Here is an 83282-nt window from a genome sequence, read left to right on the forward strand (position 1 = left end):
TCGACCGTCAGCACAACATTCATGCCGGGTTCCAGCACATCGCGCGCGGCCTCCAGCGTGTCGGAAAACACCGTCACCTCATAAAGCCCTGTCGGATCAGACAGTTGCACAAAGGCAAAGCGATTGCCCCGCGCCGATTTGCGTTCCTGCTTGGAACTGACCGACCCCGCAATCTTGGCCACCATCGCGCCGCCTTCGGCCCGCGCGGTAATTTCGGCCAAGGTGGAAACGCCCTTGCGCTTCAGCGGCACCATGTAATCATCCAGCGGATGGCCCGAGAGGTAAAAGCCGATGGCCTTGTGTTCCTCGGTCAGCCGTTCCACCGGCAACCAGTCATCGCGCGACCCAAGGCGCGGTTCCGGCACATCTTCGCCCGCCTCACCGAACAGGCTGACTTGGTTGGAATTTTTCGCCTCATGGATCGCGGCGGAATAGGCGGCCAGCCCGTCCAGCGCCTCAAACACGCGGGCGCGGTTGGGATCAAGCTTGTCAAAAGCCCCGGCGCGGGCCAGCATTTCCAAGGGCCGCTTGCCCACCCGCTTCAAATCCACCCGCCGCGCGAAATCGAACAGCGTGGCAAAGGGCTTTTCGCCCTGATCGGTCTGGCGGGCCGCGACGATCATCTTCATCGCCTCTACGCCCACGTTTTTCAGCGCGCCCAGCGCATAGACCAGCGCGCCATCCCGCACCGTAAAGGTGGCAAGCGAGGCGTTGACACAAGGCGCAATCGTCTTGATGCCCAGCTTGTCCACCTCGCGCTTGTAGACGGCAAGTTTGTCGGTCAGATGAATATCGCAGTTCATCACACCGGCCATGAATTCAACCGGGTAATTCGCCTTCAGATAAGCCGTTTGATACGACACCACCGCATAGGCCGCCGCGTGGGATTTGTTGAAACCGTAGTTTGCAAATTTCTCCAGCAAGTCAAAGACTTCACCCGCCTTTTTCGCATCGACATTATGGGTTTTCTTGGCACCTTCGATGAATTTCGGGCGTTCCTTCGCCATTTCCTCGGCGATCTTTTTCCCCATCGCGCGGCGCAACAGGTCCGCGCCGCCAAGCGAATATCCCGCCATGACCTGCGCGATCTGCATCACCTGTTCCTGATAGACGATGATGCCTTGGGTTTCGGCCAGCAGATGGTCAATTGTGGGATGAACGGATTCAATCTCGCGCAGGCCGTTCTTCACCTCGCAATAGGTCGGAATATTCTCCATCGGGCCGGGACGATAGAGCGCGACCAAGGCCACGATATCCTCGATGCAGGTCGGTTTCATGCGCCGCAGCGCATCCATCATGCCGCTGGATTCCACCTGAAACACCGCCACGGTTTTGGCGGCAGCATAAAGCTGATAGGTCTTTTCATCATCGAGGGGGATCATGGCAATATCCAGATCCACCCCGCGCAGACGCAACAGGTTCAGCGCCGATTGAATCACCGTCAGCGTTTTCAGGCCCAGAAAGTCAAACTTCACCAATCCCGCCGCTTCGACCCATTTCATGTTGAACTGGGTGGCGGGCATATCGGATTTCGGGTCCTGATACAGCGGCACCAGTTCATCCAAGGGCCTGTCGCCAATCACCACGCCCGCCGCGTGGGTCGATGCGTTGCGCAGCAGGCCTTCGATCTGCTGGCCGTAATTCAGCAGCCGTTCGACCACTTCTTCCTTGGCGGCTTCACGCAGGCGCGGCTCATCCGCCAGCGCCTTGGTGATGGAAACGGGTTTGACCCCTTCGACCGGGATCATCTTGGACAGCCGGTCCACCTGCATGTAAGACATCTGCAAAACCCGGCCCACATCGCGCACCGCAGCCTTGGACAGCAGCGCACCAAAGGTAATGATCTGCCCTACCCGGTCGCGCCCGTATTTTTCCTGCACATATTGAATCACCTCCTCGCGGCGATCCATGCAGAAGTCGATATCGAAGTCGGGCATCGACACCCGTTCCGGGTTCAAAAAGCGTTCGAACAGCAAGCTGTAGCGCAAAGGATCAAGATCGGTGATCGTCAGCGCATAAGCCACCAACGAGCCCGCACCCGACCCCCGCCCCGGCCCTACGGGGATGCCGTTATCCTTGGCCCATTTGATGAAATCAGCCACGATCAGGAAATAGCCGGGGAACTTCATCCCGATGATGATATCCAGCTCAAAATCCAGCCTTGCCTGATAATCCTCGACACTGACCGCATGAGGGATGACCGCCAGCCGCGCCTGCAACCCCTCATTGGCCTGACGGCGCAATTCATTCACCTCATCATCGGCGAATTTGGGCAGGATCGGCGGATGCTTGGCCACTTTGAACGCACAGCGCCGCGCGATCTCAACGGTGTTTTCCAGCGCTTCGGGCAAATCGGCGAACAGGGTCGCCATCTCGGCCTCGGTCTTGAAATAATGCTGCGGGGTCAGGCGGCGGCGGGGTTGTTGCTGATCGACATAGGCGCCTTCGGCAATGCAGATCAGCGCGTCATGCGCCTCATACATCTCGGCCTTGGGGAAATAGACATCATTGGTCGCGACAAGGGGCAGCCCCATGTCATAGGCCATCTCGATAAACCCGCGCTCCGACCCGCGCTCACCTTCGGTCAATTGGCCACCCGCGCCGGGATGGCGCTGCAATTCCACATATAAACGGTCGCCGTAAGCCGCCGCAAGCCGCTGCATCAGCGCGCGCGCCTTGGGAAGTTGCGCGGTTTGCAACAGCTTGCCCACCGGCCCTTCGGCCCCGCCTGTCAGGCAGATCAAACCTTCGGCATGCGCCGCCAACTGCTCCAGCGTGACCTGCGGCAATTGCCCGCCGGTGCCGACATACAGGCAGGTGTTCAGCTTCATCAGATTCATGTAGCCCGCCTGATTTTGCGCCAGCAACACCAGCGGCGCGGGCGCGCGCGGCTTTTCGCCGGGCTGCGGCGGGTCATAGGCCAGACTGATCTGGCAGCCCACAATCGCCTGCACCCCTGCGCCTGCGGCAAGGGTCGAAAATTCCAGCGCCGCGAACATGTTATTGGTATCCGTCACCGCCACGGCAGGCATGTTCTGCCCGGCACACAGGCCGATCAGCTTTTTCAGCGGCACCGCCCCTTCCAGCAAGGAATATTCGGTATGGGTGCGCAGATGGATGAATCGAGGTGCTGTCATGCGGCCCAAGTTAGACAGAACACCGGGCCAGCGAAAGCCATAGCGCCCCGAAGCGGGCAGATTTCTTTCGGCCCAAGCACTGCGCCCGCGCGCGGCCCCGCTGCCGCATTTTCAAGCGAAACCAAAAGCAGTTCCAGTATTTTCAAGCAAGATTGTGTTTGCAATTGACCCCAACCAACGGCTTGATGACAAGTAAGACCTGAGAAAAGAAAAGGCGCATGATCCGCTTTACGCCGCATCGGGCGGGCATGCAGGGGCCTTGGGTGCAACAGAGGGTGGCGGATTTTAAGACATGACGGATATCGCGTTTCACCTGAACGGAACGCCGGTTTGGCTTTCGGATGTCGCGCCGACCCAAACCCTGCTGGACTGGCTGCGCGAAACGCGCGGCCTGAAAGGCACCAAGGAAGGCTGCAACGAAGGCGATTGCGGCGCCTGCACGGTGATCGTCACCGACCAGAACGGCCCCAAGGCGCTGAACGCCTGCATCCTGTTCCTGCCGCAATTGCACGGCAAAGCCATTCGCACCGTTGACGGGCTGACCGCCCCCGATGGCACCCCCCACCCGGTGCAAGAGGCCATGGTCAGCCATCACGGCTCGCAATGCGGCTTTTGCACACCGGGTTTCGTGATGTCGATGGTTGCCGCCCATACCACCGGGCGCAAAGACCATGACACAGCACTTGCCGGAAACCTTTGCCGCTGCACCGGCTACGCCCCGATCATCCGCGCGGCAAAGGCCGCCGAAACCGCCCCTGTCCCCGACTGGCTCAAGGCCGAAACCGACCCTGCTTTCTTTTCGGCACAAATATCCTCGGGGGGGAAGGGCGCGATCGCGCCCGCTGGGGGGGCAGACAGCCCACCCTCCCCCGTTTGCCGCCCGACAACGACGGATGACCTGGCGACCTGGTATGCGGCCAACCCAAACGCAACCCTGATCGCAGGGGCCACCGATGTCGGGCTTTGGGTTACGAAACAGCTCCGCGACCTTGCGCCCGTGGCCTTTCTGGGTGGCATCGCCGAGTTGAAAACTATCCATGACAGCGGGGCGCGTCTGCATGTGGGTGCAGGTGTCACCATCAACCAGCTGATGGAGGCAGTCGCGCCCAGCCTGCCCTCTTTCGCGGAACTGCTGCGCCGCTATGCCAGCGACCAGATCCGCAACGCCGCCACGATCGGTGGCAATATCGCCAATGGCTCACCCATCGGCGATGGCCCGCCCGCGCTGATCGCACTGGGGGCGCGGCTGCATCTGCGGCGCGGGGCGGATCGGCGTGATATGGCACTGGAGGATTTCTTCCTCGATTACCGCAAACAAGATCGCCTGCCGGGCGAATTTGTCGAAGCCGTCAGCTTTTCCCATACCGCCCCTGCTCTGCGCTGCTACAAACTCTCCAAACGCTTTGATCAGGATATTTCCGCCGTCTGCGGTTGCTTCAATGTCACCCTTGAAAACGGCAGCGTGCAATCGGCCCGCATCGCCTTTGGCGGCATGGCGGGCACCCCAAAACGCGCGGCCAAGGCCGAGGCCGCGATGCTGGGCAAACCCTGGAGCATGGAAACCATCATCGCCGCCCGCAGCGCGATGCAAGGCGATTTTACCCCGCTCAGCGATATGCGCGCCTCTGCCGCCTACCGGACAGAGACGGCGGGCAATATGCTGATCCGCTATTTCCATGATCTGTCTGGCTTGCCCGTCAATGTGTTGGAGGTGACGCCATGAGCGTGGGCAAATCTCTGCCGCATGATGCGGCCCCGCTGCATGTCACCGGCGCCGCCCGCTATGTCGATGATATCGACCTGCCCGCAGGCGCGCTGCATCTGGCCTTCGGCCTGTCCACCTACGCGCATGCCGAGATTACGGGCATGGACCTGACTGCGGTGCGCGCCGCCCCCGGTGTGGTGGCGGTTTATGCCGCAGCAGATTTCGACGAGATGCCCGATTGTTCGCCTTCCGCACATGATGAGCCTTTGCTGGCCACCGGAAAGGTGCATTACCTTGGCCAACCGGTGTTTCTGGTGGTGGCCACCAGCCATCTGGCCGCGCGCAAAGCCGCGCGATTGGGGCGGGTGGATTATGCCCCCCTGCCCGCCATCCTGACAGTGGATGACGCGCTGGCGGCGGGGTCGCGCTTCGAATCCGGTCCGGTGGTCTGGACCAAAGGCGATGCGGGGGCGGCCATTGCCGCAGCCCCCCACCGGATCGAAGGCGAAATGGAGATTGGCGGGCAGGAGCATTTTTATCTGGAGGGGCAGATCGCCGCCGCCGTGCCGCAAGAAGGCGGCGATATGTTGATCTATTCCTCGACCCAGCACCCGACCGAGATTCAGCATAAAGTGGCGCATGCGCTGCATATCCCGATGCATGGGGTGCGGGTGGAAACCCGGCGGATGGGTGGCGGTTTTGGTGGCAAGGAAAGCCAAGGCAATGCTTTGGCAATTGCCTGTGCCTGGGCCGCGCGCGATACCGGGCGGCCTTGCAAGATGCGCTATGACCGTGATGATGACATGATGATCACCGGCAAGCGCCACGATCTGCGCATCAGATACCGCGCCGGGTTTGACGGTGAAGGGCGGGTTCTGGGCGTCGATTTCACCCATCTTTTTCGCTGCGGCTGGGCTTTGGATCTGTCGATCCCGGTGGCGGACCGCGCGATGTTGCATGCCGATAATTGCTATCATCTGACCGATGTGCGGATCGAAAGCCACCGCTTGCGCACCAATACCCAAAGCGCCACCGCCTTTCGCGGGTTTGGTGGCCCGCAGGGCATGGTCGGGGTTGAGCGGGTGATGGACCATATCGCCTTTGATCTGGGGCGCGACCCTTTGGCCGTGCGGCGCGCGAATTTTTACGCCGGGATGGCGGTCAGCGGCGGGGGGGCCAGCCCCCCCGCACCCCCCCGGGATATTTATGCCGAAAAGAAAGCGGAAGATCAGGATCTGGCCTCGCGGGCCGCTGTTGAGGCGGTATCGGGTGGGGCGGATGTGCCGGTGCCTTTGGGTGTGCAGACAACGCCTTATCATATGCCGGTTGTGGATTTCATCGGGCATGAGCTGGTGGCGGCGCTGGAAGCCTCGGCCGAGTATACTGCGCGGCGGGGCGCGATTGCAGAGTGGAACGCGCGCAGCCCGATTTTGAAGCGCGGGATGGCTTTGACGCCGGTGAAGTTCGGGATTTCCTTTACGCTGACGCATCTTAATCAGGCCGGGGCTTTGGTGCATGTTTATCAGGATGGGTCTATTCATCTGAACCATGGCGGCACTGAAATGGGGCAAGGCTTGTTTCAGAAAGTGGCCCAAGTGGCGGCGGGGGTGTTTGGTGTCGGTTTGGAGGCGGTGAAGATTACCGCAACCGATACCGGCAAAGTGCCCAATACCAGTGCCACGGCGGCCTCCTCCGGGTCGGATTTGAACGGGATGGCGGCGCAGGTGGCTTGTGTGACCATCCGCGACCGGATGGCGGCGTTTCTGGCCGGGCAGCATCAGGTGCCACCAGATGCGGTGCGCTTTGAAGGCGGTCGGGTTTTCGTGGCCGGGGCCAGTTACAGTTTTGCCGAAGCCGCAGCGAAGTCCTATGCCGGGCGGGTGGCGCTGTCTTCGACCGGGTTTTACGCCACGCCCAAGATCACCTGGGACCGTGCGGCGGGCCGGGGGCGGCCGTTTTACTATTTCGCCTATGGTGCGGCCGTGACCGAAGTGGTGATTGACACGCTGACCGGGGAAAACCGCATCCTGCGGGCCGACTTGCTGCATGATACCGGGACCAGCCTGAACCCGGCCTTGGACATCGGCCAGATTGAGGGCGCCTATGTGCAAGGGGCAGGCTGGTTGACGATGGAAGAACTGGTTTGGGATGACAAGGGCGCCTTGCGGACCCATGCGCCCAGCACCTACAAGATCCCGGCCTGTTCGGACCGCCCGCCTGTGTTCAACGTGGCCCTTTGGGGGGCGGAGAATCCGGAAGCCACGGTAGGAAAATCCAAGGCCGTGGGCGAACCGCCCTTTATGCTGGGGATTTCGGCGCTGATGGCTTTGTCGGATGCGGTGGCGGCTTGTGGCGATGGGTCGCGCTATGTGGCCCTGGATGCGCCTGCCACGCCGGAGCGGATTTTGGCCGCGATCAACAGGCAGCGCGATGTTTGATCTGGCGGCACTGACAGCCGCGGTGGCGGCGCATGGCACGGTGGCCCGGGTTGTGGTGGCGGGGTATCAAGGCTCCTCTCCGCGTGAGGTGGGGGCGGCGATGCTGGTCTGGGACGCGAAGGGTTTGGGGCCGGGGCAAAGCGGCACCATTGGCGGCGGGGCGCTGGAATTTGCGGCAGCGGCGGAGGCGCGGGCCATGTTGGCGCAGGCCGTCTTGGCGCGGGCCGTGCCCCCAGCGCGGCTGAGCCGCGAGGCCTTGGGGCCGAAGCTGGGCCAATGCTGCGGCGGTGTGGTGATGCTGCTGACCGAGGTTTATGATGCCGCAGGGGTGGCGGCGCTTTCGGGCGATGTGGTGGCGCGCGGGGTTGACGGCACAGCGATGCCTTTGGCGGTAAAGCGGATTTTGGCGGCGGCGCGCGGGGCGGGTGTGTTGCCTGCGCCGGGGCTGGTGCAGGGGTGGATGGTGGAACCTGTGGCGCGCCCAACCCGGCAGCTATGGGTTTGGGGTGCGGGCCATGTGGGGCGCGCAGTTGTGGCGGTGCTGGCCCCTTTGCCAGAGTTTGCGGTGACATGGGTGGATGTGGCGGCAGATCGCTTTCCCGCCGATCTGCATGATGGCGTGACCATGTTGCCCGCCGCTGACCCGGCGGTTTTGGCGCAGCACGCCCCGCCGGGGGCCGAGCATCTGATCCTGACCTATTCGCATGTGCTGGACCTTGCGCTGTGTGATGCGCTGTTGCGGCGCGGATTTGCGCGCTGTGGTCTGATCGGGTCCAAGACCAAATGGGCAAGGTTTCGGGCGCGCCTCGCTGCGCTTGGGCATGGCGCTGGGGCGATTGCCCGCATAGACTGCCCGATAGGGGAAACCGCCCTTGGCAAGCATCCGCAGGCCATTGCAATCGGGGTGGCCGCCGCCTTGCTGCGGGCGGCCCCGGCTGAACAAAGACAGGAGACGCGCGCATGACCGACCCCGCCCCAGACCTGCTGCGCATCGAAGGTTTGACCAAGACCTATCCCGGCGTGGTCGCCAATGACGACGTGTCCTTTGCCATTTCCAAAGGCGAGATTCATGCGCTGCTGGGGGAAAACGGGGCCGGGAAATCTACGCTGGTCAAGATGATTTACGGCTTGGTGAAGCCCGATCGTGGCGGCATGGTGTTGCACGGCCAAGCCTTTGCCCCGACCCGCCCCAGTGCGGCGCGGGCGGCAGGTGTGGCGATGGTGTTTCAGCATTTCAGCCTGTTTGAGGCGCTGAACGTGGCCGAAAACGTCGCGCTTGGCATGGAAAGCCCGCCCCCCATGCGCGAATTGGCGGCGCGTATCCGGGCCGTGTCAGAGGATTATGGCCTGCCCTTGGACCCGGCGCGGATGGTGGGCGATCTGTCGGCGGGCGAACGCCAGAGGGTAGAAATTGTGCGCTGTTTGCTGCAAGACCCCAAGCTGTTGATCATGGATGAGCCAACCAGCGTGCTGACCCCGCAAGAGGTGGACATCCTGTTCCAGACCCTGCGCAAGCTGTCGGCCGAAGGCACGGCGATCCTGTATATCAGCCACAAACTGGAGGAGATCCGCGCGCTCTGTGATGAGGCGACGATCTTGCGCCGGGGCAAGGTGGTGGGCAGTTGCACGCCGCGCGATGTCTCGGCCCGTGAGATGGCGGAGATGATGGTGGGCGCGGTGCTGACCCCGCCTGCGCGGGCGGCCCGCCGCGATTGGGGCGATGCGCAGCCCGCGCTGGCGGTTGCGGGCTTGTCGGTCGCCTCGCCCATTCCTTTTGGCACCTCGCTGAAAGAGGTGGGCTTTACCGTGCAGCGCGGCGAGGTCTTGGGTATCGCCGGGGTTGCGGGCAACGGGCAGGACGAGTTGCTGCTGGCGCTGTCGGGTGAATTGCGCTGCGCGCCGGGCATGGTGCAATGCTTTGGCAAGCCGATTGGCCATCTGGGCCCGAATGAGCGCCGCGCGATGGGCTTTGTGGCCGCGCCCGAGGACAGGCTTGGCCATGCCGCCGCCCCGGATATGAGCCTTGTGGAAAACGCTTTTTTGTCGGGATCGGTGCGCAAAGGCTTGACGCGTAACGGGTTTATCGACTGGGCGCGCGCCAAGACCTGGGCCGAGGAGGTGGTGGCGCAATATGACGTGCGCACCCCCGGCACCTGGGTCGCGGCCCGCGCGCTGTCGGGCGGGAATTTGCAGAAATTCCTGATGGGCCGGGAATTGAGCCAGAGCCCGGAAGTGGTGATCATCAACCAACCGACATGGGGCGTGGATGCCGCCGCCGCCGCCTTTATCCGGCAAGAGATTTTGAACCGGGCGCAGGACGGGGCGGCTGTGGTGGTGATCAGTCAGGATCTGGATGATCTGCTGGAAGTGTCGGACCGCTTCGCTGCCTTGAACGAAGGCCGCCTGACGCCTGCGCGCCCCACCGAAGGGCTGACGGTGGAGGAGATCGGGTTGATGATGGGCGGGGCGCATGGGATGGAGGTGGCGCATCATGGCTGAGCCTTCGCGCGTGACCTGCCGTTGCATGGGGGCTGGTTGCCCCCAAACCCCCACAGGTATTTGGGCCAAGATGAAATCAGGACGCAGGGATGGGGTTGTTCATGTTTAGATTGGAAAAACGCCCCAGCCCTTCGGCCTTTTGGCAATATGCCACGCCGGTGCTGGCGGTTTTGCTGACGATGGTTGCAGGTGGCGCGCTGTTTGCGCTGTTGGGCAAGAACCCGGTGGCGGCCATTCGCACCATTTTCTGGGACCCGCTGTTTGGCGAGTTTGCCTTTTATCTGCGGGGGCAACTGCTGGTGAAGGCGGGGCCTTTGATCCTGATTGCGGTGGGGTTGAGCCTTGGATTTCGCGCCGGCATCTGGAATATCGGGGCCGAGGGGCAGTATATCATGGGGGCGATTTTTGGTGCGGGCGTGGCCTTGGCTGTGTTTCCGACCGAAAACCGGTTGATCTTTCCGGTGATGATTGTCGCCGGGGCCTTTGGCGGCTGGCTTTGGGCGATGATCCCGGCTGTATTGAAGACGCGGTTCAACACCAACGAGATTCTGGTGTCGCTGATGTTGGTCTATGTGGCGCAGACCGTGCTGTCCAAGGCTGCGACCGGGTTTCTGCGCAATCCGCAAGGCATGGGCTTTCCCGGCAGCCGCAATTTCTCCAGCTATCCGGCGGCGCGGAATGTGGAATTGTTTGCGGGCTCTGGCATGCATTGGGGGGTGGTTGCGGCCTTTATTGCGGTGATCGCGGCCTATGTGCTGTTGCAACGGCATCTCTTGGGCTTTCAGATCAAGTTGGCGGGTCAGGCACCGCGCGCGGCACGGTTTGCAGGCGTGCAGCCGACGCGGTTGGTGGTGATGTGTATGGGGATTTCGGGTGCCTTGGCAGGCATGGCGGGGATGTTTGAAGTGGCCGGGCCTGCCGGGCAGATCAGCATCGACTTTGCCTCTGGCTATGGGTTTACCGCGATTATCGTGGCCTTTCTGGGCCGGTTGAACCCGATTGGCATTTTGCTGGCCGGGTTGGTGATGGCACTGACCTATGTGGGGGGCGAGATGGCCTCGACCAATCTGGGGTTGCCATCAGCGGCGATACAGGTGTTTCAGGGGATGTTGCTGTTTTTCCTGCTGGGGGTGGATGTGTTGACCAATTACCGGCTGCGGCTGACCAAGGGGAGGGCCGCGTAATGGATCTTTCAAGCATCAACCCGGCGGTTCTGATTGCCTCGCTTATGGTGGCATCGGTGCCGATCATGCTGGCGGCGATTGGCGAATTGGTGGTGGAAAAAGCCGGGGTGCTGAACCTTGGTGTCGAAGGCATGATGATCATGGGCGCGATTTGCGGGTTTATCGTGGCGGTGAACACGGGCAGCCCGGTGGCGGGCTTTCTGGGGGGCGCGGCAGGCGGCGCGGTGCTGAGCCTTGTTTTCGCGCTGTTGACGCAGGTGTTGCTGGCCAATCAGGTTGCTTCGGGGCTGGCGCTGACGCTGTTTGGCGTGGGGTTGTCCAGCCTGATGGGGCAAGGCTTTGTGGGTATCCGCCCGCCGCTGACCTCGGCGGTTGATCTGGGGCCTTTGGCCGATATTCCGGTGCTGGGACATATTCTGTTCCGCCATGATCCGATGGTTTATATCGCGATTGCGGTGGTGGCCGGGGTTTGGGCCGTGTTGCGCTTTACCCGTGCGGGATTGATCCTGCGCGCGGTGGGCGAGAGCCATGAGGCCGCACATGCGCTTGGCTATAAGGTCACGCGCATCCGCATCATGGCGATCCTGTTCGGGGGCGCGATGGCGGGGCTTGGTGGCGCCTATCTGAGCCTGATCCGGGTGCCGCAATGGACCGATGGCATCACCGCCGGGGCAGGCTGGATTGCGCTGGCGATCGTGGTCTTTGCCAGTTGGCAGCCGTGGCGCGTGCTGATCGGTGCCTATCTTTTCGGCGGGATTTCGGTGTTGCAGTTGAATTTGCAAGTTGCCAAAGTGCCAATTCCGCCAGAATACTTGTCGATGTCGCCCTATCTGATAACCATTCTGGTGCTGGTGATCATGTCATCGGGCAAAGGGAGAAAGGCGTTGAATGCGCCGGCCGCCCTTGGCCAGAATTTCCATGCCTCTCGCTGATCGCGGCGGGGCCAAAACCAAACCGGGCCGCTGCGGCCCGACCAACCGGGAGTGTAGAATGAACCGTAGAACTATGATGGCAACGGCGGCCCTTGGCCTTGGCCTGGCATTCGGGGGCAGCGTGCAGGCTGCTGGCATGGACAAGGTAAAGGCCTGTTTCGTCTATGTCGGCCCCGTGGGCGATGGTGGCTGGACCTATCAGCATGACCAAGGCCGCCTTGCCCTGATCGAGGCTTTTGGCGACAAGGTCGACGCGACCACCTTTCAGGAAAACGTGCCCGAGGGTGCCGACAGCGAGCGTGTGCTGACGCAGATGGCGCTGGGTGGCTGCAATATCATCTTCACCACCTCGTTCGGCTATATGGATGCGACCAATGCCGTGGCCGCAAAATTCCCGAATGTGATGTTTGAACATGCGACCGGCTTCAAGCGCGAGCATCCGAACGTCTCTACCTATAACGCGCGGTTCTATGAAGGCCGTGCGGTGCAGGGGCATATTGCGGGTAAGATGACCAAATCCAACAAGATCGGCTATATCGGGTCGTTCCCGATTCCCGAAGTGATCATGGGCATCAATTCCTATTACCTGCATGCCAAGAAGGTGAACCCGGATGTGGAGCTTTCGGTGGTTTGGGCCTTTACCTGGTTTGATCCGGCGAAAGAGGCTGATGCCGCCAAGGCGATGATCGAGCAAGGCGTGGACGTGATTGCGGCCCATACCGATTCGACCGCGCCTTTGGCCGAAGCGGCGAAAACGCCGGGTGTGATCGGTTTTGGTCAGGCCTCGGATATGTCGGCCTATAAGCCGAGCCCGCGGGTATCGTCGATCATCGACAACTGGGCGCCTTACTATGTGAAGCGCGTTGGCCAATTGCTGGATGGCACCTATGCGCAGGCGGATGCCTGGGAAGGCATTGCAGGCGGCGAAGTGGAAATCGGCGAGATCACCGATGCGGTTCCGGCAGAGGTGAAGGCCGAAGCCGAAGCCATGCGCGATGCGATCGGGGCGGGGACATATCATCCCTTCACCGGGCCGATCAACAAGCAAGACGGTTCTGCCTGGCTGGCCGAAGGGCAGACAGCGCCGGATGGCGATTTGCTGGGCATGAACTTCTTTGTCGAAGGCATCAAAGGCGACATTCCGCAGTGATCTGACGGATGGACTAACATCAAAGTCTGGGGGGCTGTCTGCCCCCCACGCCCGTTTGCTTTGGCAAACGGGCCCCCCTGAGGATATTTTTGAACAGATGAAGGCGAGTTGCGCTTTGGATCTGGGATGAGCGTCCGCCCCCCCGTTAGAAAGTGGCGATTTGCACGATGGATTATGATTTTGTGATCATTGGCGGCGGGATTGCCGGGATTTCCTGTGCCGCGCGCTTGGCAGGGGCTGGGCGCGTTTTGGTCTTGGAGGCAGAGGCGGCGCTGGCGCATCATGCCTCTGGCCGGTCCGCCGCACTATATGAGCCGCGCTATGGCTTGGCCCCTGTTGTGGCTTTGTCGCTGGCTTCGGCGGCATATTTTCATGGCGCGCAAGGCGTGTTGAGCCCGCGCGGCATGATGATTGTGGCCAAGAAAGACGACCGCGCGCTGTTTGAGGCGGATGCCACAGGGATGGAGCTTGCGCCGATTTCGCTGGAGGCGGCGCGGGAGATCGTGCCGATATTGAACCCGGAAACGGTGGCGCATGTGGCTTTGGCCGACCACGCTTGGGATATTGATACTGATCTGTTGTTGCAGGGCTTTGCGCGGCAGGCCCGCGCCCAAGGGGCCGAGATTTTGACGAAAGCGCCGGTCACCGCCATCACACGCGAGGCCAAGGGCTGGCGTGTTGAAACGCCGCAGGGGGCGTTTGGCGCGCGGGTGTTGATCAATGCCGCCGGGGCTTGGGTCGATGTGGTGGCCGCGATGGCCGGGGTTCGCGCTTTGGGTTTCACGCCTTTGCGGCGGTCCATGGCGCGCATTCCCGCGCCCGGTGGTCAGGATGTCAGCCGTTGGCCGATGATCTTCGGGGCGGGCGAGACATGGTATGCCAAACCCGATGCCGGGGCCTTGATCGTCTCCCCCGCCGAGGAGGAGCCCAGTGTGCCGCATGACGCCTTTGCCGATGACATGGTGCTGGCCGAAGGCTTGGCCCGCTATGAGGAGATGGTGACAGAGCCGGTGACACGGATGCTGGCCAATTGGGCCGGATTGCGCACCTTCTCGCCGGATCGGGTGCCGGTGATCGGGTTTGACACAGGCGACCCGGCCTTTTTCTGGCTGGCGGGGCAAGGCGGCTATGGGTTCCAGTCGGCGCCTGCCGCCTCGCAGCTTGCGGCGGATTTGCTGACGGGGCAGGGCAGCGCGCTGGAGGCGGGCGTGGTGGCCAGCCTGTCGCCGCAGCGTTTCGCATGACCCAAGCCCCCGCCCCGCGCTGCGCCCCCGCGGCAGAGCGCAACCTTGCGCCGATCATGGCAAGCCTTGGCCGCCATGCGCCCGCATCCGGGCGCGCCTTGGAAATTGCCAGCGGCACGGGCCAACAGATCCCGCGCTTTGCGGCGGCGCATCCGGGCCTGATCTGGCAAGCCACAGACCGCGACCCCGCCAATCTGGAAACCATGCGGGCTTGGGCCGCCCTTGCCCCTGCCCCCAATCTTTTGCCGCCCCTCTTGCTGGATGCAGCGCAGCCCGGTTGGGCCACCGCGTTTGCGCCCTGCGCCTTGGTGCTGATGGTGAACCTGCTGCATCTGATTTCAGACCTTGAGGCGGCGGTGGTGTTGCAAGAGGCAGCTTTGGCCTTGGCCCCCCAAGGGCGCTTGATGGTCTATGGCCCTTTTCTGCGCGCAGGCCGCACCACCAGCCCCGGCGATGCCGAATTTCACGCCGCCTTGCGCGCGGCCGACCCAACAACGGGTTACAAGGATATCGCATGGGTTCAGGCCCAGCTTGCCGCGCAGGGCCTTGATACCCGGACCGAGGATATGCCTGCCAATAACCTCATGCTTGTCGCATTCAGAACTTGATATGTGTCAAGGCAGCCCCGTGCTGGGCGTGTCACTGCTGCGCCAACCGCTAGCAGGAGACAAAGATGAGCTGGACCGACAAGAATGCCGAAATGCGCGACCAGTTGCGCGTGATGAACCGGGCGATCCCCGAGGTTGCCAAGGGCTTTGGCGCCCTGTCCAAGGCGGCCAAGGACGCGCAGGTGCTGGATGTGAAAACGCTGGAATTCGTGGCCCTTGGCATTGCGATTGCCGACCGCTGCGAGGCCTGCATCGGCTTTCACGTCGAGGCGCTGGCCAAGGCGGGCGGCACGCGTGCGGAATTGGGCGATGTGCTGGGCATGGCGGTGCAGATGGGGGGCGGCCCGTCCTTGATGTATGCCGCCAAGGCGCTGACCGCTTGGGATGATCTGACGGCGGAAAAATAAATCAACGCGGCGCGACGGAACCACGCCCGCGCGCCGTTCAACGATTGCACACATTCAAATATGTAGGGAAATCTGATGAGAACCTTCTTCCTTCTGACCACCGCGCTGACCCTGATCGCCGGTATGGCCTTGGCGCAACAGGGCCAACCCGGCGCGCAATTTATCGAACAATGGGATATGGACGGTGACGGGCAGGTCACGCTGGCGGAAGCCATTGAAAAGCGAGGAGAAATTTTCGTGATGTTCGACAAAGAGGCCGATGGCACCATGGACGCTGCGGATTTTGACGGCGTGGCAGAGCATCTTGCCGCTGAAAACGCGAACAAGGGCTCGGGGCACGGCATGGGCAATGGCCCCGGCAAGCTGATCCACGAGGCGATGTCAGCCGCCTATAACGATGCCGATGGTGACGGGCTGGTCACGCCCGAGGAATTCCGCGCCGCCACCGAAACCCTGTTTGCCGCGATTGACCGCAATAGCGATGGGCTGATGACCTCGGCTGATTTCGGCAGACAGTAAGCCCGCCACCCCGAATGACGGGTGACAATCTGGCAACCGGCTGTCACATTGGCAGCCGGTTTTGCTTTGGGGGTCATATGGTGAGGCTTGGTCTGGGTGTGTTGGTTCTGGCGATGACTCTGGCCGCTTGCGGCGGGCGCGAACACCGGCAACGCGGCCCGCATGCCGGGCAGCAGGCGGCGGTGCAACTGCCTGCCAACGCCCCGCGTTTCGGGGATGCAAAGCCGCATGAGTGGGACGGCCGCGCGCCATCGGCCTATGCGGTGCATGGCATCGACGCCTCGCGCTGGCAGGGAGAGATTGACTGGGCCACCGCCATTGAAAACGGTGTTTCCTTTGCCTTTTTCAAAGCGACCGAAGGCGGCGATGTGATCGACCCGGCATTCGATGACTATTGGAAAGGCGCAGGCCGGGCCGGGTTGCCGCGCGGGGCCTATCATTTCTATTATTTCTGCCGCCCGGCGATTGAACAGGCGCGCTGGTTCATCCGCAACGTGCCGCGCGAGCGTGGTGCCCTGCCCCCGGTGCTGGATATGGAATGGAACGCCCATTCCCCCACCTGCACCAAACGCCCGGATGCCGCCCATGTGCGCAGTGAGGCCAAGATTTTCATGGATGCGCTGGAACGCCATTACGGCCAGCGTCCCATCATCTATACCACCGTGGATTTCTTTGCCGAGAACCAGTTGGGGCGGCTGGCGGGCTATGACTTCTGGTTGCGCTCGGTCGCGGGGCATCCGTCCAAGGTTTATCCGGGGCAGGCCTGGACCTTCTGGCAATATTCCGGCACCGGGCTGGTGCCCGGTATTTCCGGCAAGGTTGACCTGAACACCTTTGCCGGGTCGCGGGCCGATTGGCGCGCTTGGGCACAGCGGCGGATGCGCTGACGGGAAGGCCAAAAAAAAGCGCCCCGAAGGGCGCTTTTAATCACTGATCGAGGAAAGAGCGCAGCTTTCGGCTACGGCTGGGGTGTTTCAGCTTCCGCAGCGCCTTGGCTTCGATCTGGCGGATGCGTTCGCGGGTCACGCTGAACTGCTGGCCCACCTCTTCCAAGGTGTGGTCGGTGTTCATCCCGATGCCAAATCGCATGCGCAGCACACGTTCTTCGCGCGGGGTCAGGCTGGCCAGAACCCGCGTCGTGGTTTCCTTCAGGTTTTCCTGAATGGCGCTGTCCAGCGGCAACACGGCGTTCTTGTCTTCGATGAAATCGCCAAGCTGGCTGTCTTCTTCGTCGCCAATCGGGGTTTCCAGCGAGATCGGCTCCTTGGCGATTTTCATCACCTTGCGAACCTTTTCCAGCGGCATTTGCAGCTTTTCGGCCAATTCTTCCGGCGTCGGTTCACGGCCGATTTCGTGCAGCATCTGACGCCCGGTGCGAACCAGCTTGTTGATCGTCTCGATCATATGAACCGGAATACGGATGGTGCGGGCCTGATCGGCAATGCTGCGGGTGATCGCCTGACGGATCCACCATGTTGCATAAGTGCTGAACTTATAGCCGCGACGATATTCGAACTTGTCCACGGCCTTCATCAGGCCAATGTTGCCTTCCTGAATAAGATCAAGGAATTGCAAGCCGCGGTTCGTGTATTTTTTGGCGATGGAGATCACGAGCCGAAGGTTCGCTTCCACCATTTCCTTCTTGGCCTGACGGGCTTCTTTCTCGCCCTTCTGGACCTGATTCACGATGCGGCGGAATTCGGAAATATCCACCCCGACGTAAGAGCCGACCTGCGCCATCTCATCGCGCAATTCTTCGACCTTGTCGCGGCTGCGTTCCATCAGCGCCTGCCAGCCGCGCCCGTCCTTGGCGGCCATCCGGTCGCACCAAGTCGGGTCCAACTCATAGCCTTGGTATTCATCAATGAATTCACGGCGGTTGATACGCGCCTGATCCGCCAGCTTCACCATGCCCGAGTTGATGGACATGATACGGCGGTTGATGCCGTAAAGCTGGTCGATCAGCGCTTCGATCCGGTTGTTATGCAGGTGCAATTCATTCACCAGCAGCACAATTTCAGACCGCAGCTTCTGATAGGCCGCTTCTTCCTTGGACGAGAACATATCCTTTTTGTTCATCGTCGCCGACATGCGCAATGTCTGCATTTCGGCCAGCATTTCATAGTCATGCGCGATGACTTCCAGCGTCTCCAGCACGCGCGGCTTCAGCGCGGCTTCCATCGCGGCCAAAGACATGTTGGAGGCTTCGTCATCCTCCTCATCATCGTCCGAGCGTGACAGCGGGTTGCCATCGGCATCCAGTTCCGGCCCGGTATTCGCTTCGCGCTTGGGGGCCGCTTCGCCCGTGGCCGCAAGGCCACCCACCAGATCTTCGTCGCCTTCGCCCTCGCCGTCCATGCCACGGCCAAAGGTGGTTTCAAGGTCGATCACATCGCGCAGCAAAATATCTTCGTTCAGAAGTTCGTCGCGCCAGATGGTGATGGCCTGAAAGGTCAGCGGGCTTTCGCACAGGCCCAGAATCATCGTGTTGCGACCGGCCTCGATGCGCTTGGCAATCGCAATCTCGCCTTCGCGCGACAGCAATTCAACCGAGCCCATCTCGCGCAGATACATCCGCACCGGGTCATCCGTCCGGTCCAGCGTTTCGCTGGCCGCACCCGACAGCGCCACCTCACGCGAGCCAGAGCCGGTTTCCACCAACTCCCCCCCGGTGGAGCTGTCTTCCATTTCTTCTTCTTCGGTAACCTGAATTCCCATTTCCGACAGCATCGACATCACGTCTTCGATCTGGTCAGAAGAAACCTGCTCGGGCGGCAGCACCGCGTTCAGCTGGTCATAGGTGATATAGCCGCGCTCGCGCGCATCCGCGATCATCTTCTTGATCGCCGCCTGACTCATATCAAGCGAGCCATCTGCCTCTTGATCGTCTTGCTTGCTGTCTTCGGCGTCTTTGGCTGCCATGGATGCTCCTTTAGGCCGGGCGGTCTGGTTTGGTTAAACCGAATCACTCGGTCGAATGTACGAATCATTAGCGCGAATCACGGGAGGTGAAAGGCGTTCGCCTTGTTTTTCCGATGATTTGCGTGTTTATCAGCTTTTTGCGGCAAGTTAAAAGGGCCGACCGTTCGATTTCCTTTCTGTTGCGGCGCGCGCGCCCAAGTCAGGATTTGGCCCGCCCATTGCGCCCGAAATCAATCCGATCCCACAGGCTGCGGGCCTCTTCCAGCTCCTCGCGGTCCATCTCCACCCCGTTTTCGGCGACAAACCCCTCTCCCTTCACGGCCTCGGGGCCTTTGGCGGCGGAAAAGCGGGCTTCATTTGCCTGCGCCAGCCGCCATGTCAGCCCTTCATCGGCCAGCCCGATCAAATCCTCTGCCGCCTCATTCACCTCGCGCCGCCCCCCGCGGACGGAGCGCAGTTTGCGCAGCATGTCGTTCAGGCAAATCTCGGCATAGTCGGCGTCATCGGCCTTCAATACGGGTGGTGCTGTCATGACATGGTTTTGGTGAAAGAGAGTTTCAACCACCGAACGGTGGGTCTGGCGCAGATTTTCCATGCCGCTCGCATCATCGTCGTGCCCGTGGTGCAAAAGTGCCAGCCGCAGGCGGTTTTCGTCCGGGTCGCTCAGGTCCAGCCGTTCCAACGCGGGTTCAAAACGGGCGATCAGGGTGGGATGGGTCAGCAAGGCGGCAAGGATTACCTGTTCCAGCACCCGCTCTTCGCTCAGACCCAAGGCCAGCGCCGAGGATTTGGTGGTGGCCACCGGGCGTGGTTCAGGCGCCCAGGGTTTGCCCTTGCCGCGCGGTCCTGGCGACCATTCGCGGCGCGGGCCGGGGCTGCGCCCGGTCTGGCCAAACAACTCCCAGCGCAGGCGTTTGATTTCTTCGCCGTAATGGTTGCGGATCGAGGCATCCTTGATCCGCATCAGCGCCGTGCGCAGGGTTTTATCCAGTGCCGCCTTGCGTTCGGGGCTGTCAAACACCCGACCTTCGGTTTCGCGCTTCCACAGCAAGGACACCATCGGCTGTGCGGCATCCAGCACCGCCTGCATCGCCCCTGCGCCTTGGGCTTTCAGCAGATCATCTGGGTCCTGACCCACGGGCAGCACGGCAAAGCGCAGGCCTTGCCCGGCCTCCAGCAGCGGCAAGGCCAGATCAATCACCCGTAGGGCGGCGCGCAAACCGGCGGCATCGCCATCCAGCGCGATCACCGGTTCCGGGCTGACGCGCCACATCAGGCGCAACTGATCTTCGGTGACGGCGGTGCCCAAGGGGGCGACCGTGGCCTTGAACCCGGCCTCGGACAGGGCGATCACATCCATATAGCCTTCGGCCACGATCAAAGGCGCGCCTTTGCCCGCCGCTTCGCGGGCGGGGCCAAGGTTGAACAGGTTGCGGCCCTTGTCGAAAAGTTCGGTTTCCGGCCCGTTGAGGTATTTGGCCCGCGCATTCGGGTCGAGGCTGCGCCCGCCAAGGCTGATGGCACGGCCACGCGCATCGCGGATCGGAAAGATGATACGGGCGCGAAAGCGGTCATAGGGGGCGTCATTATGGTCAGACACCGCGCAGACACCGCTGGCAAGGATGAGTTCGGGGGCAAACCCCTTGGCCTGCATCGCCGCAAAGACCGCTTGGCGCCCTTCCGGGGACCAGCCGATTTGCCAACGCTCCTGCGCTTCGGCTTTCAATCCGCGCCGGTCCAGATAATCGCGGGCGGTCTGGCCTGCGGCGGTCATCAGTTGCAGGCGGCAGAATTTCACCGCCTCTTCCATCACTTCGGCCAATTGGCTACGGCGGTCGGCTTTTTTGGCGGCCGCCGGGTCGCGGGCGGGCATCGGCATCCCGGCTTCGCGGGCCAAAAGTTCTACCGCTTCCATGAAGCCGAGGTTTTCTGTCTCTTTGATGAAAGTCAGTGCATCGCCTTTGGCATGGCAGCCGAAACAGTAATAAAACCCTTTGCGATCATCGACATGGAAGCTGGCGGATTTTTCCTGATGGAAGGGGCAAGGGGCCCACATGTCGCCCTTACCCTGGTTGGATTTGCGCATGTCCCAAACCACCTTGCGCCCAACAACTTGGGACAGCGAGATGCGGGTGCGCAATTCGTCAAGGAAACCGGGTGGCAGACTCATTCCCTATATATCGGCGTGATGCGCGCGATAGGCAAGCGGCGCGATTGCGGAACCGGTGCGGGGGGCCGTCTGCCCCCCCTTGCCTTGCGGCAATTCCCCCCCTGAGGATATTTGGGCCGAAAAGAAAGCTGCGGGGGATCAGCCCAATATACGGCGGGTCAGGCGGTGAAAGATTTCGGTGCCGATCGGGATCAAGCTATCGGGGAAATCATAGTCGGGGTTGTGCAGGGCCGGATGGTCAAGGCCGGAACCGAGATAGACCATGGCACCTTTGGTGCCGGGCAAGGTGCTGAAACGGCCAAAATCCTCGGATGCGCGTTCGGGCAGGTCGCCCTGGTCATAAGCGATGCCCATGGCGTCGAGCACGGCGGCGAAATGCTGGGTGGCCTGAGGTTCATTGGCGCAAGCCGAAAAATCGTCGTGATAGCTGATGGTCAGGCGCAGGCTTGCGGCATCGGCCTCTGCCCTCGCCAAGCTTTCGGCCTTGGCGCGCAGGGCGGCCATTGGGGCATCCAGCATGCTGCGCAGCGTCACCCAAATTTCGCCATGGGCGGGAGAGACGCCGAAGCTCGGCTCGCCCAAACTGGCATGGGTGATGGTGGCAAGCCGATAGTCATCGCCCAGCGCGCCGCCTGTGCCCAAAGCGGCCAGTGCCGGGATCAGCCGAGCGATGGCCTGTGCGGGCGAGACGCCAAATTCGGGTTGGGCGGCGTGGCTGGTCTTGCCTTCCAGCGTGATCTTCATCCCCACCGAGGCACAATTCACCGGGCCTTCGGCAAGCCAGCAGGCCCCCAGTTTGCAGCCCGGCATATTGTGCAGCGAAAAGGCCCAATCGGGGTGCAGCCTGTCAAATTTCGGGTCTGCGATCACGGCAGCCGCGCCAGAGCCATCTTCCTCGGCGGGTTGGAACATCAGGATCACCCGACCTGCCGCAGGTGCATTGCGCGCCAGCAACCGGGCCAGCCCCAGCAGGATGGTCGTATGCCCGTCATGGCCGCAAAGATGGCCTTTGCCGTCAATCTCGGACCGATGGGGGGCGTCTGAAATCTCATGGATCGGCAGGGCGTCCAATTCGCAGCGGAACAACAGCGTGGGGCCGGGCTTTGCGCCCTTGAACACCGCCGCAACGCCATGGCCGCCCAGGCCTGTGACCACCTCATCAGGCCCAGCGCCCAAGGCCGCCACCACCCGCGCGGCGGTTTCAACCTCTTGCCCTGACAGTTCCGGCCTGCGGTGCAGATCGCGGCGAAAACCGGTCAGCTCTACGATATCGGCATTGGTCAGCATACCTGTCGCGCCGCCCGCATTTTCATCGCGGCTTCCAGCTCATGCCATGCGGTGCGCGCCATGGAGCGGAACACCATGATTTCAAACCCATCCGCCCCCCGGATCAGGATCATCGCCATATGACCAAGCGAGGAGCGGGCACCGCTGCCAACCGCCATGGCGCGCAGATCAAGCGGCACGAGGCGCGACAACACCTCGGCCGCACCCGAACCGCTGAGCGTGAGGCAAGCCCAGCCATCGCTTTGATCGGTGAGCGCGGCGAACTGGCCCCAATCCCCCGGCGCGGCCCCGATTAGAAAGGCCTGCCCGCGCGCGGTCCAGACCAGACGCGCAGCACCATCGCTGGAAATGCTGTTCGGCGCGGGAAAGGCCAAAGGGGCCAAAGCGGCGGCCAAAGCACCGTCTTGCCCAGCAAAGGGCGCGACAGAGGTGACAGGCCCCATATCCGCCTCGGCCAAGGTCACACCTGCCAAACTGGTGGGGGCCCGCCCCGCAAGCGGGCTTTTTGCGATCAGATCAGCCACGAAGCTTCACCCCTTCTTTGTCATGGAACACCGGGTCGCAGACCTCGCACAGCAGGTCGATCTTGCGCAGATGGTCCACAAGCCGCACCATTTCACCATGCCGCGCCCGCCCGTTGCGCAAGAAGGCAAGGCCAAGAGAACCGCCCAGCGTCGGCGAATAGCAAACCGAGGTGACATAGCCCTGATCATTGGCGCGGCAGACCTCCTCTCCCGGATTGAACAGATGCGCACCGGCCGAAAGGGCGGCATCGGTGACCGGGCGCAAACCGACCAACTGGTCGCGCTGTGGGCCCACCAACCCCGGTCGGGCCGCAGCCCCCTTGCCGATGCAGTCTTTCTTGGCCGAAACCATCTTTTCCATCCCGATATCAAAGGCGGTGGTGCGCCCGTGAATTTCGGCATGGGTGATAAAGCCCTTCTCGATCCGCAGCACGTTCAACGCCTCCATCCCGTAAGCGCCGCCGCCAAGGGTTTCAGCCCGCGCCAGCAGATCGCGGAACAGCGCCTCGCCATAGCGCGCGGGCACGGCGATTTCATAGCCCTGCTCGCCCGAGAAAGAGATGCGGAACAGCCGCGCCGCCACTTGACCCACCTGCACAGGCGCACAGCCCATGAAGGGCAGATCAACCGTGGTGATAGTGTCCAGCAGCGGCTTGGCCTTTGGCCCGGCCACCGCAAACTGCGCCCAGTTTTCCGTGACCGAGATGATGCGCACATCCCAATCCGCGCAATAGGCCTGCGCCACAAATTCCAGATGCCGCATCACCAGCCCCGCCGCGGCGGTGGTCGTGGTCATCAGAAAGTGCGTGTCGCCCAGCCGCGCGGTGGTGCCATCATCCAGCACATGCCCATCGGCCCGCAGCATCAAACCATAGCGCACGCGGCCCACGGGCAGCGTGGAAAAGGTGTTGGTGTAAACCAGATCGAGGAAGCGCGCCGCATCCTTGCCCTGAATATCGATCTTGCCGAGGGTCGAGACATCGGCCACCCCAACCGCGCTGCGCACCATTGCTACCTCACGGTCGCAGGCCTCGCGCCATGTGCTTTCACCGGGGCGGGGGAAATAGCTGGGGCGATACCACATCCCGGCTTCGATCATCGGCGCGCCACGCTCGACGCTGGCGGTGTGCGAGGTCAGGAAGCGTTGCGGCGCAAACCCTTCGGCCCGGCCCCCTGCCCCCATCGCCGCGATCGAAACCGGGCTGAAAGGCGGGCGGAAGGTGGTGGTGCCGGTTTCCGGTATGCCGCGCCCGGTGGCATCGGCCAGCACCGCAAGCGCCCCCATGTTGGAATTCTTGCCCTGATCGGGGGCCATGCCTTGCGTGGTGTAGCGCTTCATATGCTCCACACTGGCAAAGTTCTCCTGCGCCGACAGCCGCACATCCTTGATCGTCACGTCATTGGCAAAGTCCAGCCAGGCCCGGCGCTTGCCCTTCACCTCCCACAAGGGCAGCAGCTCATAGCTGCCATCCTCGGCGGTGGGCAGGGTGATCGGCGCGGCCTTGCGGCCCAGCGCCTTCATCGCCTCGCGCGCCATCGCAGACCCAGAGGCGAGGCAGCCAGCTGTTGAGAACTCCCCCGCCGCCGCCCCGGCCACACGCATGCCCGGCACCATTCCCGGCTTTGGCAAAAAGGCCGCGATTCCCGCATCCCAAACCGGGCGGCCATTCATGTGGCAGGTCAGATGCACCAGCGGGTTCCAACCGCCTGACACGCCAAGGCAATCCGTCTCCACCTCAATCTCGGCCCCGCGATGCAGCACGGTGATCGACCGCAGCGCCTTGCGGCCCTTGGTTCCCACCACCACGGCACCGGCATAGACCGGGCAATCCTCGGCCACCGGGGCATCTGCACGCACGTCGATGATCGCGGCGACCTCTACCCCCGCGGCCATCAAATCCCGCGCGGTCTGGCGCGCGCTATCGTTATTGGCGAAAATGGTGATGCGCTTGCCGGGGGCCACACCATAGCGGTTCAGATAGGTCCGGATCGCGCTGGCGGTCATGATGCCGGGACGGTCGTTATCGGCAAAGGCAATCATACGCTCTTGCGCGCCCGCCGCCAGCACCGCTTGCCCGGCCACGATACGCCAGAAACATTCGCGCGGCAGATCAGGGCGCGCGGGCAGATGCAGGCCCACCCGCTCCAACGCGCCATAGGTGCCGCCATCATAAACCCCCGTCACGGTGGTGCGCGGCATCAGCCGCACATTCGGCATCGCGCCCAGTTCGGCCAAGGCAGCCGCTGCCCAATCGGCAGCAGGCTTGCCATCCATCGCGCCGGTATCGGCCAGCAAACGCCCGCCCATCACCGGGTGTTCATCAGCCAAAATCACATCCGCCCCCGCGCGCGCCGCTTGCAAGGCCGCAGCAAGCCCCGCAGGCCCCGCGCCGATCACCAGCAGATCGCAAAAGGCATAGGCCTTTTCATAATCGGCCTCATCATGGCGCCCCGACAGGCTGCCCAAGCCCGCCGCCCGGCGGATCACGGGTTCATACAGCCGCTCCCACAAGGCGCGGGGCCACATGAAGGTCTTGTAATAAAAACCGGCACTTAGAAAGGGCGCGGCCAGATCGTTCACCGCCAGAACATCGAACCCAAGGCTGGGCCAGCGGTTCTGGCTCTTCGCTTCCAACCCGTCAAAAATCTCTTGCACCGTGGCGCGCACATTCGGCGTCTGCTGGCGGTCTTCGATAATCTCGACCAGCGCGTTCGGCTCCTCTGACCCGGCGGTCAACACCCCACGCGGGCGGTGATACTTGAAACTGCGCCCGACCAGCTTCACCCCATTGGCCAAAAGCGCCGAGGCCAGCGTGTCCCCCTTGAAACCCTGATAATCCACCCCGTCAAAGCGGAACCGAACCGGCACCGCGCGATCAATCAGGCCTTTGCCCTCGATCCTCATTGCGCACCCCCTTTCGCGGGTGCCTTGGCTTTGGATTTCATCTTGGCCGAAATACCTGCCGCAGCATCCCCCACCAGCACCACATCGGAAATCTGGTGGCTGACGGTGTCGCGCGTGATCAACACCCAACTGGCGCAGCCCATCTCATGATACCAAAGATCGCGCGTCCGCCCCGCCGGATTGTCGCGCAAATGCAAATGCGCGTCGATGGCATCCCAATCCTCGCCTTCCGGGCGGGTCAGATAATCCTCTGATCCGTAATAGTAAAACTCTCGCCGGTCGCGGGGGCCACACAGGGGGCAGGTGATACGCATGATGTTCCCTCAGTGCAAATTATGCTGTGATCCGGTGCCTTCTTCATCCAGAAGATGCCCGGTCTTGAAACGGTCCAGCCGGAAGCGGCGCGCGACCTCGTGCGTCTCTCCCGTGGCCATCAGATGCGCCATGCACCAGCCGCTTGCCGGCACCGCCTTGAACCCGCCATAGTTCCAGCCTGCATCGACAAACAGCCCCTCCACCGGCGTCTTGTCGATAATGGGCGATCCGTCCGGCGTCATATCCATGATCCCGCCCCAGGACCGCAACACCTTGGCGCGGCCGATCATCGGCATCAGGGTCATGCCTGCTTCCATTACATGCTCCACCATCGGCAAGTTGCCGCGGCTGGCGTAAGAGGCATAGAAATCAATATCGCCGCCAAAGACCAAGCCGCCCTTGTCCGACTGGCTGATATAAAAATGCCCCATGCCAAAGCTGACAACATGGTCAATCACCGGCTTTAACCCTTCGGTGACAAAGGCTTGCAGGATATGGCTTTCAATCGGCAGGCGCATGCCCGCCATCGCGGCCACCTGCCCGGACCGGCCCGCCACAACCATGCCAACCTTGCGCGCCTTGATCGCCCCGCGCGTGGTTTGCACGCCAACAACGCGACCGCCTTCAATATCAATCCCGGTGACTTCGCAATTCTGGATCAAGTCCACGCCGCGCCGATCGGCCCCGCGCGCATAGCCCCAAGCCACCGCATCATGCCGCGCCGTGCCGCCGCGCGGATGCAGCAAACCGCCATAGATGGGAAAGCGCGTCTGCTCAAAATCCAGATAGGGCAAATGCTCTCGCACGCCGTCACGGTCCAGCAAGATCGCATCATCGCCTTGGTTGATCATGGAATTGCCGCGCCGCACAAAGGCATCGCGCTGCCCGTCGCTGTGGAACAGGTTGATCAAGCCGCGCTGGCTGTGCATGACGTTGTAGTTCAGCTCTGCCTCCAGCCCTTCCCACAGCTTCAGGGAATGGCTGTAAAACTCTGAATTGCCCGGCAAAAAGTAGTTTGCCCGCACAATCGTCGTATTCCGCCCGATATTGCCCGAGCCGATATACCCCTTTTCCAACACAGCGATATTGGTCAGCCCGTGGTTCTTGGCCAGATAATAGGCCGTCGACAAGCCATGCCCGCCGCCGCCGATGATGATCGCATCATATTCCGCCTTGGGGGCCGGGTCTCGCCACACAGGTTTCCAGCCTTTATTGCCGAAAAGCCCTTCGGTTATCACCTTCAGCCCAGAATATCGCATGTCACGCACCCCTTGGTATCATTGCAAAGCAAACCCGCCTTTTGGCGCAAAGACAAGCACATCTGCGACAGTTTTTTGTCGCATCCGCTGGTCGCAGCGGCGGCCTTCGGCTGGGCCGCGTTTGAGGGGTCTCGGGATTGTGATGAAACTTTTGCCACCCATTTGCAGTAGCTTCATCAGCAAAGAGGAGAACACCATGCTTTCACGCCGCACCTTCATGACAACCGTTCTGGCCAGCACCGGCCTTGCTGCCCTGCCCACCTGGGCCGCTGAATTTGAGATCACCCGCTCGGAGGCCGAGTGGAAAAAGCTGCTGACGCCCGCCCAATTCGCGGTTCTGCGGCAAGAAGCGACTGAAAAGCCGTTTTCCAACAGTTTGAAAGGCGAAACCTCGCCGCTGCTGAAAGAGGCCCGTAAAGGCACCTACAACTGCGCGGGTTGCGAATTGCCGGTCTACAGCTCTGAAACCAAGTTTGACAGCGGCACCGGTTGGCCCAGCTTTTACGCCGCGATTGACGGGGCGGTGGGCACCAAGGAAGACAACAGCCTGTTTGCCAAACGCACCGAGGTGCATTGCCGCCGCTGTGGCGGGCATCTGGGCCATATCTTTGGCGATGGGCCGAAACCTACGGGCAAGCGCCATTGCATCAATGGGCTGGCCATGACCTTTGCGCCCGCTTGACCCTATCGAACGCGGGCAATGGAAAAGGGGCCGGAAAACCCGGCCCCTTTTGCCATTTTCAAACCTTCACAGCCCTTTGGACTGATAGGTCGCCGCCACCCGGCTGATCGAGACGATATAGGCGGCGACGCGCAAATCCTCGACATCACTGCGCCCGTGCCAGACCTCGCGCATCGCCTGATAGGCCGTGCGCATCGTGTCATCCAACCCCGACCGCACCAGCTCCAACTCCCCCGCGCCGCGCAGGTATTTTTCCTTGAAATTGGGCGACATGGTCCAACCGAGGCCCTTGTCGCTCGACAGGCGCTCCAACTCATTGACCAGCAGGATATGCCGCGCTTCCTCGGCCCGGCGCTGCATACGGCCAAAGCGGATGTGCGACAGGTTCTTGACCCATTCGAAATAGGACACCGTCACACCGCCCGCATTGGCATACATATCAGGAATGATCACCACGCCCTTCTTGCGCAAAATCTCATCCGCGCCAAAGGTCACCGGGCCATTCGCCGCCTCGATGATCAGATTGGCCTTAATCCGGTCGGCATTGCCCAGATTGATCACCCCTTCCAGCGCCGCGGGGATCAGAATGTCACATTCCTTTTCCAGCACCGCCGCCCCTTCGGCGACATAGGTGCCCTGCGGATAGCCTTTGATAGAGCCATGCTTGGCAATCCATTGGCGCAGGTCTTCGATGTTGATGCCGCTGTCATTCACAATGGCCCCATCCCATTCGATCACCGCCGTGATCGTGGCGCCGTCTTCCTCGGACAGGAACTTGGCCGCGTGATAGCCCACATTGCCAAGGCCTTGCACGACGATCTTCTTGCCGTCCAACTCGCCCGACAGACCTGCGAGTTTCTTGTCCTCCTCGTAGCGGAAGAATTCCTGCAACGCATATTGCACGCCGCGCCCGGTCGCCTCGACCCGGCCCTGAATACCGCCCGCGTGCGGCGGCTTGCCGGTCACACAGGCTTTGGCGTTGATGTCGGCGGTGTTCATTCGCGCGTATTGGTCGGCGATCCAGGCCATCTCGCGCTCACCCGTGCCCATATCCGGGGCGGGCACGTTTTGCGCCGGGTGGATCAGGTCGCGCTTGATCAGCTCATAGGCAAAGCGGCGGGTGATCGCTTCCAGCTCATGCGGCTCCCAGGCGCGGGGGTCGATGCACAACCCGCCTTTGGACCCGCCAAACGGCGTTTCCACCAGCGCGCATTTATAGGTCATCAGCGCCGCCAGCGCCTCCACCTCATTCTGGTTCACCGATAGCGCATAGCGAATGCCGCCTTTGACCGGCTCCATATGTTCCGAATGCACCGAGCGATAGCCGGTGAAGGTTTCGATCTTGCCGCGCAGACGCACCCCAAAGCGCACCGTATAGGTAGAGTTGCACACCTTTATCTTCTGCTCCAACCCCGGGCTCAGATCCATCAGCGAGGTGGCACGATTGAACATAAGGTCAACGGAGTCGCGAAAGCTTGGCTCGCCGGTCATCTGCATATCATTCTCTCCCTTTGTGCCCCATTCCGTAGGGGCTTGTGCCAGAAACCCTAGCCGAGACTGCCCAAAATTTCACCTCTGAAAACCGAACCAACCCGAGAAAAGGAAAAACGGCGGAAGGCCTTATCCGCGGATATCCTTAACGCAACAAAAGTGCCGGAATTCAGGAAAAACAGCCATTTCCTGTGATTCGCGCCCCGTGATTCCGGGCCAAGCGTTAACCGGAATATCATTTTTCCACCGCTGCGGCGACGCAGCCCCCCGGCCTTTGTCGCCACACGCGCAACAATGCTTGCCCCTATCGGGCCAGCGTTTCCACCCCAGTCGATTTACCCGCATTTCCTACGAAATTCGCCACATTTTTGCCCCAACTCACAGGCCAATTAGACGTTGGGAAAAGGTGTGTTGCGTCCGGCATTCACCCTTCCGGTCCGTTATGACAACGGCCAAGGACTGTCCGGGCGCGCCGAAATGAGGATGTGAAGATGAAATGCCAGTCTAAGCCGAAGCGCGTCGGAACGCTCGTTCGCCATATGAAAGGGCGAAAGATCGATATTGGTTTCTTTGCAAAAAGCGAGGATGGCTCCTTGCTGATCCTTAGCCTGATGCTGTTTTTGCTGATGGCGATGATGGGCGGCCTTGCGGTTGACCTGATGCGCTTTGAACAACGGCGCACCGATATGCAGCAAACGCTGGACCGTTCGGTTCTGGCCGCCGCCTCGATCAGCCAAGAGCTTGACCCCGAAGATGTGGTCAATGACTACTTCGCAAAAGCGGGCCTGTCCGACAACCTTGATTGGGTAAATGTCAGCAGCGGTCTGAACTTCCGTGCGGTCACAGCGGCGGCGAGCTCGACCCTCAGCCCCTTTTTCATGAATATGATCGGTATCGACGATATCGAAGTCGGCACCGGCTCGGGCGCGGAACAGCGCATCACCAACGTCGAAGTGTCGATGGTGCTGGATATTTCCGGCTCCATGCAGAACACCCCTTCCCGGATTATCAACCTCAAAGCCGCAGCCAAGGAATTCGTCGACACTGTGCTGAGCAGCGATGAAGAGGACCGCATCTCCATTTCGCTGGTGCCCTATAACGGGCAGGTGAACCTTGGGCCGAATTTGTTTTCGAAATATACCCAAAGCTACACGCACAACTTCCCGAACAGCTATTGCATGGATTTGCCGACAAGCACGTTCAATACGGAATCGGTGCCGCGCAACTCGGCCCGTCCACAGGCAGGCTTTTTTGACAGCTATTCAAGCGCGTCGACCAGCAGTTCCTATCAGTCGCCGCAGTCCCCCTATTACGTTTCACCAAACTACGTGAACGTATGGTGCCAGCCGAACCTGAACAACATCGTGCGCCCGCTGCAAAACAACATCGGCTTGCTGCAAGGCTATATCGAAGGGCTTAGCGCTGTTGGCGCGACCTCGATCGACCTTGGGATGAAATGGGGCCTGAACCTGTTGTCGCCCGATACGGCTTCGGTGGTGTCCGGCTTGGTCTCTGACGGCATCGTGCCCAGCCAGTTCAACGGACGCCCGTTTGATTACACCCGCCCGGACTCGATGAAAGTGATCGTGTTGATGACCGATGGTGAGCATTTCGCCGCCGAAGAGTTGAACGACGCCTATCGCACCGGCAACAGCCCGATCTATCGCAGCAAGGGCGACGGGCGCGTGTCGATCTATCACAACCGTTCGGGCACCAACTACGATTACTACCGCCCGGATAACAACAGCTGGAACCTGGCCCCCTATTCCAACACGTCCGCCGGCTATGAACGCCTGACCTGGCCGGATGTTTGGGCCAGCTACCGGATGAAATGGGTCGCATGGCAGCTTTACGCTCGTCCGCTTGGCAGCAGCCAGTATAACACGATGATGAACGCCTTCCGCAGCCAGACGCCGACCAATGAAATGGACAACCGTTTGCAAGACGTCTGCAATCTGGCCAAAAACAAAGGTGTCATCGTCTATGGGATCGCGTTCGAAGCACCCTACGATGGCCAGACCCAGATCCGGAACTGCGCAACCTCGACCAGCCATTATTTCGACGTCTCTGGTGTCGATATCTCTACGGCTTTCCGGTCGATCGCCAATAACATCAGCCAGTTGAAGTTGACACAATGAAGATGTTCAGCCCCCCCTCTGCGCCAGACGCAGCCCGCGCCCCAAAGCCAGGCCTGCTTGCCCGGTTCCGCCATCAGGTCAACCGCTGGGCCAAGGCCGAAAACGGAACAGCCTCGCTTGACTTCGTGATCTGTATTCCGGTGATCATGGCGATCTTCATGGCCTCGATTGAATCGGGCATGTTGATGACACGCTTTATCTTGCTGGAACAATCGGTCGATCTGGTCATGCGCAACCTGCGCCTCGGGCAATACCCCAGCCCGACCTCGGCCCTGTTGAAGCAGGAAATCTGCGGTCGCACCATCATCATGAAGAATTGCGAATCCAACATCGCCATCGAGTTGACGCCAATCTCCACCGCCAGTTGGAACCTGCCCAGCGCGTCCACCGGCTGCGTGGACCGTGACCACAACGTGGAACCCGTGACCACCTTCAACCCCGGCAATGCGCATGAGGTGATGCTGGTGCGCGTCTGCGTGGTGCAAGATGCCATGTTCCCGACCACGGGTATCGGCCTGAAACTGCCCAAGGACGGGGCCGGCGGCTATGGGCTGGTTGCTACATCCGCCTTCGTCAATGAACCATGAGGAACCTTGAAATGTCTTTCCTGACACGTAAGTTGCGCCGCTTTGCCCGCGACGAAAAGGGCACCATGATTGTCGATGCGATTATGGTTCTTCCCATGTTCATCTGGGCCTATGCCGCGCTGTTCGCCTATTGGGATGCCTACCGCACCATCAACACGGTGCAAAAGGCGGCCTATACCATCTCTGACTTGTTGTCGCGCACTCAGGCAGAGGTAAACGATACCTATATCGCGGGCCTGCGCTCGACGATGAACTACCTGCTTGATTCCGATCAGGCAGGGGATATCCGCGTCACCTCCTACACCTGGAGCCAGAGCCGCAACCGCTTTGAGGTGATCTTTTCGCGCTCGCCCGGCAGTGGCATGACGCGCCTGACCACTGCGACATTGGCAAACCTGTCTGATCGTCTGCCGATCATGGCGGATGGCGACAGTGCCGTGCTGGTGGAAACGCGGGTGCCCTATACGCCGCCGATGTCCTTTGGCTTGCAGCCGACAACGATTGAACAATTCGTTGTAACGCGCCCACGCTTCCTGCCGAAAATCTGCTACAAGAACGTCACCTGCTGATCCTGCGCAAAAAAAGCAAAACGCCCGGCGTCCTGCCGGGCGTTTTGCTTTGCGCAATGGGCTAGGCGTGCCCCGCCCTGCCGCTTGGTTATTCCACGGGTCGCGCGATCATCGCCGCAATCATTTCCGCCATGTATCGCGCTGGCTGCGAAGGCGTGATGCCGCCAATGCCGACCCGCGTGCCCAGCCGCCACCAGATGCCCGGCACCCAAGCCCGCCGATCCCCCCGATGCAGCACCAGCGAAAACCCGTGCGATGGTTTCAACGCAAAGGCCCCGCGCGACACTTCGCGCACATTGTCGATCTTTGCCAGCAACCGCCCCCGGCTGTCGCGCAATTCGGTTTTCGTCAGGATCAGCGCAACGTCAGTCAACTGCCACATGCGATAGCCGAAATAGAGCATCAGCCCCCCCAGCACCAAGATCAGCAGCCGAACGCCCATCTGTTCACGCGGAAAGCTGATCGCAAGGCTGATCAGAAACAGGCCCAGCGCCAGTTGCAACGCAATGCCCATGAACCGCCGTGGCTGCGATGGCTCCAGCCGCGCCAGAATGGCCTCGGCATCGCCGTCCTCATGCTCCAAATCGCTCATTGCATCTTTCCCTTTGGTCGCGGTTTTTCCCGCTATAGCAGGTTCTGCGCGCGGGACCAGCCTGTCACGCGGCCTTCTGTGCAGGGCGGCACAGGCCCCCTCTCATGGCGCGGCATTGCCGGACGGTGGCCCCGCACCTAATTTCAACGCAACACAGATCACAGGAGGCCCCGATGTCCATCCGCCCCGTAACGCATGAAACCCTTGCCCAGCCCACGATGGAAGGCGCAGGCGTGCACCTGCACCGCGCTTTCGGCTTTCACAATCCTGAACAGATGGACCCGTTTCTGCTGTTCGATGATTTCCGCAACGACCACCCGCGCGATTACATGCGCGGCTTTCCATGGCACCCGCATCGCGGCATTGAAACGATCACCTATGTGCTGGCAGGCACGGTCGATCACGCCGACAGCCTTGGCAACACCGGCGCGCTTGGTGCGGGCGATGTGCAATGGATGACCGCAGGCTCGGGCATCTTGCATCAGGAAATGCCGCAGGGAAACGCAAAGGGCCAGATGCACGGCTTTCAGCTTTGGGCCAATCTGCCCGGCCATCTGAAGATGACCGCGCCGCGCTATCAGGATGTTGCCAGCCGTGACATTCCCGAAATCACCGATGATGATGGCACCGTGGTGCGGGTGATCGTGGGCAAATTCTGGGGCAAAACCGGCCCCGTCGATGGCATTGCCGCCGATCCGCAATATCTTGATATCTCGGTGCCCGCCGGGGTGAAAAAGACCTTCAAGGTCGACACCCATAAATCCGCCTTCGCCTATGTGTTCGAAGGCAAAGGCAATTTCCGCGATGCCAGCCGCCCCCGTGGCGTGCTGCTGGAAAAGGAACTGCGCGGGCAAGAGGTGAACATCCGCGATATGTCGGGGGATCGGACCTTGGTGCAATTTGGAACCGGGGATGAGGTGACGGTGCAAGCCGGCGATCACGGCCTGCGGTTCTTGCTGATCTCCGGCGCGCCGATCCGCGAACCGGTGGCGTGGCACGGCCCCATCGTGATGAACACGGATGCCGAAATTCGCCAAGCCATCAGCGACCTGCGCAACAACACCTTCATCAAACCCGCGCATTGACCGGCCCGCGGCCCCGATTGCCGTTTGATATCCGGGGCCGCGACAGGGCTTGCGCCAGACGCAGCGCAAAGCCAAACTCCCCCGACCAAACAGGGAGAGGGTGCAATGAAGATCACATGGCTCGGCCATTCCGGCTTTCGTATCGAGGTTGAAAACGCCGTTCTGCTGGTTGACCCGTGGCTGAAGGGCAACCCGATGTTCCCCGAGGCGCAGACAGAGGCCGCAACCCAAGGGGCGACCCATATCCTGCTGACCCATGGCCATGGCGATCACGCCGCCAATGCGCTCAGCATCGCCCGCAACGCTGCGATCCCGATTGCCTGCATCCACGAACTGTCTGAAATTCTGGCAGGCGAAGGGGCCACGACACTCGGCTTTGGCAAAGGCGGCACGCTTGATCTGGCCGGGGCTGCGGTGACGATGGTCAACGCGTCACATTCTTCCTCGATTGATTTCAAAGGCGGCGCGCCAAGCGTGGCAGGCTCCGAAGCCGGGTTCATGATCGCGGGCGAAGGCCATGTGATCTATGTCTCGGGCGATACGGATATCATGGCCGATATGGATTGGATGGGCGATTACCACAAACCCGATATCGGCATCCTTTGCGCGGGCGGGCATTACACGATGGATATGAAACGCGCCGCCTATGCCGCCAAACGCTACTTCAACTTCAAAACCGTGATCCCCTGTCACTACCGCACCTTCCCCATTCTGGAACAATCGGCACAGGCGTTGATGGACGGATTGCCGGGCGTTCAGGTCATTGAACCGCAGGTGATGCAAGCCCTGCCCTTTGCGCCGTTGGCATGACATAAAAGCGCGCGCCGCCGCAAAAGGATTTTGCATGATCACCACACGCCCCGCCCAGCCCACCGATATCCCGCACCTGCTGGAGGGTGTGTGCCGGCTTGCCGCCCATCACGATGACCCTTGCACCGCCAGCGCCGAAACCCTGGCCCGCGACCTGTTTGAACAGGGGCCATGGATGCAGGCCTTGGTCGCGGAACAGCAGGGCCAGGTGATCGGCTATGCGATGCTGCTGCGCCTTGCCCAAGTGCAATTTGGCACACGCGGCATGGATCTGCACCACCTCTTTGTCTGGCCGGCTTATCGCCAAACCGGGGCGGGGCGCGCCTTGATCGCGGCGGCCCAAAGCCATGCCCGCGCCCAAGGCTGCAACTATCTGACCGTGGGCACCCATCCTGACAATGCGGCGGCAGAAACCTATTACCTGCATCAAGGCTTTGCGCGCCGCGCCAATACACCGCGCTTTGCCATGCCGCTCTAGCCGCGCGCCATAAGCCCGGAAAACGCTACCCGCCGCGCCGCTCTGCGAAAAAGGCGCGCAACAAGGCGCTGGCGGGTTCTGCGCCGATCCCATCGTAGATTTCTGGCACATGGTGGCATTGCGGATGCGAAAACACCTTGGCCCCCACTTCAACCCCACCCGATTTCGGGTCAGCGGCGCCGTAATACAGCCGCGCAATCCGCGCCCCTGAAATCGCAGCCGCACACATCGGGCAAGGCTCCAGCGTGACATAGAGATCATGGCCCGGCACCCGCTCCGCCCCGATCAGACGGCACCCCTCGCGGATCACCAGAACTTCGGCATGGGCCGTGGGGTCGTGCAATTCCCGCACCCGGTTCCCGGCCCGCGCCACGACGCCCGAAGGGCCAACCAGCACAGCCCCCACAGGCACCTCGCCCCGCGCGCCTGCCGCCCGCGCCTCCTCCAGCGCGATCTCCATATATGAGGTAAAGCCAATCATCCAAACCGCTTGCCCCAGCCCCAAAGAAATATCAATCCCCCCTTGCTCCTTCATCTTGGACCAAATACCTTCGGGGGCCCGGGGGCAGACAGCCCCCGGCGCTTTGCCACGTCGCGACGACGTCGCCAGAAAAGGCCGAACCATATGCCAAAAACCCCCGAAACACCCGCCACGCCCCCCGCCAAAACACCAGAGGGCGAGCGTATCGCCAAAGTCCTGTCGCGCGCAGGCGTCGCCTCGCGGCGCGAAGCCGAACGGATGATCGAACTCGGCCAGGTTGCCGTGAATGGCAATGTGATCGACAGCCCCGCCCTGAACGTCACCCCGCGCGACCGCATCACCGTTGATGGCGAAACCGTGGGCCAGCCTGAACCCGCGCGGCTTTGGCTGTATTACAAACCCGATGGGCTGGTGACCTCCAACAATGACGAAAAAGGCCGCGACACCATTTTCGACCACCTCCCCGAAGATCTGCCGCGCGTGATGTCGGTCGGGCGGCTTGACCTCAATTCCGAGGGCCTGCTGCTTCTGACCAATGACGGCGGCCTCAAACGCCAGTTGGAACTGCCCTCCACCGGATGGCTGCGCAAATACCGGGTGCGCGTCAATGGCAACCCAACCGATCCCGATCTGGAACCCCTGCGCCGTGGCATCACCGTGGAAGGTGAAAAGTTCCAACCGATGATCGTCATCCTTGACCGTATCCAAGGCGCGAACGCATGGCTGACGGTGGGTCTGCGCGAAGGCAAGAACCGCGAAATCCGCCGCGCCATGGCCGCGATCAACCTGACCGTGAACCGCTTGATCCGGGTCAGCTATGGCCCGTTTCGCTTGGGCGAATTGCGCCCCGGCGAGGTGACAGAGGTGAAAGGCCGCGTGTTGCGCGACCAATTGGGCCAGCGCGAAACGCCCGAAGATGCGGTGGCGCCCAAACCCCGCGCCAAAGGCCCGCGCATCGTGAAACCGGGGGCCAAACCCGCCCCGCGCGGTGCAGCAGCCCCGGCCAACCCCGCCCCGCATAAGGGCCAGAAAACCCCGGCCGCAGCCCGCGCCACGCCTGCGCAAACCGGCAAGCCCACGGCAAAATCCTGGGCCAAAAGCAGCACCAAAGCCGCAGCCCCGCGCAATGCTGCCCCCGCAGCACCCGCGCGTGGCAAAGCGCCTGCCAAACCGGCAAACCGCCGCCCAAAGGGGGAATAAAGCCGCGCTTTCCCCGCTTATCGCACTGGTATGCGGGGGGCGCGCTGCCTATAGTTAAGCCATACAGACAGGCCCGGCCCGGAAAAAGGGCCAAGTGCGGGGCTTGCCGGAACGGGGGCGACAGATGACATCGAACAGCTTGAAAACGATTTCTTTCTGCCTTTTGCTGGCGCTGACCTTTTATGTAACCGGATTGGGGGCGATCTGATGGCGCAGCGGTTCGGCGGCAAATTCAGCCCGACAGGCAATGCGGCAGGCGGGCCAAACACCCCGCGCGGCAGCCTGCCCGCATCGGGCAACCCGTTTGACGGCAAGCGCCGCACCAAAGCGGGGTTCAAATCCAACCTGCTGTTCGTGTTGCCGCTTCCCTTTATCTGGAACGCGTTTCAGGGCACGCCCGCCACCCTGATCCTGTGGATGATCGCCGCCGGGCTGATGCTTCTGGGTGCATGGCTCACCCGCGAGGGGCTTTTCGCGCAAGAAGCCTATGAGGCCCGCCGCGTCGCCCGCCGCCCTGCCCTGCCGCGCAAATTGGTAGCGGCGGTGCTGATCGGGACAGCGCTGGGGCTTGGCACGCTTTTGGGCGGGCAAGGCACGCTCATTGCCACCGCGATCGCCAGCCTTGGCGCCTTTCTGCATCTGGGGGCTTTTGGCTTTGACCCGATGTCCGACAAAGGCGCCGAAGGCATCGACAGCTTTCAAACCGACCGCGTGGCCAAGGCCATTGATACCGCCGAGGCGCATCTGACCGCGATGAAAGACGCCATCTTGCGCGCCCGGGATCGCCAGCTTGAAGGCCGCGTCGACCGCTTTGCCGATACCGCCCGCACGCTGTTTCGCACGGTCGAGGGCGACCCGCGCGACCTGACCGCCGCGCGCAAATATCTGGGCGTCTATTTGCAAGGCGCGCGCGATGCGACCGTGAAATTTGTCGATCTCTATGCCCAGAACCGCGACGCCGCCATCCGCGCCGAGTATGAGGCGCTGCTGACCGATCTGGAAACCAATTTCGCCAGCCGCACCACCGCCCTTTTGTCCGATAATCACACCGATCTGAACGTCGAAATCGAAGTCCTTCGGGAACGCTTGGCGTTTGAAAACCGTTAATCTGCGCCCCGCGCGATAAAAGTGAGTATGAATATGGCCGAAACTATCCAACAAAAAGCCGCCGCCACCTTGGCCGAAGTTGAACGTGTTACCGCTGTCGTGCTGCCCGAACCGGGGCGCGAGTTGATCACGCTGGAGGCAGCCCCCGCCCCCCAAGCCGCCGAAATCCAGAAACGGATGGCGGAAATTGATATGGGCAATACGCAATCCATCATCTCTTTCGGGTCTTCGGCGCAGGCGGAATTGCAGGTCATCAGCCAGGAAATGCTTGCCGATGTGAAGAACAAGGATGTCGGCCCGGCGGGTGACAGCCTGCGCTCCATGGTCAGCACCATTCGCGGCTTTTCGGTTTCGGAACTCGATGTGCGGCGCAAGCGGACATGGTGGGAAAAATTGCTGGGCCGCGCAGCACCCTTTGCCAATTTCGTCGCCCGGTTCGAGGATGTTCAAGGCCAGATCGACAAGATCACCGAAACCCTGCTGGGCCATGAGCACGCGCTTTTGAAGGATATCAAATCGCTGGATATCCTCTATGATAAAACGCTCAGCTTTTATGATGAACTGGCGCTTTACATCGCGGCGGGTGAGGCCAAGCTGAAAGACCTCGACGCCACCGACATTCCGGCTAAAGAAGCCGAGGTGAAGGCCGCAGCCGAAGAAAAGCAAGTGATGAAAGCGCAGGAATTGCGCGATCTGCGCGCCGCCCGCGACGATCTGGAACGCCGGGTGCATGACCTGAAGCTGACGCGCCAAGTGACCATGCAATCCTTGCCCTCCATCCGCCTTGTGCAGGAAAATGACAAGTCGCTGGTGACCAAGATCAACTCCACCCTCGTCAACACCGTGCCGCTGTGGGAAACCCAACTGGCCCAAGCCGTGACGATCCAGCGGTCGCGTGAGGCGGCGGAAAGCATCCGCGCGGCGAATGACCTGACGAATGAATTGCTGACATCGAATGCCGAAAACCTGCAAGCCACCAACCGGATCGTGCGCACCGAAATGGAACGCGGTGTGTTTGATATCGAGGCAGTGAAAAAGGCCAATGCCACGCTGATCGCCACGATCAACGAAAGCCTTGCGATTGCCGATGAAGGCAAGGCCAAACGTGCCGCCGCCGAAGAAGAACTGGTCAAGATGGAACATGAATTGCGCGACACGCTGGCCTCGGCCCGTGCGCGCAAGGATGGTCTGGGCGATACTGTCGGCGTCAAAGCCTGAACCGAAAGGGAATATCCGCCATCATGGCAACCCTGCGCAGCCTTGCGAAAACCTTGAAAGGGGCGGCCCTCCCGGTCGCCTCTGCCGCCTTTCTGGCGGGCTGTGTCACCGCGCCCGCCGTTGTGGGCCGCGCCACCCAGCCGCCGCCGCCCCGGATCGAACAGCCGAAAGTGGCCCCCCCCTCGCCCGCCAGCATGGCGTTGCGCACCTATTACGCAGGCGTGCAGGCGGAACTCTTGTCGCGCGGCTTGATGCGCACCGACACCGGGGCCAAGGATGCGCCCTTCTCGGCTTGGATGCTTTCGGCCAATTTCACCCGCATCGCGTTTTTTGATGAGTTTGACAGCTCCTCCGGCACGCTCGTCGCGCGCGAAACCGAAAAGCGCCTGCGCCGCTGGGGCAAACCCGTGCGCGTGGGCCTTGCCTTTGGCAATTCGGTCCCGCAGTCCAAACGCGGCACGGAAACGGCGCGGGTGCGGTCGTTTCTGGCGCGTCTGTCGCGGATCACCGGGCACCCGATCCAATTGGTCGACAGCAACATCAATTTCCACCTGCAAATCCTTAGCACGGATGAGCTAAAGTCCATCGGCCCCACCGTGCGCCGCGCAGACCCCGGCATCGGCGAGGCGGAACTGCGGTCGATCATCAACATGCCGGAAAGCACCTATTGTCAGGTGACCTATTCGTTGAACGAAGGCAGCAACCTGATCGAACGCGCCTTTGCCGTGATCCGCGCCGAACATCCCGATCTGTTGCACTTGTCTTGTCTGCACGAAGAGATTGCCCAAGGCCTTGGCCTGCCCAATGACAGCCCCGCCGCGCGGCCTTCGATCTTTAACGACGATCAGGAATTTGCCACCCTCACCCCGATGGATGAGCTGATGCTGCGCATGCTTTACGACAAGCGTTTGCAGCCCGGCATGACCGCCGCCGAAGCCCGCCCCATCATCGACCAACTCGCCGAAGATCTCGTCGGCGGTGACAGCTAGGAGCCAAGACATGGTTTTCGACTTCCTCAAAGGCCAATTCATCGACGTCATCCACTGGACCGATGACACCCGCGACACCATGGTCTGGCGCTTTGAACGGCAGGGCCACGAAATCAAATACGGCGCCAAGCTGACCGTGCGCGAAGGCCAAGCGGCGGTGTTCGTGCATGAAGGCCAGATCGCCGATGTGTTTGGGCCGGGGCTTTACATGTTGGAAACCAACAACATGCCGATCATGACGGCGCTGCAACATTGGGACCACGGGTTCCAAAGCCCGTTTAAATCCGAGATTTATTTCATCAACACCACCCGCTTCAACGATCTGAAATGGGGCACCAAAAACCCGATCATGACGCGTGACCCGGAATTCGGCCCCGTGCGCCTGCGCGCATTTGGCACCTATTCCATGCGCGTCACCGATCCGGCCCGCTTCATGTCCGAAATCGTCGGCACGGACGGCGAATTCACTGCCGATGAAATCAGCTTCCAGATCCGCAACGTGATCTTGCAAGAGATGAGCCGCGCGCTGGCGGCCTCAAACATTCCGGTGCTGGATATGGCGGCCAATACCGCCGATCTGGGCAAGCTGGTGGCCACCGCGATCAACCCGAAAATCGCGGAATATGGGCTGTCGCTGCCCGAACTCTATATCGAAAACATCTCACTGCCCGAAGCGGTAGAGGCGGCATTGGACAAGCGCACCTCAATGGGGATCGTGGGCGATCTGAACCGCTATATGCAATTCAACGCCGCCGAAGGCATGGCGCAAGCCAATTCGGCCGCTGGGGCCGCGATGGGCGCAGGCATGGGGGCAGGCATCGGCATGGGTATGGCGCAAAACATGGGGCCATGGGGGGCCGCCCCCGCCGCAGCAAGCGCGCCGCAAATGGCCCCACCCCCGCCGCCGCCCCCCGCACCCGAAAAGCTGTGGCATACCGCCAAGGATGGCGCGACCCATGGGCCGTTTTCGCGCAGCCACCTTGGCCGCATGATCACCGAAGGCGCATTCGCCCGCGAAACGTTGGTCTGGACCGCCGGGCAAGACGGCTGGAAACCCGCGGGCGAGATTGCCGAACTGGCGCAATTGTTCACCGTGGCCCCGCCACCGCCCCCCGGCGCCTGACCGGGGGCCAAGGTGACAGACGACCAAACCCATCGCTGGCCCTGCGATAGCTGCGGGGCAGACCTGCGCTTTGCGCCGGGGCAGACGGAACTCGTCTGCGACCATTGCGGCAATGTGCAGGCCATCCCCAAGGCGATGCGGGTCGAAACCTCCCGCGCGATGGGGGAACATGATCTTGCGCGCGGGTTGCGCGATGACCTGCCGCAAGCGGCGATGGAAACACCGCAAACCACGCCATGTCCGAATTGTGGTGCATTGGTCGAGTTTTCAGGCGCTGAACATGCGGCGCAATGTCCGTTTTGTGCAACCCCGGTTGTCATCGGCACCGGCACCAACCGCCAGATCAAACCACAGGCGCTGGTGCCTTTCCAACTGGACGAACGCAGCGCCCGCGCCGCGATGGCGAAATGGCTGGGGCGGCTGTGGTTCGCGCCCAATGGCCTTGTGGAATACGCACGCAAAGGCCGCGCGCTGTCGGGCCTCTATGTTCCGCATTGGACCTTCGATGCCGCCACCCGCTCGGCCTATTCCGGGCAACGCGGGACCTATTACTATGAAACCCGCACCGTCATGGTAGAGGTAAACGGCAAACGCCAGCAACGGCAGGAGCAGGTGCGCAAAACCCGCTGGCAATCAGTCTCGGGCCGCGTGGCCCGCGCCTTTGATGATGTGCTGGTGCTCGCCTCGCAAAGCCTGCCGCGCCACTATACCGAAGGGCTGCAACCCTGGGATATGACCGGGCTGACGCCGTATCGCCCCGACTACCTCGCAGGCTTCATCGCCGAGGGCTATACCGTCAGCCTTGCCGATGGCAACGCGCTGGCGCATCAGAAAATGGCGCAGGTGATCGCCCAGGATGTCGCCCGCGATATCGGCGGCGATGAACAACGCATAAGCCATATCGACACCGATTACAGCGCCGAGACGTTCAAACATATTTTGCTGCCCATCTGGATGGCGGCCTATAAATACAACGGCAAAACCTATCGTTTCGTGGTGAACGGCCAAACCGGCAAGGTGCAAGGCGAACGCCCTTATTCGGCGTGGAAGATCGCTTTTGCGGTGCTGGCCGCTGCTATCGTGATTGGCGCGGTGGTCTATTTCAACCAATAATAACGCGAGCCATCACCCCCGGCCAAAGCCCGCCTCAAAACTCGGCGTCTGGGTGCCAGAAAAAGTGGTGAACGGCTTGCCAGTCATCCTTGTCTTGCTTGAACCATAGCGTCAGGTTCTGGTCTTTTGACAGCGACCATGTCACTTCGCGTATCTGCGGCGGGTGCGCCTTGATTGTGGCCGCGTCAAAGATGTTCAACAACTCCACCCGGAATTCATGGACGGTCATGCTCAACTCAAAGCGGTCTTCCTTGATCGGCGTTCCCAGCTTTGAAACCGCCGCTGCATAGTCCTTGCCAACAAGTTCTTCTGCAACCTGTTCTTCCGACATTTCAACATCTCCATTCTGGGCCATGGTCGCAATGGCAAAGCCAATCGCCAAGGCGACAGTTATTCCAAAAATCCAAAGGGGGCGTGCCCAGATCATTTTACACTCTTAACGGCAAAGGTGGTGTCCGGGATCAATTTGTTCAATTCACTCACCAAATAATCCGCGTGGCGTTTCTTGACTTGCATACCAGAGTGCATGATGGATTTCTTATGTGCCTTATAGGCGCTGCTGCTGGAATATTCGTCACCATGGCCACCCTTAACTTTCGTTGTATTGCCAATAGCATGCCCGAATTCATGCGCAGCCCCAGACTGTTTTGCCCCGCCGCCAGCGCCTTTGTCGACCTCAACCGTGTCTTCTGTATCTAACGTCATCTCCATCGCGTTCCAATTCACGGAACTCACGCTGAAATCACCTTTCGGAACTTTGATGGCCTTGACCTTCCAATGGGCACCACTGGTTTTCGGATTGACATCGAACATCACATCAAAGGTCTTTCCCTTGAAATACGTCGCAAACTCCGACTTGCCGGTCACCGTCAGAACAAATTTTCCGTTCCATGCCTTACGGATCACTTTTTCCAGCGCTTGATGAAATTTCTTCTTTTCACCGCTGGTCCATTTGGTAGCACCGCCTTTGGTTGTGTAAGAATATTCCCAGTATTGCCGCACCCAAATAACTTGGGTCTTGCCGTTCACCTCAAAATCCATCCGTTTGGTTTTTTTGGAATACTCAAGTTTTGCCGGCGCTTTTGGTTTCGGGTCGGCCATCAAAATGCCCCTTTGCTACACGAAAAACTGTAAAATCAAGACCCGAAATTGGATCAGGCCTGAAAGCCTTGAGGTTGTAATTCACCTGTTTTCCAAGGTTGCCCAGATGATTGCGTTTTTCAACCCAAAATGCAGCGCCCCTGTTGCGGTGACCTGAATGTGATCGGCCGCCATGTCGCCCGCCGCAGAACCTGCCGCGCGCGGCCTTTGAAGGGCAAAGATTGATATCTCCTAAACAAAAATGCAAAAATCACATAGTTTCAAAGCATTACCCAACTCTCCGCGCGCGGAGAGTTGCGGAAAGGCGCAGCTTCTCCACAGCAAAGATTGACTCTCGCCCTGCCCCGCCTAAAAGGACGCCAACCGATAGGAGGCCCAGATGACCGACCTGAACCGCACCCTCGATCACGCCCGCATCCCTGAGCTTCCGAACCCCTATTTCGGCAAGGTCCGCGATTGCTATGACCTGCCGGATGATCGCCGTATCCTGATCTCCTCGGATCGGATTTCGGCCTTTGATCGCATCCTCGCCGCGATCCCCTACAAGGGCCAGGTGCTGACCCAGACCGCGCGTTACTGGTTCGATCACACCGCCGATATCTGCCCCAATCATGTGTTGGAATACCCCGACCCGAATGTCGTGATCGGCAAGAAACTAACCATCCTGCCGGTGGAAATCGTCGTGCGGGGCTATTTGGCAGGCAGCACCGGAACCTCTATCCTGACTCTGTATAAAAAGGGCCAACGGCAGATGTATGGCCACAGCCTGCCCGATGGGTTGCGCGACAATCAGGCCTTGCCGCAGCCGATCATCACACCCACCTCCAAGGCCTTTGACGGCGGCCATGATGAGCCGCTGACCGCCGCCGAGATCATCAGCCAAGGTTTGCTGACCCAAGCGCAATGGGACCGCGTCTCATCCGTCGCCTTGTCCCTGTTTGCCCGTGGGCAACAGATGGCCGCCAAGCGTGGGCTGATCCTTGTGGATACGAAATATGAATTCGGCACCGATGCCGAAGGCACCATCTTGCTGGCCGATGAAATCCATACCCCCGACAGCTCTCGCTACTGGCTGGCCGATGGCTATGCCGAAGCACTGGAAAACGGCACCCGCCCGCCCTCCTTTGACAAGGATGTCATCCGGTCCTGGGTGGTCGCGCGCTGCGACCCCTATCACGATCCGATCCCCGAAATCCCGGCGGAGATGATCGCAGCCACCGCCCAGGTCTATATTGACGCCTATGAGGCGATCACCGGCGAAACCTTTGTCCCCGATACCAGCGGGGCCACCGTGCTGGACCGGGTGCGCGGCAATTTGCGGCGGTTTTTCGCCTGACCCGCAATCATGTTTGCGCTAACAGGCGGAACGCCCTATGATTGCGCAAACCTTCAAACAGGAATGTTCCGATGATCCTTTGTTGCGGCGAAGCCCTGATCGACATGTTGCCACGCCAGACCACGGCGGATGAGGCCGCCTTTGCCCCCTATCCCGGTGGCGCTGTGTTCAACACGGCCATCGCGCTTGGCCGTCTGGGGGCGGCATCGGGGTTCTTCTCGGGCCTGTCCAATGACCTGTTCGGCGAGATGCTGACCGACAGCCTGACCGCCTCTGGCGTCGATACCAGCCTTGCCGCGCGCTCAGACCGGCCCACAACGCTGGCCTTTGTCAAGCTGGTGAACGGACAGGCGAGCTATGCGTTCTATGATGAGAACACCGCCGGGCGGCTGTTGTCGGTGGCTGATCTGCCGGTGCTGCCGGATGCGGTGACAACGCTGTTCTTTGGCGGCATCTCGTTGGTCAATGACCCCGCTGCCGGGGCCTATGCCGCCTTGCAGGCCCGCGAATCTGCCGCGCGCGTCACCATGATCGACCCGAATATCCGCCCCAGCTTCATCAAGGATGAAGCGGCCTATCGCGCCCGGATCAACGGAATGTTGGCCCAAGCCGATATCGTGAAACTCAGCGACGAAGACCTGCATTGGCTGGAAGGCCCCGGTGATCTGGTCGAGGTGGGGCGCAAGCTGCTGGCCCGCGGGCCCAAGGTGCTGTTCCTGACCGAGGGGGCCGCAGGCGCACGGGCGCTGACCGCCACGCAAAACCGCTTTGTCGCCGCAACCAAGGTCACGGTGGCCGATACGGTGGGCGCAGGCGATACGTTCAACGCAGGCGCTTTGGCGGCGCTGGAAACGGCGGGCGCACTAACCAAAGCGGCGCTGGCCAATCTGCCGGATGCCACGCTCGATGCCGCCCTCAGCCTTGGCACGCGCGCAGCGGCTGTCACTGTCTCGCGCCCCGGTGCCAACCCGCCTTGGGCCAAGGAACTATGAGGGCGCTACTGCAACGGGTGCACCACGCCTCTGTCGCGGTCAAAGGGGAAACCATCGGTGAAATCGGCCCCGGCCTGCTGATCCTGATCTGTGCAATGCAAGGCGATACCGAGGCCGAGGCCGACCAGCTTGCCGCGAAAATCGCCAAGCTGCGCATCTTCAAGGATGATGCCGACAAGATGAACCTGTCGCTCAAAGATACCGGCGGCGGCGCGCTGATTGTCAGCCAGTTCACATTGGCCGCCGATACATCGCGCGGCAACCGCCCCGGCTTTTCCCCCGCCGCCGCCCCCGAAGACGGGCGCCGCCTTTATGAGTATTTCTCCAAGGCCGTCGCCGCCCAAGGCATCCCGGTTGCCAATGGCTCATTCGGCGCGGATATGGATATCAGCCTGACCAATGCGGGGCCTGTGACCATCTGGCTGGATACGGCTAGCTGACGCTACTTTCTTTTCGGCAAAAATATCCTCGGGGGGAATTTTCCGTAAGGAAAAGGGGGGCAGACAGCCCCCCTCCCCGCTTCAGCAATAGCCTCAGCTCTCTTTGGCCCATTCCCACGGGCGCACAAACTGGCCCAGCACCTCGGTCACCGCCGCATCGCCGACGCCTTCGCCGCGCGACACTTGCGCGACCAGACCGCGCTTTTTATCCTCGATCACACTTACCACCTGCACCGGAACATTGGCGGCCTTCAGCGCCTCATTGTAAATCCGGGTGATGGCCAAGCGGCGCAGATCGGGTTTGAACACTTTGCCCACAGCGGTTTTGGGCAATTCGTCCAGAATCTCGATCACCTTCGGCACGGCGGCGCGCTCATGAATATGCGCACGGGCAAATTCCATCAGCTCGGCTGGCGTCACCTCGGCGTCTTTCACCAGTTCGACATAGGCGCAAGGGATCTCGCCCGCATGAGCATCGGGCTGACCGATGGCACCCACCATGGCAACCGCCTCATGGCCTGCCAGCGCTTCTTCGATCTCGGCGGGGTCGATGTTATGGCCGCCGCGAATGATCAGGTCCTTCGCCCGTCCGGTGATATACAAATAGCCTTCGGCATCCATCCGCCCCAGATCGCCGGTGCGCAGGTAAAGCCCCTCGGCAAACAGATCGTGGTTCTTGTCCTGCTCGGTATAGGTGGATCCGGGGAAGACACCGGGATTGGCGACACAGATTTCGCCGACCTGATCAATGCCACAATCGGTAACGCCGCCTGCGCCGTCCATATGCAGAATTCGAACATGTGTATAGGGCAGCGGAATCCCGACAGAACCGATTTTCTTGTTCCCTTCCGGCGGGTTACAAGACACAAGGCAAGTGCATTCGGTCAGGCCATAGCCTTCGATGATTTGCACACCTGTTGCTTTTTCAAAGCGTTTATACAATTCCAGCGGCAGCGGGGCCGAGCCGGAAAACGCGCCGCGCAAGCTGCTGATATCGGCATTCACCGGGCGCTGCATCAGGGCGGACAGGGCGGTGGGCACGGTGATCATATAGGTGATCTTCCACCGTTCCACCAGTTTCCAGAAATTGTCGAACACTCCATCGCCGCGATAGCCCGCAGGTGTGGGGAACACCACATGCCCGCCGCTGGCGATCATCGACATCAGGATCGGATAGATGGCAAAGACATGGAACATCGGCAGCGGGCAGATCACCACATCCGAGGATTTGAACATCAGCTTCGCGCCCAGCCAACCGTTATAGACCATGCCCGAAACCTTGTGCTGCGCCACTTTCGGCATGCCCGTCGTGCCGCCGGTGTGGAAATAGGCGGCGACGCGGTCCTCGGTCACATCCTCGAAGGTCAGGCGGTCCGAGGGCTGCTTGGCCAGTTCGGCCACAAAATTCTTGATTGTTGCGTTATGCGCCACCGGGTTCTTGGGCCGCACCAAAGGCACGATCCAGCTTTTCGGTGGGGTCAGATAGCGGTTAAGATCAACCTCCAGCACGGTTTTCACGCCGGGGGCGTGGCGCACCGCCTCGGCCACCTTTTGCGCCACATCGGTTTTGGGAAAGGCGCGCAGCGTCACGACCACTTTGGCCTTGGTTTCCCGCAGGATAGAGCTGATCTGATCGGCATCCAGCAACGGGTTGATCGGGTTCACGATCCCCGCGATAGACCCGCCCAGAACCGCCACAGCCGTTTCCATGGAATTGGGCAGGATATAGGCCACAACATCCCCCGGCCCCACTCCAAGGCTGCGAAACAGGTTCGCGGCCTGTGTCGCCTTGGCGTGATATTGCGCCCATGTCAGGGTTTCGGCCTTGTCGGCAGGCCCCGAAAACAACTGAAAGCTGATCGCGGCCTTGCTGCCATGCGCATCGCGGGTGCGGCTCAGGAATTGGTAGATGGATTTGGCGGTGTCCCGCTCGGCCCAAGGCTTTTCCGCCTCGATGGCGTCACGGTCGGCAACCGTTCTGAAAACGTTCATTAAACTTCCTCCCCTTTACCTGATTTTTTAAGTCAGGTGCTTTTTGCATCAAAGATGGGCGGTTTTTGCCTTTCCCGCAAGCAAAGACCGTTCGGGGAAACGCAACGTAAAAGCGGTGAAATGAAAAAGGGGCGCAAAAAGCGCCCCTTGCCGGCCGGTGTTGCGGGCCTCAGGCCTGCGGGATGCGCAGCATCTGGCCCGGATAAATCTTGTCCGGGTGGCTCAGCATCGGGCGGTTGGCCTCAAAGATTTCGTTGTAGCGATTGGCATTGCCAAGGGTCTTTTTCGCGATGGCCGACAGCGTGTCGCCCTTCTTGACCTCGTGGAACACAGGTGCTGCACCGGCGTCCGGCACGTCGTCCTGCACTTCGCCGACGCCGGCGACATTGCCCACGGCCAGAATGACCTTTTCTTTCACTTCCTGGCTGACAGCCTTGCCCGAGACGACAACCTTGCCATCATCGCCCACCTTGATGTCCATGCCGGTCGTATCCAGCCCAAGGTTCTTGACCTCGGCTTTCAGCGCATCCGCATTCGGTGCTTCGGCCGCTTCTGCCTTGCCCCCGAACAGCGATTTGCCCGCGTCTTTCACAAAACTCCAAACACCCATGGTAAAACTCCCTCTTGGTTCATGGGGCAAACGGCCCCTTATAGCGCGCAGTATGGCGCAGGAATATCGCGGTGCAATGCCGGAATGTGGAAGCAGAGGGGAAAAAGACGCGGTTTTTCCCCCTTAGCCCTGCCCATCGGTGAATTGCAACCGGGCGAGGCGCGCGTAAAGCCCGTCTTGCGCGACCAGTTCGTCATGGGTGCCGGTGGCCACGATACGGCCTGCATCAAACACCACGATCCGGTCGGCCTTTTTTACGGTGGCAAGCCGGTGCGCGACGACAATCGTGGTGCGAGAGCGGGACAGCTCGTCCACCGCCGCCTGCACCGCGCGTTCGGATTCTGCATCCAGCGCACTTGTCGCCTCGTCCAGCAGCAGCACCGGCGCATCGCGCAGAATGGCGCGGGCGATGGCAATGCGTTGCTTTTGCCCGCCCGACAGCATCACGCCGCGCTCACCGACAAAGGTGTCATAGCCTTGCGGCAGCGCGGTCAGGAAGTCATGCGCGGCGGCGGCTTTGGCGGCGGCCTCAATCTCGGCATCGGTTGCCTCTGGGCGGCCAAAGCGGATGTTTTCCCGCGCAGAGGCGCCAAAGATCACCGGGTCTTGCGGCACCAGCGCAATCGCGCGGCGGAATTCGGCGCGCGTCATATCGGCAAGGTTGATCCCGTCCAGCAAAACGCGGCCTTGCTGCGGATCATAAAACCGCAGAATAAGCTGCAAGATCGTGGTTTTGCCTGCGCCAGAAGGGCCCACCAGCGCCACGGTTTCCCCCGGCGCCACCGTCAGGTCCACCCCGTCCAGCGCGCTGGTTTCGGGGCGGGCCGGATAGCGGAATTGCACCGCCTCAAACGCAATTGCACCTTTGACCGGGCGCGGCAGGGCCACAGGGTGCACCGGGTCCAGCACCGTATCGGCGGCAGAGAGCAGCTCTACCAAGCGTTCGGTCGCGCCAGCGGCACGCTGCAATTCGCCCCAAATCTCGGACAGCGCGCCGACCGCACCGGCCACCATCACCGAATAGATCAGGAATTGCACCAATTCGCCGGGGCTCATTACTCCTGCCCGCACATCGCGCGCGCCGATCCACAGCACGCAGACAACGCCGGTAAAGATCAGGAAAATCACGATCACCGTCATCAGCGCCCGCGTGCCGATGCGCTTTTGCGCCGACAGATAGGATTTTTCGGTCATATCCGCGAAGGTCGCGCGCGACGGGTCTTCATGCGTGAAGGCCTGCACCGTTTGCACCGACAGCAGCGCCTCGGAGGCATTGCCAGAGCTTGCGGCGATCAGGTCCTGATTTTCGCGGCTAAGGCCCCGCAGGCGGCGGCCCAGAATGATGATCGGCACGATCACCCCCGGCACGATCAGCAGCACCAGCCCCGTCAGCTTGGCCGAGGTCAGCAGCAAGGCCACCATCCCGCCCAGAAAGATCAGCACATTGCGCAGCGCGATGGAAACGGACGAGCCGATGACCGACAGGATCAGTGTGGTGTCGGTGGTCAGACGGCTAAGCACCTCACCCGTCATCAGGCGTTCAAAGAAGGCCGGGCTCATGCCCATGACCTTGTCGAACAGCGATTTGCGGATATCGGCGACGACCCGTTCCCCCAGCCGGGTGACAAGGTAATAGCGCGCGCCCGTGCCCAGCGCCAAAAGCATGGCGATCACAAGGGCGGCGGCGAAATACTGGTCCAGCAGTGCTGCGTTATCGGCGGCAAAGCCATCCACCACCCGGCGCACCGCCAAAGGCAGCGCCAGCGAGACGCAGGCCGTGACGATCAGCGCAAGAATGGCCCCGATGACCAAAGGGCGATAGGGCGCAAGGAAAGGCGCAAGGCCCCGCAGCGCCCCCACGCGTTTGGATTTTTCCCGCTCTTCCAGAACCACCGGGTTTCTTGCCATATCCATCTGCCCTTTATTTGCAACGCTTCCCTTTAGGCCCTGCCGCCGCCGCTATCAAGTCGCGCGATTGCCGCGCCCCCTTTCCCCGGCCCGCCGCTTGTGCCAGTTTCGGCAAAACGAAAGGCTCAGCATGACCATCACCACCTGCGTTTTTGATGCCTATGGCACCTTGTTCGATGTGGCCGGGGCCGCGCGCCAAGCGGCGAAAGAGCCGGGGCAAGAGGTGCTTGCCGATCTTTGGCCGCGCTTGGCCGAGGATTGGCGGCGCAAGCAATTGGAATACACTTGGCTGCGCGCCGTCACGGGCGACCATTGCGATTTCCGGCGTGTAACCGAAGATGGGCTGGATTGGGCGATGGAGGCGGCGGGCCTTGACGATCCCGCGCTGCGCAGCCGGCTGATGGCGCTTTATGATGAATTGCCAGCCTACGCAGAAGTGCCGCAGATGCTGGCCCGGCTGAAGGCGCAGGGCTTTGCCACGGCGATCTTGTCAAATGGCAGCCCGGCGATGCTGGCCTCTGCCATCGCCTCGGCGGGTATTGGCACGCAACTGGATGCGGTGCTGTCGGTTGAGGATGTGGGTATCTTCAAACCCTCTGCCAAGGTGTATCAGTTGGTTGGCAGCCGGTTTGGCACAAGGCCCGATCAGGTTTTGTTTGTGTCGTCCAACGGTTGGGATGTCTGCTCGGGCGCGGCCTTCGGCTTTGCCACCGCTTGGGTCAACCGCGCGGGCCTGCCGATGGACAGGCTGCCCGCACAGCCCGGCCATGTGTTGCCCGATCTTACCGAAATCCCCCAACTTGCAGGCCGTCTATGACCCAGTTTTTCACCACCTCCGATGGCACCCGTATCGCTTACCGCGATGAAGGCGAAGGGTTGCCGCTGTTGTGCCTGCCGGGGCTGACCCGGACGATGGGCGATTTTGACTATATGGTCCCGCATCTGCCGCCCTGCCGTCTGATCCGCATGGATTACCGCGGGCGCGGCGAAAGTGCCTGGACCGGGGCCGCCACCTATACCGTCCCGCAAGAGGGTAAGGACGCGCTGGAATTGCTGGACCATCTGGGCGTGGCGCAAGCGGCGCTGCTGGGCACCTCGCGCGGGGGGCTGATTGCGATGGTGCTGGCCGCCACGGCGCGGGATCGTATTCTGGGCATCTGCTTCAACGATATCGGGCCGGAAATCCATAAGCCGGGGTTAGAGCGGATCATGGATTATGTGGGGCGCAACCCCAATGCCAAAACCCATGCGGCGCTGGCCGAGGCCCTGCCGCGCAACATGCCCGGCTTTGACAATGTGCCCGCAAGCCGCTGGCTGGAGGAGGCGCGGCTGCATTACACCGCAACCCCGGAAGGGCTGCGCATAACCTATGATCCGGCGCTGCGCGAAAGTTTCCTCAACGCCTTCAAAGGGCCAGAGGTGGACCTTTGGCCGCTGTTTGACGCCTGCGCGGGGTTGCCCCTTGCGCTGATCCGGGGCGGCAATTCCGACCTGTTGTCGCAAGCCTGTGCCGATGAAATGCGCCGCCGCCGCCCGGATATGTGCTTTGCCAATGTGCCGGACCGGGCGCATATTCCGTTTCTGGATGAACCCGAGGCCGTGGCCGTTTTGCACAGCTTCCTGGGCGCGATCAAAACTCCACCCACAGCCCCAGCTTGACGCGCGGGTCTTTCGGGCCAATCACCCCGACCGATGGTTGCAGCACCAGTGTTGCCTTACCCATGGACCAGCCTGCGGTGGTTTCCAGCCGCAGCATTTGCGTATCAGCCCGCCGCCAGGCCTGTGCCTGCGCGATCAGCATCAGCCGCTTGGTCGGTTTCAGCCCGATGCTGGCGTCCAGCTTATAGGTCAGCCCTTCGTTCAGCCAATCGGTGGTGACTAGCCGTTCCACCTGCGCATCCACGGCGGCCCAGCCATCGCCCCACCCGGTTTGAAAGCCCTTGCCCCAGAACAGCCCCGCGCGGGTGGCAATCTCGGCCTCGCCTTTCAAAATCGGCCAGACGGCGGCAGCATGGGTTTCGCGCTGTTCCATCGCCAGCCCGAAGGACAGGATGGCCCCGCCCGCGCCGCGCCAGATCGGGCGATACATGAAGCCGGTGACATCGGGCAAGCGCCGGCCTTTGGGCATCGACACCTCAACCCCCATCGTCCAGTCACCTTTCATGCCATATTCGGCATAAAGCTGGGCGCGCGCCTGATCGACCGAAAGCGACACAAAGAAACTGCCCGCCTCGCGCGGCCAAGCCCCGGCCTGGGCAGACACCGCCCAGAACCAGCATATGATCGGCAATATCCAGCGCATGATCCGCCCCCTTTCATCAAACAGTGACAAGCAAGGCGTTAATGATGCGTAAACAAAACCGCTAAAGATTGACTGTTTCCCCCCAACAGGCCAGCAATGTGGCCAAAGAGTTCACAAAAGGGCAAAGCCATGACAAATATCGCAGAAATAGAGGCCGCCGCCCGCAGATTGGAAGGGCACGCGCGCCGCACGCCTTTGCTCAGCTCTCCCTTTCTGGATGAGATTGCGGGGCGTCGGGTCTGGGTCAAGGCCGAATGCCTGCAACATACCGGGTCTTTCAAGTTTCGCGGCGCATGGTCGGCCCTGTCGGCGCTGGAGGCAAAGACCCGCAAGCGGGGGGTGATCGCCTATTCCTCGGGCAATCACGCGCAAGGGGTGGCGCTGGCGGCGCGGATGCATGGCGTGCCTGCTGTCATCATCATGCCCACGGATGCGCCGCAGATAAAGATCGAGAATACCCGCGCCTTGGGGGCAGAGGTGGTGCTTTATGACCGCGCGACCGAGGACCGCGATGCCATTGGCGCGCGGCTTGCCGATGCGCGTGCGCTGACCTTGGTGAAACCCTTTGACGATGCGATGGTGATCGCGGGTCAAGGCACCACCGGGCTGGAAATCGCCGAGCAGGCGGCCAACCGGGGCATCACCCATGCCGATGTGATGGTGTGCTGCGGCGGCGGTGGCTTGACCTCTGGCATCGCTTTGGCGCTGGCCTCACGCGCGACGGGATTGCGCGCGCGACCAGCGGAACCTGCGGGGTTTGACGACACAACGCGCAGCCTTGCCACTGGTGAAATCCAGAAGAATGCGGCACCGACCGGGTCCATATGCGATGCAATCCTGACCCCAGCCCCCGGCGCGCTGACCTTTCCGATCATGAAACGGCTGTGCGGACCGGGGATCGTGGTAACGGATGATGAGGCCCTGCGCGCTGTCGGTCTGGCATGGTCACGCCTGAAGATCGTGCTAGAGCCGGGCGGGGCCGTGGCCCTTGCCGCAGCGCTGTATCATCGGGAACAGATCACCACGCCAGACGTGATATGTGTTGCCTCAGGCGGGAACGTCGATCCGGCGATCTTTGCCCGCGCTATGGCAACCGTGACCTGAGAAAACCACAAAAGGTCCGGAATCCCTGACTGTCTACAAGGGGCTAAAGCGCTTAGGCTTGAGGAAGTTTCCAAAACTTTTTTAAGCAAAATCCCTTTTCTCCGGCTTGGCGCCTTCGGGCGGCAAGTCGGCCCCGATAGATTGGATGATCCGATGACGATGCTTCCTGCACCCACAATTTCCCTGCTTCAACCCGGCACGATCGCGCTGATCCTATTTGCGGCCGTTGGGTATAGCGTTGCCACCATTGGCATGAAAATGGGCGCGACCGCCCTGTCTTGGGGGGCGATTGCCGTGGTCCTTCTTGGCCTTGCGGCGGCCATTTTCGGCGAGGTGACGGTGCTGCGACATGTCAATCTTGGCCCGATCTATATCGCCATTCTGGGCGTGGAATCCCTGATCGTGCTGTTTTACGCATGGTATATCGGTGAGGGGATGAGCCCGCGCCAATTGGGCGGGGCCTCGCTTGTGCTGGCAGGCATGCTGATGGTGAACGCCTGAAATCCGACTTGCAGTGCCGCACCCAGCCCCGCTAAGACGCGGGCAAAACGGGAGTGTCAGGCATGGACGCGGCGCTACACCAGCTTCACATCGGCGATCACAGCCTCGCCTATACCGACACGGGTGACACGGCGGCCCCTGCGGTGGTTTTTGCCCATGCGCTGGGGTTTGACCACCGGGTCTGGGCGCAAGTGCTGCCCCTGATGCCGCAGGGTTTGCGGTTGGTCTGCTATGATCTGCGCGGGCATGGCCAGTCCACTACCCCGGCGGCACCCTATGCCATGGGCGCGCTGATCCGCGATGCCGAAACCCTGCTGGACCATCTGAACATCCGCGATTGCGTCTTTGTCGGCAGCGCTATCGGCGGGATGGTGGCGCAGGGGCTTGCCGTCAAACGGCTTGATCTGATCCGGGGGCTGGTGCTGGCCAATACGGTCACCAAACTTGGCACCAAGGACACATGGGCCCGGCTGATCGCACAGACCGAAAGCGCAGGTCTGGACGCGCGTTTGGAAACCGATCTGGCGCAGAGCTTTTCGGCGGCGCACCGCAAGGCGCAAGATATGACGATCTGGCGCGACCTGCTGTCTGCCCGGCGGGCAGCGGGCTTTTTGGGCTGTGCGGCGGCCATGGCGGGCACCGATTTCTATACCACCACCGCCAGCCTGCGCCTGCCCTGCCTGATCATCGCCAGCAGCGAAGATGCGATCACCCCTGTCGATATGGTGCGCGAATTGGCCGGGCTTATCCCCGGCGCGCAGTTCGAATTGATCCGCAAATCCGGCCATCTGCCGATGATCGAACAGCCCGAAACCTTCGCCCGCGCGCTTGCGGCTTTCCTTTACGGCATCGGCCACGCCCCGGCCTTGTAATCGCCGGGCATCGCGGCAACACTCCCGCCAAGACCCCAGCGAAGGCCATGCCGCATGCCCCCCATCCTGTTGATCCACGGCTCTTGCCACGGTGCCTGGTGCTGGCGCGATGTCTTGCCCCATCTGCCCGGTGCCACCGCCATCGACCTGCCCGGCCATGGCGCCGACAAGACGCCCATCGCCGATGTCACGCTGGATCTCTATGTCGAGGCGATCCTTGATGCGATCACCACACCCGTGCATCTGGTCGGCCATTCCATGGCAGGCTATCCGATCACCGCCGCCGCCGAACGCGCGCCGGAAAAAATCGCTGCCCTCAGCTATGTCTGTGCCTATGTGCCGCGCTCAGGCCTCAGCCTTGCGGATATGCGGCGCGCGGGGCCAAGCCAACCGCTGCTGGAAGCGATAGAGATCAGCCCCGACCGCGACAGCTTTACCTTCCGCAGCGATATGCTGACCGAAAAGCTGTATCACGATTGCCCCGCCGAAACGGTCGATTACGCGCGCCAGAACCTGACCCCGCAAGCGATCACACCGCAAGCCAGCCCGCTGGTGGTAACAGCCCGCAGCGCGGCGCTGCCCAAACGCTATATCCTGTGTGAAGCGGATCGCGCGATTCCACCCGCCTATCAAACCAGTATGAGCGCGGGCTGGCGCGATATCCGCAGGCTGAACAGTAGCCATTCACCCTTCTTTTCCGTGCCCGAACCACTGGCAAAGGCACTGTCATGACAGCCCCGCCACGCCTTGCCCTGTCTTTCATCCTGATCACGATCACGCTGGATGCAATCGGCATCGGGTTGATCTTTCCGGTCATGCCTGACCTGATCGAAGAGGTCACGGGTGGCAACCTTGCCAGCGCCGCCCTTTGGGGCGGCCTTTTGTCCACCTCTTTCGCGGTAATGCAGTTTATCTTTGGCCCGGTGATCGGGTCATTGTCCGACTGGTATGGCCGCCGCCCGGTGCTGCTGCTCTCGCTGGGGATGATGGCACTGGCCTATCTGGCGATGGCGCTGGCCCCAACGATCTGGCTACTGCTGGCCGCGCGGCTTATCGCGGGGATCACAGCGGCCACCCAATCCACCGCAACCGCCTTCATCGCCGATATCACCCCGCCCGAGGATCGCGGCCGCCGCTTTGGCCTGATCGGGGCCTGCTTCGGCATAGGCTTCATCCTCGGCCCGATGATCGGCGGGTTGGTGGCCAGCCTTGATACCCGCGCGCCGTTCTATGCGGCAGGCGCGATGGCATTGGCCAACCTTGTGCTGGGCCTGTTCGTCCTGCCCGAAACCGTGACCGACCGCACGCGCCGCCCCTTTACCTTGGCGCGCGGCAACCCCATCGGCGCGCTTCTGGCGCTGACGGCCTTGCCCGGCCTCAAACGTCCGCTGATGACCTTTCTCATCATCGCCATCGCCATGAACGTCTATCCCGCCATCTGGGCCTTTTTCGGCAAAGCCCGCTTCGACTGGGACAGCAGAATGATCGGCTATTCGCTGGGCGTCTACGGGCTCAGCTATGCCATCGGTCAGGCCTTTCTGGTCGGCCCGCTGATCAAACGCTTCGGCGAACACCGCGCGGCGCATTTCGGCATGTGGATCGATGTGGCCACACTCACCGCACTGGGGCTTGTCACCTCTGGCACCATCGCCCTTATGCTCACCCCTATCACCGCTTTGGGCGGCGTCGTCACCCCTGCGATGCAAGCCCTGCTGTCACGCCAAACCCCCGATAATGCCCAAGGCGAATTGCAAGGCGTGCTCGGTTCGCTCAACGCGGTTGCCATGATCACCGCCCCCTTGGTAATGACCGCCACCTTCGCCAAGTTCACCGCCCCCGATGCCGCCATCTTCGCCCCCGGCGCACCCTTCCTGCTCGCGGCCCTGCTCATGGTCGCAGCCATTGCTTTGCATGTCGCGAAACCACAGGAAACACTGCAAGACGATGCCTAGACTTCATCTATTCGCAAATATCCCACGGGGGGTCCGGGGGGCGTGAAGCCCCCCGGCGCTCGGCCACAAACGGAAAGCCTTGTCATGCGCCTTCAATCGCTCGAAATCTTCACCGTCGCCCCCCCTGCCCCCGGTTGGGGCGGGCGCTACTGGATATTCACCAAACTCACCACCGCTTGCGGGATTGTGGGTTACGGCGAATGCTATGCCTCTACCGTCGGGCCCAAAGCCATGGCCGCAGTGATCGAAGATGTCTTTGCCCGCCATATGGAAGGCGAAAACCCCGAGAATATTGAGCTGATGTTCCGCCGAGCCTATTCCTCGGGCTTCACCCAGCGCCCCGACCCAACTGTGATTGGCGCGTTTTCGGGGATGGAAATGGCGTGCTGGGATATCATCGGCAAGGCGCGCAACCGTCCGGTCTGGGCGCTTTTGGGCGGCAAGATGAATGCCCGCATCCGCTCCTATACCTATCTCTACCCCGAACCGGGCAAAGAAAGCGCGGAATTCTGGGTGTCCCCCGATGCCGCAGCCGAGGCCGCAACCCGCTTTGTGAACCTTGGCTTTACAGCCGTAAAGTTTGACCCGGCAGGCCCCTATACCATCCGCGGCGGCCACCACCCGGCGATGTCCGATATCACCCGCTCGGTCGCCTTTTGCAAAGCCATCCGAGAGGCGGTCGGCGACCGGGCCGACCTTTTGTTCGGCACGCATGGCCAGTTCACCACCCCCGGCGCAATCCGCCTTGGCCAAGCGATAGAGCCCTATTCCCCGCTGTGGTATGAAGAACCGATCCCGCCAGACAATCTGCTGGAATTTGCCGAAGTTGCCAAACATGTCCGCATCCCGCTGGCCACGGGCGAACGGATGACCACCAAGGCAGAATTCGGCGCGTTGCTGCGCCATGGCGGCGTGAAAATCCTGCAACCGGCCTTGGGCCGTGTTGGTGGCATCTGGGAGGCCAAGAAAATCGCCGCCATGGCCGAGGTGTTCAACGCCGAAATGGCCCCGCATCTTTACGCGGGCCCGGTGGAATGGGCGGCCAATATTCACCTCGCCGCCTCGATCCCCAATCTGCTCATCGCCGAGACGATTGAAACCGGTGGCGCGTTCCACCTTGCGCTGATCAAACATTCGATCACTTGGGAGAACGGTTACATTATCCCGCCCGAAGCCCCCGGCCTTGGCATAGAATTTGATGAAGACCTTGCGCGCGCGCATCCCTATACCGGCACCGCGCTGCATTTGCAGATGCAGGAAGCGCCTTGCGATTATACCAATGGCAATCGCTTCGAAGGGGGCGCGCCCTCCAGCACCTGACGCCCGGCTTTTCATTCCGGCGCGTCTGGGCTAATCTGAACCCCGTTCAGAAAGGTCACCTACCATGCCCGACGCGCCCGCGAAAAAACCCAGCAAAGCCGACCAGCGCCGCGAAGATCTGCGCCTTCGTCTGATCGACATCGCCGAAGCGCGCATCGCCGCCGAGGGGCTTGGCGCGATCAAGGCGCGTGATCTGGCCAAAGCGGCCGATTGCGCGGTGGGAGCGATTTATAATGTCTTTCCCGATCTGAACGGGCTGATCATGGCGGTGAACGGGCGCACCTTTCAGGCCTTGGGCAAAACCGTTGCTGCCTCGGTTGCCGCAAGCCCTCCGTCAAAGCCGCAAGCCGAGTTGATCACCATGTCGCTGGCCTATCTGCGCTATGCCTCTGAAAACCAGAACCTGTGGCGCGCGCTTTTCGATCTTGAAATGTCGACCGAGATGGACGTGCCGCAATGGTATCTGGCGGAATTGGGCAAATTGTTCGCCCTGATCGCGGCCCCCCTTGCCCGGCTTTTTCCCGACGATTCGCGGCATGACATCGAAATGATGACCCGCACGCTGTTTTCCTCGGTGCATGGAATCGTTCTTTTGGGCCTGCAACGCCGGATTTCCGGGGTTCCGATGGAGAAAATCGAAGGCATGATCTCGATTTTGCTGTCGAACGTAACGTCACATAGCAAAATTTCCTGAACAACGTTCAAATAATGCTTGAACGGCGTTCAAGTTGCTGTATGTTTAATTCATGAACACGGTTCAAGAGTGAAGGAAAGACAGAAGGCCGCGACCATAGACTGACACAGAGCAAACAAATTCCCGCCCAGATTGTCCGCTAGATCGCAACACAGCCCACCGTCTTTTCTTCATGATTGACCATAAACCCTGAATTGCCAGTAACGGAGAGACCCATGTTTAACACCCTTAGAACCCTGATCCTTGGTGCCAACGCCCGCGCCGAAGAATCCCTGCGCGACACCTATGCCATTGAATTGATTGACCAGAAAATCCGCGAGGCCGATGAAGGGCTGCGCGCCGCCAAGGGCACGCTGGCCAGCCTGATCCAACGTCAGCGCGCCGAAGAGCGGTTGCTGGCAACACTGGACCAGCGCATCGCCGACATGACCCGCCGCGCCGCCGAGGCAATTGATGCAGGCCGCGAAGATCTGGCGATGCAGGCCGCCGAGGCCCTTGCCCAGATGGAAAACGAACGCGTGCTGCGGTCTGAAACCGTGCTGCGGCTGGACAGCAAGATCGTGCGGCTGCGCCAGTCGGTTGAGGCAGGGCATCGCCGCATCATCGACCTGAAGCAAGGGGCCACAACTGCCCGCGCCATCCGCCGCGAACAAAGCCTGATCAAGAAGCTGCCGAATGGCGAAGCCTCGGCGATTGAAGAAGCCGAAGCACTGATTGCCCGCGTTACCAATGCCGACGACCCCTTTGAACGTTCCGACATTCTGCGCGGCATCAACCGGGAACTGTCGCATGACGGGCTGGCCGACCGGATGGCCGATGCAGGCTTTGGCCCCGCAACCCGTGTCACCGCTGCTGATGTCATGGCCCGCCTGAAGACAAAAGCCACCTAATTCTTAGGTATGTCACAACAATTCCCGCAAAGCGCCCCAATTGACGGGCATACGGAAACAAATCACGCAAGGAACTTTAAAATGGCCGCTCAAAAATCTGATACCTCCGCAATCATGTTCTTCAACGGTGTCGGCGTTGCTGTCGCCTACTTCATGCTCGCCCTGTCGATCTGGATGGCCCCGGTTGACCTGTCGACCAAAGGCTATTGGGGCCTTGGCATCCTGCTGCTGACGCTGGCTTTGGTGAACTTTGTGAAATACCGCTTCGACGCCAAGATTGCCGAAGATCGTCTGGCCCGTCTGGAAGATGCCAAGAACGAAAAGCTGATGGCGGAATATATCGGCGAAAAGTGATCCCTCGATTTTCGCCCCTATCGCGTTCGTGAAAAAACGCGGCATGTGAAAGCCCCGCACCCTCCCGGCGGGGCTTTTGCCTGCGCGGGCTGTGGCGCTTGCGTCAGCCCCCCGCCCCTTGCAAAGGCAGGATCAGTTCGATCGTGGTGCCGCTTGCGCTGTCGCCCACACGGGCAAAGCCGCCATGCGCCTCGGCCACTTTGCGCACTATGGCAAGGCCCAGGCCGCAGCCGCCCGACCCATCCTCTGCCAGCCGGAAAAACCGGTCAAACACCCGCGCCTGCATTTCTGGCGGGATACCCGGCCCGCTATCGGTGACGCGCAAGGCAACTTGCCCACCCTCATAATTCAAGGACAACGCAACGTCGCCCCCGTCAACGCAGCCATAGCGGGCGGCATTATCCAGCAGGTTTTCAATGGCTTCGGCCAGCATCACCGGGTCGCCTTCCAGCGGTTGCACTTGCCCTGTCACCGCAAAAGACACGGTGATCGCGTTGCGCATCTCGCGCTCGGCAAAAAGTTTGATGCGGTCTTCGGCCAAGGCGCGCAGGTCAACCTGCCGCCAGACGGCAGAGCTTTCGCGCCCACGGGCCTTTTCCATCGACAGCAATTGCTGCGTCAAACGGCCCGTGCGCCGGGCGGTTTCCACCACTTCGGCAATGCGGCTTTTCTGCTCTTGCGGGTTGGGGGCGGTGGCGGCGGCTTCGGCCTGCGCCAGAATGGCCGCGACCGGGTTGCGCAACTGATGCGCCGCGTCCGAGATAAAGGCATCGCGGGCGGCAAAGGCCTCGGCCAGCCGCGCGAAAAGAGAGTTCATCGCGGCCACAAGGTTGCGCACCTCTTTGGGCACCACGCGCCGGATCGGGCCCAGATCATCCGGGGATCGCAACGCCACCGCCTCGCGCAGTTGCAGCAAGGGGCGCAGGCCCAGATTGATGCCGAACCAGACCAGCAAGCCCGCCGCCGCCACCACAACCGCCATCAAGACCACCGATTGCGCCAGAAGATGCAGGCTCAGCGCCTCGCGTTGATTGATGGTTTGCCAGACATCCACCGTCACCCGGCCGCGAATTGCGGCTCGGCGATGAATTCGCGCAACGTGACCACGCGCACCGGTGCGCCCAGACTGACCGCGTCATAGAAATAGGGGATGCCACTGTCGACCACCGCATCGGCAGGTAAGGGGGGCGCATCGGAATAACCGGTGACAAAGCGCCCCTCTGGCCCTTCAATGCGGTAGTAAACCGGGTCACCCAGCGCCTTTGTCAGCGCATTCAGCAGTTGTTCGGTCAGCACATCGCCTTCGCTCAGCACCACATCGCGAGAGATGGTCAGCGCCACGGCCAGCAACGTATCATCATACAGCCGCTGTGACATGCGTTCGGCCAGAATGAACCGCGCGGCGGCGGCGATGCTGGCCACAAGGATCAAGGGCAAAATGATCAGAACGAACAACCGGCTGCGCAGGGACCAATGGTTCATTCGGGGTGGTCATCCATCAGATAGCCCAAGCCGCGCGCGGTGCGGATGGTCACCCCCGTTCCCGACAACTTGCGCCGCAACCGCGAGATCAGCAGCTCCACCGCATTGGCCTCCATATCCGAACCGACGCCATAAAGCGCATCGGCGATATGTTCCTTGGAAACGATCCGGCCCCAATGATCCAGCAGACATTCGAACAGCGCCAGTTCCCGGCGCGGCAGCTCGATGCTGCCGCTTGGCGCCACCAGCACACGGGCGCTGCGGTCAAACTGAATGGCGCCGATGGTCTGAACCCCACTGCGCAAATCGGCCCGGCGGCGAGACAAGGCCCGGACCCGCGCGCTGAGCTCTGCCATTTCGAACGGCTTGACCAGATAGTCATCGGCCCCGGCATCCAGCCCCTCGACCCGGTCTTTCAGATCGCCGCGCGCGGTCAGCAGGATCACCGGAATCGTGCTGCCCCGCTTGCGCAACGCGCGCACAATTTCAAAGCCGCTGAAGGTTGGAAGATTGACATCGACAATCGCCAGATCGGCCCCAGCCGTTGCCAAAAACTGATCCGCCTCTGCGCCGTCTGCCAGCCAGTCAACCGCATGGCCTTGATCACGCAGGGAATTTTCTATCCCGCGTGCCAAGGGTTCATTGTCTTCGACAAGGACAATCCGCATCTGCTCCACCCGACAGGTTCCAGACAGGAACCGCAGCTATCTTGCGCAATATCAAGTCGCCCGTGAGTGAGGACTCACCGGCCCGAGGGGGAGCTTGGATACTTGATCGACTTATGGTGGCAGCAAAGCCCCATTTCGGAATTGCGATAACGGTTCAGGGAGGACCTAACATGACAGATTTCATCACCACGACGCGCCGTGGGGCCATCGGGCTTGCGCTGGGGGCGGCGGCCGCTTTCTGCTTTGGCACGGCGGCTTCGGCCGAGGTCAGCTTTGAAGGCAAGACCATCGAATGGATCATCCCGTTTTCGGCGGGTGGCGGCTCTGACACTTGGGCACGGTTCAACGCGCCCTTGCTGAGCAAATATCTGCCCGGCAGCCCGACCGTTGTTGTCGTGAATGAACTCGGTGGCGGTTCGACCAAGGGCACCAACCTGTTTGCAGCCCGCGCCAAGCCCGATGGCTTGACCATTCTTGGCACCTCCGGGTCCACACAATTCCCCTATCTGCTGGGCGATCCGCGGGTGCGCTATGAATATGCCAATTGGAAAATCGTCATGGCCTCGCCCACGGGTGGCGTTGTTTACACCTCGCCTTCTACCGGTGTCACCAGCCCTGCGGAAATCGGCAAGCTGGCCGGTCAAAAGCTGATCTATGCCAGCCAGGGCGCGACCTCGCTTGACCTCGTGCCGCTGCTTGGCTTCAAGCAGTCGGGCCTTGAGGTGCAGCATGTGTTCGGCTTCAAGGGCCGTGGCGATGGCCGTCTGGCGTTTGAGCGGGGCGAGACGAATATCGACTATCAAACCTCCTCGGCTTACATCAAGAACGTGCAGCCGCTGGTAGATGCTGGCACCGCCGTGCCGCTGTTCAGCTGGGGCGTGTTGGATGACGACGGCAACCTTGTCCGCGACCCGACCTTCCCCGACCTGCCGCATTTCGGCGAGGCATATCAGACCATGACCGGCAATGCGCCGTCGGGCCCGGAATATGACGCCTATTTCGCCTTCTTCACCGCTGGTTTCCCGGCGCAGAAGATGGTGTTCCTGCCCAAAGACACCTCGCAAGAGATTGTGGATGCCTATCAGGCAGCGATCACGGCGATGAAAGCGGACCCGGAATATCAGGCCAACAAAGAGGCCGTTCTGGGCACATATGAGCAGGTTGTCGGCAAGGCCGCCGATGCGCTGTTCAAGAAAGGCACCGTCATTTCGCCGGAACTGCGCAAGCAGGTCGTCGATATGCTGGCCGCTGACTATGGCGTCAAGCTCGGCGAAGACTGATCTTTGACCACGGCGCGGGCCCCTGTGCGGCCCGCGCTTTTGCTTTTCCGCACAGCCCCCGCCCCCACCCAGACTGTCCCGATAACGCCCCCTTTTTTGAAAGGGCCGGAGGAGTATTGCCATGATCGACACTTTAATGACTGCGCTTGCGACGCTGCTGACGCTGGAACATATGGCCTATATGCTGCTGGGCGTTTCGGTCGGTCTGGTGATCGGCGTCATTCCCGGCCTTGGTGGCATTGCCGGGCTGTCGCTGCTGGTGCCGTTCCTTTACGGGATGGACCCGATTTCGGCCTTGGGTATGTTGATCGGCCTTGTCGCCGTCATCCCCACCTCTGACACATTCTCCTCGGTTATGATGGGGATACCCGGTTCCAGCGCCAGCCAGGCAACCGTTCTGGATGGCTTTCCGCTGGCCAAGCAGGGACAGGCGGCGCGGGCCTTGTCGGCGGCGTTCATTTCTTCGCTGTTCGGCGGGATTGTGGGCGCGTTCATCCTGACCTTCTTTGTGCTGATCGCACGGCCCCTGATCCTGATGTTCGGCTCGGCAGAGCTGTTCATGCTGGCGCTGTTCGGTCTGTCGATGGTGGCGGTTCTGGCCGGGCGCAGCTTGCCCAAAGGGCTAGCGGCTGCGGCTGTCGGCTTGCTGATCGGTTCCATGGGGGCGGCCCCGGCGACAGGTGAATTCCGCATGATCTTTGGCACCGAATATCTGTATGATGGTATCCCGCTGGTGATCATCGGGCTTGGGCTGTTTGCCATTCCCGAAATCTCTGACCTGCTGCGCAAGAACGCCGCCATCGCCGAGCGCAATGCCCTTGGCAGCGGTTGGTTTCAAGGGCTGCGGGACTGGTGGTCCAACCTGTTCCTGTCAATCCGCTGTTCGGGCTTTGGCTGCATGATCGGGGCCATTCCCGGGCTTGGCGGCTCTGTCGTGGATTGGATCGCCTATGGCCATGCGGTGCAGACGACCAAGGATAACCCGCATTTCGGCAAGGGCGATATTCGCGGCGTCATCGCACCAGAAAGCGCCAATAACGCGATGCAAGGCGGTGCGCTGCTGCCGACGATGCTGTTCGGCATTCCCGGTTCCGGGTCCATGGCGGTGTTTCTGGGCGGCATGGTCCTGATCGGGATTGAGCCGGGGCCGTCGATGATGGGGCCGGACCTGAACATCACCTATTCGATCATCTGGTCGCTGGCTTTGGCCAATATCATGGGCGCGGGCATCTGCATGTTGCTGGCCCAGCCGATTTCAAAGCTCACCTCGGTCCCGTTCCAATATCTTGCGCCTTGCATGATTGCGCTGATCTGCTTTGCCGCGTTTCAGGCCACGCGCGACCTGTCGGACCTTGTGGCCCTGCTGGCGATTGGCCTTGTAGGAATTATGATGAAGCGCTTTGGCTGGCCGCGCCCGGCCCTGCTGATCGGCTTTGTGCTGGCCCCGCAGGCGGAAACCTTTTTTTACCAAGCGCTTCAGTTCAACGGCTGGGGCTTTCTGACCCGCCCCGGTGTGCTGATCATCGGCGCGCTGACGCTGGCCTCGATCTATTTCGGGCTGAAGAACCGCGTGGATGATACCGGCCCCACGGGGGACGCGGCCGTGACCTCGCATACCAGCCGCAATGTGCAGATTGCCTTTGCACTGGCGATGATCGGGTTCTTTGCGATGGCGCTGTGGGATGCGCTGGATCATTCCTTCCTTGGGGCGGTGTTCCCGCTTGGCGTGGGCGTGATCGGGGTGGTGTTCGGGGGCATCTTGCTGCTGCATCTGTGGCGCGGCCATGCGGATCACCCGGCCTTTTTTGACTATGAAATCGTCGGCGACCATGTCGGCAACGAAGGCAACAGCTGGTTCTGGACCGGGCCTGCATGGCTTGCGGGTCTGGTGGCGGGAACGGCGCTGGTGGGCTTTTACATCGCGATGATCGGCTTTTTCATCGCCTTCTTGCGGCTGCGGGCGCGGGCAAGCTGGTTGCGCACACTGATCATGACCGTGGCGGCGGCGGGCTTTATCCTTGGCCTTGCCTATATGCTGAGCCTGAACTTCCCATCGGGTCTGCTGCAAGCCAGCTATGACTTGCCTTGGCCCATTCGCTGAGGGGGGGCGTGGTATGACACAAACAGCCATCCCCTTTTGGTTTATGCGCGGCGGCACCTCGCGCGGGCCATATTTCAACCGCGCAGACTTGCCCGAAGATCGCGATACCTTGGCCGAGGTGCTGCTGGCCGTGCTTGGCTCTGGCCATCCGCTGAACATTGACGGGATCGGCGGCGGTGCTGCGGTGACGACCAAGGTGGCGATGCTGTCCCGGTCTGACGACAGCTTGGCCGATGTGGATTACTTTTTCGCGCAGGTTTCGGTGCTGGACCGGACGGTGGATTTCAAACCCACTTGCGGCAACATTCTGTCGGGCGTTGGCCCTGCTGCGCTGGAAATGGGGCTGATAACACCCGGCGCGGTTCAGACCCGCATACGCGTGCTGTCCACCAATACCGGCGCGCGGATCGAAGCCGTGGTGCAAACCCCCGGCGGGCGCGTGTCCTATCAGGGCACCGCAGCAATTGACGGCGTTCCCGGCACGGCGGCCCCGGTCTATCTGAATTTCATGGATGTGGTCGGGTCCAGCACCGGGGCCTTGTTGCCCACTGGCGCAGTGCGTGATGTGATCGACGGGATAGAGGTAACCTGCATGGATGTCGCCATGCCCATGGTCATCGCACGCGCGGCTGATTTCGGGCTGAGCGGGTATGAAACCGTAGAGGACATTGATGCCAATCGCGCCTTCTATGACCGGATGGAACCGATCCGCATTGCGGCGGGCAAGCGGATGGGGATGGGCGATGTCTCTGCCTCTGTTACGCCGAAATTTGGCCTGCTGGCCGCGCCACGCGATGGGGGCACCATCTGTGCGCGCTATTTCATGCCCAAAAGCTGCCACCCGACGATGGCGGTGACTGGCTCTCAGTGTCTGGCCTCTTGCGTGCTGACACCCGGCACCGTTGCCGAAGGCCTGTTTGATGCCCCCCAAGGCAGCCCCGCCCTTGTGATGATCGAACATCCTTCGGGCAAGATCGACGTGACGGTGGATTACGAAAACGGGGCCGATGGGTTCCAGCTGCGGTCTGCCGGGTTGCTGCGCACGGCGCGTCTGCTGGCGCGTGGCGAGGTGTTTGTGCCCAGCAGCATCCGGGCCGGTCATCGCAGTTAAAGCGGCATCAACCCGGAATAGGGGCTGCGGCAAGTGACCTGATGCGCCATGGTCGCAAGGGTTGTCAGGTCAAACACCGGAACCCGCGCCCGCTGTTGGATTTGCGCGGCATAGGGCGGCAGGTCTGTGCATTCCAGCACCAAGGCCCCCATGCCGGGATTACGCTCCATCAGCCGGGTGACGGCTTGCAGCACCTCGGCCTCGATCAGGTCGGTGTCCATCCGGTTGCGCTGATTTTGCAGGATGACCTGCGAAAACTCGGGCGCGGTTTCCATCCCTTCGACCACCACCGGAATCCCCGCCGCCCCCACGCCTGCAAAATGCCTGTCGGTCAGCGCGCGGGCATCGGCAGTCAGCACCCCCACAGGCGCGCGCGCCCCCGCCATGTGATAGGCCAGCGGCACCTGTATCAAGCTGGAGGCAAAGACCGGGATCGACACGGCTGCCGCCAGCTCTGGCTGGAACAGGGCGAGAAAGCCACAACTGCCCGTGATCGCCCGCACGCCTTCGCGTTCCAACCGCTGAGCGCCTTTGATAAAGGGGGCCAGCAGGTCCGGGCTGGGGTTGTTCAGCAAATCCGGCACCGTCACCCCGTCGATCCGTTCATACAGCACCGGGAACGGTAGGCTGGAGGGGTTCTTGATATGCCCCGGCGGCTTGGGGAAATAGCTTTCAAGGCAAAGCACCCCGATCGAGGCCCCACAAATATTCTGCCCGCCTGCATAGATCGGCATGCTGCGCCCCCTTCGTTTCCAAGGCCCCTATAAAAACCGCGCAACGTTGAGCGGTGACAAATCGGCATTTGCCGCTTGGCCCGAAAGAAGATCGGCCAGAATCTCTCCCGTTTTCGGGGCCATCATCAGGCCGTAATGGCTGTGGCCAAAGGCGGTAAACAGCCCCGCCTGCCCCGGCACCGCGCCCAAAGCAGGCAAACTGTCGGGAAAAGACGGCCTGCGCCCCATCCAGAAACTACCCTGCCCGGTGTTCAGATCAGGCAGCATCGCCTTGGCCTGCCGGGTCAGCAGCGCCTGTTTGCGCGGATCAACCGGCGCATCTATCGCGGCAAATTCCGCCGTTCCGGCAAGGCGCAACCCGTCTTGCATGGAACTGGCCACTGTCTTTGCCTCGACATCCATCACCGAATGGGTCAGCCCCACACCCGGCCCGGCAAATTCGACGTGATAGCCACGCTCGGCCACCAAGGGCAGGCGATAGCCCAAGGGCCGCAGCAACGCCTCGGACCAGACCCCCGCCGCAAGGATCACCCGGCGCGCCTGAAAGGCGGGGCCTTTGGTGGTGATCTGCCACCCATCCCCCGTGCGGGTCAGGCGGGTGACTTCGGCCTTTGTCACCTCCACCCCCATGGCGCGGGCTTTTTCGGCCAGCACGCGGCCAATCTCACCGGGGGATCTGGCGCGGGCCTGGCCCTTGATGACGACTGCCGCCTTGAAAGCAGGCGACAGCGCTGGTTCCATCGCGCGCAGCTCCGCCGCCCCGATCAGCGCCAGATCGCCGCCTTTTTCCATACGGATACGGTAATCAAGGCTTTGCAGGCTGGCCTTGCCCGCGTTGCGAAAGGCGTGGATGTAATAGCTGTCGCAGATCAGCCCGTCCTGCCCGGTGCCGCGCAAATGGCGGCGATAAAGGTCCATTGAGGGGCCGCAGAGATATTCCATCATATCCGATGCCGCCCGCGCCCGCGCCTCGGTCGCCTGACGCAGAAAGCGCAGCCCCCACGGCACCATCTGCGGCCAGAACCCGGCGCGCACCGACAGCGCGCTGTCCCGGTTCAGCAGCATCCCCGGCAGGGTTTTCCATATCCCCGGCATCGCCTGCGGGATGATCGACCAAGGCGAAATGACCCCGGCATTCCCGAAAGAGGTTTCCTGCCCCGGCGCGCCCCGATCCAGCAGCCGCACCGCGAACCCTCGTTCGCGCAAGGACAGCGCCGTGCAGATACCCACGATGCCCGCGCCGATGATGATGACAGGGTCTTCCACGGGTCACACCGCCTTTGCCGCGCGGCGCTGCGCCACGAACTGGCTAAGCACGGCAGGGGCCGCGATCAGGGCAGCCATCAGATCGGCCTGCAAGGAGGGTGCGATAAACACAATCCCCGAAACGGCCAGCAAGACCCGCATCACCACGCCCATCGGTGCCTTCCAATAGCCGACCACGGAGGTGGACAGCGCCAGCACGCCCAGAATGCAACTGGTGGCGGTATAGGTAAACTCCCACAAATCAAACCCGGTGGAGGACACGATCAACAGAACCGGCGCATAGACAAAGGCCATCGGAGCCACGATCTTGCCCAAGCCCAGCGTAAAGGCCGAAATGCCCGTGCGGAACGGGTTGGCATTGGCAATCGCCGCCGCCGCATAGGCCGAGGTGCAGACCGGTGGCGTGATCTCTGACACCACGCCGTAGTAGAGCACGAACATATGGCTGGCGATGGGAGGCACGCCAAGCTGCGCCAAGGCGGGCTGCGCCACCGATACCAGCATGATGTAAAGCGCGGTTGTCGGCACCCCTGCCCCCATCAGGATGCAGGACACAGCAATAAAGACCAGCGACAGGAACAGCTGCAAATCCGGCACGGACACAAGCGCCCAATTGCCGATCATCATCATGTCATGCAGGCTCATCGCCATGGTGCCTGCGCCTTGCGTCACCATATAGCCGATGCGAAAGCCGATCCCGGTGGTGTTGATCACCCCCACCACAATACCCACCGCCGCCGAGGCGGCCCCCACGGCCAGCGCGTATTTGACGCCCAGTTCCAGCGCATCGGTCATTTCCGGTATGCGGATACGGGCTTGCGGGTTCAGCGTGGCGATCATCGCGCCAAGCGTCAGGGTCAGGGCCATCGGCGCTTCAAACCCGGCGCCCATCCATTTCCAAAGGACAAAGGCGATGAACGCCGCCGGATAGATCAGCGTGGCCGGGTTGCTCCAGCGTGCCATGCCCGCGATCACGGCAAGAGAGATGCCGCAAAACGCTGACATATAAGGCGTGTAGCCGGAAAACAGCACCACCAACAACCCGATCAGCGGGATGATATTGGCCCAGCCTTCGCGCCAGACCGCGGCAAAGCGCGGCAGCGTTTCCTTGGCCATCCCGCGCAGACCCAGTTTCAAGGCCATCAGATGCACAACGGTAAACACCCCGATGTAATGCAGCAGCGCCGGGAAAATCGCGGCAATCACGATGGTGGTATACGGAAGCTCCAGAAACTCGGCCATGATAAAGGCCGCAGCGCCCATGATCGGCGGCGTGATCTGCCCGCCCGCCGAGGCCGCAGCCTCTACCCCGCCCGCGAAATGGCCGGGATAGCCCAGCCGCTTCATGTTGGGGATGGTCAGCGCCCCGGTGGAAACGGTGTTGGCCACCGATGATCCCGAAATCGTGCCGAAAAACGCCGAAGAGACAACCGACACCTTGGCAGGCCCGCCGACATATTGCCCGGCCAGAATGGTGGCATTGTCGATGAACAACTGCCCCAAACCGGTGCGCTGCGCGATCACGCCGAACAGCACGAAATGGAACACGATGGTTGAAACGACCCAAAGCGTGACGCCGAAAATCCCTTCTTGCGGGAAATACATCGAGGACACGAAGGTTTTGAAATTCACACCCGGATGCTGCAACAGCCCCGGAAAATAGGGCCCCAGCAAAGCGTAAGAGATAAAGACGCAGATGATCAGCGGCAAAACCCAGCCCAAGGTGCGCCGCGCCAGATCCAGCACCAGGACGATCAGCACCACGCCAAAGAACACGTCATAGCCGTTGGGGTTGCCCATGCGGAAGGTTTGTTCCTCAACCCCAAGGATCGGCAAGCCACGCCATGCCAGCCCCAGATACAGCGCCGCCGCCACGCCCAGCGCCATGAACACCAGATCATAAACCGGGATATTGCCTAGCCGGAAACGGCTGACCTTCATCGCAAACAGGCTTTGCGTCTTGAACACCGGAAACAGCGCGTAGGTCAGGATGAACAGCCCCGCAAGATGCCAACCCATATGCCAGTGATCCGCCGGAAGCCCGAAACCAGCCGTCAGGAAGTGATAGATCGCAAACACAATGGCCACCGCCCGCAGCACGATACCCGCACTGGGGCCGACCTCTCGGGTTGCGATGCCTTCGTCATATTTGCGTTCGATCTCGGCAAGTTGCTCGGGCGTCAATTCCGTTGCATCATCAACTTGGGCTTGGGTCACACGGGCACCTATCTTGGCAGGTCTGGGGACAGCGATGCCCGGCACCGGGCATCGCACTTGGTTTGCAAGCTTGGGAAACGCTTATTTCAGCAGCCCCGCCTCGCGGTAGAACTTTTCCGCCCCCGGATGCAGCGGCACGCCAAGGCTATCCACCCCGTTCAAGGCGGTCTCCAGCGTGATCAGCTTGCCTTTGGCATGACCATTGTCCAGCAAGGTGCGGGTGTTGTCGTTCCACAGTGCCTTGGTGATCCCGTATACCAATTCCTCCGACAGGTCAGACGACACAACAAGGAATGCCGAAACCGCAGGCGTCATCGTGTCGGTATCAATCCCCTCATACACGCCCCCCGGAATTTTGGACGGGATATAGGCGGGCACTACCTCGTTGATTTTCTGCATTTCTTCATCGCTGAAGGAATAGAGCGACATGCCCTTGGTCGAGGCCAATTGCACCATCGCAGCAACCGGCCAGCCTGCGGCATAGAAATAGGCATCCAACTGCCCATCGGCCAAACGCTCTGCCGATTGCGAGTTGTTCAGCTCTGCCTCTTCCATGTTGTCGCGGGTCACGCCCCATTGCTCAAGCATCTTCAGCACCGCCACCTGCGTGCCCGACCCGGCCTGCGCAATGCCAACCCGTTTGCCCGCCAGATCGCCCAAACCGTTCAGCGTGGCCCCTTTGGCCAGCACCAGATGCAGATCCTCGGGAAAGAGGTTGGCAACAAGCCGCAGCTTTTCGTGCTTTTTGCCCTCAAACGTGCCGATGCCAAGATACATCTCACGCGTGACATCGGCGGCGGCCAGACCTGCCTCCAACTCGCCATTCTGCACGGCGGCGTTGTTGAACACCGAAGCGGTCGTGGATTGCGCAATCGCGATCAGCCCCGGCACGCCGCATTGCCCGCCATCCTCGCAGGCCCGCGAACCGGGAGGCGCAGAGATGCCATTGGCAATGGTGCCGCCAATCGGGAAATAGGTGCCACCTGCGCCCCCTGTCCCGATCCGAAAGAAGGTCGGGTCTTGCGCCAGCGCGCTGCCCGCCATCAAGGCCGTGGCCAGCGCCGCCCCTGTCAGTTTTTGAATGAATGCCATCGTAAGACTCCCCATTTTTCTGGGCATGGCTTGAGCCATGCTTTTGCTTGTCGTGGGGCCAAGTCTATAAACAGTTTGCATTAATACAAATTTGTTATATCTCTCATTATGAAAGTAAAACTTATAGATCATGAAACTCCAGCATCTGTCCGTTTTCCGTGAGGTCATGGCGACCGGCTCTGTTTCACAGGCCGCCAAACGTCTGGGCCGGACACAGCCCGCCATCAGCCTGTCCCTGAAAGAATTAGAGCTGTCCTTGGGCATCAAACTGTTCGAGCGTGAGGGCCGCAGGCTGATCCCGGTGCCCGAAGCGCATTACCTCTTGGCCGAAGCCAATGAGGTGCTGGACCGATTGTCCGCCGTGACGCGCACCATGAACAGCCTTGGCGATGCGGCCAGTGGCAATCTGAAGGTCGCGGCCATGCCGGGGCCGTCCAACTATCTCTTTCCACGCTATATCAGCACGGTTCTCAGCAATCTCAGCGATATAAGGCTGACGCTGTCGATGCGCAGCTCGCAGCAGATATTGGAACTGGTCGCGACGCAAAGCATTGATTTCGGCTTTGCCGATCTGGATATCCAGCTTGAAAAACGCTCGGGCTTTCTGACGGCGGAATCGTTTTCACTGCGCTGTTTTTGTGCCTTGCCCGCAGCACATCCGCTGGCGCAGAAACCCGCGATTTCATGGCAGGATCTGGATGCGCAAGCGATGGGCGGGCTGCACAGCGCGCACCGGCTGCAAAAGCGCATCCAACTGGCGTTTCAGGCGCAGGGGGCGCGATACAATCAAATCATCGAAAGCCAGTTCTTCATTCCGCTGCTGCAATTCGTGGCCCAAGGCCAATGCTGCGCGATCGTCGATCCGCTGACGGTCGCCAGTGAACAGCAATCCGGGCTGAACCAAGGCGCGGTGGTGTTTCGCCCACTTGTCGCGGACCTGCGCTATGACTGCGCTATTTTCTCGCCCCGTCTGCGCCCGATGTCACAGCTTGCGCGGCGCGTCAAAGATGGCTGGAAGGCCGAAGTTCTGCGCCTGATGCAAGAGTTGGGGGCCGATCCGGTGGTGCAGGAAAGCATCGTGGAAGGCGCCGGCTAAGGCGTTTTCTGGCTCGCGCGAAAGGGTTCAGATATCTTCGCCCATCATCTGCTTGGCCGCCGCCCGGCCCAGATCGCGGGAAATGCTGCGGAACAGCACGTCAAAGGCGGTAAACAGCGCCGAATTCAGCACCTGCCCCGCATCCGTTTCGGAAAACTGCAAATAGGCGGCCATTTCCTCATCGGTCAACGGGCCATAGGCCAGCGCCAGATAGGGGTAAACCCAAGCCTCAGTCTCGGCCCTGATTTCGGGTTCCTGCGACCAGACATCCGACAGCATATCCGCCTCGGTCATATCTTCGGACAGCGCGCCCACTTCGGCCAACCCTTGAAAGAAGGCAAGATTGGAATTCAGCGCGCCCGAGATATTCGCCTCGATCAGATCGTTCACTTCGGCAAATTTCTGAAGGTCGGCAAAGCGTGGCTCTCCCGCGGCCTCCATATCTTCGGCCCGCGCTTTGGCCGCATCTTCCACCGCCTCATCCATCAAAGAGCGGCGCGCCTCGACCTCCAGCGTCAGGATGCGTTGCCCCAGATCGCTGCCAAAGAAGGTTTCCATCTCGGCAATCTCGGCCTCACGCCCGGCAAGCTGTTGGGCAAAAGCGGTTTCAAACCGGCTGAGCATGCTAGGCCCATCATAGATCAGCCCGACAACGGCCGCCCAAGGCGCGCCGCCTTTGCCGGGAAACATCTCAGCCTCCATCTCGGTGCCGTAATCGACCCCTTCTTGCCGCATAACCTCAAGAATTTCTGGGATTTTCAGCACTTGGCTCAGCCCCGAAATCTCTGCCTCTGCCCGGATCTGGACAACCTGAGGCTTGGCCCAAACCGGTGACAGCACCGGCGAGGCCGTCAGAAGAGCCGCACAAAGAACGGGCCGAAGCAGGCGGGAATAGATCATATGAGACGCTCACAAAACTGGGTCTTGTATACCTAATCCCTCCCCCGATCTTTGCCAACCCGCCGCCCGCGCGAAAGGCAAGTTCATGCCCAAAGACAAAATCTGCGGGATCGGCAAAGATAGCAGAAAACAGGCTTGCAACCCAAAGCCCGGCAGGCTAAATCCCGCCCCAGACGATCCCCGACGCGGAGAGGTGCCGGAGTGGTCGAACGGGGCGGTCTCGAAAACCGTTGAGCCTGTGAGGGTTCCCAGGGTTCGAATCCCTGTCTCTCCGCCATCCTTCCATGGCAAGACGGAACACCGCCTCTAAGGTGTTGTTTTTATTGATCGCATGATGATCCCTACTGATCGGACGAATTCCGATCTTGGTACAAATCTTGGTACAGGGATCCGAGGTCATGTGGGGACTTCACCTCAAGAAGCGCGGGCGCTGGTGGCACTACTACCGAGCCGTGCCAGAGCGGTGTCGTGACGTCGACGATCGACGCCTCATTTGTTTTTCCCTCCGTACCACCGACTTCACGCAGGCCAAGCTGCTTGCCGCACAGGTATCAAGTGATCTGGAACGTGACTGGCAACGGTCGATTGAGAACGGCAAGTCCCTCGCCAGTATCAATCATGCCGAACGTTATGGTGCGGCAGTGGCCGTCCAGATGGAACGCGCCCTCAAACCCAAGACGGCTTCAGAACTGACAGACACCGATCTACTTGAGCGCTTGCGATTGCTGCTTGGCCAGCCAGCCTCACCCGGCGAACAGAAGGCGGTTCTGGGGCTTGTCGAACCACCCAAACTGTCGATGATGGACGCCTTTGAACGCTTCTGGTCACATATCGAAGACGAGCGGAATGGCTTGAGTCACGATCAGGCCCGGGTCAAGCGCAACGGCTATCTAAAAGCCCTATCCAATTTCAAGGAAGCCGTCGGTGACGTTGCGATGTATGCCGTGGAGCGCCACCATGCGATGGCCTTCCGGACCTGGTGGCTGAAGCATCTGAAAGAAAGAGGCCTCAAACCCCATACTGGCAACAAGGACATAAACGCCTTGCGCCGGATGATCTCGACCAACTTCGACATCGATGGCGTCGAGACGCCCAACCCCTTCGCGCGCATCAAGCTGAAAGACGAAGTTCAGGTTCCGCGTTCTCCCCTCTCCTCTGAGCAAATCCGGAGCTTGGTTGCGCCAGATGCCCTGAGAAAGTTGGCCCCTGAGTTCCAGTGCCTTTTTCGCCTACTCGTCAACACGGGCATGCGGCCGGTCGAGGCGATCGGATTGGAACTGTCAGACATCATGCTGGATCATGAAGTACCGCATGTGCATGTGCGCAAGAACGCGGTGCGCGGTTTGAAGACGGATCACTCCGAACGCCTGTTGCCACTCCTGGGAGTATCCCTGCAGGCCGCAGAACAATTGGTCGCGGCAGGCGGTTGGGGCAAGCAGTCTGGCAAGAACATGTACGCCACCAGCGTGATCAACAAAGCCATGCGTGAGAGCAGTATTGCCTTGGACAAGCGCCAGAGCTTGTATTCACTCCGCCACTGGTTTCAGGATCAACTGACCAAGCGAGATGTCGTCGACCGGGCCCAGGCTCAATTGATGGGGCACAAGTTTCAGCGCCCCAAGTACGGCTACGGCAAGGATCTTGCCGAGTTGAGCGACATCATCGCGCCCTTCGCAATTGAAGCGCCATGAGCCGATCACGTGAGGTCTGCAATTCCGCCTGTACCGTATAGATCGCCTGTAGACGGGCGTGCATGTTCAACAGAGCGGCTTCTTCCTGTGGATCGGACAGCGGTAAGAGATCGGCCAGGAGCCGCTCCATGCTTGCAAATTCGTCGGGCGTCAGCAGTTTCATAACGGGAAAATTAGCCAAAATTGGCGTGCCGCTGAGAGACGGGATCCCGTCCTGTGCAATTCTCGCGCGGCTGACCTTGCCGGGTAGCCTTAAGTTGATGGAAAAAACGCCGGGTATCGAGACGCCAGAGCGCTGTGAGTATTTGACCTACGCAGCAATATGGGAAGGCATCGCGTTGGAAATCCGTCATTGCCCGTGCTGGTTTTCTATGCCGGAAGACGACTTTGTAACCCAACACATCGAAGTCCGCAGCCTCGATAAACGGATTCTGCCGATCACCGAAACTGGCTATCGGTCGCATTTCATGAATGGGGCTGAAGCGCTGGTGGAGTTTGAAAACGATCCAGTTGCCTTCATTTTGTGGTGGCTGGATGAGGCGGCCAAAGCGCCGGAATGGCGCGCGAAACAGAATGCTGATCGGCAGCTATCGTTTTTTTGAAAGTGCCAATTGGTGTTCGTGCCAACGGGCCAGGAGATCTAGTTGCGCCTCGTTTGTGCCGCGTGCTCGGCGCTCGGCCAGCAGTTCAAACAGGACCTGCCGGGACGTCACGGCCACTGGTCTGGCGTGTTGGAAACTGAAAATTGTCGCTTGCATGCTGATCAGGGTTCATGGCCAATCTATTGGTCCACTGACGAAAAGCCAGACCCGCAACCTGTTCTTCTTAATGAAAACTTCATGAAGAAGAGCGCGGCATTAAAGGTCTCTCTGAAACCGTCGGTGCGCATCCATCGCCAATTTCACCTCGACCGCCGGTAACGCCGCTGGCTGGATTAGCTCTCCGGTTTCGCGCAAGCGATGGAGGGTCTGTTCGGTGCGCCCCAAGGTGCGCCAGGGATCATTTTGTTCGAGATGATGCCTTAGCAGGCACGATGCGCGACTGGCGTCGTCAATATCCTCAAGGGCCTTTTCGGTATCTTCGTCAGGCTTGTGGCCACACAGCAAACCGATTTCCTCTTCTGCGCGGTAAAGCGCAGCTTCGATGTCGCCCAGCACCCGCCACTCGCGCGGCTGTTCTGACGCATCAGCAAACGCGTTGAACTGTGACACGGCACTTTGGATTTCCCCCGAAAAGATTTCCACGTCATTTTGCCCACGATCCAAACTGGCTCGGCTGATCGTCAACATCACCCGCGTCACAGTATTTTCGCGGACCGGCTCGATCCGGTAGTGGTACGCTCGGTCGGCATGCTCGCTTGCATTCTTTGTCAGATAGGTGGAGCCACCCCGATCCTTGAGAACGGCGATCACCGCAGCGGAAAAATCGGCCGCTTCAAAGCGCGGCAAATCCCACGCCAGGCGGCGCGCCATAGCAATATGACGCACCAGCCCATACGGACCCTCAGGATAACCATCATGGTGTTGGTAAAGGTCGAAGCTTTCGCGATCGTCGGCAACGGTAATTGTGGCTCGGGTAGACATAGGGAAGCAATGAAAAGAAAAGAACGCGCTACCACCAGCAGGAATAGAAAACCTGTTGACGGGTTTGCAGAATGGTCCGAGCCCACTGGCAAAACTTCAGGTCAAGTTCGCGGTATTCCGAAGCAGATTCATCCTGGAACTGGTGACCGTAGAAAAAACCGCCGGGGCTTTCTGGCAGCGCGGATTGTTCCACCATCGCCTGCAAAGTCGCAATGTCCTCAGGTTGCAATTCCAGTTCGCCGCAGTTCAGATCACCGGCGCTACGACCCGTACGAAGTTCGAAGAGTTTTTCCATGAACTCCTGCAGCTTAGCGTGTTTACGCCAGACGAATTCAGGCTTTACGTCGGATAGATCTTGGTCTGCTTGGCGGGTGTAGGCATATTGATCGAGTCCCATAGGAAAAAAGGGTTAGAAAAAAGAGCCTCAATATTCTGAGGCGAGCAGGATAGTCAGCACGCGCGTAGTGACGCTTGGATCCGCTGGATTGGGCGAGCCGTACTCAAGGTTCTGGTCATAGGCGTCGATCTTGAACATCACTCGGTTGCCTTCGATATCGAGCATCCCGAATTCGTGCGTTCCATATGGGTCGTTGTCTTCGCCAAAATCGTCGAAGTCGCGTACCGCACGCAGCACTTTGGCGATGGTCTGACCAGCGAGAGCATTTACGCCTTGTGTCATCACCACGCGGCCACCGCTGAAACCGGTCCTAAGTTGGTCGTTCAGCGAGCGAATCGCCAATGTTTCTGGGCCGACGGAGTCGCTTGTTTCCGGAAATTGATCTGGAGTTTCGGACATGGGTAAGGATTAAGAACAGGTCCAGCCTACCGCCGCCTAGATAGTCGGTCGAGCTTTGCACAATCCGTGCCCGGAAGAGCGTGTGTCACCGTCGTTGTTGGCTCAAATAAGTCACGGCAAAGACTGCCACGCCCAGTCGGCCTTCAAGGATTTGCCCCTACGGGTTCCTCCTTGACGCCCGCCCTCTTGGGGCGCGGCGCGTTGCCGATGTCTTATCTCTTAACCCAAACAAGACATGACCACTTCCACAAACCGGGCTCAGACTGGCCGTGCAAGATACACCGCTTCCCGACGCGCAGGTCGGGCACCGCTGGAATTCTATCCAACGCCTCCCGAAGCCACCCGAGCCCTACTTTCGGTCGAAAGTTTCGACGGCCCTATCTGGGAACCCGCCTGCGGCGACGGGGCCATCGCGCGAGAACTCTCCAGTGCCGGTTACCATGTCACTGCGACCGATCTGGTTGATCGTGGGTTCGGTGAAGGCGGCTTCGATTTCCTGAAATCAGCAAAACCGCTGGCCAAGCATATCATCACCAATCCGCCCTACGGCACGCACGGGCTGGGCGACGCGTTTGTACGCCGCGCCTTGATCCATACCCGAAAGTCCGGCGGCTCTGTAGCCATGTTGCTGAACCTTCGATCGCTGGCTAACCCTGACCGGCACAAGAAGTTCACCAAGACACCACCCGCCGCCATCTATTTCCTGGATGATCTGACCTGCTGGCCCGAAGGCAAACCCACCACGAAATCCGCTCGCATCGCCCGTCAGCAATACTACTGGGCTGTGTGGAAACCCGGCCACATCGGTGCCCCGAAGTGCTGGTGGCTCTCAACCCGCGACTTCAAATAGCCCTGAATTCTATTTCCTTTTCTTAACCTTTTTCAACATGACTGATTTCAACCAACCAAATTCTGACAACTATCCGGTATTCCCGATCGACGCGTTGACGCAGATCGCGCAACAACATCTCGAAATCGATACCCTGGAAGAGCGTGGCAGCGATGCCCTCGACTTCCACGACTGTTCTATCTGGTCGATCAAATCCGCCCTTAAAGCCGTCTTCCTGCTGGGGTACAGTTCTGCCCAACAAGGTTCACCTGAGCATTCTGATGAAGCCGTACTGGCTCGTGACCTGCGCATCGATCTACTGGAACAGTTTGCGCAAACCGCAACCACAGATGCCGAGCGTTTCGTTGCCCATACCAGCTGGACAACCGAGGATCCCATTGCGACGCTGCAAGCCTTTGCCGATAGCTCTGCGGCCAACACGTTGACGCCTAAAGTGGCGGTGCCTGCCCAAGACATCCTTCGCCGCTTGCGGTTCAACAACAGGGCGTGACGCCCTGACTGGCATCAGGTCCGGCGTCGCAGCAACAGCGCCGGGCCAAACAGCGCACCTAGTTCCAGGCTGATGGCCAGGAAAAGCGGCAACAGAATCTGCCGCCCGTCACCGAACAGTCCCAACCCTTCAAAGGTCGTCACCAATCGTGCCAGCAGTTCAGAGGTGCCTTGAGCATCGTCACTCAGCACCAAGACCCGGTCGAGCACCGATTGGGCTTCGATCATTGTGCGCTGGAATTCCGCTTCACGTTCACGCGCCACCGGCCCGCAGCCCCCGCGCGCACATTCCTGCCGCCAAGCCGCTTCGTCTTGTGCGGCCCGGTCCAATAGCCGGGCATGTTCCGCCCGCAAGGTTTGCCGGATTTCTTCCTGAATCGCCGCGTCTTGATTCATTTCTGCACCAAGCAGAAGCGATGATGACAAGATCGACGTGGTTGATAGCACCGACACCGGCGACAGGGTGAGCGCAATCGTCACTGCCACCGCCCCAAGGAGCTTGTGGCGATGCCCAAGCAGATAGAACCCCATGAGCACGAAGCCCGGCCGCATCATGTCTATCGCCATCAGACCCACCATGATGAGAATTTGAAATTGACGCGCTTCCCGGCCAAGCTCCCACGCAAAACTGGCGTTCAAGCCGATCAGAGCGCCAATCAACCCCACACAGGCGACCGCGCTGAAAATCAGGCGGGCCGTCTCAGCGGCGGGACTGATTGCATCAGTGTCTGTGCCAAGTAGGACTTGCGGCGTTGGAATCGGCACCGGCGTCAGCGGCAGCGTGCGCGCAGGCAATCGCATGGCTCCCATCGTAGTGAGCGACCAAGTGCCAGTGTCATCAGCATAATGGATCAAGCCCTGCCGCTTCAGGTGCTGCATCAACCGCCTTACGAGGTCGTTGTCGGATGCTTCCGGCAACCCCGCCCGGCTCAGCGCCTGTGCGAAATCACTCTTGCTGAAATGGTTAGGGATCCCTTCGAGAGCAGCCAGCACCAGCGTTTCGGGCAGTGTAACGCCTTTGATGGTCGTAGATAAGGATTGGGGCATCGTCACATCTCCTGTCACAATTGACCACGTTGGCGCAGCCACTGAATTTGTTTGCTGGACATATCGGCTAGGTCTTGGACCGAAACCGGTATGAATACGTCACCGGAACGTGCGCGCGTCACCGGCGCGTCCCAGTCGAACACATGGGCAGTCAGCCCTTGCGCTTCGACTTGCGCGACCGCCTTGGCCGCACCTTCGCGACCCGCCGTGTCACGGTCATAGATGATATGGATGGTCTCAGCGCCGAACGTGTCGGCCATGGCCTTGAGCTTCTGCGCTTGCGCTAGCGACAAGCTGGACCCGAAAGACCCAACCACGTTGCGCAGGCCTGCCTCAACGGCTTTGGCCACATCAAAAGGGCCTTCCGTAAGCACGATCGCCTTTGTATCCGAAATTTGCGCCGCCGCGTCTTCGTGCAGCGAGATCAGCTCCTGAGCGTAGAGTTCGGACGACTTGTGAAAACCTTTATAGAACAGATATTTCGGCTCTGTCCCGTCGATCGACCGACCGAAATGGGACAAGATCACGCGCGAAGGTTCTTCCGCGTTTTTCGCGGCAGGTCGGGCATCCGCCACCTGAAAAACGATGCGGCCCTTCAGGGGCGACCGGCCTTGCGGCAGGTAGCCGATCCCAAGCAAGTCGCAGGTCGCTTCCGACACACCGCGCGCGGCAATCGTTTCGTGGTAGCTGCAGAGCTTGAGAAGGTCCTGCCGGATCGGGTCGTTTTCCGTCGGAACAGTCTCTGTGACAGTGGTGACAGCTTTCGTGACACTGCGGCGCACTGTGTCACGATGGCGGGTGACGGGTATCGACAGGTCGACCGAGGCATGCGCCCACCCCCGTTCGAGGATCAGTCGACCGGCTTCGTAGCAGTTGCCGCCTTCAAGACGCTGCACCAGTTCGATCGGGCCACCGCCTTCACCGATGGAGAAATCGTACCAGATCCCACCCGCCGCCATGTGAAAGCTCGGCGTCTTCTCGTCGTGGAACGGCGAGAATGCCCACCAGTCGTTGGGCTTGCTCTTCAGCTCGGCCTTGCGCAGGCCCAGCCCGGTAAACAGGGCTTGCCAATCGATTGAAGCCCGGATTTCATCCAAGTTCTCAGGGCTGAGCCGCACGGTATCGGAGGTTCGCTTGTTCATGGGAAGGTCTTGGCATAAAACCCCACCCGCCATTCAGGGACGGAGTTCCGCCGAAATCATCCCCAAGCGTACATGCGGTGACCAAGGTTCCAAGTCGTTCCCGGCTTTGTGCAGAGCCAAGATTAACCGGCACAGCCGTAGGACCAGGCGGGCAAAGCCCGAGGATCGCATCGATCTGGCAAAGCCGATCTTCTCCTCAAAGCGGAGCGCGATGCCTGTTTGGCAGAGCCACAGCGGCGGTGCTTTGGCACCGCGCAAGTTTGCATGTCTGCACAAACAGCCCGGTCGCAGAGCGCACCGAGGCTTGATTTGTACGACATACAACTTGCCAAGGGAGTGCCCTTGGGACCCCGAGAAAGCTGACGGCGAGAAATCAGTTTGCCTTTCCATTGTTGATTGCCACTGAGAATTGACCCGGCAGCGGCCAAAATTGTCACTGAGAATTGACCCATGTGCAACCTTGCCCCGGCTTGAACCAGCTGGGGGCATTTGGAGTGATCG

77 protein-coding genes and 1 tRNA gene (1 of these 78 only partly in view) are annotated in these 83282 nt (G+C 61.0%); 48 read left to right on the plus strand and 30 right to left on the minus strand.

The annotated features are described in order from the left end of the window. Window positions 1-3137: the 5' portion of a DNA polymerase III subunit alpha gene (gene dnaE / locus EGN72_RS06705; protein WP_127045888.1), read on the minus strand. Its footprint begins 316 nt before the window's first position; the window shows 3137 of its 3453 coding nt (coding positions 1-3137); the start codon lies at window positions 3135-3137; its stop codon lies off the left edge, out of view. A gap of 292 nt (window positions 3138-3429) precedes the next feature. Between dnaE and xdhA the strand changes: the two genes are divergently transcribed. The 12 genes from xdhA (at window position 3430) to EGN72_RS06765 (ending at window position 16710) form a co-directional block, all read left to right on the plus strand. Next, the gene (gene xdhA / locus EGN72_RS06710) at window positions 3430-4860 is read left to right on the plus strand and encodes a xanthine dehydrogenase small subunit (RefSeq protein ID WP_127045889.1); all 1431 of its coding nucleotides are present in this window, start codon (window positions 3430-3432) and stop codon (window positions 4858-4860) included. Further along, window positions 4857-7280 (plus strand): xanthine dehydrogenase molybdopterin binding subunit, encoded by a 2424-nt coding sequence (gene xdhB, locus EGN72_RS06715; RefSeq protein ID WP_127045890.1) that lies wholly within the window; start codon window positions 4857-4859, stop codon window positions 7278-7280. Before xdhA ends, xdhB begins: the two co-directional genes overlap by 4 nt. Beyond that, a complete protein-coding gene (xdhC, locus tag EGN72_RS06720; protein WP_127045891.1) occupies window positions 7273-8244 on the plus strand; it encodes a xanthine dehydrogenase accessory protein XdhC in 972 nt (323 codons plus the stop codon). The genes xdhB and xdhC overlap by 8 nt, the downstream gene beginning before the upstream one ends. Further along, window positions 8241-9779, plus strand: a complete 1539-nt coding sequence (locus EGN72_RS06725; RefSeq protein ID WP_127045892.1) for an ABC transporter ATP-binding protein — start codon at window positions 8241-8243, stop codon at window positions 9777-9779. Before xdhC ends, EGN72_RS06725 begins: the two co-directional genes overlap by 4 nt. 101 nt (window positions 9780-9880) lie before the next feature. Continuing rightward, window positions 9881-10963 (plus strand): ABC transporter permease, encoded by a 1083-nt coding sequence (locus EGN72_RS06730; protein ID WP_127045893.1) that lies wholly within the window; start codon window positions 9881-9883, stop codon window positions 10961-10963. Next, on the plus strand, window positions 10963-11895 hold the full coding sequence (locus tag EGN72_RS06735; protein WP_127045894.1) for an ABC transporter permease: 933 nt from the start codon (window positions 10963-10965) through the stop codon (window positions 11893-11895). Before EGN72_RS06730 ends, EGN72_RS06735 begins: the two co-directional genes overlap by 1 nt. 58 nt (window positions 11896-11953) lie before the next feature. Beyond that, on the plus strand, window positions 11954-13045 hold the full coding sequence (locus EGN72_RS06740; RefSeq protein ID WP_127045895.1) for a BMP family ABC transporter substrate-binding protein: 1092 nt from the start codon (window positions 11954-11956) through the stop codon (window positions 13043-13045). A gap of 167 nt (window positions 13046-13212) precedes the next feature. Continuing rightward, entirely contained in the window at window positions 13213-14289 is a 1077-nt protein-coding gene (locus EGN72_RS06745) for an FAD-binding oxidoreductase (protein WP_127045896.1), read from the plus strand. Further along, the gene (locus tag EGN72_RS06750; protein WP_127045897.1) at window positions 14286-14897 is read left to right on the plus strand and encodes a DUF938 domain-containing protein; all 612 of its coding nucleotides are present in this window, start codon (window positions 14286-14288) and stop codon (window positions 14895-14897) included. Before EGN72_RS06745 ends, EGN72_RS06750 begins: the two co-directional genes overlap by 4 nt. 65 nt (window positions 14898-14962) lie before the next feature. Next, window positions 14963-15304, plus strand: a complete 342-nt coding sequence (locus EGN72_RS06755) for a carboxymuconolactone decarboxylase family protein (RefSeq protein ID WP_127045898.1) — start codon at window positions 14963-14965, stop codon at window positions 15302-15304. Window positions 15305-15379: 75 nt separating this feature from the next. After that, entirely contained in the window at window positions 15380-15823 is a 444-nt protein-coding gene (locus EGN72_RS06760; protein WP_127045899.1) for an EF-hand domain-containing protein, read from the plus strand. Window positions 15824-15900: 77 nt separating this feature from the next. Further along, entirely contained in the window at window positions 15901-16710 is an 810-nt protein-coding gene (locus EGN72_RS06765) for a GH25 family lysozyme (RefSeq protein WP_127045900.1), read from the plus strand. A gap of 40 nt (window positions 16711-16750) precedes the next feature. Here EGN72_RS06765 and rpoD read toward each other — a convergent pair whose 3' ends face one another. The 7 genes from rpoD to EGN72_RS06800 all read right to left on the minus strand — a co-directional run bounded on the left by rpoD (window position 16751) and on the right by EGN72_RS06800 (window position 27205). After that, window positions 16751-18745: an RNA polymerase sigma factor RpoD gene (gene rpoD / locus EGN72_RS06770; RefSeq protein ID WP_127045901.1), complete on the minus strand. Its 1995-nt coding sequence runs from the start codon at window positions 18743-18745 to the stop codon at window positions 16751-16753. 199 nt (window positions 18746-18944) lie between these two features. Next, entirely contained in the window at window positions 18945-20915 is a 1971-nt protein-coding gene (gene dnaG / locus EGN72_RS06775; RefSeq protein ID WP_127045902.1) for a DNA primase, read from the minus strand. A 138-nt stretch (window positions 20916-21053) separates the two neighbouring features. After that, the gene (locus tag EGN72_RS06780; RefSeq protein ID WP_127045903.1) at window positions 21054-22202 is read right to left on the minus strand and encodes an amidohydrolase; all 1149 of its coding nucleotides are present in this window, start codon (window positions 22200-22202) and stop codon (window positions 21054-21056) included. Continuing rightward, window positions 22196-22726: a sarcosine oxidase subunit gamma gene (locus EGN72_RS06785; protein ID WP_233587057.1), complete on the minus strand. Its 531-nt coding sequence runs from the start codon at window positions 22724-22726 to the stop codon at window positions 22196-22198. The genes EGN72_RS06780 and EGN72_RS06785 overlap by 7 nt, the downstream gene beginning before the upstream one ends. Beyond that, the gene (locus EGN72_RS06790) at window positions 22719-25631 is read right to left on the minus strand and encodes a sarcosine oxidase subunit alpha family protein (RefSeq protein ID WP_127045904.1); all 2913 of its coding nucleotides are present in this window, start codon (window positions 25629-25631) and stop codon (window positions 22719-22721) included. The genes EGN72_RS06785 and EGN72_RS06790 overlap by 8 nt, the downstream gene beginning before the upstream one ends. Then, window positions 25628-25945: a sarcosine oxidase subunit delta gene (locus EGN72_RS06795; RefSeq protein WP_127045905.1), complete on the minus strand. Its 318-nt coding sequence runs from the start codon at window positions 25943-25945 to the stop codon at window positions 25628-25630. Before EGN72_RS06795 ends, EGN72_RS06790 begins: the two co-directional genes overlap by 4 nt. A 9-nt stretch (window positions 25946-25954) precedes the next feature. After that, on the minus strand, window positions 25955-27205 hold the full coding sequence (locus EGN72_RS06800) for a sarcosine oxidase subunit beta family protein (protein WP_127045906.1): 1251 nt from the start codon (window positions 27203-27205) through the stop codon (window positions 25955-25957). 196 nt (window positions 27206-27401) lie between these two features. On the opposite strand from EGN72_RS06800, the gene msrB reads away from it, so the two are divergent. After that, window positions 27402-27887, plus strand: a complete 486-nt coding sequence (msrB, locus tag EGN72_RS06805) for a peptide-methionine (R)-S-oxide reductase MsrB (RefSeq protein WP_127045907.1) — start codon at window positions 27402-27404, stop codon at window positions 27885-27887. A gap of 66 nt (window positions 27888-27953) precedes the next feature. Here msrB and EGN72_RS06810 read toward each other — a convergent pair whose 3' ends face one another. Continuing rightward, complete coding sequence (locus EGN72_RS06810) at window positions 27954-29384, minus strand: Glu/Leu/Phe/Val dehydrogenase (protein ID WP_199743716.1); 1431 nt, start codon at window positions 29382-29384, stop codon at window positions 27954-27956. Window positions 29385-29971: 587 nt separating this feature from the next. On the opposite strand from EGN72_RS06810, the gene EGN72_RS06815 reads away from it, so the two are divergent. The 3 genes from EGN72_RS06815 to EGN72_RS06825 are packed head-to-tail and all read left to right on the plus strand — an operon-like array spanning window position 29972 to window position 32672. Beyond that, window positions 29972-31516 (plus strand): Tad domain-containing protein, encoded by a 1545-nt coding sequence (locus tag EGN72_RS06815; protein WP_158623154.1) that lies wholly within the window; start codon window positions 29972-29974, stop codon window positions 31514-31516. Then, on the plus strand, window positions 31513-32103 hold the full coding sequence (locus EGN72_RS06820; RefSeq protein ID WP_233587058.1) for a TadE/TadG family type IV pilus assembly protein: 591 nt from the start codon (window positions 31513-31515) through the stop codon (window positions 32101-32103). The genes EGN72_RS06815 and EGN72_RS06820 overlap by 4 nt, the downstream gene beginning before the upstream one ends. Beyond that, window positions 32100-32672, plus strand: coding sequence for a TadE/TadG family type IV pilus assembly protein (locus EGN72_RS06825; protein ID WP_233587059.1), 573 nt, complete (start codon window positions 32100-32102; stop codon window positions 32670-32672). The genes EGN72_RS06820 and EGN72_RS06825 overlap by 4 nt, the downstream gene beginning before the upstream one ends. Window positions 32673-32760: 88 nt before the next feature. Here the strand turns inward: EGN72_RS06825 and EGN72_RS06830 are convergent, their stop codons facing one another. Further along, window positions 32761-33264 (minus strand): hypothetical protein, encoded by a 504-nt coding sequence (locus EGN72_RS06830; RefSeq protein WP_127045911.1) that lies wholly within the window; start codon window positions 33262-33264, stop codon window positions 32761-32763. Window positions 33265-33437: 173 nt separating this feature from the next. Between EGN72_RS06830 and EGN72_RS06835 the strand changes: the two genes are divergently transcribed. The 3 genes from EGN72_RS06835 (at window position 33438) to EGN72_RS06845 (ending at window position 35637) form a co-directional block, all read left to right on the plus strand. Beyond that, the gene (locus EGN72_RS06835; protein ID WP_127045912.1) at window positions 33438-34349 is read left to right on the plus strand and encodes a pirin family protein; all 912 of its coding nucleotides are present in this window, start codon (window positions 33438-33440) and stop codon (window positions 34347-34349) included. A gap of 105 nt (window positions 34350-34454) precedes the next feature. Continuing rightward, window positions 34455-35159, plus strand: coding sequence for a metal-dependent hydrolase (locus EGN72_RS06840; protein ID WP_127045913.1), 705 nt, complete (start codon window positions 34455-34457; stop codon window positions 35157-35159). A 34-nt stretch (window positions 35160-35193) separates the two neighbouring features. Next, on the plus strand, window positions 35194-35637 hold the full coding sequence (locus EGN72_RS06845) for a GNAT family N-acetyltransferase (RefSeq protein WP_127045914.1): 444 nt from the start codon (window positions 35194-35196) through the stop codon (window positions 35635-35637). Window positions 35638-35662: 25 nt separating this feature from the next. Here EGN72_RS06845 and EGN72_RS06850 read toward each other — a convergent pair whose 3' ends face one another. Next, window positions 35663-36115 carry a nucleoside deaminase gene (locus EGN72_RS06850; RefSeq protein ID WP_127045985.1) on the minus strand — a complete coding sequence of 151 codons (453 nt, stop codon included), beginning with the start codon at window positions 36113-36115 and terminating at the stop codon, window positions 35663-35665. 147 nt (window positions 36116-36262) lie between these two features. Between EGN72_RS06850 and EGN72_RS06855 the strand changes: the two genes are divergently transcribed. The 6 genes from EGN72_RS06855 (at window position 36263) to EGN72_RS06880 (ending at window position 42868) form a co-directional block, all read left to right on the plus strand. Continuing rightward, the gene (locus tag EGN72_RS06855; RefSeq protein ID WP_127045915.1) at window positions 36263-37318 is read left to right on the plus strand and encodes a pseudouridine synthase; all 1056 of its coding nucleotides are present in this window, start codon (window positions 36263-36265) and stop codon (window positions 37316-37318) included. 207 nt (window positions 37319-37525) lie between these two features. Beyond that, the gene (locus tag EGN72_RS06860) at window positions 37526-38425 is read left to right on the plus strand and encodes a 5-bromo-4-chloroindolyl phosphate hydrolysis family protein (protein WP_127045916.1); all 900 of its coding nucleotides are present in this window, start codon (window positions 37526-37528) and stop codon (window positions 38423-38425) included. A 33-nt stretch (window positions 38426-38458) separates the two neighbouring features. Next, complete coding sequence (locus EGN72_RS06865; RefSeq protein ID WP_127045917.1) at window positions 38459-39643, plus strand: toxic anion resistance protein; 1185 nt, start codon at window positions 38459-38461, stop codon at window positions 39641-39643. 23 nt (window positions 39644-39666) lie between these two features. Further along, a complete protein-coding gene (locus EGN72_RS06870; RefSeq protein WP_127045918.1) occupies window positions 39667-40632 on the plus strand; it encodes a DUF2927 domain-containing protein in 966 nt (321 codons plus the stop codon). Between the two features lie 10 nt (window positions 40633-40642). Continuing rightward, complete coding sequence (locus EGN72_RS06875) at window positions 40643-41755, plus strand: SPFH domain-containing protein (RefSeq protein ID WP_127045919.1); 1113 nt, start codon at window positions 40643-40645, stop codon at window positions 41753-41755. A gap of 12 nt (window positions 41756-41767) precedes the next feature. Further along, on the plus strand, window positions 41768-42868 hold the full coding sequence (locus EGN72_RS06880) for a zinc ribbon domain-containing protein (protein ID WP_127045920.1): 1101 nt from the start codon (window positions 41768-41770) through the stop codon (window positions 42866-42868). Between the two features lie 34 nt (window positions 42869-42902). Here the strand turns inward: EGN72_RS06880 and EGN72_RS06885 are convergent, their stop codons facing one another. Then, the gene (locus EGN72_RS06885; RefSeq protein WP_158623155.1) at window positions 42903-43223 is read right to left on the minus strand and encodes a hypothetical protein; all 321 of its coding nucleotides are present in this window, start codon (window positions 43221-43223) and stop codon (window positions 42903-42905) included. 68 nt (window positions 43224-43291) lie between these two features. Next, window positions 43292-43969: a hypothetical protein gene (locus EGN72_RS06890; protein WP_127045922.1), complete on the minus strand. Its 678-nt coding sequence runs from the start codon at window positions 43967-43969 to the stop codon at window positions 43292-43294. A gap of 379 nt (window positions 43970-44348) precedes the next feature. On the opposite strand from EGN72_RS06890, the gene EGN72_RS06895 reads away from it, so the two are divergent. The 3 genes from EGN72_RS06895 (at window position 44349) to dtd (ending at window position 46737) form a co-directional block, all read left to right on the plus strand. Beyond that, the gene (locus EGN72_RS06895) at window positions 44349-45305 is read left to right on the plus strand and encodes a phosphoribosylaminoimidazolesuccinocarboxamide synthase (RefSeq protein WP_127045923.1); all 957 of its coding nucleotides are present in this window, start codon (window positions 44349-44351) and stop codon (window positions 45303-45305) included. A gap of 71 nt (window positions 45306-45376) precedes the next feature. Beyond that, window positions 45377-46297: a carbohydrate kinase gene (locus tag EGN72_RS06900; protein WP_127045924.1), complete on the plus strand. Its 921-nt coding sequence runs from the start codon at window positions 45377-45379 to the stop codon at window positions 46295-46297. Then, window positions 46294-46737, plus strand: coding sequence for a D-aminoacyl-tRNA deacylase (gene dtd, locus EGN72_RS06905; protein ID WP_127045925.1), 444 nt, complete (start codon window positions 46294-46296; stop codon window positions 46735-46737). The genes EGN72_RS06900 and dtd overlap by 4 nt, the downstream gene beginning before the upstream one ends. Window positions 46738-46830: 93 nt before the next feature. Here the strand turns inward: dtd and EGN72_RS06910 are convergent, their stop codons facing one another. From EGN72_RS06910 to EGN72_RS06920, 3 genes are all read right to left on the minus strand, one after another. Beyond that, window positions 46831-48729: an acyl-CoA synthetase gene (locus EGN72_RS06910; protein WP_127045926.1), complete on the minus strand. Its 1899-nt coding sequence runs from the start codon at window positions 48727-48729 to the stop codon at window positions 46831-46833. A 169-nt stretch (window positions 48730-48898) separates the two neighbouring features. Beyond that, window positions 48899-49339: a peptidoglycan-binding protein LysM gene (lysM, locus tag EGN72_RS06915; RefSeq protein WP_127045927.1), complete on the minus strand. Its 441-nt coding sequence runs from the start codon at window positions 49337-49339 to the stop codon at window positions 48899-48901. 123 nt (window positions 49340-49462) lie between these two features. Continuing rightward, a complete protein-coding gene (locus EGN72_RS06920; protein WP_199743718.1) occupies window positions 49463-51247 on the minus strand; it encodes an ABC transporter transmembrane domain-containing protein in 1785 nt (594 codons plus the stop codon). Between the two features lie 130 nt (window positions 51248-51377). Here EGN72_RS06920 and EGN72_RS06925 point away from each other — a divergent pair, with 130 nt between their 5' ends. After that, window positions 51378-52064 (plus strand): haloacid dehalogenase type II, encoded by a 687-nt coding sequence (locus EGN72_RS06925; RefSeq protein WP_127045928.1) that lies wholly within the window; start codon window positions 51378-51380, stop codon window positions 52062-52064. Then, entirely contained in the window at window positions 52061-52906 is an 846-nt protein-coding gene (locus tag EGN72_RS06930) for an alpha/beta fold hydrolase (protein WP_127045929.1), read from the plus strand. Before EGN72_RS06925 ends, EGN72_RS06930 begins: the two co-directional genes overlap by 4 nt. Here the strand turns inward: EGN72_RS06930 and EGN72_RS06935 are convergent. Continuing rightward, window positions 52878-53549, minus strand: coding sequence for a hypothetical protein (locus EGN72_RS06935; protein ID WP_127045930.1), 672 nt, complete (start codon window positions 53547-53549; stop codon window positions 52878-52880). The two genes, EGN72_RS06930 and EGN72_RS06935, sit on opposite strands and share 29 nt — an antisense overlap. 129 nt (window positions 53550-53678) lie before the next feature. Between EGN72_RS06935 and EGN72_RS06940 the strand changes: the two genes are divergently transcribed. The 9 genes from EGN72_RS06940 to EGN72_RS06980 all read left to right on the plus strand — a co-directional run bounded on the left by EGN72_RS06940 (window position 53679) and on the right by EGN72_RS06980 (window position 61236). Beyond that, on the plus strand, window positions 53679-54653 hold the full coding sequence (locus EGN72_RS06940; RefSeq protein WP_127045931.1) for a threonine/serine dehydratase: 975 nt from the start codon (window positions 53679-53681) through the stop codon (window positions 54651-54653). Window positions 54654-54806: 153 nt separating this feature from the next. After that, on the plus strand, window positions 54807-55154 hold the full coding sequence (locus EGN72_RS06945; protein WP_233587060.1) for a 5-aminolevulinate synthase: 348 nt from the start codon (window positions 54807-54809) through the stop codon (window positions 55152-55154). Window positions 55155-55216: 62 nt separating this feature from the next. Then, on the plus strand, window positions 55217-56026 hold the full coding sequence (locus EGN72_RS06950; protein WP_127045932.1) for an alpha/beta fold hydrolase: 810 nt from the start codon (window positions 55217-55219) through the stop codon (window positions 56024-56026). Between the two features lie 54 nt (window positions 56027-56080). Beyond that, window positions 56081-56758 (plus strand): alpha/beta fold hydrolase, encoded by a 678-nt coding sequence (locus tag EGN72_RS06955; protein WP_127045933.1) that lies wholly within the window; start codon window positions 56081-56083, stop codon window positions 56756-56758. Beyond that, on the plus strand, window positions 56755-57978 hold the full coding sequence (locus EGN72_RS06960) for a TCR/Tet family MFS transporter (protein ID WP_127045934.1): 1224 nt from the start codon (window positions 56755-56757) through the stop codon (window positions 57976-57978). The genes EGN72_RS06955 and EGN72_RS06960 overlap by 4 nt, the downstream gene beginning before the upstream one ends. Window positions 57979-58062: 84 nt before the next feature. Beyond that, window positions 58063-59298, plus strand: a complete 1236-nt coding sequence (locus EGN72_RS06965) for a mandelate racemase/muconate lactonizing enzyme family protein (RefSeq protein ID WP_127045935.1) — start codon at window positions 58063-58065, stop codon at window positions 59296-59298. A 64-nt stretch (window positions 59299-59362) separates the two neighbouring features. Continuing rightward, window positions 59363-59992, plus strand: coding sequence for a TetR/AcrR family transcriptional regulator (locus EGN72_RS06970; RefSeq protein ID WP_127045936.1), 630 nt, complete (start codon window positions 59363-59365; stop codon window positions 59990-59992). A 215-nt stretch (window positions 59993-60207) separates the two neighbouring features. Beyond that, the gene (locus tag EGN72_RS06975) at window positions 60208-60882 is read left to right on the plus strand and encodes a PspA/IM30 family protein (protein ID WP_127045937.1); all 675 of its coding nucleotides are present in this window, start codon (window positions 60208-60210) and stop codon (window positions 60880-60882) included. An 81-nt stretch (window positions 60883-60963) separates the two neighbouring features. Then, on the plus strand, window positions 60964-61236 hold the full coding sequence (locus EGN72_RS06980; protein WP_127045938.1) for a hypothetical protein: 273 nt from the start codon (window positions 60964-60966) through the stop codon (window positions 61234-61236). A gap of 103 nt (window positions 61237-61339) precedes the next feature. Here the strand turns inward: EGN72_RS06980 and EGN72_RS06985 are convergent, their stop codons facing one another. The 3 genes from EGN72_RS06985 to EGN72_RS06990 are packed head-to-tail and all read right to left on the minus strand — an operon-like array spanning window position 61340 to window position 63386. After that, window positions 61340-62296: a HAMP domain-containing sensor histidine kinase gene (locus EGN72_RS06985; RefSeq protein WP_233587061.1), complete on the minus strand. Its 957-nt coding sequence runs from the start codon at window positions 62294-62296 to the stop codon at window positions 61340-61342. Beyond that, window positions 62293-62718 carry a sensor histidine kinase N-terminal domain-containing protein gene (locus EGN72_RS19470; protein ID WP_233587062.1) on the minus strand — a complete coding sequence of 142 codons (426 nt, stop codon included), beginning with the start codon at window positions 62716-62718 and terminating at the stop codon, window positions 62293-62295. Before EGN72_RS19470 ends, EGN72_RS06985 begins: the two co-directional genes overlap by 4 nt. Further along, window positions 62715-63386, minus strand: a complete 672-nt coding sequence (locus tag EGN72_RS06990; RefSeq protein ID WP_127045939.1) for a response regulator transcription factor — start codon at window positions 63384-63386, stop codon at window positions 62715-62717. The genes EGN72_RS19470 and EGN72_RS06990 overlap by 4 nt, the downstream gene beginning before the upstream one ends. A gap of 170 nt (window positions 63387-63556) precedes the next feature. Here EGN72_RS06990 and EGN72_RS06995 point away from each other — a divergent pair, with 170 nt between their 5' ends. The 3 genes from EGN72_RS06995 (at window position 63557) to EGN72_RS07005 (ending at window position 67878) form a co-directional block, all read left to right on the plus strand. Beyond that, complete coding sequence (locus EGN72_RS06995; protein ID WP_127045940.1) at window positions 63557-64666, plus strand: tripartite tricarboxylate transporter substrate binding protein; 1110 nt, start codon at window positions 63557-63559, stop codon at window positions 64664-64666. Window positions 64667-64787: 121 nt separating this feature from the next. Beyond that, a complete protein-coding gene (locus tag EGN72_RS07000; protein ID WP_127045941.1) occupies window positions 64788-66767 on the plus strand; it encodes a tripartite tricarboxylate transporter permease in 1980 nt (659 codons plus the stop codon). Between the two features lie 13 nt (window positions 66768-66780). Continuing rightward, the gene (locus EGN72_RS07005; RefSeq protein WP_127045942.1) at window positions 66781-67878 is read left to right on the plus strand and encodes a 4-oxalomesaconate tautomerase; all 1098 of its coding nucleotides are present in this window, start codon (window positions 66781-66783) and stop codon (window positions 67876-67878) included. Here the strand turns inward: EGN72_RS07005 and EGN72_RS07010 are convergent. The 4 genes from EGN72_RS07010 to EGN72_RS07025 form a co-directional block, all read right to left on the minus strand. Next, on the minus strand, window positions 67875-68612 hold the full coding sequence (locus EGN72_RS07010) for an aspartate/glutamate racemase family protein (protein ID WP_127045943.1): 738 nt from the start codon (window positions 68610-68612) through the stop codon (window positions 67875-67877). The genes EGN72_RS07005 and EGN72_RS07010 overlap by 4 nt on opposite strands. A gap of 27 nt (window positions 68613-68639) precedes the next feature. Then, a complete protein-coding gene (locus EGN72_RS07015; RefSeq protein WP_127045944.1) occupies window positions 68640-69878 on the minus strand; it encodes an FAD-binding oxidoreductase in 1239 nt (412 codons plus the stop codon). A 3-nt stretch (window positions 69879-69881) separates the two neighbouring features. After that, complete coding sequence (locus EGN72_RS07020; RefSeq protein ID WP_127045945.1) at window positions 69882-72095, minus strand: TRAP transporter fused permease subunit; 2214 nt, start codon at window positions 72093-72095, stop codon at window positions 69882-69884. Window positions 72096-72176: 81 nt separating this feature from the next. Beyond that, window positions 72177-73187, minus strand: a complete 1011-nt coding sequence (locus EGN72_RS07025) for a TAXI family TRAP transporter solute-binding subunit (protein WP_127045946.1) — start codon at window positions 73185-73187, stop codon at window positions 72177-72179. A gap of 130 nt (window positions 73188-73317) precedes the next feature. Here EGN72_RS07025 and EGN72_RS07030 point away from each other — a divergent pair, with 130 nt between their 5' ends. Then, complete coding sequence (locus tag EGN72_RS07030; protein ID WP_127045948.1) at window positions 73318-74283, plus strand: LysR family transcriptional regulator; 966 nt, start codon at window positions 73318-73320, stop codon at window positions 74281-74283. A 27-nt stretch (window positions 74284-74310) separates the two neighbouring features. On the opposite strand, the gene EGN72_RS07035 is transcribed toward EGN72_RS07030, so the two are convergent. Further along, window positions 74311-75183, minus strand: a complete 873-nt coding sequence (locus tag EGN72_RS07035) for a DUF2059 domain-containing protein (RefSeq protein ID WP_127045950.1) — start codon at window positions 75181-75183, stop codon at window positions 74311-74313. 187 nt (window positions 75184-75370) lie between these two features. Between EGN72_RS07035 and EGN72_RS07040 the strand changes: the two genes are divergently transcribed. The 3 genes from EGN72_RS07040 to EGN72_RS07050 all read left to right on the plus strand — a co-directional run bounded on the left by EGN72_RS07040 (window position 75371) and on the right by EGN72_RS07050 (window position 77476). After that, window positions 75371-75460, plus strand: a tRNA-Ser gene (locus EGN72_RS07040). Between the two features lie 121 nt (window positions 75461-75581). Further along, on the plus strand, window positions 75582-76874 hold the full coding sequence (locus EGN72_RS07045) for a DUF6538 domain-containing protein (protein ID WP_127045952.1): 1293 nt from the start codon (window positions 75582-75584) through the stop codon (window positions 76872-76874). 128 nt (window positions 76875-77002) lie between these two features. Continuing rightward, window positions 77003-77476, plus strand: a complete 474-nt coding sequence (locus EGN72_RS07050) for a hypothetical protein (protein ID WP_127045954.1) — start codon at window positions 77003-77005, stop codon at window positions 77474-77476. A 255-nt stretch (window positions 77477-77731) separates the two neighbouring features. Here the strand turns inward: EGN72_RS07050 and EGN72_RS07055 are convergent, their stop codons facing one another. From EGN72_RS07055 to EGN72_RS07065, 3 genes are read right to left on the minus strand one after another with little or no spacing between them, the layout of a single operon-like run. After that, window positions 77732-78457, minus strand: coding sequence for a hypothetical protein (locus tag EGN72_RS07055; protein WP_127045956.1), 726 nt, complete (start codon window positions 78455-78457; stop codon window positions 77732-77734). 28 nt (window positions 78458-78485) lie between these two features. Continuing rightward, entirely contained in the window at window positions 78486-78854 is a 369-nt protein-coding gene (locus EGN72_RS07060; RefSeq protein ID WP_127045958.1) for a hypothetical protein, read from the minus strand. Between the two features lie 27 nt (window positions 78855-78881). Continuing rightward, on the minus strand, window positions 78882-79253 hold the full coding sequence (locus tag EGN72_RS07065) for a DUF3768 domain-containing protein (RefSeq protein WP_127045960.1): 372 nt from the start codon (window positions 79251-79253) through the stop codon (window positions 78882-78884). Between the two features lie 235 nt (window positions 79254-79488). Here EGN72_RS07065 and EGN72_RS07070 point away from each other — a divergent pair, with 235 nt between their 5' ends. Further along, a complete protein-coding gene (locus EGN72_RS07070; RefSeq protein ID WP_233587063.1) occupies window positions 79489-80103 on the plus strand; it encodes a hypothetical protein in 615 nt (204 codons plus the stop codon). A 37-nt stretch (window positions 80104-80140) separates the two neighbouring features. Further along, window positions 80141-80593: a hypothetical protein gene (locus EGN72_RS19290; RefSeq protein ID WP_199743717.1), complete on the plus strand. Its 453-nt coding sequence runs from the start codon at window positions 80141-80143 to the stop codon at window positions 80591-80593. Between the two features lie 14 nt (window positions 80594-80607). Here the strand turns inward: EGN72_RS19290 and EGN72_RS07080 are convergent, their stop codons facing one another. Both EGN72_RS07080 and EGN72_RS07085 read right to left on the minus strand, forming a co-directional pair. Further along, the gene (locus EGN72_RS07080) at window positions 80608-81639 is read right to left on the minus strand and encodes a hypothetical protein (protein ID WP_127045962.1); all 1032 of its coding nucleotides are present in this window, start codon (window positions 81637-81639) and stop codon (window positions 80608-80610) included. 14 nt (window positions 81640-81653) lie between these two features. Then, window positions 81654-82781: a toprim domain-containing protein gene (locus tag EGN72_RS07085; protein ID WP_158623156.1), complete on the minus strand. Its 1128-nt coding sequence runs from the start codon at window positions 82779-82781 to the stop codon at window positions 81654-81656. Window positions 82782-83282 lie beyond the last annotated feature (501 nt).

The sequence above is a fragment of the Pseudorhodobacter sp. E13 genome, from assembly GCF_003991405.1.
Classification (GTDB): Bacteria; Pseudomonadota; Alphaproteobacteria; order Rhodobacterales; family Rhodobacteraceae; genus Pseudorhodobacter.

What these genes read in the sequence shown, in the direction of transcription:
- xdhA (WP_127045889.1), top strand. Translation starts at nt 3,430, where the DNA reads ATGACGGATATCGCGTTTCACCTGAACGGAACGCCGGTTTGGCTTTCG.
- xdhB (WP_127045890.1), top strand. Translation starts at nt 4,857, where the DNA reads ATGAGCGTGGGCAAATCTCTGCCGCATGATGCGGCCCCGCTGCATGTC.
- xdhC (WP_127045891.1), top strand. Translation starts at nt 7,273, where the DNA reads ATGTTTGATCTGGCGGCACTGACAGCCGCGGTGGCGGCGCATGGCACG.
- EGN72_RS06725 (WP_127045892.1), top strand. Translation starts at nt 8,241, where the DNA reads ATGACCGACCCCGCCCCAGACCTGCTGCGCATCGAAGGTTTGACCAAG.
- EGN72_RS06730 (WP_127045893.1), top strand. Translation starts at nt 9,881, where the DNA reads ATGTTTAGATTGGAAAAACGCCCCAGCCCTTCGGCCTTTTGGCAATAT.
- EGN72_RS06735 (WP_127045894.1), top strand. Translation starts at nt 10,963, where the DNA reads ATGGATCTTTCAAGCATCAACCCGGCGGTTCTGATTGCCTCGCTTATG.
- EGN72_RS06740 (WP_127045895.1), top strand. Translation starts at nt 11,954, where the DNA reads ATGAACCGTAGAACTATGATGGCAACGGCGGCCCTTGGCCTTGGCCTG.
- EGN72_RS06745 (WP_127045896.1), top strand. Translation starts at nt 13,213, where the DNA reads ATGGATTATGATTTTGTGATCATTGGCGGCGGGATTGCCGGGATTTCC.
- EGN72_RS06750 (WP_127045897.1), top strand. Translation starts at nt 14,286, where the DNA reads ATGACCCAAGCCCCCGCCCCGCGCTGCGCCCCCGCGGCAGAGCGCAAC.
- EGN72_RS06755 (WP_127045898.1), top strand. Translation starts at nt 14,963, where the DNA reads ATGAGCTGGACCGACAAGAATGCCGAAATGCGCGACCAGTTGCGCGTG.
- EGN72_RS06760 (WP_127045899.1), top strand. Translation starts at nt 15,380, where the DNA reads ATGAGAACCTTCTTCCTTCTGACCACCGCGCTGACCCTGATCGCCGGT.
- EGN72_RS06765 (WP_127045900.1), top strand. Translation starts at nt 15,901, where the DNA reads ATGGTGAGGCTTGGTCTGGGTGTGTTGGTTCTGGCGATGACTCTGGCC.
- rpoD (WP_127045901.1), bottom strand. Translation starts at nt 18,745, where the DNA reads ATGGCAGCCAAAGACGCCGAAGACAGCAAGCAAGACGATCAAGAGGCA.
- dnaG (WP_127045902.1), bottom strand. Translation starts at nt 20,915, where the DNA reads ATGAGTCTGCCACCCGGTTTCCTTGACGAATTGCGCACCCGCATCTCG.
- EGN72_RS06780 (WP_127045903.1), bottom strand. Translation starts at nt 22,202, where the DNA reads ATGCTGACCAATGCCGATATCGTAGAGCTGACCGGTTTTCGCCGCGAT.
- EGN72_RS06790 (WP_127045904.1), bottom strand. Translation starts at nt 25,631, where the DNA reads ATGAGGATCGAGGGCAAAGGCCTGATTGATCGCGCGGTGCCGGTTCGG.
- EGN72_RS06795 (WP_127045905.1), bottom strand. Translation starts at nt 25,945, where the DNA reads ATGCGTATCACCTGCCCCCTGTGTGGCCCCCGCGACCGGCGAGAGTTT.
- EGN72_RS06800 (WP_127045906.1), bottom strand. Translation starts at nt 27,205, where the DNA reads ATGCGATATTCTGGGCTGAAGGTGATAACCGAAGGGCTTTTCGGCAAT.
- msrB (WP_127045907.1), top strand. Translation starts at nt 27,402, where the DNA reads ATGCTTTCACGCCGCACCTTCATGACAACCGTTCTGGCCAGCACCGGC.
- EGN72_RS06810 (WP_199743716.1), bottom strand. Translation starts at nt 29,384, where the DNA reads ATGCAGATGACCGGCGAGCCAAGCTTTCGCGACTCCGTTGACCTTATG.
- EGN72_RS06820 (WP_233587058.1), top strand. Translation starts at nt 31,513, where the DNA reads ATGAAGATGTTCAGCCCCCCCTCTGCGCCAGACGCAGCCCGCGCCCCA.
- EGN72_RS06825 (WP_233587059.1), top strand. Translation starts at nt 32,100, where the DNA reads ATGAGGAACCTTGAAATGTCTTTCCTGACACGTAAGTTGCGCCGCTTT.
- EGN72_RS06830 (WP_127045911.1), bottom strand. Translation starts at nt 33,264, where the DNA reads ATGAGCGATTTGGAGCATGAGGACGGCGATGCCGAGGCCATTCTGGCG.
- EGN72_RS06835 (WP_127045912.1), top strand. Translation starts at nt 33,438, where the DNA reads ATGTCCATCCGCCCCGTAACGCATGAAACCCTTGCCCAGCCCACGATG.
- EGN72_RS06840 (WP_127045913.1), top strand. Translation starts at nt 34,455, where the DNA reads ATGAAGATCACATGGCTCGGCCATTCCGGCTTTCGTATCGAGGTTGAA.
- EGN72_RS06845 (WP_127045914.1), top strand. Translation starts at nt 35,194, where the DNA reads ATGATCACCACACGCCCCGCCCAGCCCACCGATATCCCGCACCTGCTG.
- EGN72_RS06855 (WP_127045915.1), top strand. Translation starts at nt 36,263, where the DNA reads ATGCCAAAAACCCCCGAAACACCCGCCACGCCCCCCGCCAAAACACCA.
- EGN72_RS06860 (WP_127045916.1), top strand. Translation starts at nt 37,526, where the DNA reads ATGGCGCAGCGGTTCGGCGGCAAATTCAGCCCGACAGGCAATGCGGCA.
- EGN72_RS06865 (WP_127045917.1), top strand. Translation starts at nt 38,459, where the DNA reads ATGGCCGAAACTATCCAACAAAAAGCCGCCGCCACCTTGGCCGAAGTT.
- EGN72_RS06870 (WP_127045918.1), top strand. Translation starts at nt 39,667, where the DNA reads ATGGCAACCCTGCGCAGCCTTGCGAAAACCTTGAAAGGGGCGGCCCTC.
- EGN72_RS06875 (WP_127045919.1), top strand. Translation starts at nt 40,643, where the DNA reads ATGGTTTTCGACTTCCTCAAAGGCCAATTCATCGACGTCATCCACTGG.
- EGN72_RS06885 (WP_158623155.1), bottom strand. Translation starts at nt 43,223, where the DNA reads ATGGCCCAGAATGGAGATGTTGAAATGTCGGAAGAACAGGTTGCAGAA.
- EGN72_RS06890 (WP_127045922.1), bottom strand. Translation starts at nt 43,969, where the DNA reads ATGGCCGACCCGAAACCAAAAGCGCCGGCAAAACTTGAGTATTCCAAA.
- EGN72_RS06895 (WP_127045923.1), top strand. Translation starts at nt 44,349, where the DNA reads ATGACCGACCTGAACCGCACCCTCGATCACGCCCGCATCCCTGAGCTT.
- EGN72_RS06900 (WP_127045924.1), top strand. Translation starts at nt 45,377, where the DNA reads ATGATCCTTTGTTGCGGCGAAGCCCTGATCGACATGTTGCCACGCCAG.
- dtd (WP_127045925.1), top strand. Translation starts at nt 46,294, where the DNA reads ATGAGGGCGCTACTGCAACGGGTGCACCACGCCTCTGTCGCGGTCAAA.
- EGN72_RS06910 (WP_127045926.1), bottom strand. Translation starts at nt 48,729, where the DNA reads ATGAACGTTTTCAGAACGGTTGCCGACCGTGACGCCATCGAGGCGGAA.
- lysM (WP_127045927.1), bottom strand. Translation starts at nt 49,339, where the DNA reads ATGGGTGTTTGGAGTTTTGTGAAAGACGCGGGCAAATCGCTGTTCGGG.
- EGN72_RS06920 (WP_199743718.1), bottom strand. Translation starts at nt 51,247, where the DNA reads ATGGCAAGAAACCCGGTGGTTCTGGAAGAGCGGGAAAAATCCAAACGC.
- EGN72_RS06925 (WP_127045928.1), top strand. Translation starts at nt 51,378, where the DNA reads ATGACCATCACCACCTGCGTTTTTGATGCCTATGGCACCTTGTTCGAT.
- EGN72_RS06930 (WP_127045929.1), top strand. Translation starts at nt 52,061, where the DNA reads ATGACCCAGTTTTTCACCACCTCCGATGGCACCCGTATCGCTTACCGC.
- EGN72_RS06935 (WP_127045930.1), bottom strand. Translation starts at nt 53,549, where the DNA reads ATGCGCTGGATATTGCCGATCATATGCTGGTTCTGGGCGGTGTCTGCC.
- EGN72_RS06940 (WP_127045931.1), top strand. Translation starts at nt 53,679, where the DNA reads ATGACAAATATCGCAGAAATAGAGGCCGCCGCCCGCAGATTGGAAGGG.
- EGN72_RS06945 (WP_233587060.1), top strand. Translation starts at nt 54,807, where the DNA reads ATGACGATGCTTCCTGCACCCACAATTTCCCTGCTTCAACCCGGCACG.
- EGN72_RS06950 (WP_127045932.1), top strand. Translation starts at nt 55,217, where the DNA reads ATGGACGCGGCGCTACACCAGCTTCACATCGGCGATCACAGCCTCGCC.
- EGN72_RS06955 (WP_127045933.1), top strand. Translation starts at nt 56,081, where the DNA reads ATGCCCCCCATCCTGTTGATCCACGGCTCTTGCCACGGTGCCTGGTGC.
- EGN72_RS06960 (WP_127045934.1), top strand. Translation starts at nt 56,755, where the DNA reads ATGACAGCCCCGCCACGCCTTGCCCTGTCTTTCATCCTGATCACGATC.
- EGN72_RS06965 (WP_127045935.1), top strand. Translation starts at nt 58,063, where the DNA reads ATGCGCCTTCAATCGCTCGAAATCTTCACCGTCGCCCCCCCTGCCCCC.
- EGN72_RS06970 (WP_127045936.1), top strand. Translation starts at nt 59,363, where the DNA reads ATGCCCGACGCGCCCGCGAAAAAACCCAGCAAAGCCGACCAGCGCCGC.
- EGN72_RS06975 (WP_127045937.1), top strand. Translation starts at nt 60,208, where the DNA reads ATGTTTAACACCCTTAGAACCCTGATCCTTGGTGCCAACGCCCGCGCC.
- EGN72_RS06980 (WP_127045938.1), top strand. Translation starts at nt 60,964, where the DNA reads ATGGCCGCTCAAAAATCTGATACCTCCGCAATCATGTTCTTCAACGGT.
- EGN72_RS19470 (WP_233587062.1), bottom strand. Translation starts at nt 62,718, where the DNA reads ATGAACCATTGGTCCCTGCGCAGCCGGTTGTTCGTTCTGATCATTTTG.
- EGN72_RS06990 (WP_127045939.1), bottom strand. Translation starts at nt 63,386, where the DNA reads ATGCGGATTGTCCTTGTCGAAGACAATGAACCCTTGGCACGCGGGATA.
- EGN72_RS06995 (WP_127045940.1), top strand. Translation starts at nt 63,557, where the DNA reads ATGACAGATTTCATCACCACGACGCGCCGTGGGGCCATCGGGCTTGCG.
- EGN72_RS07000 (WP_127045941.1), top strand. Translation starts at nt 64,788, where the DNA reads ATGATCGACACTTTAATGACTGCGCTTGCGACGCTGCTGACGCTGGAA.
- EGN72_RS07005 (WP_127045942.1), top strand. Translation starts at nt 66,781, where the DNA reads ATGACACAAACAGCCATCCCCTTTTGGTTTATGCGCGGCGGCACCTCG.
- EGN72_RS07010 (WP_127045943.1), bottom strand. Translation starts at nt 68,612, where the DNA reads ATGCCGATCTATGCAGGCGGGCAGAATATTTGTGGGGCCTCGATCGGG.
- EGN72_RS07025 (WP_127045946.1), bottom strand. Translation starts at nt 73,187, where the DNA reads ATGGCATTCATTCAAAAACTGACAGGGGCGGCGCTGGCCACGGCCTTG.
- EGN72_RS07030 (WP_127045948.1), top strand. Translation starts at nt 73,318, where the DNA reads ATGAAACTCCAGCATCTGTCCGTTTTCCGTGAGGTCATGGCGACCGGC.
- EGN72_RS07035 (WP_127045950.1), bottom strand. Translation starts at nt 75,183, where the DNA reads ATGATCTATTCCCGCCTGCTTCGGCCCGTTCTTTGTGCGGCTCTTCTG.
- EGN72_RS07045 (WP_127045952.1), top strand. Translation starts at nt 75,582, where the DNA reads ATGTGGGGACTTCACCTCAAGAAGCGCGGGCGCTGGTGGCACTACTAC.
- EGN72_RS07050 (WP_127045954.1), top strand. Translation starts at nt 77,003, where the DNA reads ATGCTTGCAAATTCGTCGGGCGTCAGCAGTTTCATAACGGGAAAATTA.
- EGN72_RS07055 (WP_127045956.1), bottom strand. Translation starts at nt 78,457, where the DNA reads ATGTCTACCCGAGCCACAATTACCGTTGCCGACGATCGCGAAAGCTTC.
- EGN72_RS07060 (WP_127045958.1), bottom strand. Translation starts at nt 78,854, where the DNA reads ATGGGACTCGATCAATATGCCTACACCCGCCAAGCAGACCAAGATCTA.
- EGN72_RS07065 (WP_127045960.1), bottom strand. Translation starts at nt 79,253, where the DNA reads ATGTCCGAAACTCCAGATCAATTTCCGGAAACAAGCGACTCCGTCGGC.
- EGN72_RS07070 (WP_233587063.1), top strand. Translation starts at nt 79,489, where the DNA reads ATGACCACTTCCACAAACCGGGCTCAGACTGGCCGTGCAAGATACACC.
- EGN72_RS19290 (WP_199743717.1), top strand. Translation starts at nt 80,141, where the DNA reads ATGACTGATTTCAACCAACCAAATTCTGACAACTATCCGGTATTCCCG.
- EGN72_RS07080 (WP_127045962.1), bottom strand. Translation starts at nt 81,639, where the DNA reads ATGCCCCAATCCTTATCTACGACCATCAAAGGCGTTACACTGCCCGAA.
- EGN72_RS07085 (WP_158623156.1), bottom strand. Translation starts at nt 82,781, where the DNA reads ATGAACAAGCGAACCTCCGATACCGTGCGGCTCAGCCCTGAGAACTTG.